Here is a 113923-nt window from a genome sequence, read left to right as displayed (position 1 = left end):
GGCGTAGTTCGAGCCGATCTGCAGGCACAGGGAGACGAGGAGAGCGAGGAATCCGCGCAGCAGGATCTGTCCGAAGCTGACGTGGTCGTCCTTGCCCGAGATGTCGTCGAGGATGAAGGCGGTGAATCCGCCGAGCGATCCGATCGCGGCGCCGGTTCCGATGAGGACGGGTGCGAGAGCCAGGGGCAGAGTTCGCAGTCGAGCTCCAGAAATCCACTGGGCGGCATCAGCCATAGTCCTCGCTCACCTTCCTGTCGAATTGTGGAGCCGTCTTATGTTACCGGTAGTTCACCGGTATGGGTATTCGCATCACGCGCGATGAGATCGGCGGCGATGCGGGCCGCCGCCTGGCGATCGGGTTTGCCGATCGACCGGTTCGGAATCTCGGCGACCGCGAAGACGAGCTGCGGCAGCAGCTGCCCCGTCATCCCGTGATCGAGGGCGTTGAGTCTCTGTGCCGATTCTTGCGGATCCTCGGCTCCGACACCACCTCCGCCGTCGGCGAGGCGAACGAGCGCGACGATCCGTCTGCCCCATTCCTCGTCGGGCACCCAGGTCACGAGCATCTCCTCGACTCCCGCCTTCTGCCAGCTCGGCAGCAGGCCGGTTTCCAGAGCGTGCGGGGAGACGTTCGTGCCCCCGGAGACGATGATGTCGTCGGCTCGACCGAGCACGCTGAGCACACCGGAATCGATCCGACCCAGATCGCTGGTGTGCATGATCCGCCGTCCCGCCTCGTCGACGGTGAAGGCGGGGGACTCGACCGGTCTGATGGTTCCGTCGATGCCGATCTCGACGTAGCCGTCGGCGACGACGGGGCCGCTCAGATCGATCGTTCCCGCCTCGGTGATGGTGACGTCGACGCCGTCGAACGGAACCCCGTCATAGACGCAGCCGCCCGCCGTCTCGCTCATCCCGTAAGTCCGTACGATCGCCAGGCCCGCGGCCTCGGCGCGCTCGAGCAGGGACGGTGAGATCGCCGCCCCGCCGAGGAGGATGTGCGTGATCCGTGCGGCTGCCGCGGTCGCCGCGTCGTCCTCGAGGATGCGGTGGAGCTGGGTGGGCACGAGCGAGGTGTACGTCGGTCGGTCGCCCGCCCGTTCCAGCAGAGTCGCGACCTCGGCGGCGAATGACTGGGCGGTGAACCTCGCTGAGGCGGCCCTGACCGGGGCGCGGCCCGCCAGACGGGCGCGCAGTTCGACTTGGAACCCGGCGATGTGGTTGACCGGCAGGCACAGATGCCAGTCACCCGGCCCCGAGAGGAACCGTTCGGTCGCCTGGGCCGAGGTTGTCAGCGCGTCTGCTGACAACGCCACCGCTTTCGCTTTCCCTGTCGACCCGGAGGTGAAGAGGATGAGGGCCGGAGCGGGACCAGGTCCTGCCCACTTGCCCGGGGACGCCTCGGTGACGGCACCGTCCCGATCCGAGGGGAGGATGAGGATCGAGGTCCTGGTCAGTGCCCGATCAATCGCCTCGGGCAGCTCGTGAGGGCTGAGTTCGCGCATGGACACAGTTATGGGAACCGGCCGCTCAGTAGTACCAGGGGAACGGCGACCAGTCGGGATCGCGCTTTTCGAGGAAGGCGTCGCGGCCTTCGACCGCTTCGTCGGTCATATAGCCCAGTCGGGTGGCTTCTCCGGCGAAGACCTGCTGGCCGACGAGCCCGTCGTCGACGAGGTTGAAGGCGAACTTGAGCATGCGCTGCGCGTTCGGTGACTTGCCTAGGATCTCCCGCGCCATCTGCAGGGCTGCGGTCTCGAGATCGGCGTGGTCGACGACTTCGTTGACGGCACCCATATCGGCCATCTCCTGCGCGGAGTAGGTGCGGCCGAGGAAGAAGATCTCGCGGGCTTTCTTCTGCCCGACCATCTTCGCCAGGTAGGCGGAACCGTAGCCGGCGTCGTAGGAGCCGACATCGGCATCGGTCTGCTTGAACTTCGCGTGTTCGCGTGAGGCGATCGTCATATCGCAGACGACGTGGAGGCTGTGGCCTCCGCCGGCTGCCCAGCCGGGGACGACGGCGATGACGACCTTCGGCATGGTGCGGATGAGGCGCTGGACCTCGAGGATGTGAAGGCGGCCGGCACGAGCCGGATCGACGCTTTCACGGGTCTCACCGGAGGCGTACTGGTAGCCGGAGCGGCCGCGGATGCGCTGGTCGCCGCCGGAGCAGAAGGCCCAACCGCCGTCCTTCTCGCTCGGGCCGTTGCCGGTGAGCAGCACGGCGCCGACGTCGGAGGTCTGGCGGGCATGGTCGAGGGCGCGGTAGAGCTCGTCGACGGTGTGCGGACGGAAGGCATTGCGGACTTCTGGGCGGTCGAAGGCGATGCGCACACAGCCGATGTCGTTGCCGGTGGCGGGGTCGATGGCCCGATGGTAAGTGATATCGGTGAAGTCGAAGCCGGAGACTTCGCGCCAAGCAGAAGGGTCGAAGATTTCAGAAACCGTCATGACCCCAGCCTAGCGCTTGGTCGTTGAGGTCAGGTTCGGGGCCGGGCGGCGGACGGTGAGGTTCCGAACGGCAGACAGGAGTGGCAGGGTCGGCGGAGGTTAGTCTGGGCTCATGGCCGATTTCGCACGTTCGCACCCTGGCGCACTGGACTCAGAGGCTCCGGCTGCCGCACTTCTTGATCTGCCGCAGCGCTTCGAGGAGGTCATCGAGGACCTGCATGTGGTGCGGCTGCCGATGGTCACCCGGTTCCGGGGGATCACGGAGCGGGAAGTGGCGCTCTTCACCGGCCCCTCCGGGTGGGCGGAGTTCTCCCCGTTCGTCGAATACGGCACCGAGGAGGCCAGCCGGTGGCTGCGTGCCTCCCTCGAATTCTCCGGGCTGATCCCGCAGAAGACCGGCCTCGCCGAGGCGGCCCCCTCCACCGTTCCCGTGCGCGGTTCCTTTCCGGCGCAGGTTGAGGCGGGGACGAGCGGTGAGACCGTCGACGTCAACGGCACCCTGCCCGCCTGTCCACCTGATCAGGTCGCACCGATCTTGTCGCGCTATGACCGGGTCGGCACCGTCAAGGCGAAGGTCGCCGAGCACGGATTCGCCTCCCTTGACGAGGATCTGACACGCCTACGGGAATTCCGCAGGCTCTGCCCCGAGACGACGCTGCGCCTGGACGCGAATGCCGGATACACGCTCAGCGAGGCCCTTGATGCCTGTGAGACATTTGCCGAGTTCGATATCCAATACTTCGAACAGCCGGTGCCCGAGGTCGAGCAGCTGGCCGAACTGCGCGCTGAGCTTGCCCGGCGAGGACTGCCGATCGTCATCGCCGCCGACGAATCCATCCGCAAAGCCGAGGACCCGCTGCGCGTGGCCGAACTCGGAGCGGCCGAGGTCATCATCGTCAAGGTCCAGCCGCTGGGCGGGATCGGCGCCGCCCTCGAAGTCATCGGCGCTTCGGGCCTGCCTGCTGTCGTGTCCTCGGCTCTCGAGTCATCCGTCGGCCTGGCCGCCGGAGCCGAACTCGCCGCCAGACTGCCTCGCACCGATCGCAGCCGGGACATCCTCGGTGATCGGGTGGCCTGCGGGCTGGGCACCGGGCGCCTCTTCACCGCCGATGTCGTCGCGGAGGAGGCGGCCCTGACTCCGGTCGACGGCGCCATCCCGGTCACGCGAATCGCCCCGGACCCTGACCGCCTGGAGCAGCTGGCGGTGGATCCGGGACGATTCGCGTGGTGGGTGCAGCGGCTCCAGGATTGCTGGAGCGCCCTGCGAGGCTGAGCCGATTCTGATTGAACTGATACCGCCTGAATCGACTCGCGGGTGAACCGGGTCAGCCGGCGTTCTTCACCGCGTCGACGAAGGCACCGGCGGTCTTCGTCACGGTGGCCTCTTCGACATCGGCGATATTGGAAACGGCCACGACATTGTTGCCGACGAGGGCGTAGACCATGCGCAGGTTCATTGCTGTCTGTCCGCCGGCCTCGACGGAGGCGACGATTCCATTGGTCTCGTCTGCCCCGTCGACTTTGGCGTCGAAGGTCTTGTACTTCATCGACATCTCGACGCCGGCGGTCTTGATCTTCACATCGCTGCATTCTTCTGCGATCTTCGAGGCGCCCTCGATCTGGGTCTGTGCGCCGTCCAGATCGTCATAGCTCGACAGTGCCGCGGAGAGGATGTTGTCGGTGGAGGTTCCAGCGACCGTGGTGCCTTTGGAGGCGAGGTTGGCGTTGAGGAGGTTCATGGTGATGTCTTTGCACTTGGCCGGTTCGAACTCAGAACTCTCCAGGGCCTTGACGGCCTCGCTGGAGGAATTGCCGGCACCGTCGACGGCCTTGAACGATTGACCCTCGGCCTTGGTCGACTCAAGGATCTCCTTGAGCTTCGCCTCATCGAGTTTGCTTGCCTGCGGGGTCTCTTCGGCTGACGCCTGCGAGGAGTCACCGCCGCCGTCAGCCTGGTCCGGCTTGTCTCCTCCACCCGTGCAGCCGACGAGGGAGAGTCCGGCGAAAAGAGCGATGGCTGGGAGTATGCGTTTCATGGTTGACCTCTCGAGTCAGCGTTCTGAAGAATCAGCGGCCGTCGATTCGCGACCGCTCTCAATATAGACGCCAGTGGGATCGTCCGTGGATTCTGTCTGTGACGGATCTGGAACATCGGCTGTGGACCTTTCGCCATCGACAGCCGCGTCGACCGGTGCCGAGGCGATCCTCACCGTGGTCACCTCGTCCTGTCCCAGCGTGGCGAAGTGAGCGGTGCGCTTTCCGGGGATGATCGGATCGTGCATGGCCGCGGCCAGGCGACCGGTGAATGTCAGCCGCCCTTTCTTGTCGGCCTTCTGCTGATAGGCATTGTCCCCGCTGGGACCGGACACGCTGATGTCGTAGCGGCGGCCGGGATCGAAGAGACCTGGAGTGCGCACACGAAAGCTGCCGGTCCCGGTCAGAGAGAATCCGGCGGCGCTGACGGCGTCGAAGCGCACCACCTGCGCGCGACGACGGGAGATCTCCACCCGCCACCCATGGATGTCGAAGAGGGCATGGCCGGTGAGGAAGGTGAACTGTCCGCCATCGGCCACGCGATCTGTCCGACGACGATCCGAACTCGCATAGTTGCGCCGCCTGGAGAGGGTCTTCAGCCACGCCCCGAGTTCCCGTTCCCAGCTCGTCCAGTTGTGCAGGCCGCTGGTGCGCGGAAACCAGGAATGGCGGATGCCGAGGGAGTTGAGCCGGGCAGAGAAGCGCTCGCCCTGCGAGCTGATCATCGACTCCAGAAGGTCGCGATCCTTCGCCCCTTCGAGGCTGCCGGAACCGGCGCTGAACCACAGGTCGAGGCCGCGGAGGTTCTCGGCCAGAGCGTACGGGGAATTCGCCAGCCATTCGCTGCGGTCGAGAGCGGGATCGCCGAACAGGCTCAGTGATCGCGCGCCTTCGCGCATCGCGATGATGTCGAAGGCTGGCACAGTCGACAGAGGATCCAGAGGAGAGGAGAACGCGGCGGCCGATCCGTACCTGTCGGGATGCCAGGCCGCGTACTTCATCGCCCCATACCCGCCCATCGACAGCCCCGCCACCAGTTGGCTGGCAGGTGCCCAGTCGACGGAGAAGTTAGCCTTGAGGAACGCCGGGATCTCCTCGGTATGAAATCGCGGCCAGTCGTGGACCTTGCTGCCGACAGCCAGACGCGAATAGGTTCCTGCCCCGCCGTCGGGCATGACGACGAGGTACGGGGAGTCAAGGGTGAGCTCCTCGGCGGAACCGAAATCCGTCCACGATCGGAAATCATCGCCGCCTCCGTGGAAGAGGTGGATGACGGGGCTGACCTCGGCGGGAATCCCCGGCAACAGTACACGCACGCCGACGGTGCGACCGAGCGCGGGGGAGTAGAGGAAGAATTCGCGCAGCCTCGGCGAGAGCTTCCGTTTGTCCCGGATATGCCAGGTCCGGGCGTCCTTCCCGCGGGGTTCGGGGCCGAGGAAGGAGGTGGTCTGGTCGCGAGCGGGATAGCGTCCGCGATGGGAGCGGGCCGCGGTCAGAGTGCGGATGGCTCGTGCTCCCATCGCAATGATCAACGAGCGGCGCATTTTTCGAGGTTAGAGGGCGGAGGTGAACCACAGGTGGTCAGGTGGTTGAATATCAGGTGATGTCGAATTCGAGCGCGGTGGCGCAGCAGATTGCCCGAAGACTGGTCCATTCCGGGGTCAGTGATGTCGTCTTCGCCCCCGGTTCACGGTCCGCCCCCTTGGTCTATGCTCTGGCTCCGCTCGCCGAGGCGGGGCTCATCCGCGCTCATGTGCGCGTCGATGAGCGTGATGCCGCCTTCCTCGCCCTCGGCCTGGCCCGCGGTCTGCGTGCGCGCGGCTGTGAGTCCGCCGTGGCGGTCGTGACGACGTCCGGCTCGGCCGTGGCCAATCTCCATCCCGCCGTCCTCGAGGCCTCGTACGGGCACGTGCCGCTGCTGGCGCTCACCGCGGATCGTCCCGCTCGGCTGCGCGGCACCGGAGCCAACCAGACCATCGATGACCAGTCGCAGGTGCTCAGCGATGTCCGCGCCCGGTTCGATATATCCGCCGGTGAGACCGCGGAGGCGGTCCACCGAACGATGTCAGACGCCGTGGCCGCAGCATTGGGGTCACGCAGGGACACCGGCACCGAGGCGGCCGGCCCCGTCCAAATCAATGTGCAGTTCGACACCCCCTTGGTTCCCACCCCGAACGAGCTGGACACGTGGAAGAACGAGATCGTCGAACAGGTTGGGAACGGCGCCGGGCAACGTTCGACCACGACCACAACCGCGTCGGAGTCTCATCCGAACCTCGGTATCACCGTGACCGAAGGAACCGTCATCGTTGCCGGAGACGCAGGCGGGCATTCGGCCGAGTCCCTGCGCGCGCTCGCCGCTGATCATCATCTTCCGGTGCTGGCCGAACCCTCGAGCCCGCTGGCCCGCACCTCTGCCGATCATTCGAACTCGTCGGCCGCAGAAGCGGCCGAAGCGTCGACCCTCGTGCCCGCCCATGCCCGCGTGCTCAGCGAACACTCCGAGCTGCGCGAGTCGATCCGCACCGTCATCGTCCACGGAAAACCGACCCTGACCAGGCCCGTCGCCGCTTTGCTCGCCGACGAAACCGTGACCGTGCAGCGCATTCCCGACGCCGTCGATGCATTCGACCTGACCGTCCGCGACGAGAGAACCGTCGCGGACGACGAGACGGCTGCGGGCGAGACGCAGGGCACCGCCGCCTCGGGGGAGACCTGGGTGCGCGCCTGGATCGACGCCGGGACGTCGCTGGTCGCAGCCGCACGAACAGAGCGGTCTGCGGAACGATCCCCGGAACCGGACAAGGGAGAGAACCCGGGTGCCGCCTCGGCGAAGGATTTCCAGGCGACGGCGCGGAGGGTCACTGAGCATTTGGCCGCCCAGGACATCACTCTCTTCGTTGCCAGCTCGAACTCGGTGCGCTATCTCAGCGACGCCACCGATATCCGCGCCCGCATCCACGCCTCACGCGGACTCGCCGGAATCGACGGACTGATCTCGACGGCGACAGGACTGTCGCTGGGCCTGGGGGAGCCGGTCGTCCTGCTCATCGGTGATATCGCCATGCTCCACGACATCGGAGGACTGCTCACCCCGAGCACCGAGGATGCCGGTGACGTGACGATCGTCGTGCTCAACGACGACGGGGGAGCGATCTTCTCCGGGCTCGAACATTCCCAGCCCCACCTCGAAGGTTTCTTGGAACGATATTTCACCGTTCCCCACGGTCGCGGTTTCGCCGACCTCGCTGCAGGGTACGGATGGGATCACGAACAGGTGACCAGCGCTGAGGAATTCGAAGCGGCTCTCGGCCGCATCGACGGACAGCGAGACGCCGGTGCCCGTCGCATCATCGAGGTGACGGCACCGCACTAGGCGACGGAACTCTCACCGGTCTTCCGAAAGCAGGGGAGGTGCGGTGAGCGCGAAAAGTCAGTCTCGGTCGAGACCGAGCGCCCGGCGCATCGGGGCCAGCTTCGCGTTCGTCTCGGCCACCTCGGTGGCGGGATCCGAATCCGGCATGATCCCGGCACCGGCATACAGTCGGATGCGGTTGCGGTCCTCGAGCTGGCCGCAGCGCAGGGCGATGCCGAACTGGCCGTTGCCGCGCCCGTCCATCCATCCCACGGGACCGGAGTAGCGGCCGCGGTCGAGGGGTTCGAGCTCATCGACGCGGGCCACGGCGCTCGCCTGCGGGTAGCCGCCGACGGCGGCAGTGGGGTGGACCGCTGCGGCGACGTCGAGGGCGGTGAGCCCGGAATCGGGGGAGAGGTTCGCCTGCGCATCGGAGGCCGAATGGATGACATTGGCCAAAGGCAGCAGGTGGGGGCGCTCATCGACGGTGACATCCTCGGCGACCGAACCCAGACTGCGCTGCAGCGAGGCGATGGCGAACGCATGTTCGGTGCTGTCCTTGTGCGCGCTCAGCAGCTTCCGAGCCGCCGGCATCTCCTCCATCGGGTTCTTCTCCACCCGGTAGGTTCCGGCCAGCACTCGTGAGGTCACTCTGTTGTTCTCGACCCCGATGAGCAGCTCCGGGGTCGACCCGATGAGACCGGCGATGTCGAAGGTCCAACAGCTCGGGTAGCTGCGGTTGAGCGCACCGAGCACCGCACGCACGTCGATGTCCTCTCCGGTGGTGACGACCTCGTCGCGGGCGAGGACGATCTTGCGCAGAGTCGGATCATCCGAGAATGCGTCGACCTCCGCCGAGTTATCGATCGGAGTGAGCATGGCGGCGACCTGCTCGACGAGCCGGGACCATTTGTCGGGATCGAGCTCGCCGGCCTCGGCATGGGCCGAGTGCACGCGCTGCAGCGGTTCGGCATGGAGGATCGGCGGCAGAGGAGGTACCTCGGCCGTCGAGATCGAGGTCAGCCACACGCGGCCGCCGCGGCGGCCGAGGACGAATTCGGGGACATGGATGATCGAATCGACCGCGGATTCCCCCGAATAGGCGACCGTGGCAAAGCACATGAGTCCGGAACCGAGCAGATCGACCTCATCCTCGATCTCAGCCGCCTCGGTGATGGCCTTCCACGCATCCGAGAGTTCGGTGAACCTCTCGGGGCCGCGGGTCCGAATGCGCAGGGTGCGGCCGAAGCCGATGAGGCCGGAGGTGTCACGGACCCAGCAGGAGAAGCCGTCGGTGGGCAGCAGTTCGAGCGTCTGCTCCACGGTCGTGGGCAGTCCCGATTCGAAGGGGAAGCCGGGCCCCGGATCGACATCGTCGACGAAACGGGACCGCACATGCAGGCGCGGAGGGGCGGAGAGGATGTCGGAAGTGCCGAAAGTCGTAGTCATGTCGCCTCGATTCTAGTTGAGGATCGCGAGTACCAGGGATCCGGATTCGCCCTCCCGGTTCGGGTGTTGAGAGAATATGGTCATGAACCGTGCCAAGCTGGACAAACAGCCCGCAGACGTCGCGTCGATGTTCGACGATGTCGCCTCCCGCTACGACCTCACGAATGACGTCCTCTCCTTGGGCTTCGCCCGTGCCTGGAGGCGCACCGTGGCCCATTCCGTGGCCGCCGGGCCCGGTGAGCGCGTGCTCGACTTGGCTGCCGGCACCGGCACCTCCTCGATGACGTTCACCCACCACGGCGCCGAGGTGGTGGCCGGGGACATCTCCACGGGAATGCTCGCCGAGGGACGCCGTCGGCACCCGCAGATCGACTTCATCTACGCCGATGCGATGGACCTGCCTTTCGCCGATTCGAGCTTCGACGTCGTCACGATCTCCTTCGGCATCCGCAACGTCCACGATGTCGACCTGGCGCTCACCGAGATGCTGCGCGTGCTCAAGCCCGGAGGACGTCTCGTGATCTGCGAATTCTCCACTCCGACGCTCGATGCCTTCAGCCTCGTGTACAAGGAGTACCTGATGAGAGCCCTGCCGCCGCTGGCCCGTGCCGTGTCGTCGAACCCCGAAGCCTACGTCTACCTGGCCGAGTCGATCCGTGCCTGGCCGAACCAGGACGCCTTCGCCCACCAGATCCTCGACGCCGGCTTCGACCAGGTGAAGTACCGCAACCTCACCGGCGGAATCGTCGCGGTCCACCATGCCCTCAAACCCGCCGAGGCGGCAGGCGCCACGGAGCCGGCCCAGCCTTGACGATGAATGAGTTCGACGCCGAAGTCGTCGTCGTCGGTGCCGGCCCGGCCGGCTCGGCGATCGGCGCCTACCTCGCCCAGGCCGGGCACGAGGTCATCATCCTGGAGAAGTCCGGATTCCCGCGCGACAAGATCTGCGGCGACGCCTTGACCCCGCGCGCGGTGAAGGAAGCCGGCTACCTCGGAATGGAGCTGCCGGAATCCGACGGCTGGCACCGCAACAGAGGGCTGCGCCTCATCGGCGGCGGCCACCGGCTCGAACTCGACTGGCCCGAGATCGACGGCACCCCGAACTACGGGGTGACTCGCCCCCGGATGAGCATGGACGAAGCCTTCGCTCGTCATGCCCAGCGCAGCGGGGCCCGGCTCTTCGAACAGGTTCGCGCCATGTCCCCGGACGTGGGCGACGACGGGTGGATCCGCGGCGTCCACGCCTCCGGAACAGATCACCGCGGTCGCCGAGTGGGCCCCGAAGCCCATTTCCGGGCACCGATCGTCATCGCAGCCGACGGAGTCTCCTCCCGCCTGGCCGTGTCGATGGGGTTGGAGAAGCGCGACGACCGTCCGATGGGAATCGCCGCCCGCGCCTATCACACGACGCCACGGCATGCCGATGTCTACATCGAATCCTGGGTGGAGATGCGGTCGACGAACGCGGCCGGGGAATCCGAGACCCTGCCCGGATACGGGTGGATCTTCCCTCTCGGCGACGGCACCGTGAACATCGGTGCCGGACTGCTCGACTCCTCACCCCAGTTCAAATCCGTGGATCTGCGGGGAATGATGAACCAGTGGATCGCCGACATGGGCCACGAGTGGGGCATCGACGAAACCACCTCACTGGGTCCGATCAAATCCGCTGCCCTGCCGATGGCCTTCAACCGCACACCGCACTTCCACCGTGGACTGCTGCTCGTCGGTGACTCCGGCGGAATGGTCAACCCGTTCAACGGGGAAGGCATCGACTACGCCCTGGAATCCGCACGCATCGCCGCCGAGGTGATCTCCACCTATTCGCGCTACCCGCAGTCCGTGATGCGTCGTCGGTTGGAGGAGTACCCTGCTCTGCTCGGAGATTCGCTGGGCGGCTACTTCACCCTGGGTCGCGTTTTCGCCTCGATCATCGGCCATCCTGCGCTCATGCAGTTCGGAATCAAGTACGGTATGGGTGTTGACGTTGTGATGGAGTTCGTCGTCAAATTGTTGGCGAACCTCTACCGCGACCCGAAGGTCTCCGAGGCCGATCTCATCGACAGGATCATCTCGGCCCTGACCCGAATCGTCCCGGCCACCAGCAATGTCTGAGCGCAAGGACCACGGTGAGACCACAGTGAAGAACTCTGAGCGCAAGGGCTGCGACAACACCATGCCGACACCGACTACGACGAATGACGAGGACATGAGCCACCCAGCCTCTCCGGCCACCTTCACCGGTGACGACGCCCAGCTCGCGGCAGAGCTCTCGACTCAGTTGGAAACCGTGGAGGCCCGTCTCTACGAGGTCACCGAACAGACGCGGAGACTGCCGGACGAGACATCGAAGCATCTGCTGGCCGCCGGCGGAAAACGCGCCCGTCCGAACCTCGTGCTGCTCACCGCCCGCCTCGGCGATGCGGAGAACGACGACATCATCGATGCGGCCGTCGCCGTCGAACTCATCCACCTCGCCTCGCTGTACCACGACGACGTCATGGACGATGCTCCCGTGCGCCGCGGTGCGAAGGCCGCCCATGAGGTGTGGGGCAATTCGGTGGCGATCCTCACCGGCGATCTGCTGTTCTCCAAGGCCTCCGGCGTCACCGCGAAGCTCGGTCCCGAAGCCGTGCGCATCCAGGCCGAGACGTTCGAGCGTCTCGTCCTCGGTCAGCTCAACGAATTCGCCGGCCCGCCCGAAGGCGCCGACGAGATCGAGCATTACATCCAGGTACTCGCCGACAAGACCGGATCGCTCATCGCGACCTCGGCGCGCTTCGGCGTCATGTTCTCCGGAGCCGATTCGGCCCTGGCCGAACCGGTCCGGGTCTTCGGCGAACGCGTCGGTGTGGCCTTCCAGCTCGCCGATGACATCATCGACCTCACCACCACATCCTCTGAGTCGGGGAAGACCCCGGGCACGGATCTGCGTGAACGCGTTCCCACCCTGCCCGTGCTCTACGTTCGGGCGGCCGCCGCCGACGGGGATGCCGCCGCCGCCGAGGTGGTCGACCTCCTCGACGCGGATCTGACCTCCGATGACGCTTTGGAGACCGCCCGTGCGGCGCTGGCAGCGCATCCGGTGACGGAGAAGGCCCGAGCAGAGGCTGCACGCTGGGCCGATGAAGCCAAGGCGGCTCTGGCGCCGCTGCCGGAGGGCCAGATCAAGGAATCGCTGTTCGCCTTCGCCGACTCCGTCGTCGCCCGCACCTCCTGAGCTCCCACCCCTCACCGTTTCTCTACTGTCTCTCAGCCGTTTCGGCACAGGCACAAAGGACATACCGCGATGACGCATACCTCGGCTTCGGTACCGATTCGGACTCCGCAGAGGCTCAGCGCCGCCGACTGGATCGGACTCGGCGTACTCGCGGTGCTGCTCGTCGTCGGCCTGAGCTGGTCGAAATGGCTGCCGTACTGGGACAAGGCCTGGACGATGAGCCGGACGTCCCTGTGGGACGGTACCCCGCTGTTCGACGCCGCCGGAGACACGGTGTCGCTGTCGGGCGCGTGGGACTTCACGCTCGTGTACTTCACCGCCGTGTGGAAAGCGCTGCTGGTGGCACTGCTCGTCGCGGCGGCAATCGACGCACTGGTGCCGCGTGACTGGCTGCCGAGGCTGCTCAACCGCCGCAGCCACACAGGTCAATCCCTCGTGGGTGCCGCCTTGTCGATGCCGTCGATGATGTGCACCTGCTGCGCGGCACCGGTGGCCGCAGGCCTGCGGGACTCGGGTGTGCGCCGTTCGGCCGCTCTTGCCTATTGGGTGGGCAATCCGCTGCTCAACCCCGCGGTCATCATCTTCTTGGCCCTCGTCCTGCCGTGGCAGTACATGGCGGTGCGCATCGTCTTCGCGCTCCTCGTCGCGGTCGGTGCCGCCGCGCTCATCGGACGGTGGGTGAACGGCCCCGCCGAGGCGGCACCCGAGCCCGCACCCGCCTCGGCGAATCTGCTGTCTCTGCCCACGCGCTATCTGCGGTCCTTGGCCAGGTTCACCCTCATCCTCGTGCCCGAACACCTCGCGCTCGTCTTCGTCATCGGACTCATCGCACCGTGGCTGACCGGTGTCTTCGGGCTCGAAGCCCAATTGGGTGCCGGTGCCGTCCTCATCGTGGCGGTTGTGGCGACCCTATTGGTCATCCCCACCGGCGGAGAGATCCCGATCATCCTCACCCTCGTTCCCCTTGGGGTCGGGGCCGGTGTCACGGGTGCTCTGCTCATCGCCCTGCCGGCGCTGAGCATCCCGTCGATGGTCATGGTCGGACGGGCCATGGGGTGGAAGACGACAGCAGCGATGGGTGCGGCCGTGGCGGTTGCCGCGGTACTGGCTGGGGGAGCGCTGGCCCTGCTCAGCTGAGCAGCCGACCGCGGCGCCGCCTCGGTGAGGGCGATAGCGGACTATGTCGTCAGGCGGCGCAGGGTGAGGTACGAGCCCAGGGCGAAGATCACTGTCAGCCCCAGAGCCCACAGGGCCAGGCCGATCGCCTGCGCACCCACGATCGCTGCCCATACTTCGGGCCAGGCCCGATTGACGTTGATCCACGCAGCCCCGGCCAACAGAGCCAAGGCGATGCCGGTGAGAGAGATCGTAAGGATGAGGGCGCCGACGCGTTTGTAGAAGATCGCAAACCAGAAGCCGAGGACGAAGCACATCATCGTGAGCACGAAGTAGACGAACCCGGCACCGAGCGGGCCGTGTTCCCACACCCACGACAGGTAGGCGAAGTAGCCGCCTATGCCATAGCCGTCGGTGGCCTGTTCGATGAGTCCCAGGAGGACGAACACGGAGGAGACGCCCGCGGCGCTGATCGCCGCGGCGGTGAGGGAGCCGAGGCAGAATTCCCGTCGGGTGAGGCTCATCGCCTGGGAGAAGTAGAACGTGAGGTTCACCGCCTGTGCACCGACGACGGCGAAGTACCACAGCGGCGCTTGCGAACCACCGCTGTATTTGGGGGAGTCCACGCCTGCGGAGGCGATGATCCAGTGGATGATGAGCGTGATAAGCCACGCGGCGACAAGAATGAGCAGAGGCACCCAGACGAAGGTCTGCGTGTTCGTGAACTGCAGACGGACGACGCCGAGGATCCGGTTCTTCGGTCGCGATGTGCGGGATCCGGGCGGATGGTCGATGACGGCGGTCATGATTGCAGGCTCCTTGAGTCGGTCTCCGCTGCCGATGTCTCGGCGAGATCTGCCTGGGTGCTGCGGACGACGAGCTGTTGCAGCGAGACGGGAGTGAGGTCGAGGTTGGCGTCGGCGATGAGTTCGCGGTCGGCATTGCTGAGGTGGCCGAGCATCGTCACCGAGGCGACTCGGCCGAGTGATTCGCGGTGGATGACTTCGCGACCGGAGACGAGCCGATTGATCGAGTCGGCATCCCCGACGACGTTGACCGCGCGACTGCGGACCTCCTCGGTGGTCTCATCCATGATGATCCGGCCGCGGTCGATGACGATGACCTTCTCGATGAGATCGGCGACCTCGTCGATGAGATGGCTCGAGAGCACGATGGTGCGCGGGTGCTCGGCGTAGTCGGCGATGAGACGGTCGTAGAAAGTCTGCCGGGCAACGGCGTCGAAGCCGAGGTAGGGCTCATCGAAGAACGTGATCTCGGCCCGGGAGGCGAGGCCGATGATGACTCCGACAGCCGACTGCTGACCGCGGGAGAGCTTCTTGATCGGCGTCTTCAGCGGCAGATCGAAGTCCGAGACGAGTTGGTCGGCGAAGTCCTGATCCCAGTGGGGGAAGAACAGGCGGGCGTTGGTCAGAGCATGCCGGGCATTCGAGTCGTCCGGATACTTCTGGCTCTCACGGACGAAGCACATGCGATTGAGTACGCGGGCGTTCTCGTACGGCTCCTCCCCGAAGACCTCGACGTCGCCGCTGGTCGCGAAGTTCTGGGCCGTGAGGATGGACATGAGGGTGGTCTTGCCGGCGCCGTTGCGTCCGAGCAGGCCGTAGATCGAATCCTCGTCGATGCTCAGGCTGACATCGTCGAGGGCGGTGGTGGTCTTATACGTCTTGGTGAGGCGGCGGACCTCGACGACGGAGTTCATGGGTCATCCCTTCGCTGCGGTCGGATCGAGTGCGGTGGTCAGGTGGAGTTCTCGGGAGCGCTCTTCGATGAGCGCGATCACGTCCTTCGACCCCAGCCCGAGGCGATTGGCCTCGTTCAGCAGGGGGCTGATGAAGTTCTCGGAGAAGGTGGTTCGGTGTTCGTTGATGAGCAGAGCGCGGGCCCCCTCGGTGACGAACATTCCGATGCCGCGGCGCTTCTCCAGCACACCTTTGTCGACGAGTCGGTTGATGCCTTTGGCGGCGGTGGCCGGATTGATGGAGTAGAAGGTCGCGAGCTCGTTCGTCGATGGTGCTCGGGAGAGCTCGGGCAGGGTGCCGTTGAGGATCGAGTCCTCGACCTTCTCGGCGATCTGAGTGAACAGGGGTTTGGCGTCGTCGATCACATTCGCCTCCATGTAGGTTGGTTAGTTACTTAACTAATGAACCATGGTGCCAATGGTGGTGTCAAGGGCCGGAGACGATTCGATCGGGTAATCCTGGAACCCGCCCCAATTACTACCTGACGGCGGCTCAGCAACCTCGCGCGAGGTTGCTGAGCCGCCGTCAGGTAGTAATAGAGATGTGTCGGGAGTCAGCGGCGCCGGCTGTGGCGGATCATGTCCGTGCACAGCAGGATCACGGCGATCCAGATGACGAAGAACCCGATCCAGCGGGTCGTCGACATCATCTCGCCGAGCACCGTGACGCCGAGGGTGAATTGGATGGTCGGAGTGAGGTACTGGAGCATGCCCACCCAGGACAGCGGGATGCGGCGGGCGGCGGCGCTGAAGAGGATGAGCGGGATCGCGGTGGCGGGCCCGGTGATGATGATGACGAAGACGTGCCAGCCGCCGAAGCCGGTGAACGTCTGCAGTCCCAGCGAGCCGAGGGCGATGAGGTAGATCGCCGAGGGAACAGCGAGGACGAGACTTTCGACGGCCATGCCTTCGAGCGCGCCGACTCGGCTGCCGACCTTGTTCTTCACCAGCCCGTAGAGGCCGAAGGACAGGGCGACGGTGAACGCGAGGTAGGGGACTCGGCCGAGGCCGATGCCGACGATGATGACCGCGAGCAGACCGAAGCCCACGGCAGTCCACTGCAGCGGGCGCAGCTTCTCACCGAGGAAGATCACGCCCAGGCCGATGGAGATGAGCGGATTGAGGTAGTAGCCGAGTGAGATCTCGACGAGCTGGTTGGTTTCGACCCCGTAGATGAACGTCGTCCAGTTGACGGCGATGAGCACCGAGGCCAGAAGCAGCAGGCCGAAGAGGCGTGGTGAGCGCAGAATCTGCCAGGTGCGCAGGAATCCGCCGGTGAAGACGAGGAGGATGGCGCAGAAGACCAGTGACCAGATGACGCGATGGGAGACGAGTTCGAGGGCGCCGGTGGGAGCCGCGGCGGCGAAGAGCAGCGGCATCACACCCCACAGCAGGTAGGCGGAGAATCCGTTGATCAGGCCGGCACGGCGGATTGCGCTCTCATCGGGGGCAGGGTTCTGGCTCACATGTTTCAGTCTAGTGAGGGTTGGGTTCGGGGGAGCCGGCGGGATCGCCGGTGAGATGGCAGGGCGGTGAGGGGTGCAGTCTGCCGACCGGGCGGCGGTGATGCGAGTTTGGTCACGTCATTGTAAGGATGACCTACATTGACGATAGACTCGATGGGACTGAATAGAGAGGTGTGAGAATGACTCGTCCCTTCCGGGTGGCCATCGTCGGCGCCGGTCCTGCTGGGATCTACGCGGCCGATCTCATGACAAAGGCGGAACGTGATTTCGATCTGAGCATCGATCTCTTCGATCGTCTGCCGACTCCCTTCGGGCTCGTCCGCTACGGCGTCGCTCCCGACCACCCGCGGATCAAGGGCATCATCAACGCCCTGATCAAGGTCCTCGACCGAGGCGACATCCGCCTGTTCTCCAATGTCGAGTACGGAGTCGACCTCCACCTCGAAGAGCTCACCGACCGCTATGATGCGGTGATCTTCTCCACCGGCTGCTTCGTCGACGCCGCCCTCGACCTGCCCGGCATCGATCTGCCCGGATCCTACGGCGCCGCGGACTTCGTCAACTGGTACGACTCGCATCCCGACGTCCCGCAGTCCTGGCCGTTGGACGCCGAACGCGTCGCCGTCATCGGCAACGGCAATGTCGCTCTCGACGTCGCCCGCGTGCTGGCGAAGCAGGCCGACGATATGCACACCACGGAGATCCCCGATCACGTGTACGAGGGGCTGAAGTCCTCGAAGGTCACCGATGTCCACATCTTCGGCCGTCGCGGACCGGCTCAGGCGAAGTTCACGCCGCTGGAGCTGCGCGAACTCGGCGCCGTCAAGGACGTCGACCTCATCGTCTACCCGGAGGACTTCGAGTTCGACGAAGGATCGATGCAGGCGATCGAGTCGAGCAACCAGACCAAGCAGGTCGCGAAGACGCTCACGGACTTCACCATGCGCGAACCCACCGGAGCGAAGCGGCGTCTCCACCTGCACTTCCTGCACTCACCGGTCGCCATCCTCGGCGAGGACAAGGTGACGGGGCTGCGCACCGAACGCATGGAACTCGACGGCTCCGGCGGAGTCAACGGCACCGGCAGCTTCCACGATTGGGAGCTCGATGCCGTCTACCGTGCCGTCGGCTATGCGGGCACTCAGCTGCCGCAGCTGCCCTTCGACGATCGCAAGCGTGTGATCCCGAACCACGAGGGTCGCGTCGTCGACTCCGATGATCAGACCACGGCCGCCGAAGCCGATGTCGTTCAGGGCGTGTACACCACCGGGTGGATCAAGCGCGGACCCGTCGGACTCATCGGCCACACAAAGGGCGATGCGCTCGAGACCATCGGCCACATCCTCGACGACCGTGCCGCCGGTGTGCTCACCGAGCCGGTGTACCCGGACGAATCGGCCATCATCGAGCTCCTCGAATCCAAGGGCGTCGACTTCGCCGATTGGGAGGGCTACCACCGCGTCGAGGCCGCTGAGAAGGCGGCCGGCGAGGTCGAGGGCCGTGAGCGCATCAAGCTCGCCACCCGTGAAGCCATGCTCGCCGAGGCGCGTGGACACGTCACCGCCGAATCCGTCGGCCAGCCGTCCGCAGGCAGCTGAGCCTGCGGAGCATTTCGCGACATTTCCTCCACTCCTGGGTCATCTGGCACCGGCAGTGACTTCTCGCCTCGTTGCAACGGGGAGACGAGTCGCTGCCGGTGCCTGATGCTTCCACCACGTAGAGTCGGAGACGTCCAGATCACGCCAGCGCACACCAAGTCATGCCCGCGTGCAGCAGATCGCACCAGCGAGCGTGGACCATTGCACCGAAGGCCGGCAGGGGAGACCGCGTGAGAAACGAATCGCAGCTCAAGACGATCGTCGAACGTGCCTATGTCGAACGGCTCAACGCCTGGCAGACGGCGGCGGTGCGGATCAAACACTGGCTGACCGAACAGCAGAAGGGCCTGCTCAAGGACAAGGACATCTCCCGCCTCGACGTCGATGGCCATCGGATCAAGGACGCGGCACGGACCCTGGCGAAGCTGACGGAGAAGACCGACGACGATCCGGATCTGACGATCACCTCCACCGAGGATGTCGAAGACCAGGTCCGCGACATCGTCGGCGTCAAGGTGCTGTGCAAATCACCGCGCGATCAGTCGATGATGTTCGCCGCGCTGCGCGACCCCGATCAGTTGGGCGCCTTCGAACTTATCGAGTGGAAAGACTATACGGACCCGCCGAAGGCCAGCGGGTACCGCGCCTGCCACGTCATACTGCGCATTCCTTCCGACCAGGGGCCTCCTGTCTTCGCCGAGATCCAGGTCAAGACCCGGCTCCAGGACGCCTGGAGCGAACTGACACACGAGGACATGTACAAACCCGGCGCGGCGATGAAGCCGAGCAAGCTGCACGGCGAATTCGCCCGTGCCATGGCGAACATGCTCGCGACCGTCGATGACATGGCCGATACCCTGGCCGTCGAGCTCACCGCGCTGACGAACCCGGAACCCGTCGTCGAACTCGACGAACTGCGGGAACAGGACACGGGCATCGACGTCCGGGTCCGCGCGACCGGCCCGAAATACGCGCTCGCCGTCGACGGTTCGGGACGGCAGGGGCTCATCCCAGCCTTCGCCATCCGTCGCCTCAGCGGCCAGAAGGGCACCATCAAGGTCAACGATTTCATCCACCTCGACGATCGCCTCCGGGCCAGCGTTGAAGAAGACTCGAAAGGTCTGTACTACATCCCGCTCGAGCTCCCCGTACACTGACCAGCCTCTTTCGGGGCACAGCGTTACGGGCGAATACGATACCGGCCCGGTCCGCACTCAGCAGTGCGGACCGGGCCGGCGTGGTGCGCTGGCGATCAGCGGTAGTTCGTGAACTGCAGGTCGACGTCGAGGTCCTGTCCCTTGAGCAGAGCGATGACTTCCTGCAGGTCGTCACGCTTCTTCGAGCTCACGCGGAGCTCGTCGCCCTGGATCTGGGCTTTGACGCCCTTGGGGCCCTCGTCGCGGATGATCTTCGAGATCTTCTTCGCATTGTCCTTGTCGATGCCCTCCTTGAGGGACGCATCGATGCGGTACTCCTTGCCGGAGGGGTACGGTTCGCCGTCTTCCAGGGACTTCAGCGAGATTCCGCGCTTGACCAGCTTCGACTGGAAGACGTCGAGAATGGCCTTGACCCGGTCCTCGCTGTTGGCTTTCAGCTGCACGGCTTCGCCGCTCCAGGCGATCGACGCATCGGTGCCGCGGAAGTCATAGCGGGAGTTGATCTCCTTCGCGGCCTGGTTGAGTGCGTTGTCGGCTTCCTGGCGGTCGACCTTGCTGACGATGTCGAATGAGGATTCGCTGGCCATGAATGCTCCTTTGTCTGCGATCGTTGATGCCCGTCGGAAACGGGCGTGGCTGTTGCCCCCGAGTCTAGTCGAGGCCCCGAACTGTGATCTGCGTCTACCGAGTTGGAGATTCGGGTCCGAGCCTTGTATTCTTTTCAGGTGCTCATCGAGCGCCACCTGCGGCAGATTGCCCGAGCGGCCAAAGGGAGCTGACTGTAAATCAGCCGGCATTGCCTTCATAGGTTCGAATCCTATATCTGCCACGCAGAACGGAGAAGCTCCGTGACCGAGAGGTCACGGAGCTTTTCTCGTTTTCCGCGCTTTCCCTTGCCCGGCGCCCGGCCGACGCCTACCGTGTGAGGACAGGGTGGAAATGCTCCGCCGAGGAGGGCGAACCGATGAGCGATGACACGGATGACACGCAGTCGCCTCGGCGTCTGAATTCGCTCGAGGACCGAAACGCTGTCGTCGAATCCGCTCTCGACCGAGCCATCAAGCGTGGTGATTTCGATGATCTGCCGGGTCTGGGCAAGCCGTTGTCCGGGTTGCACAGCTCATCTGATCCTGATTGGTGGATCAAGCAGAAGATGGATACCGAAGGCATCAACGGCGTCGCTCCGGAGGCGTTTCAGCTGCGCAAGGAGAACGCCGTCCTCGAAGACACGGTCGACGCTTTCTCCACCGAGTCCGAGGTCCGCGACTACCTCGCCGGCTTCAACGCCCGGGTGCGCGAGGCCGTGATGGATCTGCGCGACGGCCCGCCCGTGTTCACTCCGCCCCGCGATGTGGAGAAGGAGATAACCGCATGGCGGCGGCGTCGGAATGCGAAGAAGAACGACACCGTCACCGAGGCGGAACCGGGGGACCAGCCCGCCGCTCCGGAATCGGTGGGTTCACCTCGGCGATGGTGGCATCGTTTCCGTCGCTGATGTGGGAACGAGCGGTGGCGCTGTCTTCAGTGAGGTTGACTGCGATCGTGGTGCACACCAGGCCGAGGATGGCCAGTGGCAGGTCGAGTCCGTAGCTCGAGATCGCCAGGGATTGGACGACGAAGAGGGCAACGGCGGTGACGGTGACGGCATCGGAGGGCCACCTCGGGGAGAGAACCGGGCGGGGGCTCTCCCAACGTTTCGTGATCGTCGAGATCGCCCACACGACGAGCAGGACGGCGATGACGAAGACCGGACGCGTCAGCCACCAGGCTCCGGTGCCGGGATCGGGCATCGGCAGCCACAGCAGCTGGACTCCGGTGAGCAGGACGATCGCCGGCACGTGCCATAGGTAGACGGACATGAGTCGGCTGCCGAGGAAGAACACGATGGCCTGGGCGAAGCGACGGTCCATGATCGCTGTCAGCGGTCGGTGGAGCAGGGTCAGCAGGGCGGCTTGGATGACGGCGAGGACGGCCAGCGGCAGGGTCGGCGGCCATTGGTTCGTGAGCATGGACGCCGAGTACTCCCCGAGGATGACGAGCAGTCCCAGGCAGGCGAATCCGGCGACGATCATGACGAGGTTCCACCAGCGGAGACGGGAGAACCAGCCGTCGCGCAGGCAGAAGCCGATCTGCTGGGCGAAGAGCCAGACGAAGCCAACGTTGGGCAGTCCGAAGAGTTCGTCGCCGATGCCGTAGCCGTCGGCGGGGATCCGATCGAGTCCGAGGCTTTGGATGCCGACGACGAGGCGGACGACGTCGACGAAGAACGCTCCGGCGAAGAGGACGACGAGGGCCAGCCACGGATTGCGTTCGTGCCAGCGGATCATCCAGGGTGCCAAGGCCTGGGCGAGAGCGTACGCGGCGAGGAACCACAGGACGGAACCGACGGGGACAGCGATGGCATCGGCCAAGTCCGGGTCGACGCCGAGGACTAGGACGGCGGTGAGAGCAGCGGTGAGGACGATGAATAGCGGCAGCGCCGGAAGCGCGAGGCGTCGCAAGCGGGTGCGGACGAAGGTCGAAGCCGATTCGCCGCGACGTTGTGCAGATTCCCAGCCGACCTTGGCCGCGAATCCACCGACGACGAAGAACATCGGCATGATCTCGGCGATCCAGGTGGCCGGGGCGAACCAGCGCTCGCCGGAGACCGGGTTGATGATGAAAGGTGAGCCGTCCGGGTTGCGGCCGACCCCGACGAGCAGGAGGTGGACGAACACGACGACGAGCACACAGACGACGCGGGCGAGGTCGAGGGTGAGATCACGGTGGCGGGGGATCGAAGTGTTCACAGTGTCTACGGTAGGTGGGTTCGCGCCTTGGCGGGTGGCGACGATGTGTCAGATCAGTTGCATCGCTGCGGCGGTGGAGTGCGGGCCTGCAAGCGTGTTGTTCGCCGGCAGCCGCACAGCGTCGTGCTTCCCCGCGCGGCTATGACATTCGCGTCGCCTTCGCCAGTCGTTCGATCGCGAGGTGAGCAAGAAGCGCCGCTTGATCGCCGAGAACCGAATCGTCGAAGATGACGAAGGGGGAGTGGTTGTTGCCCTGGCGCTCTGCTGGAACGTCCGTGCGCTCGGCGCCGAGCATGAGATACGTGCCCGGCACCGCGGCCAGGACGAAGGAGAAGTCTTCACTCGGCATGATCGGCTGTTCGAGGAGCTTCACCCGATCCTCGCCGAGGAGGACACGGAGTTCTTCCATCGCCCATGCGGTCTCGTCATCGTCGTTGACCGTGACCGGGTACTGGACATCGAAGTCCACTTCGGCGCTGCATCCATGGGCAGCGGCGATGCCGTCGGCAAGCTGCTTCGAGCGGGTGCGGACGATGTCGAGTGATGCGTCCGACAGTGTGCGCACAGTCGCACCCAAGGTGGCCGAGGCGGGGATGACGTTGATTGCGTCCGAGGCGCTCAACTGGGTCACGGACAGCGCGATGGGGTCGAAGGCGTCGATGCGGCGGCTGACCATATTCTGCAGGGCCGTGACGAGTTCGGCCAGCGCCGGCACCGGATCGACGGCGGTCTGCGGTTGGGAACCGTGACCGCCGCGTCCGTGGATCGTCACCCGCAGTGTGTTCGAACCCGCTTGGAGGGTGCCCGGGCGGGTGGCGACCACGCCGCGCGGACCGGGGAGCACATGCGCCCCGAATGCAGCGATCACCCGCGTCCCGGCTGCGTCGAGCACGCCTTCGTCGATCATCACCGACGCTCCGTTCCAGCCCTCTTCCCCGGGCTGGAACATGAAGACGATGTCCCCGACAAGCCGGTCGCGCAGAGCGTGAAGGAGCCGAGCGGCTCCGACGAGTCCGGCTGTGTGCAGGTCGTGGCCGCAGGCGTGCATGCATCCGTTCGTCGAGGCGAAGGGCTCATCCGTCTCCTCTGTCACTGGAAGGGCGTCCATATCTCCGCGCAGCAGCACCGCTGGAGCGTCGGCCGGTCTGTTCGGATGGGTTCCGCGCAGAACGGCGATCACCGAGGTGGTGCCCTCACCCGTGGTCACCTCGAGGTCGAGGCCGGACAGGGCGGCCAGGACCGCCGCCTGCGTGCGGGGCAGGTCGAGACCGATCTCCGGGTCCGCATGGAGGGAACGCCGCAAGTTCTGGAGCTCAGGGAGCAGGGTCTGTCCTTGTGCGATGAGATCGTGCATGGGGTCCTTTCGTATGAGAGCCCGGGGTGTGCCGAGGGCCTGGAGCTGGCGGGGATTGGGGCCGGTCGGGATCAGAGCATACTGACGAGGACACTGGCAATGACGACGGACCCGGCGCTGACCGAGGTGAATCCGCCGACGAGCATCGGCGGGAGCATGACATTGAGCAGCGCTTCCTTTTCGTCGTCGTCACGGGCTATGGAACGTGCTACCTCGTTGGTGAGCAGATAGTCGGCAGGGAAGCCGTACATCGCCGTCAGCGCCACTGACACTCCCAGTCCAGACTTCCAACGCAGAAGCTTCGTAGCGACGAATCCGCCGAGGACGATGCCGGCGCCGCCGACGATGAGGATCGTGATGGTGGGGACGAATGCGTTGATGACGTCCTGCACCGAGGCGGTCACCAGCGGGGCCATGACGATGGCGATGACGCCGGCCATGGCGATGCCGAATGAGTTCGACCGTTCCATGGCCTTATCGGGGGACAAGCCCACCGCGGTGGCGAGAATGCCGAGGACCAGTGCGAGGATCGACGACGGAATATGGGTTGGGACCGCCAGCAGTGTCGCTGCCGATCCGCCGACGAGAATGAGGAAGAGCATGAACAGCTGATTGTCGACGAGGAAGTCGGGAAGGTTGACGAGTTTCTTCTTCTTGGCGGCTTCCTCCTCTTCCTGGTTGTGGGCGCGCGCGAGTTCCTGAAGTTCTCCGCTGTCGCGCAGCTTCTTTGCATAGCGACGCAGAAAGTAGTTCGTCAACGGCATCGAGGGCAGTGATTGGAGCATCAGAACAAGCGCGGGAAGAACGATGATCGACGAGGCGGCGCCGTGCGCCGTCAGCCCTTCCGTCGTCAAGCTGGTGGCGACGATGCCGCCGGCCAACGGCCCGGAACCGGCCACGAAAGTTTCGAAGCCGAAGAGCGGGGCCACGACAGCCAGGATGAGCAGGACCGCCACGAGCATGCCCGAGACTGCGATGATGACCGAACGCCACTGCTTGAGCATCACGCGCAGAGGGATGAGCGACCCCATATGGAAGAGCAGCGGCGCGACGAGGAACGAGTAGGCCTGAAGCAGCAGAGAGTCATCGATGACAGTTTCTGGGACTACGCCGATCTTGGCGAAGACGAAGATGCCGAGCATCGCAACCAGAAGGCTGGGGACACGCGCCTTCGACCAGATCGAGACCAGCTCACCGAGCGCGATGAAGGCGAGGACGATAGCGGCAGCGTAGATGGCTTCCATGGTGTGCCCTTCGAGTTGGGAGTGTGATGCTTCCCACAACCTATCCGTTCGGAATCGGTCTGTGTGGGAATCGACTGGAGTTTCCGATAGTTGGGACTTCTGACGTTGTGCAGGCAGTGGAATGAGGGCTCAGGGCATAGGCTGAAGACATGAGTTTTCTGCAGTTCCTCCACGAACGGGGCATCGTCGAGCGCCCCGGATCCGGAAGCCGCCCGCTGGTGATCGCGCACCGCGGCTATTCGGCTGTTGTGCCCGAGAACAGTCTCGCCGCTGTCGACGCCGCGCGTGCCCTGGGTGTCGACTTCATCGAGGTCGACACCTCGACCAGCGCCGACGGTGTCCCTGTCATCCTCCACGATCCGGATCTGGACCGAACCACGAATCGCAGAGGTCCCGTCGTCAATCTCACCGCCGAAGAGCTGTCGTTCGTCGACGCCGGCTCGTGGATGGGCCCGGGATTCAACGGAGTGCGCATCCCGACCCTGTCGGCCGTGATGAGGGATATCCAGCACCGAGGCGGCGAACTCCTCCTCGAGCTCAAGGGGGAGTGGTCGTCGGGTGCGGTGGCGAGGATCTCGGAGCTGGTGGTGGAGACGGGCATCGCCGACCGGATGATCGTCCAGTCGTTCAACATCGAGACGCTGGAGACCTGTCGGGACATGCTGCCGATGGTGGCTCGCTTCCTTCTGCGCATGGTTCCCAAGCCTGAAGACATCGAGATCGCTCGCGAACTCGGTGCGGTGGCGATCAATCCCTCCTACAAGGGATTCTCGATGCGCAAATCGGTCGTCACCGAGATCATGGACAACGACCTCGGTGTCTTCGTCTGGACTGCCGACGAGATGAACGAATGGCGGGAACTCCTCGGTGCCGAGGTCGATGGGATCATCACGAACCACCCAGGTCGACTGCAGGGATTCCTCGCAGGGCGATTCGACCCGGTGAAATAGACATCTTCGCTGGTGACAGTGATGCGGGGCAGGGCCCGGTGGGAGTTTTCGCCTCCGGCTCCAGCGCGTGTGAGTGACGTCACTGGTATCCGATTTGCCCAGAGCGAGCGAACCCGTGTAAATTCTTACCTGTTGCCCCGATAGCTCAGTCGGCAGAGCATCTCCATGGTAAGGAGAAGGTCAAGGGTTCGATTCCCTTTCGGGGCTCTCGTGCCGCCTAGAATGCGGTGCTGGGGCGGGGTAGCTCAGCTGGTTAGAGCGCACGACTCATAATCGTGAGGTCGGGGGATCGAGTCCCCCTCCCGCTACCGATCAACTCCCTCATCAGGATGACGAATCCGATGGGGGAGTTTCTGTATTCGGGAACTCCCCGAGACGGTATTGCGCGACTCCTTCCGGCCGTGCCAGTCTTGCCGAGTGAAGCACACAATGACTCCCGATTTCACCAGCGAATCCCACGCACTTGCCGATGACCTGCGCGAACTGCGCCGCGACCTGCACCGGGACCCCGAAATAGGACTCTATCTGCCGAAGACCCAACGTCGGATCCTCGACGCTTTGGAAGGTCTGCCGCTTGAGATCACGCTCGGTCAGGAGCTCAGCTCGATCGTAGCCGTCCTGCGCGGAGCGCTCCCCGGCCCGACGGTGCTCCTGCGCGGGGATATGGACGCTCTGCCCGTCGACGAGGCGACCGGACTCGACTTCGCGTCGACGAATGGGAACATGCATGCCTGCGGGCATGATCTCCACGTTTCAGGACTCGTCGGAGCCGCGAAGCTGCTGTCCGCTCATCAGTCCGAGTTGAAGGGCACGGTGGCCTTCATGTTCCAGCCCGGCGAGGAGGGGATGGGCGGGGCGAAGATCATGCTCGAAGAAGGAATGTTCGACACCATCGGCCAGAAGCCCGATGCGGCTTACGCGATCCATGTGGCACCGGGGGTGCCGGGAACCTTCGTGACCAGACCGGGTACGATCATGGCAGGGGCGAATACTCTGCACGTGACGATGCACGGCAGCGGAGGCCACAGCTCGCGACCGGAGGATGCTGTCGACCCGGTGCGTCCGATTCTCGAATTCGGACAGGCGCTGCAAACGATGGTCACCGGATCATTCAGCGTGTTCGATCCCATCGTCGCCCAGGTGACGCAGTTGGAAGCGGGGGAGGCCGTCAATGTCATCCCCGCCTCGGCGAAGCTCGGAGCCTCTGTGCGCACGCTCTCCCTCGAGTCGACGCGAAAATTCCCCGAGCGCGCCACACAGTTGGCGGAGTCGATTGCGGCCGCACACGGGTGCACGGCCGAGGTGGTGTGGACCGAGCAGTATCCCGTCACGGTCAACGACGGCGCCGAAGCCGACTTCGCTCTGAGAGTTCTGGCCGATCGTTTCGGTGCCGAGCGGGCGGTGCAGGTGCCGGACCCGCTCATGGGTTCCGAGGACTTCTCCTTCGTGCTCGAGCAGGTGCCCGGTGCTTTCATGTTCTTTTTCGTGACGCCCGAAGGCATCGATCCGGGGTCGGCGGCAACGAACCACTCGCCGGAAGTCCAGTTCGACGATGCGCACCTGCCCGACCAGGCTGCGGCGCTCGCAACCCTGGCCTGGGAGCGGTCACTGCGCGGATGATCACCACGCGGCCGACGACAACGGGTTCATCCCACTTCCACGGACCGGGGGATGGTCTTTGCGCGATTCGGCGCCTACTCTCGAAGTGACTGTTCGACCGACGTGGGAGATCGACGATGATCAGCACAGAACTGTCCGACTGGCTCCTCGACTCGGACCCGGCCCTGCGCTGGCAGGCCGAACGTGACCTGCTCGGAGCAGAGGAGACGACCTGGCAGGAGACCCGCGCACGCGTGGAACACGAAGGCTTCGGCGCAGAGCTGCTGGCCCAACAAGACCCGGACGGACAATGGGCAGGCGGGGCCTTCTTCCCCTCCGACTTCGCATTCGACGACGAGGGATCACAGCCGTGGACTGCGACGACGTGGGCTCTGAAGGACCTGCGCGAGTGGGGACTGACCGCCTCGGCGTTGGAGGGAACGGCAGAGAAACTCGAATCCGCACGTTGGGAATACGAGAACCTGCCCTACTGGGGCGGGGAAGTCGACGTCTGCATCAATTCCTGGACGCTGTCGAACGGCCTGTGGCTCGGCGCCGATGTCGACGGCATCGTCGACTGGTTCCTGGGCCACCAGCAGCCCGACGGCGGATGGAACTGCGAATGGGTCGAAGGCTCGAAGGTCTCGTCGTTCCACTCCACCCTCAACGCCCTCGTCGCGCTGCTCGATTATCAGCTGGCTACGGGCGACGCCGCGCGTGTGCAGGAGGCCCGAGCCAGGGGAGAGGAGTACCTGCTGTCGCGGGACCTGTTCCGCACGCGCAGCACCGGTGATCCTTTCGACGGCCGTGCCCTCGCTCTCTTCCACCCCCGACGCTGGTTCTACGGAATCCTGCCTGCACTCGACTACTTCCGCGAAGCGACGAGCGCGGACGGAAGCGCCCCTGACCCGCGAATGGAAGAGGCAATCGGGAAGGTCCGAGCCAGACGCTCCGACGACGGCACCTGGACTCAGGACCACCGCCTTGACGGCGACGTCTGGTTCCACGTCGACGCTCCGGTCGGCGAACCCTCGAAATGGGTGACCCTGCAAGCCCAGCGAGTCCTCGACTGGTGGGACGGAACACAAACCGACTGAGCATCCACAGCCGCGGCCCAGAAACGCCACAGTCCCACGCCAGAGCCGGTCACCACGATGGTGTCATCACACATCATCGAAGGAAGGACAGCTCATGGCTCGCGTACCCGAACCGGACCAGACCCCCAACGGACCCGCCTACGAAGGCAGGCTCCTCGACCGTCCCGACGAGGAGGTCGTCGACCAAGGCGCCTCCTTCGACATCCGCACCCTCTTCAGCCGACGAGGAGTACTCGGGCTCGTCGGCGCCGGTGTCGGCACCATGGCCCTGGCCGCCTGCACCTCCGGGGCCGCGGGATCGACGAAATCGAGTTCGAGCGGCAGCGGATCGGTCACCGAGATCCCCGACGAAACGGCCGGTCCGTATCCGGCGGACGGATCGAACGGACCGGACATCCTCGAAGACTCCGGAATCGTGCGTTCGGACATCCGCTCGAACATCGACGGGACCAACACCGTCGACGGTGTGCCCCTGACATTCACCCTCAAGGTCACCGATATGGCCGGTGACAATGCTCCATTCGAAGGCGCAGCCGTCTACGCCTGGCACTGCGACGCTCAGGGCCGTTACTCGATGTACTCCGACGGCGTCGAAGACGCGACCTGGCTGCGCGGCGTCCAGGTCGCCGATGCGGCAGGAGAAGTCACCTTCACCTCCGTCTTCCCCGGCTGCTACTCCGGTCGTTGGACCCACATCCACTTCGAGGTCTACCCGGACGTCGATTCGATCACCGATGCCGAGAACGCCATCGCCACCTCGCAGATGGCCCTGCCCGAAGACGCCTGCAACGCAGTCTTCGCCCTCGAGACCTACGACGGATCGGCGAAGAACCTCTCTGCCATCTCCCTCGACGACGACAACGTCTTCGGTGACGACGGAGGAGAGCACCAGCTCGCCACGATCAGCGGCGACACGGACTCCGGATACACCGCCACGCTCGATGTTCCCGTCGACACCGACACCGAACCGACCGGCGGCGCAGCCCCGGGAGGCGGCGGTGAAGGACAAGCTCCACCCGACGGCGCCCCCGAAAAGCCCTGACAACTCCGAGAAAGGCTCACCATCATGCTGCACAACCTCACGGGCTGGCACGCCCTCGTCATCCTCGCCATCATCATCCTCGTCTTCGGCGCAGCCAAGCTGCCTGCACTCGCCAAGAGCCTCGGGCAGTCCGTGCGCATCCTCAAGGACGAATCATCCGACTCACGGGCGGGTGATGAGACGGAACCCCACTCATGAGCACCGCCGCGGAGAAGATGCCGCTGTCCGCGCACCTGCGGGAGGCGCGGACACGGGCGGTGCGCGCGGCGGTGGCGCTGCTCATCGGCACGGTCATCGGATATCTCACCTCGGATTTCGTGATGGACGTCCTCCGGGCCCCGATCACCGAGCTCGCCGAGTCCCGCAGCGCTTCGCTCAACTACGACAGCGTCACCGGCGCCTTCGACCTTCAGCTGCGCATCGCCGTGTACTCCGGGATCGTCCTCTCCAGCCCGGTGTGGCTGGGAGAGATCTTCGGATTCCTCACCCCGGGACTGACGGCGAAGGAGAAGAAGGTGACGTTCGGCTTCCTCGGTGCCGCAGTGCCCCTCTTCGTCGCCGGCTGCCTCACCGGCCTCTACGTCTTCCCCCGGATGGTCGAAGTGCTCACTTCGTTCGCCGCGAGCGAGGACAGCACCATCCTGCAGGCGTCCTACTATTTCGACTTCGTGTTCAAGATCGTCATCGCCACCGGCGTCGCCTTCGTCCTCCCGGTCTTCCTCGTCGTCCTCAACTTCATCGGCCTGCTCCCTGCACGATCGATCGCGAAGGCCTGGCGAGCCGCCATCGTGGCCATCGTGATCTTCGCCGCACTGATCACCCCGGCCGCCGACGTGCTCTCCATGTTCTTAGTCGCGGCCCCGATGGCGCTGCTCTTCCTCGCTGCGCTCGTCATCGCGTGCATCCACGACCGGACCCGAGGCTACGGCCGGATGGTCGGTGATCCGCACGTGGAGGAGGAACGGTCCGGGCGAGTGCCGATCCCGCCAACGGAAAGGACTCGGACATGTTCGGCCTGAGTTTCGAGAAACTGATCATCGTCGGCATCTTCGCTGTGATCGTCATCGGCCCACAGCGGCTGCCCCACTACGCGCAGAAGCTCGGCGAGTTCGCCCGCCTGCTCCGTGCCCAGGTCGATACGGCGCGGACTCGGGCCGCCGAATCGATGGGCGCCGAGGACTGGAGAACTCTTGATCCGCGACAGTACGATCCGCGCCGGATCATCCGAGAGGCGCTGGACGAACCGGGCAGCGCCCGGAGCTCGGAGACTGCTGCCCCGGGTTCGACTGAGCATTCCGAACGTGCCCCGGGCGGGAACACTCGATCCCTCGCCGAGGCGGCCGGCAGCGTTGTCATCACCGGTTCGTCCGGACATCCGCGGAGACGATTCGTCGCCCGCACGGCCGAAGGTCGTACGGGCGACGATGAGCGTGCAGTCGCAACCTCAGGAACCGATCGATGACCAGGGGAGGGGCCGCCCCGGTGATCAGTCCTTGAAGTCGAAGTCTTCCTTGTCGATGCCGGGGAACATGAGTTCGTACTTGATCATCTGATCCTTGTGATCGACGATCTTCACGGTGCCGAAGTACTTCTTCCTGCCTTTGTACGCGTCCTTGTCCTTGACGGTGACCTGGCACGATTTGAAGCCGTACCACTCGCGGAGCTCCATATCGGAATCGCACTTGGCTTCTTTGACCTTCCAATCGAGCTTGTTCTCGAACAGGTCGATGAGGTCGGCCTCGATCGACGAGGCGGGCACGATGCCGTTGCCCTTCTTGTCGATCTTCATCCCGTCGTCGCTGGCCCAGTTCGTCGTCTTCGCAGCATCGGCGAACGGATCGGTCGATTTCGTGTCGGTCGGCTCCGCCTCGGCGGGTTCGGATCCCGGGGCCTCGGCCTCTTTCGATTCGACAGCACCTCCGCCGAATCCGCCTTCTTCGGTCTGCGGGGCCTCGGACTTCTGATCCTCGGCGGGCTTGTCCCCTCCGGAGCCTCCGCAGGCGGTCAGGGACAAGGCGAGAACGGTTCCAGCGGTGGCCGTCAGCAGGCGGGGCATCCAGGTGGACCGGCGAATCGGGGTCATCGTGTTTCTCCTTCGCACTCAGGCGATCACAAACGTTGTCGATACACCACGATTCTGCCACGGCCGGTTGCCGCGAACCCCGGTTCGGTGTGCGGATCCGGCGACACCTGTGGCGATTCGGGCACATCCGCACCGGGAGATGGCCCCGGGTCCGGTGGCGGGAGGGAGCCGGATCCGGCCTGCTCCACGGCGATCGGCTCCGGCTACTCCGCGGCAGGGGAACTGACGGCCTTCGCGAGAGCCTCGAATGCGCGGATCGTCGGGAACAGCTTCGTCGCATCCTGCGGCAGCCCCCAGCTCGAGAGCTTGACGCCGAGGACGTTGGCACCCGGGTTCATATAGATCATCTGCCCGTGGATGCCGAGGGCGAGGAACGCATGAGAATCGGGGAACGGGAACCAGAACTGGTTGTGATACGCCCCGCCCGGCATCCGATTGTCTCCGGGCCCATCGGCGAACGCCTGACGCACATCCTCGGAGGTGGTCAGCGTATCGCCGATCCACGTCGTCGGCGCCACCTGCTGTCCGGTCAGCGACTGCCCGCGGTTGGTGTAGACGTAGCCGAATCGGGCGAGATCGCGCAGAGTGGTGTTGATTCCGCCGTCGAACATCCCGACCCCGTACTGGTCGGTGGCGATGATCGCGTCCTGTTCGGCGCCGATCCGAGACCACAGCACCCGCGACATGAGCGACTGCATGCGCTCGCCGGCGATCTTCTCGCACACCCATCCGAGCACATCGGTCTCGCACGACCGGTATTCGAAGACCCCGCCGTGCTCGGACTTCGCCTCCAGGGTGGTGAGGAACTCGTACATGCCGATGCCCGGGTTCTCCCGCTTCGCCTCGGACCAGCCGATCGACTCTTCGATCTGCCGGACCTCGGACTTCGGGTCGAGGTAGTCCTCGGAGAAGCGGATGCCCGACCGCATATCGAGGACATGGCGCACGGTCGCCCCCGCATAGCCGGACTCGGCGAGTTCGGGCACATAATCGGTGACGAGGCGGTTAGGGTCGAGGTCACCCGAACCGGCGAGCACCCCGGCGACAGTGCCGACGAGCGATTTGGACACCGACATGAGCAGATGCTCGGTCGACGCGGTCATCTCCCCGAAGTACTCCTCGGTGAGCACGGTCCCGTTGTGCATGAGCATCCAGGCATCCGTGTCGGTGGATTCGATGACGCTGCGGACGCTGCGGGCCTCCGAGTACTCCGTCGCGGGAACCTCGACCTCGCCGAGGTCCTGTGGATCGGCGGGCAGCTCGGCCACAGGACCGGTGCCCCGGGAGATCGGCGTCGTGGGAAGGACCCGTGCGACGTTCTGGAACGACCATCGCACATTGTCGGGATCCTGCCAGTTGTCCCGGTCGATTCCGGCCGCCGGATCGACGGGAGCCGATGGGGCCACGGTATGGTCGGTCGGGGGAGCGGCCGCGGTCTGGTCCGGTGACGGTTCGATCACTCTTCTCCTCTGATTCTCGCATCGGTCTGTCCGCGGAACGGCTCCGCGGACGGCAGCTGGGAGCCGCCTCGGGTCGTGTTGAGATTATCACCGAGGCGGCTCCGCGCTTCGCGTATATCTGCCCTTCGCGTACAAGAGGGCGGCGCCGGGCTCAGTCGCCTTTGGCTCCGGGTCCGCCGAGGGCCGGCGACGGATCGTCGGCGACGACCGGAACTCCGGCGTACATCGCCCTGATCGAATCGATGAAGTGCTTGGCCCGGATGCTCAGCGCATCGGGTCCGCCGACGTTCGTCTGCAGCGGATTCTTCGTCACCAGGACTCCGAGGTCCGCGCCCTTCCACCGGTAGTCCCCGGCCCCGAAGATACGCAGGAAGAACACCTCGCTGCCGTTCTGCAGGGGGTGCCAGTCGAGTGCCGCACGTTTGTACGTCAGCGTCCCGTACTGGTCGAGATAGTACTGACCGGTCAGCGGGGAATGCGTGATGTACTCGGTGATCGGAGCCGTCTCCTTGATGATCATCTGGCTCCACTCGTCGGCGCCGGAGAGTTCCTCCCACCGCTCATTGATCTCGGTGACATCGAGATCGAATTCGACGTCGAGGTATTCGAGCAGGTGAAACAGGAACAGGGGCACATCGGCATAGGCGCCTGCCGTGACGTTCGTGATCGCCGAGGCCCCGGAGATGCGCGGATTGAGCTCACCGAGGTAGCAGTCGTCGTTGTCGAGATCGACGAGGACATCGACTTCGAAGAACCCGCGATAGCCGCGTTTGCGCAGGCCTTCGCCCATCTTGCGCACGAGCTCACGGGTCTGCGCCCGCTGCTCTGCGTTGAGGACATCGGGTTTCATCTCGTTGCCGCACCAGCCGCCCTTGTACGGGGTGAGCTCGGCGAAGCCGGCCAGCTCTGTCAGATACGGACCGACGACGACACCGCTGGAGGTGATGACCGCCTCGACGGCGACCGGAGTGTTGTTGATCCGCTTCATCACTTTCAGCTGCTCGCCGATGATGTCGTCCTCGTGCGCCTCCCAGCCCGAGGCATCGGAGATGAAGAACGTCGTCTTCCCGGAATCACCGTAGGGGGTCTGCACGACGAGATCCGTGCCCAGCCCCGCCTCGGCGGCCCGCTCATTGAGCTCTTCATAGGTGTCGGCAGTGGTCAGCACGTTCGGGACGGAGAACGCACCGGCTTCATTGCCGAGCTTCGTCGTCTCGATCTTCGAATCGAGCTGATTGCGCAGGGCTGCCGACGGCAGGATGAGGTCGTAGCCGAGCTCTCGGCAGATCCGCTCGGTCTCCTCGTCGAAGAAGACCATCGCGACCTTGACCCGCTCACCATGGGGGACGTTGCGCGTCATATGGGCACGCACCTCGGCGTTCAGCAGCAGCCAGTTGTTGATCGCCTCGCCCGATTCGAACTCGACATAGGGCTTGTAGCGCGGGGAGAAGACGCGCGGGTGACCGCCGTCCCAGCCGTCGTAGTAGGTGATGTACGAAAAGTTGCGCACCCACCGGTCGAGACCGAGCAGGTTGAACGGGGTGGCTCCGACGAAGAAGATCGGGGTCTGGTTCGTGCGGAAGAAGTGCCGGACCTCGGAGACGTTGCGCAGCGGTCGACACAGCTGGACTCTGTCGGCTTCTTTGCCGGCGTAGGCGGCGTCGGTGGCCACCGCCACTTCGACCTGCGGCGGGTCGACGTCGGCGGGTGCCGGTGCCGGATCAGAACCGCCGGCTGCTGGTGCAGGCGCAGCGGGGGCGCCGGGGCCAGGTGTGTGCGGTGAGGGGACCGCGACTGCGTCTTTGACTCGTGCGCCGGGCGTCACCGTCTGTGCCTCGGGACTCTTCGGGTCAGCGCTGGGGGATTCGTTCGTCATCGCACTACTCCTTACCAAATGTGATGTGGACAACATATACCAGTTTCGAAGCCATGAGCCCGATGGTGCAGCAATTGTGTGAACCGGATACGAACGCGCGATCAATTCTTCGCCGGTGAGCCTCATCCTGAGGCCGTGCTTTAGGCTGGTGTCGATACCGACCCCAGTGGAAGAGAGAGCGCATATGCCGGTGAATACGGAGAAGCAGGGGGCCACGTTCTCCCTGCCTCAGCCCTATGAGGTCTCCAGGGAGGCGATCGCGGAATTCGCGCTCGCCACCGGAGCGAAGGCCGATTACCATTTCGACGCCGAGGCGGCCACCTCGCTGGGCTACCGCGACGTCGTCGCCCCGACCACCTTCGCCGTGATCATCGCGCAGAAATCGGAAGCCGCCTATATCTCCGACCCGGAATCGGGCATCGACTTCTCGAAGGTCGTCCACGGCTCCGAACAGTTCTCGTTCACCCGTCCCATCGTCGCCGGCGACGTCCTGTCCGCCGTCACTCACGTCGACGGAGTCCGGGCCGCCGGCAGCAACGCCATGATCACCACCCGCACCGAGATCACCGATGTCGCGGAGCAGCCCGTCGTCACCGTGACCTCGACCATCGTCGTGAGAGGAGACGGAGAATGAGCGCCATCGACTTCTCCACACTGACCATCGGAGACACCGTCGTGGAATCCGAGATCCCACTGTCGCGTGCCTCCCTCGTCGACTATGCCGCAGCCTCGGGCGATCACAATCCGATCCACTGGAACGAACGCTTCGCCCGCGAAGTCGGCCTCGACGATGTCATCGCCCACGGGATGCTCTCGATGGCGGCGGTCATCGCTCCGGTGGCCGAATGGCTCGGCGACCCGGGTGCGATCGTCGACTACCGGACCCGCTTCTCCGCCCCCGTCGTCGTCCCCGACGCCGATACCGGATCACCGACGACCCCGACGACCTCGCTCAAGCTCACCGCCACCGTCGGCGCCGTCGACCCCGCCGTCGGCACGGCCCGCATCGACATCTCCGTGAAGTCCGGCGAGGCAGATGTCCTCAGCCGCACGCAGGTTCGGATCTCGGCGTGACCGAAGCCCACCCGCAGGAACTCTCCGGCTTCACCACCTTCCGCCTCGGCGGACCGGCCCCGCAGGTCACGGTTGCGAACACCCGAGACGAACTGCTCGACTTCTGCGCCGCCCACCCGCTCGAACTCAGCGGTCAGGAACGGTCCCGCGTCTTGTTCATCGGCGGCGGATCGAATCTGCTCATCGCCGATGCCGGATTCGACGGTGCGGTCTGCGTGGTCCGGACCACCGGAGTGGAGACGACCCAGACTACGACGACCGACACCCGGGTCACCGCCGAGGCGGGGGAGGACTGGGACGCCTTCGTCGCCCACACTCTCGACCTGGGGCTGTCCGGGCTCGAAGCGCTGTCCGGGATCCCCGGGTCGGTCGGTGCGACCCCGATCCAGAACGTCGGCGCCTACGGCACGGAGGTCGGCGAGCTCATCTCCTCCGTCGAGGTCTTCGACCGGGTGGCCGGTCAGACCCGCCACCTCACCGCAGTCGAACTCGAATTCGGCTACCGCACCTCGGCGCTCAAGCGCGCCCAGATCGCGGCCGGAACCCCGCAGTTCGTCGTGCTCTCGGTGACCTTCGACCTCCAGCGCAGCGACGAGTCGCTGCCCGTGCGCTACGCCCAGCTCGCATCGACCCTCGACGTCGAGATCGGCAGCCGCGTCCCGGCCGTACGAGTGCGCGAGAACGTCATCGCGCTGCGCAGGTCGAAGGGCATGGTCCTCGACCCAGCCGACCACGACTCCTGGTCGGCGGGATCCTTCTTCACCAACCCCATCGTCGAGAACGCCGAGATCCTGCCCGCCGAAGCTCCTCGCTACCCGGTGACCGACCCGCTCAGCGGAGCGAAGATCGAAGGGAAGACGAAGACCTCAGCGGCCTGGCTGATCGAGCATGCGGGGTTCTCCAAGGGCTTCAGCCTCGGTGAGGGAGTGGCGTCGCTGTCGACCAAGCACACCCTGGCGCTGACGAATCGGGGACACGCGAGCACAGCCGATGTGATCGATCTCGCGTCGACCGTCGTCGCCGGCGTCGAGGACGCCTTCGGCATCACCCTCGAACCCGAACCGACCTTCATCGGCTGCTCCATCGACGACGGGAAACGTCCCTAGACTGGTGGCCGTGTCATCACGTCGGAGAACCACCGCACTCGTCATCACCCTGGCTGCGGTTGCGCTTGTGACCCTGCCCTGGGCGCTGTTCACCTCGCGCGCCGATCTCACCTTCGGCCCCCATGAGGCGCAGTACCGGATCACCGCGGATTCCCGACTCACCGTCGACTTCGGCCCCCTAGGCAGACTGCTCGTCCCCACCGAGGACGTCATCCCACTCGGACTGGGACTGCACGTCGACATCGGAGAGATCCCCGTGTCCGGTGATTCCGGCGATGACGAACGACCTGCGGCCGATCCCGCGGAAGTGGCGGACCCCGGCGGGGGAACCATCGACGCCCTCGGCGGCGACATCGCCTCCTATGCCTCGCTGTTCTCGGCCCCGCAGGCGCAGATCGACCAGGTCATCGACGGACTCAGCCAGGAGATCCTCACCCGATGGGCGCTGGCCGTGTGCATCGTCACCGGGGGACTCGTCGGACTGGCCCTCTTCCTCGGGCCCGCCCGGGTCGACACCATCATCCGCGCCTTCGTCGGCAAGGAACTCCTCGGCATCGGACTGGTGCTCGTGCTCGTCCTCACCGGACTGGGCACCGTCGTGCTCAACCGTCCGAAGCCGATCGCGGCCGATCCGGCGTTCGAGGGCACGCCGCTGGCCGGATCCCAGGTCACGGGCCGCCTCGGCGGAATCATCGACACCGCATTCGGTGCAGTGCAGGACTTCGCCGATGACAACGACGCCTTCTACGACGAGGTTCTCGCAGCCCTGCGGACAAAATGGAACGACCGCCCGATCACCGGGAACTGGACCGATCGGGGACTCATCCCGCCTGCCGGCGTCGGCGCACCCGCTGCCGACGGCGGCGAGGGCGAAGGGCAGAAGGGTGTGTCCACGTTCGTCTACGGCTCCGACATCCACTGCAATATCGGAATGGCCCGCGTCGTCGGTGCGGTGGCGGAGATGAGTCGGGCCGATGCCTATATCGACGGCGGAGACATCTCCATGACGGGCACCTCGGCCGAGAACTACTGCCTCGACGTCGTCGACGACGAACTGCCGGAGAAGCTGCCGCGCATGATCGTCAAAGGCAACCACGATTCCATGGAAACGACGAGGCACGCGAGGGCGCGCGGGTGGAACGTGCTCGAGGACTCCAGCGCAGAGATGGCCGGGGTGACCTTCTTCGGTGCCGCCGACCCGCGCCGGACCGTGTTCGGGTCCGGTCCGCAGCTGGAGACCGACCTCACCGCCGACCAGTACGCGCAACGGCTGCGCGACGAAGCCTGCCGGGCCGATTTCGACATCATGCTCATCCACGATCCCGCCGTCGGCGGACCGAGCCTGCGCTCGGGCTGCGCCGACTACGCTCTCAGCGGACACTGGCACCGACGGGTCGGACCGGAGAACTTCGGTTCGGGAACCCGCTACGTCAGCTCGACGACCGGGGGCGCACTGGCGAACGCCCTGACACCGGGACCGCTGAAGATGAACGCGGAACTGAGCATCATCCGCGTCGACAATGAGACGAAGCGCCCCATCGACGTGCAGATCATCACCGTCACACCCGACAGACAGGTGCAGATCGACCCCTGGGTGAGATTCCCCGAACCCAGGCCCCTCGTGGGCCAGCCGCCTGTCGATGAGCCGGTGGGTGAGTGAGCGTCGACGCGTTCGAGACATTGCTTCGACACTCAGTTCGACGAATAACGGTCGAGCACGGTATGCTCGTTTCTCGTGGTCGGACACCACAGGGATCGACACGATCGCTCAAGTCCGATCAGAGGGGTGTGGCGCAATTGGTAGCGCAACGGTCTCCAAAACCGTAGGTTGCAGGTTCGAGTCCTGTCACCCCTGCGCAGTTGACTCTGCCGAAGTCTCATCGGCCAGGCGCCGTCCTCGACCGGCACGAACAATTGTGAAGCCAAACGAAACCGACCGAGTGAGGATGTGTGAGCGACACACCGGCAAAGCAGACTGGCAGCGCACCCAACAGTGCCTCCGGTCCAAAGAAGCTCGGATTCTTCGGACGAATCCTGCAGTTCTTCCGCGAAGTGGTGGCAGAGCTCAAGAAGGTCGTCACTCCGACCCGGAAGCAGCTGCTCAACTACACGCTCGTCGTGCTGGGCTTCATCCTGTTCATGATGCTTCTCGTCACGGGCCTCGACCTGGTCTTCGGCAAGCTCGTCGGCTGGGTGTTCGGCGGAACTCCGCTGTGGCCCCTGTGGTGATACGGCCTCAGCCGTGAACCACCCCAAGCTCAAACTTCACTCCCTACCGGGAATCACAAAACGCGAAGCGAGGAATTGATCGGTGTCGGATACCAACTCACCTGAGCAGGAGACCCCTGAGACCCAGGACGTCACTCCCGAGGAGTCGGGTGCCGCTGTGGTGCCCGAAACCGAAGAGGCGGCCAACGAAGCCGAGGCGACCGCCCCCGTCGAGTCCGCTGACGCTGACTCCGCAGAAGCTGCCGACTCCGCTGACGCGGCCGATTCGGCTGACGAAGCCGACGGCGAGCAGGACGATGCTGCCGAAGACGTCGCCGCCGCCGACGAGGTCGACCCGGCTGAAGAATTCAAGGCCGAGCTGCGCATGCAGGAGGGTGACTGGTACGTCATCCACTCCTACGCAGGCTACGAGAACCGCGTGAAGCAGAACCTCGAGAACCGCACCGTCAGCCTCAACCTCGAAGAGTTCATCTTCGAGTCGCAGGTGCCGATGGAAGACGTCGTCGAGATCAAGAACGGACAGCGCAAGCAGGTCCGTCGTGTGCGCATCCCCGGCTACGTGCTCGTGCGCATGGAACTGACCGACGAGTCGTGGGGCGCCGTGCGCCACACTCCGGGTGTCACCGGATTCGTGGGCAACGCATACGACCCGACTCCGCTGTCGATCGACGAGGTCTTCTCGATGCTCGCCCCGATCTTCGAAGAGCGTCAGGCCGAAGCCGCCGCTGCCGAAGGCCCCGCCGCCGAAGCCGCTGCGAAGTCCGCGCCCATCACCGAGGTGGAGTTCGAGGTCGGCGAGTCCGTGCTCGTCAAGGAGGGCTCCTTCGAGGGCCACCCCGCGACGATCCAGGAAATCCGTCCGGAATCGCAGAAGCTCACCGTGCTGCTGTCGATCTTCGAACGCGATGTTCCCGTCGAACTCGGCTTCGACCAGGTCTCGAAGCTCTGATCGCCGCATAGTTTCACTGATCGCCTCGACGCGATCGTGACCGAAGGGGCCCGGAATTCTCCGGGCCCCTTCGGCGTTCCCGCGTTCACTGGCTCGGCCGCCTCGGCGAGGGGATTGTGTCGTTGGGGAAGGGATCGTGTCGATCAAGGCTGAGCGCAGTTGTCGAACCGTCTACGGGGCGATATCCGGGCCCGCGCTTGAACGACGGCGCCGAGGCGGTCGCACCGAGGCGGTCACATCAGCCGGCGACGCTGTCCCGCCTCGGCGAGGGAATGATTGGGTGATGCCCCTCACGAGCATTTGCCCGCAGGCGGGCGCGCATGGAATACTGGTGTGGTTTGATTGCGGCCCTTATCGGAAGGCCGCTGTCGAACGATGTGCTGTATATGTCTGGCACATCGAAACCTCAAGATTAAGGACCGTACATGCCTCCCAAGAAAAAGGTAGCCGGCCTCGTCAAGCTCCAGATTCAGGCAGGTGCCGCTAACCCGGCTCCTCCGATCGGTCCGGCGCTTGCCCAGCACGGCGTCAACATCATGGAATTCTGCAAGGCCTACAACGCCGCCACAGAATCCCAGCGCGGAAACATCGTTCCCGTCGAGATCACCGTGTACGAAGATCGTTCGTTCGACTTCGTGCTCAAGACCCCGCCGGCAGCCGAGCTGATCAAGAAGGCCGCCGGAGTGAAGTCGGGTTCGGCTACTCCGCACACCGTCAAGGTCGCTCACCTGAGCGCCGACCAGGTGCGCGAGATCGCCACCACGAAGATGCCCGACCTGAACGCCAACACCCTGGATCAGGCCGACCGCATCGTCGCCGGAACCGCGCGTTCCATGGGCATCACCACCGACATCGAGGTCTGAGACCTCACCCCACACAGTGGCAGGGCCCACGCAGCCCACACCACGACTGCAAGGAGTAAAGCAGATGGCAAAGCGTTCGAAGGCCTATCAGGCCGCGGCTGAGAAGATCGCCGCAGATGTGAACTACGAACCGGCTCAGGCGATCGCCCTGGCCAAAGAGACCAACGTGGCGAAGTACGACGCCACGGTCGAGGTCGCTCTCCGCCTGGGTGTTGACCCCCGCAAGGCGGATCAGATGGTGCGCGGCACCGTCAACCTTCCGCATGGTACCGGTAAGACCGCTCGGGTCCTGGTGTTCGCTGCCGGCGACCGTGCAGAAGCTGCCCGTGAAGCAGGTGCTGACTACGTCGGCTCCGATGACCTGCTGGAGAAGGTGGCCGGAGGGTTCACCGACTTCGATGCCGCTGTTGCGACCCCCGACATGATGGGCAAGGTCGGTCGTCTCGGTAAGGTGCTGGGTCCCCGTGGCCTGATGCCGAACCCGAAGACCGGCACCGTGACCATGGATGTCGCCAAGGCCGTCAACGACATCAAGGGCGGAAAGATCGAATTCCGCGTCGACAAGCACTCGAACCTGCACTTCATCATCGGAAAGGTCTCCTTCTCCGAGGAAGCTCTGCAGGAGAACTTCGATGCTGCGATCGAAGAGATCCTGCGTCTGAAGCCGTCCTCCTCGAAGGGCCGCTACATCAGCAAGGCCACGATCACGACCTCGAACGGCCCAGCCGTTCCGGTCGACCACTCGGGTCTGCGCATCTGATCTGATCGATGCACCGGCAGAGGGCGGGAAGCGATTCGTTCGCTTCCCGCCCTCTCTCTTTCCCAATTACTACCTGACGGCGGCCCAGCAACCTCGCGCGAGGTTGCTGGGCCGCCGTCAGGTAGTTCGGGGAGTGGACGGGCTCTTGTCCGCGGGCGGGTTCGCGATTAGATTATGAGCAGTTGAGGCTCTCTTCCGACACCCGCCGATGGAGGTGGACCGTCCGCCATGGATTCGACGCTGCTGCTCGAAGACACCTATCAGCGTGCCGTTCGCCGCGCACATGAGCGTCTGGCCGGGCCATCGGATCCTCTCCTCCCTGCACCATCGTCGGAGCCTGGTGTGCGCGCCTCGGTGTTGGAATCCTGGGACCGGTCTCTTGCCCGGTTGCGCGACCCCGACAGCGTGGAGGTCCAAGTCCCGTTCGAAGCCGATCGCCTCGCCGAGGTGCGCCGGCGCCATCCTTTCCACGCGATCATGCCGCTGCTGCGATCCCACCTCATCGAACCCGCCAAGGATGCCGGTCTGCTCGCCGCCCTCGGCGACGAACAGGGGCGATTGCTCTGGGTCGAGGGGGAGCGAGGCGTCCGGAACCGCGCCGAAGCCATGGGATTCGTCTCCGGCTCGGACTGGTCCGAAGAGGTCATGGGCACTTCCGCCCCGGCGCTGGCCCTGCGCTCGGGCCGTCCGGTGCAGGTCAGCCGCGCCGAGCATTTCGCCCCCGACGTCCATTCCTGGAGCTGCAGCGCGGTCCCCGTCACCCACCCTCTGACCGGGCAGGTCATCGGCATCATCGATGTCACTGGGGGAGACGACGCCGTGTCCTCCATCGTGCTGCCGCTGCTGTCCTCGACAGCCAAAGCCGCAGGTGCCCAGCTGTCCCAGCTCTTCACCCCGCAGCAGATGCACACCGACACCGAGGCGGCCGGAACCAGACTCACCGTGCTCGGTCCCAGCCCCGCCCTGGAAGGCCCGAACGGCACCCGGATCCCGCTGACCCGCAGGCACGCCGAGATCCTGCTTCTGCTGCACCGGTATCCCGACGGCATCAGCGGAGCCGGGCTGGTGGAGCGGCTGTGGACGGTCGGCGGCAGCGAAGTCACGGTCCGGGCGGAGATCAATCGTCTTCGCAGAACGATCGACAGCCTCGGCGATCTGCGCATCGACGCGCGCCCCTATCGACTTCGCGGGGACGTCGATTCGGATCTTGAGCGAACCGTTCAGGCGCTGGCCAACGGTGACGCGGATTCGGCCCTCGAACAGTTCATCGGAACCGTCCTGCCGGACTCCGATGCTCCGGGAGTGCGGGAGATCGGAGCGGAAGTCAACGCACTCATGCGCGAGACCCTGCTGCAGGACGGAACCTGGCAGCAGTTGTGGCGGTTTGCAGATCTCCCGGACTTCCGTGACGACGTCGAAGTCCTCATGACCGTGCTGCGTCTGGCCCCGCCCGAGGCTGCCGAACGCAACGCCGCGGTCGTGCGTCTGGAGGCGCTGGGTCTCTGAACTCGGCGAACCCATCGCGGTTCGGCGTGCGGGACGGTTCGACCGCCTCGGCGATATGATGCAACCCACATGCAACGTTGCGCTCGGTAGCGTCGTGGTCACACGGAGACAATCCGGTGGAATCAGACGCATCAAAGGAGTTGCAATGACTGTCTACGCACAGCCTGGTCAGGACGGGTCGCTCGTCACGTTCAAGTCCCGCTACGAGAACTTCATCGGCGGTCAGTGGGTGCCGCCGGTCAAGGGCAACTATTTCGAGAATCCCAGTCCGGTCACCGGCAAGACCTTCACGGAGGTCCCGGCCAGCACCGCCGAGGATATCGAACTCGCTCTCGACGCCGCGCACAAGGCGGCTCCGGCATGGGGCAAGACGGCGGTGGCCGAACGGGCCAACATCCTCAATCGGATCGCCGATCGCATCGAGGAGAACCTCGAGACGCTCGCCGTCGCCGAGACCTGGGACAACGGCAAGGCGATCCGCGAAACCCTCAACGCCGACCTGCCGCTGGCAGTCGACCACTTCCGCTACTTCGCCGGAGCGATCAGGGCGCAGGAGGGCGGACTCTCGCAGATCGACGAGGACACGGTGGCGTATCACTTCCACGAGCCGCTCGGCGTGGTCGGTCAGATCATTCCCTGGAACTTCCCGATCCTCATGGGCGTGTGGAAGATCGCTCCGGCGCTGGCCGCGGGCAATGCGATCGTGCTCAAGCCCGCCGAGCAGACTCCGGCGTCGATCCTCGTCCTCGTCGAACTCATCGCCGACCTGCTGCCCGAGGGCGTGCTCAACGTCGTCAACGGCTTCGGTCTCGAAGCCGGCAAGCCGCTGGCGTCGAACAAGCGGATCTCGAAGATCGCGTTCACCGGGGAGACGACGACCGGTCGCCTGATCATGCAGTACGCCTCGCAGAACATCATCCCGGTCACCCTCGAACTCGGCGGAAAGTCGCCGAACATCTTCTTCGAGGATGTTTTGGCCAAGGACGACTCGTACGCGGACAAGGCCCAGGAGGGCTTCACGATGTTCGCCCTCAACCAGGGTGAGGTCTGCACCTGCCCGTCGCGTGCGCTCATCCAGGAATCGATCGCCGATCCCTTCCTCGAGAAGGTCGTGGCCAGGACGAAGAAGATCGTCCAGGGCAACCCGCTCGACACGGACACGATGATGGGCGCCCAGGCCTCGAACGACCAGTTCGAGAAGATCATGTCCTACCTCGACATCGGCCGCCAGGAAGGCGCCGAGGTGCTCACCGGCGGCGCCAAGGCCGAGCTTGACGGAGATCTGGCCGGCGGATTCTACGTGCAGCCGACGATCTTCAAAGGCACGAACAAGATGCGCATCTTCCAGGAGGAGATCTTCGGGCCCGTCGTCTCGGTCGCGACGTTCTCCGACTACGCCGACGCGTTGGCCACGGCCAACGACACGCTCTACGGCCTCGGAGCCGGAGTCTGGTCCCGTGACGGCAACACTGCCTACCGGGCCGGTCGTGAGATCCAAGCCGGGCGTGTGTGGGTGAACAACTACCACGCCTACCCGGCCCATGCGGCCTTCGGTGGGTACAAGGCTTCGGGCATCGGACGCGAGAACCACAAGATGATGCTCGACCACTACCAGCAGACGAAGAACCTGCTGGTCAGCTACTCGGAGAACGCCCAAGGCTTCTTCTGACCCCAATTGCTACCCGATGGCGGCGCAGCAACCTCGCGCCAGGTAGCTGCGCCGCCGTCGGGTAGTTCTTCCACCTCAAGTTCAAACCCCGCATCGCTTCGTGAACCATCATCACAAAGGAGAGAATGATGTCCGCAATGAAAGCTGCAGTAGTCGAGGGTTTCGGCCAGGAACTCGTCGTCGGGGACAATGCGATTCCCGACCCCGGCCCGGGCCAGGCCTTGGTCAAGCTCGTCGCCTCCGGCGTCTGTCACACCGATCTCCACGCCGCCCATGGTGATTGGCCGGTCAAACCGAAGGTGCCGCTCATCCCGGGACACGAAGGAGTCGGCATCGTCGAAAAGGTCGGCGAGGGCGTCACCGATGTCGAGGTCGGACAGATGGTCGGCAACGCTTGGCTGTGGACCGCGTGCGGAACCTGTGAGCACTGCCGTCAGGGCTGGGAGACCCTCTGCGAATCCCAGGTCAACGGCGGCTACGGCGTCGACGGCTCCTTCGGCGAGTACATGCTCGTCGACACGAAGTTCGCCGCCATCATCCCCGACGGTGCCGATCCCTATGAGATCGCCCCGGTCCTCTGCGCCGGCGTCACTGTGTACAAGGGACTCAAACGCACCGAGGTTCAGCCGGGCCAATGGGTCGTCATCTCCGGAATCGGCGGACTCGGACACATCGCCGTCCAGTACGCCGTCGCTATGGGCATGCGCGTCGTCGCCGTCGATGTCGCCGACGACAAGCTGGCGCTGGCGAAGAAGCACGGTGCCGAAATCACTGTCAACGCCTTCGCCGAGGATCCGGCCGAGATCATCCAGGACAAGATCGGCGGCTCACACGGAGTCCTCGTCACCGCCGTCCACCCCGCGGCGTTCGGTCAGGCGATCGGAATGACTCGCCGAGGCGGCACCATCGTCTTCAACGGACTGCCGCCCGGTGACTTCCCGGCACCGATCTTCGACATCGTGCTCAAGGGCCTGACGATCCGCGGTTCGATCGTCGGCACCCGACAGGACATGGTCGAGGCGTTGGAATTCTATGCCGCCGGAAAGATCCATCCGACGTTCACGAAGCGACCGCTCGAGGACATCAACGCGATCTTCGACGAGATGGAACACGGCAAGATCGACGGCCGCGTCGTCATCGAATACTGACGAACCTGTCCACCCGCGCCCCAGAACTACCTGACGGCGGCGCAGCAACCTCGCGCCAGGTTGCTGCGCCGCCGTCAGGTAGTGTGGGAGGGGTCTCGGTGGTCGGATTGGACTTGCCGGGACGGACTTCGTTAGACTTGAACCACCCAAGACCGTCGGTCTCTGTGGAATCATCGGAATTCGCCATCGAATCCCGGTGCCCGCAGACGAAGACTCCTAGTGAGTGACCCGCGCAGGTGAGCCGAAATCCTTCCGTCGGATTCTTCTGGAATCGACGGCCAAGCGTTTCACGCCTTCCTGCGTGGAGCGCTTTTTCTGTTGTCGGGACAGACCGGACGACTTATGAAAGGAACACCATGGCGAGGCCAGACAAGGCAGCCGCAGTCGAGGAGATCAAACAGCAGTTTGAGAACTCCGACGCTGTGTTGCTGACCGAGTACCGCGGTCTCACCGTCGCGCAGATGAAAGAACTGCGCGTCTCTCTCGGTGAGAACGTCAGCTACGCCGTGGTAAAGAACACGCTGACCAAGATTGCAGCCAAGGAAGCCGGAGTCACCGGTCTCGATGAGCACCTCAATGGGCCCACCGCGATCGCGTTCGTCAACGGCGAACCACCTGAGGCTGCCAAGGCTCTGCGTAACTTTGCCAAGGCGAACGACAAGCTCGTGGTGAAGGGCGGCTACTTCGATGGAGCCGCGCTCAGCCCCGAACAGGTCAACCAGCTCGCCGACCTCGAATCCCGCGAAGTGCTGCTTGCAAAGGCAGCCGGTGCCATGAAGGCAAGCCTCCACCAGGCGGCTTACCTCTTCACCGCTCCGCTGGTCAAGGCCGTGCGCACTGTCGATGCCCTCCGCGAGAAGCAGGACGACGCTCCTGCCTCCGACGCCTGAGCATCACCACAAACCGAACCGGTCGCTGATCGTGACCAAAACAGGAAGGACTAGCCACCATGGCTAAGCTCACCACCGACGAGCTCCTCGAGGCTTTCAAGGAGCTCACCCTCATCGAACTGTCCGAGTTCGTCAAGAAGTTCGAAGAAGAGTTCGACGTCGAGGCTGCCGCTCCGGCCGCCGTCGCCGCTGCTCCTGCCGCTGGCGGAGCCGGCGAAGCCGCTGCTGAAGAGCAGACCGAATTCGACGTCATCCTCGAATCGGCCGGCGAGAAGAAGGTTCCCGTCATCAAGGAAGTCCGTGGACTCACCTCCCTCGGACTCAAGGAAGCCAAGGACCTCGTCGACGGAGCTCCCAAGGCCGTCCTCGAAGGCGCTTCGAAGGAAGACGCCGAGAAGGCCAAGGAGACCCTCGAGGCTGCCGGCGCCACCGTCACCCTCAAGTGATCTTCTGCGCAGCAGCCTGACTGCTGCATAGGCTTCGAACCCCCACGGTCCGCCGTGGGGGTTCTCTGCATCCCCACCGGGAATGCCCACTCCACCCGGAATGCCCTAGGAATGCCCTCATTCGCCGAGGATGTTCGCCCGTCCCATGTCGATGTGACCGATTCGGAACACCGATCGACAGGGGCCGGGCAGAAGCTGAACTATTCTTGACTGGTGACTGAGACGACGAGCTACGCCCGCGCACAGCAGCAGCTGCGCGAACGCATCCGCGGAACTTGGGCGCAGCATCCCCTCTACATCGACGAGATCATCAGGCCCGGACTGACCGAGAATCAGATCAAGGCCATTCGGCAAGCCTCACAGCAGACCGAGGACACCGGCCTCACCCACTACCTCGCGATCGTCCCCGGACTCCTGACCATGGGCTACGGCGATTGGGCGAAGTTCACCTCCGACTTCGCCTTCGACATGCATCAGGAATCGGGGGAGAAGCAGACCCTCGTCCTCTTCAGTGAAGGCGAGACCTCCGCGCGCTCGTTCGCCTACCTCGTCACCGACAACGGACCCGTCGTCCCCACAGGTGCCCCGGAACTCATGAAGTCCAGCAGCGACGACTTCATCTCTGTCGAACTCGCCGTGCCCTACTATCTGCAGGTCCTCGTCGCCGCCGCCAAGGGCACCGAACCTCCCCAGGCACCGGATTTCGACACCCGCGACATCGGTGACCGCGATGAGGACTACATCGAACGCTTCGGCCTCGACAACTCCGACCCAGACACGCTCGTCTTCGGCGCCACGGCGGTCGCAGCCCTCGGTGCGACCCTGTGGCTGCTGCATCGCCGTCATCGCTATTCCTGGCGGTCTGAGCTGACCACGAAACCCGAACTGGTCACGTCGCACAAGCTGAAGAAGGCCGTCACCGAGGCGGTCGCCCCGATCCCCGAACCCGACCATCCCGATGACGACACGTGGGCCCTGCATGACCGAGGCAGACGAATCCAGGATGCGCTGGCGGCTCTGACCGCGGCCCACCCGGATTGGGCAGAATCGGTCGACTTCGCCCACCGCAACGGCGTGTTCGTCCTCGTCGCCCTCGACCGTTGGCTGCGCCGACAGCTGCGCAGGCGCTCCAGCCGAGTCGAAGACGAACCGCGCTTCTGCTTCCTCTTCCCGCATCATCGCAAGGACATTGAGGACCATGTGCTCAAACAGTCGGGCCGCAGTCTCACCGTAGGGCTGTGCGCCGACTGTCGTCAGGAGCTGGCGACCGGCCACGACCCGGAACGACTGATGGTGCCCAAACGTCCCGGCTCCACCCGTGCGGTCCCCACTTCCAACGCGATGACGCCTACGCACTCTCTGGTTTCGGCAGCTTCCAACCTCTCGACGAGGCGGTGCTGGATGAAATGAGCCCTCAGCGCTCCGCCGCTGTCGGAAGGAGCCGATGATGGCCGCCAGAAGCGTGCGTTCGAAGACCCCACTCGACTGGCTCATCGCCGTCGTCGCGGTCGCTGCAGTGTCGATCGGCGCCACTCTGCTGAGCACACATCTGTTCGATCAGGCGAAGGCCGAGAGGATCACCGCAGCCGACAGTGACGCGATCGTCGTCGACTCGATCTACGACGACCGCATCGAAGGCGCCCATGATCCGAACTACGGAAGAGACCGCTACCAGGCGATCGCGACGTCCTTCGCAGCAGATCCCGTCTACTTCGACGGCTACCCGGAGTTCGAGATCGACGAGGGCGATGTCGACTCCATCCGCGCGGAGATCGCCGAGGCCGACAGCCCGATCTATGTGGCGTTCCTCAACGTCTCGGATCTTGACGACGCCGATGGAGACCTCGATCTGTTGGCGGCTCGGATCGTCACCGAGATGGATGACCCCGAGGCTGCAGTGCTCACGGTCGATGCCACCGGGCGCATGGGACTGGCGGAGAAGGGCCTCATCCGACCTTCGCTGCTGACTCTGTCGGGGGACTTCGACGACAGCGACTCCGATGCCGCGCTCGCGGGAGTGCGTAAGATCAGTGCTGCCGAGACCGAGAACGTCGAATCGCGCTACTCGCACCGTCATGATGACGACGGGAACCCGGAGGTGACCTCCGAGGACACGACGAAGGACCCGCACACGCTGTCGTACAGCACCGGCGGCGCTGTGGCCGGAGCCGTCTTCGGCATCCTCGTCGGCGCGGGAATCGGCGTCGGAACATACTTCATCCGCCGCGCACTGAAGAAACGGACAGCGAAGCAGTGACCCAACAGGCCCAGACGATCGCCGAGGCGCTCAACACCGATCCCGTCTACGTGACGAATGCCGCGAAGGGGGAGATCAACGAAACGCTGCTGCAGAAGGCGGAGACGAAGATCGACAGCCTCGACTTCGATGTCTACGTCATCATCACCGGAGGCGAGGGTGCCGATAGGGATCTGCTCGAGCAGGTCAAGGTCTTCAACGGCGATGAGGGTGCGTTCATCATGATCGATACGAACACCGACCTCGCCGTCGACTACACCTTCGAGGACCAGCACGATCTGCAGATGCAGGTGATGGAGCAGATGTCCGTCGGGCGCGAACAATGGAGCCACAGCACTCCGTCGCAGACGAAGCTGAACATGCTCCTCGACCTCTACGCCGATCCGCAGGAGGCACCCGAGTACGAAACCGGACAGGAGGCCTCGGGCAGCGAGGTGCAGACGGTCGACGGTTCGAACTCGACAGCCACTCTGTTCCTCGGGGGAGCGGTTCTGGTGCTGGCGCTGGTCATCGCCGTCATCTGGTTCGCCAGGTCACGGCGAGAGCGGGCGAAAGCCGCCCGCACCCGCCGCCGCTTCGAATTGCCGGCACGACTGCTCGACCGAGTCGATGACCTGCAGCGGAAGACCCTGCGAGAAGGACTGAACGAGGACACGACAGAGCTGGCCGACGAGATCACGCAGCTGCAGACCCAGGACCTCAGCACCACAGATGCCGAGGGAGTGGAAAGAGCGCTCGACGCCTACCAGATGGCCAGATCCATCGTCGACGACACCGAGGCCGAACGCATCGACCTCGCCGGGGCCATGGTGCTGCTGCGTCAGGCCGGACGCGAGATCGCCGAGGTGAAGCTGCACAGATCGACCAAGCGCGGGGCGAGGACCGGAAAATCCGATTCTGCCCGTTCTGCTGGCTCGACGAAGTCAGCAAAGACGCGGGGACTCCCGCAGAGTCTGTGCACGGTCAACCCTCTCCACGGAGAGGCGCGATCGAATCAGCTGGTGAGCACCGAGCGCAAGGGACACTTGGCGGGAAAGAGCGTTCGCGTCCCCGTCTGCAGCAGCTGCCTGTCCGATCTGCACTCCGGCCGCGAACTGCAGTGGATCTTCGACGGCGACCGACCCTACGTCGAGGGCCGCAGCGTTTGGGCACAGACGCTGTTCGGAGCGATCGGCGGCGATCTCGTCACCGCCCTGCACCGGCACGGCTCCTAGGGAACCGGCCGGCTGAGTCCACTCAGTCAGTGCACGTCCGACCGTTGCTCAAGCGGGTCCGGAATCAGACCAGGCGGTGCTCCCGGGGAATCGTCCGATCATGGTCACCCGGCATGGAGCGGGCGGGCAGAGCCACCTCGGCGTCTCCCTGATCGACCCTCATCCCCTCGATATCGGCGAGCTGACGGGAAACGAAATCACGGTCGACCGGGGTCCCGTGACCGGGAACGAAGGTCCTCGCCTCAGGAAACGCCAGCAGGGTGTGCAGGCTCGATGCCCATTCGCTCAAGGAAGCATCGGCCCCGGCCTGAGGTGCATCCGCCTCTTCGACGAGGTCGCCGGTGAAGACGATGCCGAGCTCGGGCAGTCGGACGACGAGGTCGGCCGTCGAATGTCCTCCGAGCACATGGAACTCGACCGGACAGCCACCGAGGTCGAGGTGCCACACATCACCGGGTGTCGGATCGACGGGCGAGACGTCGACGATGAGCTCACCGGGATCCGTGGGTAGGCTCGACCGATATTCAGCCGGGAAGTCACCGACCGCGACTCCGTCGAGAGCGATCCAGGCCGTGGCCTCTTGATCGGCGGCGAACGATGACGATGCGTACACGGCGGTGACCCCGGCTGAGACGGCTGCGGCGGCGCCGAAGAAGTGATCCCAATGATCATGGGTGATCGCGAGCTCGATCGCGCGGGGATGGCTGCCTCCGATCTCCTCGCCGAGGCGGCCCGCCCGCTCCACCAGATGTGCGGCGGCCGCGGGGCCGGGGCCCGCGTCGACGAGCAGAGAGCGATCGGTGCCGACGATGATTCCGCAGTTGACTGCGGTCGGATCGAAGCTGAGGATACTCACTCGTGTCATGGTCGCAGTCTAGAATGTCTCCCACCGGCTGTCAGCGCGACGATGCGCGAAAGAGACATTGCAATGCGAGGCGGCCATCAGCGACGACAGAGGCCACAGATGGAGATCACTCGGATCAGGTCCGGACACGGCAACCCGGCGGCAATCGAGGCATTGATACCCGAGCTGCTGGCTTTCGACACTGTCATCAATCGAGCATCCGGGCTGGGGGAGGACTTCGACCCGATTCCCGAAGACCTGCGGCACTCGCTGACCAGCAGGAGCGAGTACCGGGCCACGCTCACCTGGATCGGTCGCAACCACGGAGACATCGTCGCCAGGGGCACTGCCGACTTGCGTCTGACGAGCAACACCGACACCGCAGAGCTCTGGTGCGCGGTCCGACCCGATCTGCGCCGACGAGGACTGGGCGCGGCCCTGCTCGAGCAGATGGAGTCCGATCTGGCGGCAGACGGACGGACCGCGCTGTCGACCTATTGTGAGATCCCGGAGTCTGTCAGAACTGCCGATCTGCGCGGGACCCATCTTGCCGCCGATACCGGTGCCGGGACGCTGCCGGTCGCTCTGCCGGAAGTGTCGTTCCTCAGCGCTCGCGGATACGGGCTCGCTCAGATCGAACGGTGCTCCGTCGCTCCGACCGCAACTGCGGCCGAGCTCGACCTCGGTGCCAAGGCCGACGACTACGTCATCGAGACGTGGTTGGGGCCCGTCCCGGAACAGCGGCTCGAGCACATCGCACTGTGCAAGCGCCGGCTGAGCACCGACGTGCCGGGAGCAGCGAAATTCGGGGGAGAGGAGACCTGGGACGGTGAGCGGGTGAGGGCCCTCGACGCAGAGAAGGAAGCAAAAGGCGAAACCATGGCCACGGCGCTCGCCCTCCTCGACGGGGAGCCGGCGGGATACACGCAGGTCGGACACTCGGCCGATCGGCCGACCGTCGGGTGGCAGGGCGGAACTCTGGTGCTGAGCGAGCATCGTGGCCACCGCCTCGGTGCCAGGCTCAAGATCGCCAATCATCGCAGTCTCGCCGAGAACACGGCGGTCGACCGGGTGTACACGTGGAACGCCGTGGAGAATTCGTGGATGCTGGCGATCAACGATCAGGCGGGATTCGCCACGTGGGCCTGGGTGGGGATGTGGACGAAGAATCTGCACTGAAACCGTCGTCTTGCCAGACTTGACCAGATGCTATAAGCTTGATATTTGCATCGTTCTGCCTGTGGTGTGCCTTCATATAGCGGTGGGCACAGCATTTCCACTCAAGTGAACCATGCCGACGCCGGGAGTCGAAATCTGACACACCCCGTATATGTCGTGGATGTCCGGACGTCGCCGGAGCGAGTGGGCAGACGAAGTATCAGATGGTGAAGCACTCGGAAGGAACCAATTGGCCGCCGCCAACGACAACACCAGGACCGCTAATCCCCCCAAGAGAATTTCCTTCGCGAAGATTCGCGAGCCCCTCGAGGTTCCCGATCTGCTCGGTCTGCAGACGGACAGCTTCGACTGGCTGATCGGATCGGAGGCGTGGCAGGACCGCGTCGCCGAGGCCATCGAGATCGGGGACGACTCAGTCGCAACCACCTCGGGACTCGAAGACATCTTCGAAGAGATCTCGCCGATCGAAGACTTCGGCGGATCCATGTCGCTGTCGTTCCGCGAGCACCGGTTCGAAGCTCCCAAGTACTCGATCGATGAGTGCAAGGAACGCGATATGACCTACTCGGCGCCGCTGTACGTCACCGCCGAGTTCATGAACAACAACACGGGCGAGATCAAGAGCCAGACCGTGTTCATGGGTGACTTCCCCCTCATGACCGACAAGGGCACGTTCATCGTCAACGGCACCGAGCGCGTCGTCGTCTCCCAGCTCGTGCGTTCGCCCGGCGCCTACTTCGAATCCAGCGTCGACAAGACCACGGACAAGGACATCTTCACCGCGAAGATCATCCCGTCCCGCGGTGCCTGGCTGGAGTTCGAGGTCGACAAGCGCGACCAGGTCGGTGTTCGTCTCGATCGCAAGCGCAAGCAGTCCGTGACTGTTCTGCTCAAGGCCCTCGGCTGGTCCGAAGCGAAGATCCTCGAAGAGTTCGGCGAGTTCGAATCGATCCGCGAGACGATGGCCAAGGACACCGTCACCACGCAGGACGAAGCGCTGCTCGACATCTACAAGAAGCTGCGCCCGGCAGAGCCTGCGACCGCTGAGGCCGCTCGCAACCTGCTCAACAACCTGTACTTCAACCCGAAGCGCTACGACCTGGCCAAGGTCGGCCGCTACAAGGTCAACCGCAAGCTCGGCGTCGAAGCCCCGCTGTCGGACTCGGTGCTCTCCACCGAGGACGTCGTCGCCACCATCCGCTACCTCGTGTCTCTGCACGCCGGAGTGGACACGGCCAAGGGCACCCGCGACGGTGAAGAGGTCGAGATCAGCGTCAAGCTCGACGACATCGATCACTTCGGCAACCGCCGCATCCGTGCCGTCGGTGAGCTCATCGAGAACCAGATCCGCACCGGTCTGTCCCGGATGGAGCGCGTCGTGCGTGAGCGCATGACCACTCAGGACGTCGAGGCGATCACCCCGCAGACCCTGATCAACATCCGCCCCGTGGTGGCTGCGATCAAGGAGTTCTTCGGCACCTCGCAGCTCTCGCAGTTCATGGATCAGAACAACCCGCTCGCGGGTCTGACCCACAAGCGCCGTCTCTCAGCACTGGGACCCGGCGGTCTCTCGCGTGACCGTGCCGCCATGGAAGTCCGTGACGTGCACCCCTCGCACTACGGCCGCATGTGCCCGATCGAGACCCCCGAAGGTCCGAACATCGGTCTGATCGGTTCGCTGGCGTCCTACGCCCGCATCAACCCCTTCGGCTTCATCGAAACGCCTTACCGCAAGGTCGTCGACGGTGTCGTGACAGATGAGACGCAGTACCTGACCGCCGATGACGAACTCGAGTTCAACATCGCCCAGGCCAACGCACCGCTGACCGACGACCAGCGCTTCGCAGAGGTCGAGGTCCTGGCCCGTCCGAAGGGCGGCGGCGGTGAGGCCGAACTGGTCCAGCACGACCAGATCGACTTCATGGACGTCTCCGCACGTCAGATGGTGTCTGTGGCTTCTGCTCTGATTCCGTTCCTCGAGCACGACGACGCCAACCGCGCCCTCATGGGTGCGAATATGCAGCGTCAGGCCGTGCCGCTGGTGATGGCCGAATCCCCGGTCGTGGGCACCGGCATGGAATACCGTGCCGCCGTCGACGCCGGCGATGTCATCACCGCTGAGAAGTCCGGTGTCATCACCGAGGTCTCGGCTGATTACGTCACTGTGCTCGCCGACGACGGAACCCAGCTGACCTACAAGGCGGCGAAGTTCAAGCGTTCGAACCACGGCACCTCGTACAACCAGCGCATCCTCGTCGACGAAGGCGACCGCGTCGAGGCCGGCACCGTCCTCGCCGACGGACCGTCCACTGAGAACGGTGAGATGGCTCTGGGCAAGAACCTCCTCGTGGCGTTCATGTCCTGGGAAGGCTACAACTACGAGGATGCGATCATCCTCTCGCAGCGTCTCGTCCAGGACGATGTGCTCTCCTCGATCCACATCGAAGAGCACGAAGTCGATGCGCGCGACACCAAGCTCGGTGCCGAAGAGATCACTCGGGACATCCCGAACATCTCGCCCGATGCCCTGGCCGACCTCGACGATCGCGGAATCATCCGCATCGGCGCCGAGGTCACCGACGGTGACATCCTCGTCGGCAAGGTCACACCGAAGGGTGAGACCGAGCTGACCCCGGAAGAGCGCCTGCTGCGTGCGATCTTCGGTGAGAAGTCCCGTGAGGTCCGCGACACCTCGCTGCGCGTTCCCCACGGCGAGATCGGCACCGTCATCGGTGTGCGCGTCTTCGACCGCGAGGACGACGACGAGCTCTCGCCCGGCGTCAACCAGATGGTCCGCGTCTACGTGGCTCAGCGCCGCAAGATCACCATCGGTGACAAGATGGCCGGTCGTCACGGAAACAAGGGCGTCATCTCGACGATCCTGCCGGTCGAGGACATGCCGTTCCTCGCCGACGGCACCCCTGTCGACGTCATCCTCAACCCGCACGGTGTTCCCCGTCGTATGAACATCGGACAGGTCTTCGAGGTTCACCTCGGATGGATCTCGAAGCAGGGCTGGAAGATCGAGGGCAACCCCGAATGGGCCGCCGAGCTGCCCGAGGCCGCTCGCGAAGCCGAGGCCGGCACCAACCTGGCCACCCCGGTCTTCGACGGTGCGCACGAGCAGGAGCTGCGCGGACTGCTGGATTCGACGACCCCGAACCGCGATGGGGACCGCCTCATCGATTCCTCGGGCAAGGCCCAGCTGTTCGACGGACGCTCCGGTGAGCCGTTCCCGTACCCGATCTCGGTCGGCTACATGTACATGCTCAAGCTCCACCACCTCGTCGACGACAAGATCCACGCGCGTTCGACCGGACCGTACTCGATGATCACCCAGCAGCCGCTCGGTGGTAAGGCGCAGTTCGGTGGTCAGCGCTTCGGTGAGATGGAAGTCTGGGCCCTCGAGGCCTACGGCGCCGCCTACACCCTGCAGGAGCTTCTGACGATCAAGTCCGATGACATCCCAGGCCGTGTGAAGGTCTACGAAGCCATCGTCAAGGGTGAGAACCTGCCCGACCCGGGAATTCCGGAGTCGTTCAAGGTCCTCATCAAGGAGATGCAGTCCCTGTGCCTCAACGTCGAAGTCCTGTCTTCCGACGGAGGCCATGTCGAGATGGGCGAGTCGGAGGACGAGGTCTACCGCGCCGCCGAAGAGCTCGGCATCGACCTCTCCCGCCGCGAAGCACAGACCGTAGAAGAAGTCTGAGTACTTCCACTTCAACCGACACAACTTTTTGATGAACGATTCGTTCATCGCCAGGAAAGAGGATTTACGTGCCTGACGTCAATTTCTTTGATGAACTGCGCATCGGTCTTGCCACCACGGAGAACATCCGCGGCTGGTCACACGGTGAGGTGAAAAAGCCTGAGACCATCAACTACCGCACCCTGAAGCCGGAGAAGGACGGACTCTTCTGCGAGAAGATCTTCGGCCCCACCCGTGACTGGGAGTGCGCCTGCGGAAAGTACAAGCGAGTCCGTTTCAAGGGCATCATCTGCGAACGCTGCGGCGTCGAGGTGACCCGTGCCAAGGTGCGTCGTGAGCGGATGGGCCACCTCGAGCTCGCCGCTCCCGTCACCCACATCTGGTACTTCAAGGGCGTGCCCTCGCGTCTGGGCTACCTGCTGGACCTGGCTCCGAAGGACCTCGAGAAGGTCATCTACTTCGCGGCCTACATGATCACCTCGGTCGACGAGGATTCCCGTCACCGTGATCTGCCCAGCCTGCAGAACAAGATCGACGTCGAGAAGCAGCAGATCGGCACCCGCCGTGACGCCGACATCGACCGTCGTGCCAAGAAGCTCGAAGAGGATCTCGCCGCGCTCGAGGCCGAAGGCGGAACCGCCCAGGCCAAGAAGAAGCTGCGCGACACCGCCGAGAAGGAAATGGACAAGCTGCGCAAGAACGCCGACCGCGAGGTCGACCGTATCGAGCAGGTGTGGGACCGGTTCAAGAACCTCAAGGTCAACGACCTCGAAGGTGACGAGAGCCTGTACCGCGAGATGTTCCACCGCTTCGGTCTGTACTTCACCGGCGCCATGGGTGCCGAAGCCATCCAGAAGCGCCTCATCGACTTCGATCTCGAAGGCGAAGCCGAGAAGCTGCGTGAGCTCATCGCCACCGGCAAGGGACAGCGCAAGACCCGTGCGCTCAAGCGCCTCAAGGTCGTCAACGCGTTCCTGACCACCGACAACAACCCCGAGGGCATGGTCCTCGACGTCGTTCCGGTGATCCCGCCGGAGCTGCGCCCGATGGTGCAGCTCGATGGTGGACGCTTCGCGACCTCGGACCTCAATGACCTCTACCGTCGCGTCATCAACCGCAACAACCGCCTCAAGCGTCTGCTCGACCTCGGTGCTCCCGAGATCATCGTCAACAACGAGAAGCGGATGCTGCAGGAGGCCGTGGACTCGCTGTTCGACAACGGACGTCGCGGACGTCCGGTGACCGGACCGGGCAACCGCCCGCTCAAGTCGCTGTCGGACATGCTCAAGGGCAAGCAGGGACGCTTCCGTCAGAACCTGCTCGGTAAGCGTGTGGACTACTCGGGCCGTTCGGTCATCGTCGTCGGTCCGCAGCTGCACCTGCACCAGTGCGGTCTGCCGAAGACCATGGCTCTCGAGCTGTTCAAGCCCTTCGTGATGAAGCGCCTGGTCGATCTCAACCACGCTCAGAACATCAAGTCGGCCAAGCGCATGGTGGAGCGCCAGCATCCGCAGGTGTGGGACGTCCTCGAAGAGGTCATCACCGAACACCCCGTGCTGCTCAACCGTGCACCGACCCTGCACCGTCTGGGCATCCAGGCGTTCGAGCCGCAGCTCATCGAGGGTAAGGCCATCCAGCTGCACCCGCTCGTCTGCTCGGCGTTCAACGCTGACTTCGACGGTGACCAGATGGCTGTGCACCTGCCGCTGAGCCCCGAGGCGCAGGCCGAGGCCCGCATCCTCATGCTCTCGGCCAACAACATCCTCAAGCCCTCGGACGGCAAGCCCGTGACCATGCCTTCGCAGGATATGATCATCGGTCTGTTCCACCTCACCTCCGAGCGCAAGGGACTGGCCGGCGAGGGCCGTGCGTTCTCCGGCATGGGCGAAGCCATCATGGCCTTCGACCGCGGAGAGCTCGACCTCGGTTCGCCGATCACCATCCGCCTGGAAGACGTCGTTCCCAACGCGGACATGGAGCTTCCCGAGGGCTGGGAGGCCGGCGACCCGCTGGACGTGGCGACCACCCTGGGCCGCGCGACGTTCAACGAGTACCTGCCTGCCGACTACGCGTTCGTGAACTCCACGATCGACAAGAAGGCTCTGAGCCGGATCGTCAACCACCTCGCCGAGGAGTATCCGAAGGTCGAGGTCGCCCACACGCTGGACAACTTCAAGGCCGGCGGCTTCCACTGGGCCACCCGCTCGGGCATCACCATCGCGATGTCGGACGTCGTCTCACCCGAGGCGAAGACCGAGATCATCAACGATGCCGAGGTCATCGACACGAAGGTCCAGCAGCAGTACGAACTCGGTGCACTCACCGACGACGAGCGCCGCAACGAGCTCGTCAAGCTGTGGACGGAGACGACCGAGAAGGTCGACCAGATCATGCGCACGAACTTCCCTGAGGAGAACTCGGTGCTGCGTCTGGTCGAGTCCGGTGCTTCCGGTAACTGGATGCAGGTGCGTCAGCTGGCCGGTATGCGCGGACTGGTGACGAACCCGCAGGGTGAGATCATCCCGCGACCGATCGTCTCGAACTACCGTGAGGGACTCGCAGTGCTCGAGTACTTCATCGCCTCGCACGGTGCTCGTAAGGGTCTGGCCGATACCGCTCTGCGTACCGCTGACTCCGGTTACCTGACCCGTCGTCTCGTCGACGTCTCGCAGGATGTCATCATCCGCGCGGCAGAGGCCGAGTCGAACAAGGGCATCACCCTGCCGATCGCCGAACGCGATCACGAGGGCAATCTGGTTCCGCACGAGTACGCCGAGACCAGCGTCTACGGTCGTCTCACCGTCTCCGATGTCACCGACGCCGAGGGCAATGTGCTCCTTCCGGCCAAGTCCGATGTCACCGGTGCAGTGGTGGACATGCTCGTGGCCAACGGCATCGAGGAGCTCAAGGTCCACTCCGTGCTGACTGCCGATTCCGATGCGCAGATCTCCGCCGAGCACTACGGTCGCTCGATGGCGACCGGCCAGCTCGTCGACATCGGCGAGGCCATCGGCACCGTCGCAGCACAGTCGATCGGTGAGCCCGGTACCCAGCTGACGATGCGTACGTTCCACACCGGTGGTGCCGCCGCTTCGACAGGTGATATCACGCAGGGTCTGCCGCGTGTGACCGAGCTCTTCGAAGCTCGCACACCGAAGGGCTTCGCCCCCATCGCCGAGGCGACCGGACGGGCGAAGATCGACGACAGCCGCAAGACCCGCTTCGTCATCATCACCCCTGATGACGGCAGCGAAGAGATCGAGCACGCAGTGTCCAAGCGTGCCCGTCTCATGGTCGAGGACGGTCAGCACGTCAAAGCCGGAGAGCAGCTCATCGTCGGTGCCGTCGATCCGAAGCAGGTGCTGCGCATCCGCGGTCGCCGTGAGGCCGAGCGCTTCCTCGTCGAGGAAGTTCAGAAGGTCTACCGTTCGCAGGGCGTGGGCATCCACGACAAGCACATCGAGGTCATCGTGCGGCAGATGCTGCGTCGCGTGACCGTGATCGAGTCGGGCGATACGAACCTGCTGCCCGGTGAGCTCGTCGACCGCGGCCGCTACCAGGCGGAGAACCGTCGTGTGGTCGCCGAAGGCGGCCAGCCGGCATCGGCTCGTGACGAGCTGATGGGCATCACGAAGGCTTCGCTGGCCACCGAGTCGTGGCTGTCGGCCGCGTCCTTCCAGGAGACCACCCGCGTCCTCACCGAGGCGGCCATGGAAGGCAAGTCCGATACGCTCATGGGGCTGAAGGAGAACGTCATCCTCGGTAAGCTCATCCCTGCCGGCACCGGCCTGCAGACCCACCGCAACCTCGTGGTGGAGCCGACCGAAGAGGCCAAGGCCGAGATGTTCACCAACAGCTACGGCGACTTCTACGCAGGCATCGGAGCCGATTCCGGTTCCGCCATCCCGCTGGAAGACTACGACTACGGAGCATTCAGCTGATCAGCTGATCTCCCGGCCGTAAGGCAGACAGGAGGGGCATCCACCATTCGGTGGGTGCCCCTCCCGCCATTCATGTCTGCGGCATCGAGAAACGGGTGGAGTGTCGAAACACGGGCGTGTGCCCGTATCTCGACACTCCACCCGTTTCTCGATGAAGATGTCGCGAGCGTTCAGCCGAAGAGCACCTGCGCCTCTTCCCAGCGATGCAGCGGCACCGATTTGAGACTGTGCACGGCCGAGGACATCTCCACGGAGACGATGTCCGTGCCTTTGAGGCTGGCCATCTTCCCCCAGTGGCCATGCTGGGCGAGATCGACCGCCGCCATGCCCAGCCGCGTGGACAGTACGCGGTCGTACGCAGTGGGGGAGCCGCCTCGCTGCAGGTGTCCCAAGATCGTGGCTCGGGATTCGATGCCGGTGATCTCTTCGATCTTCGGAGCGAGGTAGTTCGCGATCCCGCCGAGGCGGACCCGGCCCTTGTTGTCCACGCCGTGGTCGGCGACCTGGGAATCGAACCCCTCGGGAACGAACCCTTCCGCGACGACGACGATCGGTGCGCGTCCGCGATCTTTGGCCGAGGTCACCCATTCGGCGATCTGGTCGAAGTCGACGGGGAACTCGGGCATGAGGATCGCATGGGCACCCGCAGCCATGCCCGCGTGCAGGGCGATCCAACCGACGTTGCGTCCCATGACCTCGATGACCATGCAGCGGTGGTGCGATTCGGCGGTGGTGCGCAGCCGGTCGATCGCCTCTGTGGCGATGGACTGAGCGGTGTCGAAGCCGAAGGTGTAGTCGGTGTTGCCGAGATCGTTGTCGATGGTCTTAGGCACGCCCACGATGTGCAGACCCTCCTCGTTGACCAGACGCGAGGCCCCTGCGAGTGTGCCTTCGCCGCCGATGGCGATGAGCGAATCGATGCCGTGGGCGGCCATGACCTCGCGCATGCGCTCGGGACCGCCGTCCTCATACGGGTGGGTGCGTGAGGTGCCGAGGATGGTGCCGCCGCGCCCGGAGAGGCCTCGGACATCGAGCATGGTCATATCGAACATGTCGTCGTGGAGCAGGCCACGCCAGCCGTCGCGGATGCCGACGAATGAGGCATTGTGGGTGCGGATTCCCTTGCGGACGATGCCGCGGATGACAGCGTTGAGGCCCGGGCAGTCTCCGCCCGATGTGAGTACGCCGATCTTCATTCCAGTTGACCCTGATCCTTTGCTCGGTAGCCTTTGGCCAGATGGACATCGTGTCCGGCCATGAGTGAGAAGCCCTTGAGGACGACGGTGCCGTTCGATCCGTCGCCCCGCGCGGACTGACGGACCTCATTGCCCGCCATGATGTTGATCGTCTCGTCGCGGATGCGCACACCCGGCGGGACGTAGATGTCGTTGCCGCCCCACATAGAGTAGGAGACCAGTTCGACGGTCACGCCCGGTCCCATGACGGCGCACAGATCGATATTGTCCCCGCCCATGAGCGCATATGTGGTGACCTGTCCGGTGCCGGGTGCCACGTCGATCTCACGACCGGACATGATGGCCACCGAGTTCGTGGGTGGGGCGGAACCAGGATCGACGGCCGGGCTGAGCTCGGCCGGTCCCCGTCGCTGCAGAGCCGACCCCGGGCCCGATTCCTGATCATGACCGGTCTGGCGGGCGAGCCTCTGGTGGAGTCGGTGGCCCTCCGGCAGATCGTCGATCAGCGGCATGAGGTCGTCGAGGAACTTCGCGGAGATGGCATCATCCTGCCGCTGCGCGGTCTCCTCGGGGTCGAGGCGTCCGTTCGTCACCGCCTCCGTGATCACGGAGAGGACCTCGTCCCGGTCCTTGTCGGAGGCACGGATCCGGCGCTTCGGGGCAGGGGAGTCATCTTCGGCCATGGCCACCAGTGTAGCGGGAATCACCCGCACGGACCGGGCCTTCCGCCGAGGCGGTCGGACAGGGCGCTGTGTCGTGTCGTCCCGTCCACAGCCGGGCCACAGCTGCGACCGATGGTGGGCCTAAGCAAGGACGCGAATGTGGTCTCCATGAGATACGAGAGCAGCGCCGGGGACCAGCCCGCAGCGCACCCAGCAGCCCCGTCCCTACGAACGCCCACGACCGTCGACCTCGTCGTCCCGGTCTACAACGAGGAGGCTTCGCTGGCCGTCTCGATCGAGACTCTCCTCGCCGCCGATACCGGTCGCGGAATCGAGGTCACGATCATCATCGCCGACAATGCGAGCACCGATTCGACCCCGAGAATCGCCGCAGCGCTAGCGGCCGAACACCCGAACGTCGAATACGTGCGGCTCGAGCAGAAAGGCCGCGGGCGCGCACTGTCCCGGGTGTGGCAGTCCTCGACGGCGGATATCGTCGCCTATACGGATGTCGATCTCGCCACCGACATCCGAGTCCTCGAGCCGATGGTCGAGGTGATCCGCTCGGGACTGGCCGATGTGGCCATCGCGTCCCGTCTGCAGCCCGGTCTTGCGGTCGAGCGGGGCATCAAACGCGAGATCATCTCCCGCTGCTACAACCGACTGCTCAAGCTCAGCCTCGGTGTCAGGTTCAGCGACGCTCAATGCGGTTTCAAAGCGCTGTCGCAGCGTGCGGCGAGAGACCTGCTCCCGCAGGTTGAGGACAGCGAGTGGTTCTTCGACACGGAACTGCTCGCTCTCGCCGAGTGGGCCGGGTACCGCATCCACGAGTTCGGCACGGACTGGACGGATGACCCCGACTCCTCCGTCGACGTGGTCAGCACGGCGTGGAAGGACATCAAGGGCATCGTCCGGCTGCGCACGGGCGGACGCATCCGGACCAGTCACGAAGTCCCGGCACCGAACACCGGGGCGCAGATCCTCCACTTCATCGACGTGGGGATCATCAGCACCGTGCTCTACGCCGTGCTGTTCCTCGTCGGCATCCAATTCGTCTCGGAACCCACGGCGAACATCATTGCGCTGCTCCTTTCGACGATCGCGAACACCGCCCTCAACCGGGACCACACCTTCGGGGTGAGATCCCCGCACCGCCGACTGACCTCCCAATTGAAGGGTCTGGCGGCCTTCGGCCTGTGCCTGGCCTTCACCTCGGCAGGTCTGGCCGTCGCAGATGGATTCACCGGACCCTGGGCAACTGTCGGCACGCTCGCCGTGCTGACGGCGGCGAACCTCGCCGCCACCGTGGTCCGGTTCGTGCTCATGCGCACATGGGTCTTCGCCCGCGGTTCCCACCAGGGCGTCCACCCCGCCACCACGACTGCTGCAGCCGGAACGGCGCTCCCGAACGACAAGGACAGCGACCATGTCTGAGACCCCCACCCGATATGCCCGCACCCGCGGACTGCGACGGCACTGGTACCCGATCACACTCACCGTGCTCACACTCGGCACGATCGCGGCGTTCCTCGCCAACCTCACGGCCAACGGGTGGGCGAACTCCTTCTATGCGGCGGCTGTGCAGGCCGGATCGGAGAACTGGGAGGCGTTCCTCTTCGGCTCCCTCGACTCGGCGAACGCGATCACCGTCGACAAACCCCCGGCCTCCCTGTGGCTGATGGCCCTGAGCGCCCGGGTCTTCGGCTTCTCTTCGTTCTCGATGCTCCTGCCCCAGGTCCTCCTGGCCGGGGTGAGTGTGCTCCTCATCGTCCATTCGGTGCGGCTGAGCCTGCGGTCCCATGTCGGACCAGGGCTTGAGAAGGCCGCCGCTCTGGGGGCCGGCGTGATCTTCGCCGTCTCCCCGGTCGTGGCGCTGATGTTCCGGTTCAACAACCCGGACGCGCTGCTCGTGACCCTGATGATCGGTGCGGTCGTCGCGACCCAGCACGCCCTGCGCACGCTCACCGAGGCCCACCGGCGACGCCCGTCCCGCCGCATCGCCGGCTGGCTCATCCTCGCCGGAGTCTGCCTCGGCCTGGGGTTCCTGACCAAACAGTTCCAGGTCCTCCTCATCGTCCCCGGCCTCGCTGTGTCCTGGGTGCTCTTCGCCCGCACCTCCTGGCCACGCCGTCTGCTGTGGCTGCTCGTCCCGCTCGCGTCGATGATCCTCAGCGCCGGCTGGTGGATCGCCCTCGTCGAGCTCACCCCTGCAGGCTCCCGACCCTACGTCGGCGGCTCGCAGTCGAACTCCTTCCTCGAGCTCACCTTCGGCTACAACGGCTTCGGACGGCTGACCGGCAACGAGACCGGGTCGGTCGGCGGAGGAGGCGGCGGCCAGGGCGGCGGATGGGGCGAGACGGGCGTCACCCGCCTGTTCACCGGCAGCTTCGGCCAGCAGGTGTCGTGGTTCCTGCCCACCGCACTGTTCCTCCTGATCGTGACGATCGTTCTCCTCATCCTCGCCGAGGCGGCCCGCCGTCGCCGTGTCCCCACCGTCACGGACGGAACCGTTCCGACCGGAACACGTTCGACGGACACCATCCCGGACACCGTCACGGACGGTGAGAAGGACGCCGGCCTCGCGGTGCGCGCGTCCGGCGCAATCGGCGGGGGCAGCCTCGGCGCGGGACTGCTCATGTGGGGTGCATGGCTGATCGTCACGTGGCTCGTGCTGTCGAATATGAACGGGATCGTCCACGAGTACTACACGGTTGCGCTCATTCCCGCGATCGCCGCCGTCATCGGCCTAGGCGTCGCGGTGCTGCTCGCCCGTGACGGATTCCTCCCACGTCTGCTGCTGGCGGTGGCTTGGGCCCTGACCGGAGCGTGGCAGTTCATCATCAGCTCGCAGATGACCGGGGTCCCGGGCGTCCTGCGCTGGTGCGTGCTCATCGTCTCGATCCTCGGCGCTCTGGTCCTCATCGTCACCGCGCACCGGCGGATCGGCACGGCGCTCGCCTCGGTGCTCGTCGCGCTGGCCATCCTCGGCAGCGCTGCGATTCCGGCTCAGCTGGCCGTGCGCACGATCGCCGGGACGACGCAGGGATCGATCGTCACGATCGCCGGCACGAGCTCGGGCATGGGCGGTGGACCCGGCGGTGGCGGAATGCCCGGCGGCGGCGTCAGACCCGGCGGAGGCGCCGGCGGCATGGATGGCACGACCGGTGGCACGCCCGGTGGGACACGCAATTCCGAAGCCGGCACGGGCAGCACCGGGGGGATGCCCGGCGGAGGAGGCGGGATGGGCGGTCTGCTGGGCGCCTCCGAACCCTCCGACGAACTCACGCAGCTGCTCGAAGAGGATGCCGCGGACTACACGTGGGCGGCTGCGACGACGGGGGCGAATCAGGCGGCGGGATACCAACTCGCGCTCGAAGAGCCCGTGATGGCGATCGGCGGGTTCAACGGCACCGATCCATCGCCCACCCTCGCCGAGTTCAAACAGCTCGTGGCCGACGGCAAGATCCACTACTACATCGGATCGGGCTCCGGCGGCGGTCAGGGTCCAGGCGGCGGGAACGAGGACTCCGCCTCGTCCCAGATCGCGTCCTGGGTGGAGGCGAACTATGAGGTGACGACCGTCGACTCCGTTTCGCTCTACGATCTCAGTGCGGGTTGAGGGGATAATCGAGCTATGAACCCGACAGCGAATCCGCCGGCGCGCATCCTCATCGTCGACGACGAGGCGAACCTCTCCGAGCTCCTCGTCATGGCCTGCCACGTCAGAGGTTGGGAAGCCGAGGGAGTCGGCACCGGCCGCGAGGCCGTGGCGCTGGCCAGGAGCGAACGCTTCGACGCGATCGTCCTCGACGTCATGCTGCCCGACCTTGACGGGTTCGCCGTGATCGAGAAGATCCGAGCCGAGGGCATCGACACTCCGGTGGTCTTCCTCTCTGCCAGAGACGAGGTCGATGACCGGCTGACGGGTCTGCGGCTGGGCGGGGACGACTACGTGACGAAGCCGTTCAACCTCGATGAGGTCATCGCCCGGATCGAGGTGCGCCTGCGCCGGGGGGCCTCGAACGGTCCGGTCGATGAGGATGATGTGCTGCGCGTGGGTGACCTCGAACTCGACGAACGCTCCCACGAGGTCACCCGCGCCGGTCATCCGATCGAGCTGACGGCTCGCGAATACGAGGTGCTGCTGCTGTTCATGCGCAATCCGCGGGTGGTGCTGTCGAAGGCCCAGATCCTCGACCGCGTGTGGGACTACGACTTCGGCGGCAACGGCAACATCGTCGAACTCTACGTCTCCTATCTGCGGAAGAAGATCGACGCGCCGTTCCCGGACCTGCCGAACCTGTTCCACACGAAGCGCGGGGCCGGCTACATCATGCGGGCGGAACAGTGACTCTGCGTCGCTGGCGGCTGCAGACGAGGCTCATCGTCCTCGCCGGTCTCGTCCTCCTCCTCGTCGGCGCCGGAATCGGCACCGCCTCCTGGCTGAGCGTGCGCGGATCTCTGATGACCGACCTCGACGCCCAGCTGACGTCGATGACCTCGCATGCACGCTCGGGTGACGGCCCCGGTGCGGGCCCCGGGACGAGCGGCAATCCGGGCACCTCCGGTGGGGGCGACAACTCGGTGGCGGCGGTCGATTCGGCTCTGCGCTATCTCTTCCAGCCGGGGGTCGGCGACGGAGCTCTCGTCGTCGTCGATTCCGGCGACGGGGGAGAGGGGCTCATCGCCGAGGCGGGGCTGACCCGTCCGCGCTCTTTGTCCGCCGAAGCGATCGATGCCCTGCTCGACGTCGATGCTCACGGCGGCGAATCCGCCCATGAGTCCGTGCGGGTGCCCGGGTTCGGCGCCTACCGGGTCGTGGCCTTCGATGACGGCGCAACCACCACCGTCTACGGTGTCCCGCAGGGCAGCGTGGACTCCGCGCTCGAACGCACCGCCTGGACGACCGCGTTCGTCGTCCTCATCGGCGTCATCGCCACGGCTGCGCTCATGGCGGTGATCATCCACCGCCAGCTGCGGGACCTGCGCGACGTCGCCCGCACTGCCAGGGAGGTCGCCGACCTGGAGCTGAGCGCCGGCAAACCCGAGCTCGCGCTGCGGGTTCCCGCCGAGCTGGCGGTGCCGGGCACGGAGGTCGGCGATGTGGGAGCCTCGGTCAATCGGATGCTCGACCACGTCGGCTCCGCCCTCGAAGAGCGCTACCGCGGCACGGAGCAGATGCGCCGCTTCGTCGCCGACGCCTCCCATGAGCTGCGCACTCCGATCGCGACGATCCGCGGCTGGGCCGACCTCACCCGCCCGTACCGTGATGATCTGCCCGCCGAGGTGGCCACCTCCTTGGGCAAGATCGATTCAGGAGCGATGCGGATGTCCTCCCTCGTCGATGATCTCCTCCTCCTCGCCCGACTCGAAGCCGGCCGCCAGCCGACGAGGGAGGACACCGTCGACGTCTCCTCCCTGCTCGTCGAACTCGTCGAGGACGCCCATGTGGTCAATCCCGACCATTCGATCTCCCTCGATGTTCCCCCGGAGGCCCTCGAGGTGCGCGGAGCAGCCGATCAGGTCCGTCGGGTCGTGTCGATCGTGCTCACCAACGCCTGTGTGCACACGCCCCCGGGCACCAGCGTGCACGTCGAGGCACTGGCGGCCCGGAAGCCGGTCTCCGGGCAGCTGCCCAGCGATGTCGTGGCGATCCGCATCAGCGACGACGGTGGGGGCATTCCGCCCGAGATCCGGGACCGGGTCTTCGACCGCTTCGTGCGTGGAGACCCCTCGCGGGCACGGCAGGACGGAGCCAAGGGAGGTTCCTCGGGGCTGGGACTGTCGATCGCCGCCGGACTCGTCGAACTCATGCGCGGCGGCATCTCGATGTCGACCACGGACGCTGGTACGAGCTTCGAGCTGCGCCTGCCTGCCGCCTGAGGCGAGTCGCACAGGTTGGCCACAGGCACGACTGGGAGGGGCTACAGCGAGTCGGCGGAGAGTGGAATCACCGACAACCAGAGGAGATTCCATGACCGAGAACCAGAACCCCGATCCGGACCGTAACCACGCGGAGAACACAGCGTCGGGCCCGAACGCCGCAGACAGCACCCGCAGGGTCGAAGCTCAGGAGGGCACGGCAGGACCTCATGCCGGACCCAACTGGGCGATGCAATCGGATCCGGGAGTCCAGGGCAGGGCGAACGAATGGGGCGAGCAGACGACCCGCTCGGCACCCGATCCGCGGGCCGGAAGCCCGGAGGGACAGCGGCCGTGGGTGAACCCCTATGACCGGTCCGCTCCGATCGCCCAGTCCGGCGGTTCCGAGGGACCACGTAAGCAGAAGCGACGCGTCCCGCTCATCCCCGCAGTGCTCGCCGGATCGGCTCTCTTCGTCGTCGGCGGTCTCGCCGGAGGAGCGATCGGTGCATCGGCGGCTATGGCGACGAACGATTCGGGGACGAGTCAGGGGCCGGGAGGCCAGAACGGACCCGGTGGAATGGGCGGCCAACAGGGCGGTGCTCAGGATGGCGGCGGACAGTCGAATGGCGGCGGAATGCCCGGAGGACAATCGAACGGCGGAGGCATGCCCGGCGGACAGGCCAACGGAATGCAGGGTAATCAGAGCGGCAGCGCCGACTCCGGGAGCTCCTCTGACGGATCCAGCTCTGACGGATCCAGCTCGGACGGCAGCGCCTCTGACTCCGACGGATCGGACGCAAGCGCTGGCACCACGTCGGCGGACACCGACGAGACGACGATCGAGAACGCAGCCGTCACGCACTTCGACCGGATCTTCACCGGATTCGCCGTCCTCAACCGGGAGGAGTGAACGCTGTCTGATATCGGCGCAGCAAAGACGATGCCCCCACCGATCGGTGGGGGCATCGTCATGCTGACGCGTCGGTCACCTCGGTGACCGTCGCCGGATCAGCGCTTGAGGTCGAAGCGGTCGGCTTCGACGAGCTTCGTCCAGGCCTTGACGAAGTCGGCGACGAACTTCTCGTTCGCGTCATCCGAGCCGTAGACCTCGGCGATCGCACGCAGTTCGGAGTTCGCTCCGAACAGGAGGTCGATCCGGCTGCCGGTCCACAGCTTCTCGCCCTCGGGGGAGAAGCACTCGTAGACATTGGCCGTCTCTGACGGTCCGACGGGCTTCCAGACGTTGCCGAGGTCGAGCAGATTGACGAAGAAGTCGTTCGTCAGCTCGCCGGGGCGATCGGTGAAGACACCGAGCTCGGAATCTTCGTAGTTCGCACCGAGGACGCGGAGCCCGCCGATGAGGACCGTGAGCTCCGGCGGGGTGAGACCCAGCAGGCTGGCCTTGTCGAGCAGGAGGTACTCGGCCTTGAGCGGAAGTCCCTCGGTGAGGTAGTTGCGGAAACCGTCGTGGGTCGGCTCGAGGTAGCCGAACGAGTCGACATCGGTCTGCTCCTGGGTGGCGTCGCCGCGTCCGGTGGAGACCGGAACCGTGATCGAGTGACCGGCCGCCGCGGCAGCGGTCTCGATGCCGACAGCACCGGCGATCGCCAGCACATCGGCAAACGATGCGCCGGTGGACTCGGCGATGCCCTCGAGCACGGGAAGCACCTCGGCGAGCTTGGCAGGCTCATTGGCCTCCCAGCTGCGCTGCGGTTCGAGACGGAGACGACCTCCGTTGACGCCGCCGCGCATGTCCGAGACGCGGTGCGACGAGGCCGCGGCCCATGTCGTCGACACGAGCTGCGAGACGGTCAACCCGGACTCGCGGACGGCGGACTTGACGGCTTCGAGGCCGGCGTCATCGAGCGGGGTGCCGGCCGGAACCGGGTCCTGCCAGATGAGCTCTTCGCTCGGAGCTTCGGGGCCGAGGTAACGGGTCGCCGGGCCCATATCGCGGTGGGTGAGCTTGAACCAGGCGCGAGCGAAAGCATCTTCGAACGCTTTCTGGTCGTCCTTGAAGCGGCGCGAGATCTTCTCGTACGCCGGGTCGAAGCGCAGCGACAGGTCGGTCGTGAGCATACGGGGCTCGCGACGTCCATCGCCCTGGGCCATGGGGACCATATCGTCCCCGCCGCCGTCTTTGGGACGCCACTGCAGGTGTCCGCCTTCGTTCTCGAAGACCTCCCACTCGTAGGCGAAGAGAATGTGGAAGAACTCGTTGTCCCAGCGGGTCGGGTGGTAGGTCCACGTGACCTCGATGCCCGAGCCGATGGAGTCGTTGCCCTGCCCCGTGCCGAAATCGGACTTCCAGCCCAGGCCCTGCTCTTCGAGCGGAGCGGCTTCCGGGTCGGCTCCCTTGTGCGATTCGGGACCGGCACCGTGCGTCTTGCCGAAGGTGTGTCCGCCGGCGATGAGGGCGACGGTCTCCTCGTCGTTCATGGCCATGCGTCCGAAGGTCTCGCGGATGTCGATCGCGGCCTTGACCGGATCGGGTTCGCCCTCGGGGCCCTCGGGGTTGACGTAGATGAGGCCCATGGTCGTCGCCGCCAGGGGCTTCTGCAGCTCACGGTTGCCCACGTAGCGCTTGTCGGTGCCCAGCCATTCGGTCTCGGAGCCCCAGTACACATCATTGTCGGGTTCCCAGACGTCCTTGCGTCCGCCGGCGAAGCCGAAGGTCTTGAAGCCCATCGACTCGAGCGCGACGTTGCCGGCGAGGATGAAGAGGTCGGCCCAGGAGATCTTCTTGCCGTACTTCTTCTTCACCGGCCACAGCAGACGGCGAGCCTTGTCGAGCGAGACATTGTCGGGCCAGGAGTTCAGAGGTGCGAAGCGCTGCTGACCCTCGCCGCCGCCTCCGCGGCCGTCCTGCACGCGGTAGGTGCCGGCCGAGTGCCAGGCCATGCGGATCATGAACGGACCGTAGTGTCCGAAATCAGCGGACCACCAGTCCTGGTTGTCCTTCTGCAGGGCTTCGATGTCGGCCTTGAGCTGGAAGTAGTCGAGGCTGTTGAACTCCGCGTCGTAGTCGAAGTCAGGGTCCATGGGGTCGCGTGCCGGCTGACCCTTGGCGAGGATCTTGAGGTTGAGGCGGTTCGGCCACCACTGAGCGTTGGCATCACCCTGGACGGGGTTGACCAGCTGGTCGGAATCCGGCGCCGCGGCCGGCTCCGTGGAAGTGTGGGCGACCGGGCAGCCGCCGGTGGTCGTCTGGGTCATCGTGTTCCTTTCACAGTCGAGTCGCGTTCGACGACTCGGATGACGGGATGGGCAACCCTCGCAGAAAGGGCATAGTCGTGTCCTCGAAAGAGGACGGGTGGTGGTGAACGGAAGCCGGGGTCACACGGCCGAGAACTGATCGTCGCCGGTCAGTTGAGCACCGGCGGCCGTGCAGTCGGGGCACAGGCCCCAGAATGTCACTTCGGCCTGATCGATGACGAAGCCGGCATCGTGGGACGGCGTCAGGCACGGAGCCTGACCGATCGTGCAGTCGACATCGACGATGAGACTGCATGACCGGCACACCAGATGATGGTGATTGTCCCCGATCCGGCGCTCGTACCGAGCCACCGAGCCCGAAGGCTTGATGCAGCGGAGGAGCCCTACCTCGGTGAGAGTGTGGAGCGAGTCATAGACAGCCTGGTGGGAGACCGCCGGCAGCGATTCCCGCACCGAGCGGATCACGGTCTCGGTATCCGCATGCGGGTGATCCCGCACGGCATCGAGGACTGCGACCCGCTGTTTCGTCACACGCAGCGATGTCTGCCGCAGAGCTGCGGCGGCGTCTTCGTCGTGTTCATGCTTCGTCCCGTTCACAGCACCAGAATGCCTGCTTCTCTTGAACGAGTCAAGGAAAGTGATGACAGGTTCTCGCCGAGGCGGCCGTCGGGTCGCGCTGCGGGTGCCGGTGTCCGGGTGGTGCGGTTCGACGGCAGTTGAGGAACATGACGTGGTTCTGAGTCGTCCGAGGTGAGAGGCGTGATCCTCGGGGTGAACCATCTGGAGCGTGATTTCCGCGGCAGGGCGGGGTAGGATGCATGATTGCCATTTTGACCAGACGTGCTCGAGAGAGATATTCTGGTAGGCGACTGATTGTGTTATCTGCGTCGTCGATCGATCCTGCCGGGTGTTCTGTGAGGCCCGGAATCCTTGAGAGAAGTCGTCGTTGCAGGCCGCCGAGAAGTCGTCGCTGCGCTTCCGTGTCCTTGCGACACACCCGGGCGCAGGGGTCGATGACTCGCGTGGTTACTGGCATCGGGAGCCAAGCTTCACCCGGTGTCCGGTCGGATATGTCCCACGGTTCACAGAGACGACTGCGGTCGTGGCCGGAATTGGGAATTAGGTCTATCGAGAAGCAAATGGAGAACGCTTAGTGCCGACTATCCAACAGCTCGTCCGCAAGGGACGGCATGTCAATACAGCAGGATCGGACGCTCCTGCCCTCAAGGGCAGCCCGCAGCGTCGTGGAGTGTGCACCCGTGTGTACACCACTACCCCCAAGAAGCCGAACTCGGCTCTTCGCAAGGTCGCTCGTGTCAAGCTTTCGAGCCAGATCGAAGTGACCGCATACATCCCGGGCGAGGGACACAACCTGCAGGAGCACTCGATCGTGCTCGTGCGCGGTGGCCGCGTCAAGGATCTGCCCGGTGTTCGCTACCGGATCGTCCGCGGTTCGCTCGACACCCAGGGTGTCAAGGGTCGCCAGCAGGCCCGCAGCAAGTACGGTGCGAAGAGGGAGAAGAAGTAATGCCACGTAAAGGTCCTGCACCCAAGCGACCGATCGTCGTTGACCCGGTCTTCAGCTCACCGCTCGTCACGCAGCTGATCAACAAGATCCTGCTCGACGGCAAGCGCTCGACCGCAGAGCGGATCGTCTACGGTGCCCTCGAAGGCACCCGCGAGAAGAACGGCAACGACCCCGTTGTCAACCTGAAGAAGGCTCTCGACAACATCCGTCCGTCCCTCGAGGTCCGCTCCCGCCGTGTCGGCGGCGCGACCTACCAGGTGCCGATTGATGTTCGTCCGGCTCGTTCGACCACCCTGGCTCTGCGGTGGCTCGTGGGATACTCCCGCCAGCGCCGTGAGAAGACCATGACCGAACGACTCATGAATGAGATCCTGGACGCCGGCAACGGCCTCGGCGCAGCAGTCAAGCGCCGCGAGGACACTCACAAGATGGCCGAGTCCAACAAGGCCTTCGCCCACTACCGCTGGTAATCGCCTGCGCTGTGCGCCGGTCGGCGGACCTCGTCCGCGAGTTCTGTCGTCCGGCAGCGCAGGGGAGTCGAGCAAATCATCGATTGAGAGAGAGACACCGTGGCACTTGACGTGCTCAGCGACCTGAACAAGGTCCGTAATATCGGCATCATGGCCCACATCGATGCCGGTAAGACAACTACGACCGAACGCATCCTCTTCTACACCGGCGTGAACTACAAGATGGGCGAGACCCACGACGGCGCCGGCACCATGGACTGGATGGACCAGGAGAAGGAACGCGGAATCACGATCACGTCGGCCGCGACGACCTGCTACTGGCACGATAATCAGATCAACATCATCGACACCCCCGGTCACGTTGACTTCACGGTCGAGGTCGAGCGTTCGCTGCGCGTCCTCGACGGCGCTGTCGCTGTGTTCGACGGCAAGGAGGGCGTTGAGCCCCAGTCCGAGACCGTGTGGCGTCAGGCCGACAAGTACGACGTTCCGCGCGTCTGCTTCGTCAACAAGATGGACAAGCTCGGTGCTGACTTCTACTTCACCGTCGACACCATCAAGGAACGTCTCGGCGCGAAGCCGCTGGTCATTCAGCTTCCGATCGGTGCCGAAAGCGACTTCGCCGGTATCGTCGACCTGCTTGAGATGAAGGCCTATGTCTGGCCCGATGAGACCAAGATGGGTCAGGACATCACCGAGATCGAGATCCCCGAGGATCTCAAGGACAAGGCTGTTCAGTACCGTGCGCAGCTCGTCGAGGACGTCGCCGAGAGCTCGGAGGAGCTCATGGAGAAGTACCTCGAGGGCGAAGAGCTCACGACGGCTGACGTCAAGGCCGGTATCCGCGAACTCGTCATCAAGTCCGAGGCCTTCCCGGTCATGTGCGGTTCCGCGTACAAGAACAAGGGCGTGCAGCCCATGCTCGACGCGGTCATCGACTACCTCCCGTCGCCGCTCGACGTGCCTCCGATGATCGGACACAACCCGAACAACGACGAAGAGGAACTGACCCGCAAGCCTTCGACGGACGAGCCGTTCTCGGCTCTGGCCTTCAAGGTCGCCTCGCACCCGTTCTTCGGATCGCTGACCTACGTGCGCGTGTACTCCGGTCACGTCAAGTCCGGTGATCAGGTGCTCAACACCTCGTCGGGCAAGAAGGAGCGCATCGGGAAGCTCTTCCAGATGCACTCCAACAAGGAGAACCCTGTCGAAGAGGCATTCGCAGGTCACATCTACGCCTTCATCGGTCTCAAGGAGACCACGACGGGCGATACCCTGAGCGACCCGGCGAACCCGATCGCTCTCGAATCGATGACCTTCCCGGAGCCTGTGATCTCCGTGGCCATCGAGCCGAAGACCAAGGGCGACCAGGAGAAGCTGTCCTCGGCCATCCAGAAGTTCGTCAAGGAAGACCCGACATACCAGGTCGAGCTTGACGACGAGACTGGCCAGACCGTCATCCGCGGAATGGGCGAGCTGCACCTCGACATCCTCGTCGACCGCATGCGTCGCGAGTTCAAGGTCGAGGCGAACGTCGGCAAGCCGCAGGTCGCCTACCGTGAGACCATCCGTCGCACTGTCGAGAAGTACGATTACACCCACAAGAAGCAGACGGGTGGATCGGGACAGTTCGCGAAGGTCCAGGTCACCTTCGAGCCCCTCGAGGTCGAAGGCGATACGATTTACGAGTTCGAGAATGCCATCACGGGCGGACGCGTTCCGCGCGAGTACATTCCGAGCGTCGACGCCGGCATCCAGGACGCCATGCAGTTCGGTGCCCTCGCCGGTTACCCCATGGTGGGAGTCAAGGCCACTCTGGTCGACGGCGCCTACCACGATGTCGACTCTTCGGAGATGGCATTCAAGATCGCCGGCTCGATGGTCTTCAAGGAGGCTGTCCAGCGGGCGAACCCGGTTCTTCTCGAACCGGTCATGGACGTCGAGGTGCGTACCCCTGAGGAATACATGGGTGACGTCATCGGCGACCTGAATTCCCGGCGTGGACAGATTCAGTCGATGGACGATGCTTCCGGTGTGAAGGTCGTCAAGGCTGTGGTCCCGCTCTCGGAGATGTTCGGTTACATCGGTGATCTGCGGTCGAAGACCCAGGGCCGTGCGGTGTACTCGATGACGTTCTCCAGCTATGCGGAGGTCCCGAAGGCTGTTGCCGAGGAGATCATCCAGAAGGTGCGCGGCGGAGAGTAATCTCCGAATTCCGGTCGCCCCGGTGATCAAGAACATGGTCGCCGGAATGAAAGATAACCAACAAAAGGTCTAAGATATGAACCGCATATCTTTTGACAACCACGAGGAGGAACCCAGTGGCAAAGGCTAGTTTCGAACGGACTAAGCCGCACGTCAACATCGGCACCATCGGCCACGTTGACCACGGAAAGACCACCCTGACCGCTGCGATCACCAAGGTCCTGGCGGATCAGTACCCGGATCTCAACGAGGCTCGCGCCTTCGACCAGGTCGACAACGCACCTGAGGAGAAGGAGCGCGGCATCACCATCAACGTCTCGCACGTTGAGTACCAGACGGAGAAGCGTCACTACGCTCACGTCGATGCCCCGGGTCACGCCGACTACGTGAAGAACATGATCACCGGTGCCGCTCAGATGGACGGTGCGATCCTCGTCGTTGCCGCCACCGACGGCCCGATGCCCCAGACCCGTGAGCACGTGCTGCTCGCTCGTCAGGTCGGCGTTCCCTACATCGTCGTGGCTCTGAACAAGTCCGACATGGTCGATGACGAAGAGCTCCTCGAGCTCGTCGAATTCGAGGTTCGCGATCTGCTCTCCAGCCAGGAATTCGACGGAGACAACGCTCCTGTCGTCCCGGTGTCCGCTCTCAAGGCGCTGGAAGGCGACGAGAAGTGGGTCAAGAGCGTTCAGGAACTCATGGAAGCCGTCGACGAGAACGTTCCCGAGCCGGAGCGCGATGTCGACAAGCCGTTCCTCATGCCTGTTGAGGACGTCTTCACGATCACCGGTCGTGGAACCGTCGTCACCGGTCGTGTCGAGCGCGGCGTCCTCCTGCCGAACGACGAAATCGAAATCGTCGGCATCAAGGAGAAGTCGTCCAAGACGACCGTCACCGCCATCGAGATGTTCCGCAAGACCCTGCCGGATGCCCGTGCAGGTGAGAACGTCGGTCTGCTTCTGCGCGGCACCAAGCGCGAAGACGTGGAGCGCGGTCAGGTCATCGTGAAGCCGGGTTCGATCACCCCGCACACCAAGTTCGAAGCTCAGGTCTACATCCTGAGCAAGGACGAGGGCGGACGTCACAACCCGTTCTACTCGAACTACCGTCCGCAGTTCTACTTCCGGACCACGGACGTCACCGGCGTCATCACGCTGCCTGAGGGCACCGAGATGGTCATGCCCGGCGACAACACCGACATGTCGGTCGAGCTCATCCAGCCGATCGCTATGGAGGACGGCCTCCGCTTCGCTATCCGCGAGGGTGGACGCACCGTCGGCGCCGGTCGAGTCACCAAGATCAACGCCTGATCTGACTCACTGAGTACCACCGGCTAGGGCCGCAGTTCTTCGGAACTGCGGCCCTTCCGCATGTTCGGACCGTAACAGCCGAGCACCGGTAGGATGATGCAGTTTGGGGAAGTTCCGCAGCGCCGTCAGAATGGGGTCCGGCATGATTCGGGTTCGCGCCGTTCTTGAGAGTTCCCTCACAGCCACCGTCCCCGGAATTGCGCGGGTGAAGTGCTCTATGACAAGATAGTGAAGTTGCGTTTTGGGCGTTGACCCCTGCACTGCGGTAGTGATACCGCGAACAGCCTGAAACACTATCGGATCGATGAATCTGCATGATGCGGGTTCGGACCGAGCAGCCAATGAGTAGAAGCGCCGTCGGCGCTTGGGGGAGAAGTGAGAATTTCTCCGCCAGGATCAGCCGACACGCCCGACCTCGGGGGTCGGTCATGGTCAGCCGGCACAGACGGCAGAGAGTCTCCGACACTCTGCGAGTTGATGGCCGGAAGCAACTAAAGAAAGAGACGACGCCATGGCGGGACAGAAGATCCGCATTCGGCTCAAGTCGTACGACCACGCTGTGATTGACAGTGCTGCACGCAAGATCGTGGACACCGTCACTCGCGCAGGTGCGACTGTTGTGGGCCCCGTGCCGTTGCCAACGGAGAAGAACGTTTACTGCGTCATCCGTTCGCCGCACAAATACAAGGACAGCCGTGAGCATTTCGAGATGCGCACGCACAAGCGTCTGATCGACATCGTCGACCCGACGCCGAAGGCAGTCGATTCGCTGATGCGTCTCGACCTCGCTGACGACGTCAACATCGAGATCAAGCTCTAAGGGAGGCAGCAATGGCGAACACTCGTTCATCCGCTCTCCCGACCACCCGCAAGGTCAAGGGCCTTCTGGGAACCAAGCTGGGCATGACCCAGGTCTGGGATGAGCAGAACAACCTCGTGCCGGTGACCGTGGTGGCCACCGGTAACAACGTCGTAACCCAGGTCCGCAACGAGGAAACCGATGGTTACCCCGCTGTGCAGATCGCGTTCGGCGAGATCGATCCTCGCAAGGTCAACAAGCCGACTGCAGGCCACTTCGAGAAGGCCGGTGTGACCCCACGCCGTCACCTCGTCGAGCTGCGCACTGCAGATGCTGCTGACTACGCGCTCGGCCAGGAACTCGGCGTCGACACGTTCGAAGCCGGACTCAAGGTTGATGTGACCGCGAAGACCAAGGGCAAGGGAACTGCCGGTGTCATGAAGCGTCACGGCTTCTCCGGTGTCGGTGCCTCCCACGGTCAGCACCGCAACCACCGCAAGCCAGGTTCGATCGGCGGAGCCGCGACACCTGGTCGCGTATTCAAGGGTATGCGCATGGCCGGCCGTATGGGCGCTGTCAAGCACACCACCCAGAACCTCACGATCCACGCCGTGGACAACGAGAACAACTTCCTGCTCATCAAGGGCGCCGTTCCCGGCCCCAAGGGTGGAGTCGTCCTCGTTCGCTCGGCCGCGAAGGAGGCCTGAACGTCATGACTGATGTCAAGACAGTCGACGTCATCGATGCCGCTGGTGCCAAGGCCGGCTCCGTTGATCTGCCCGCCGAGGTCTTCGGTGTGCCGACCAATGTGCCCCTGATCCACCAGGTCGTCGTTGCACAGCTGGCTGCGGCCCGTCAGGGTACGCACAAGACGAAGACCCGCTCCGAAGTTCGAGGTGGCGGTCGCAAGCCCTACCGTCAGAAGGGAACCGGCAACGCCCGTCAGGGTTCGATCCGCGCTCCCCAGTACAACGGCGGTGGAATCGTGCACGGACCGGTCCCGCGCGACTACTCGCAGCGGACCCCCAAGAAGATGAAGGCCGCCGCTCTGCGCGGAGCCCTGTCGGATCGTGCACGCCTCGATCAGGTCTTCGTGATGAAGAACCTGGTCACCGGCGACGCCCCGTCGACCAAGCAGGCGAAGGCCGCACTGGCCGGTCTGTCCGAACGCAAGAACACCCTCGTGGTGCTCGATCGTGACGACGAGCTCACCTACCTGAGCGTGCGCAATCTGCCCCACGTCCACGTGCTCACCGCCGATCAGCTCAACACCTATGATGTGCTGCTCGCCGACGACATCGTGTTCACCGAGGCAGCTCTTGCCGCGTTCCTGAGCGGAAACCGCAAATCGGAGGACGCATCATGAGTCTGAACTTCAAGGACCCGCGCGACATCATCGTCGCACCGGTCGTCTCGGAGAAGACCTACAGCCTGATGGACGAAGGCAAGTACACCTTCCTCGTCGACCAGGACTCGAACAAAACCGAGATCAAGCAAGCCATTGAAACGATCTTCGATGTGCAGGTCGCCAAGGTCAACACCCTGAACCGTCAGGGCAAGCGCCGCCGCACCCGCACCGGTTGGGGAAAGCGCAAGGACACCAAGCGTGCCATTGTCGCCCTCAAGGACGGATCGATCGACATCTTCGGTGGATCGCTCTAAGCGATCCTTCGTCAAAGAAGGACAAGACTCATGGGAATCCGTAAGCACAAGCCGACGACCCCGGGCCGCCGTGGCTCGTCGGTCGCCGACTTCGTCGAAGTGACCCGGTCTACACCGGAGAAGTCGCTTCTGCGCCCGCTGCCCAAGCGCGGCGGCCGCAACAGCCAGGGACGCGTGACCACCCGCCATCAGGGCGGCGGTCACAAGCGTCAGTACCGTGTCATCGACTTCCGCCGCCATGACAAAGATGGCGTTCCGGCGAAGGTCGCACACATCGAATATGACCCGAACCGTACGGCTCGCATCGCTCTGCTGCACTATGCAGACGGAGAGAAGCGCTACATCATCGCCCCGCAGAACCTCAAGCAGGGCGCACAGGTGGAAGCCGGTCCGGGTGCAGACATCAAGCCGGGCAACAACCTTGCCCTGCGCAATATCCCAGTCGGCACCGTGGTGCACGCAGTTGAAATGCGTCCCGGTGGCGGTGCCAAGATCGCTCGCTCTGCCGGTTCGTCCGTGCAGCTCGTGGCGAAGTACGGCCGTTTCGCACAGCTGCGGATGCCTTCGGGCGAGATCCGCAACGTCGATGCGCGCTGCCGTGCGACGATCGGCGAGGTCGGCAATGCCGAGCAGTCGAACATCAGCTGGGGCAAAGCAGGCCGCATGCGTTGGAAGGGCAAGCGCCCGACCGTCCGCGGTGTCGTGATGAACCCGATCGACCACCCGCATGGTGGTGGCGAGGGCCGTACTTCGGGTGGTCGTCACCCAGTCAGCCCGTGGGGTCAGTTGGAGGGCCGCACACGCCGGCCGAACAAAGAGAGCGACAAGTACATCGTGCGCCGTCGCCGGACCGGCAAGAAGCGCTGATTGGAGTACTGACTTATGCCTCGTAGCCTCAAAAAGGGTCCTTTCGTCGACGAACACCTCTTCCAGAAGGTGGCTCGGCAGAACGAGAAGAACACCAAGAATGTCATCAAAACATGGTCTCGTCGCTCGATGATCATCCCGGACTTCCTGGGACACACCATCGCAGTACATGACGGACGCAAGCATGTCCCCGTCTTCATCACTGAGTCGATGGTCGGACACAAGCTCGGCGAGTTCGCACCGACACGGACGTTCCGTGGCCACGAAAAGGACGATCGCAAGGGTCGCCGCCGCTGAGGCGGGGCACTCTTTCGATCCTAGAGAAGAGAGAAGGAAGCGATGGAAGCCAAGGCTAAGGCGCGGTACCTGCGCGTTACGCCTCGCAAGGCTCGGCGCGTCATCGACCTCATTCGTGGTCAGCAGGCGACCGAAGCACTTGCAGTGTTGAAGTTTGCAGAACAGTCGGCATCAGATCCGATTTACAAGCTCGTGGCCTCCGGCATCGCCAATGCGCGTGTCCGGGCCGACGAGGAAGGCGTTGCGTTCGACGAGAACGAACTGGTCATCTCCGAAGCCTTCGTGGACGAGGGGCCGACCATGAAGCGGTTCCGTCCGCGTGCCCAGGGTCGCGCTTTTCGCATTGAGAAGCGCACCAGCCACGTGACAGTGGTCCTGGCCAGCGGTGACGACCTGCCTCAGCGCAAGAGCCGGAAGGGGAACCGTTAATGGGCCAGAAGATCAATCCGAATGGATTCCGACTCGGAATCACCACGGATCACAAGTCGAAGTGGTTCGCTGACTCGACCAAGCCGGGGCAGCGCTACCGCGACTACGTGCTCGAAGATGTCAAGATCCGCCAGATGATGAACACCGGCCTCGAACGGGCCGGCATCTCGAAGGTCAACATCGAGCGCACGCGTGACCGTGTCCGCGTCGACATCCACACCGCACGCCCGGGCATCGTCATCGGCCGTCGCGGAGCCGAAGCAGACCGCATCCGCGGTCAGCTCGAAAAGCTCACCGGCAAGCAGATTCAGCTCAACATCCTTGAGGTGAAGAACCCCGAGGTCGACGCTCAGCTCGTCGCCCAGGGTGTTGCCGAGCAGCTCGCCAGCCGCGTGGCCTTCCGCCGCGCGATGCGCAAGGCGATCCAGAGCGCCCAGCGCGCAGGTGCCAAGGGCATCCGCGTGCAGTGCTCGGGCCGCCTCGGCGGTGCTGAGATGAGCCGGTCCGAGTTCTACCGCGAAGGTCGTGTGCCGCTGCACACCCTGCGCGCGAACATCGACTTCGGCGTTCACGAAGCTCACACCACTTTCGGACGCATCGGCGTCAAGGTGTGGATCTACAAGGGCGACATGACCGACAAGGAGCTTGCCGCCGAGCAGGCCAAGGCTCCTGCTGCTCGTGGCCCGCGTGGCCGTGGGCGCGGTCGTGGAGGCCGCGGACGTGGTCAGGAAGGCGCACCGCGCCGTGGCGACCAGGCCCGTAATACTGAGAACAGCGCCGAAGCCCCCGCGGCTGAGGCCGGATCGGAGGGCTGAGAAATGCTGATCCCTCGTCGAGTGAAATTCCGCAAGCAGCACCACCCCAACCGGGGCGGCGCCGCCAAGGGAGGCACGACGGTGTCCTTCGGTGACTACGGCATCCAGGCTCTCGAGCCGGCTTACGTCACCAACCGTCAGATCGAGGCCGCACGTATTGCCATGACCCGCTACATCAAGCGCGGCGGCAAGGTGTGGATCAACATCTACCCTGATCACCCGCTGACGAAGAAGCCTGCCGAAACCCGCATGGGTTCCGGTAAGGGTTCGCCGGAGTGGTGGATCGCCAATGTCAAACCCGGTCGAGTCATGTTCGAACTCGGCGGTGTGTCCGAGGAAGTTGCTCGCGAGGCTCTGCGCCTGGCGATCCATAAGCTTCCGCTGAAGGCCCGTATCGTGGCCCGCGAAGGTGGTGAGTGAGAATGGCTATCGGTTCGAAGAACCTTTCCATCGACGCGCTTGACGGTTACGACAACGAGCGTCTGCAGGAAGAGCTCAAGAAGGCCAAGGCCGAGCTGTTCAACCTGCGTTTCCAGTCGGCCACCGGCCAGCTGGAGAGCCACGGTCGCCTCAAGGCCGTGCGTCGCGACATCGCTCGTATCTACACCGTGCTCAACGAACGGGAGCTGGACATCCGTCCGAACCCCGCTGATGCCAAGGAAGAGAGCAAGTGATGGCGGAGACCACGAACACCGAGTCCACTGCTGCGGAACGCAACTCCCGCAAGACCGCACGTGGCTACGTCGTATCCGACAAGATGGACAAGACCATCGTCGTCGAGGTTGAGGAGCGCATGAAGCACCGCCTCTACGGCAAGGTCATGCGCAAGTCGGTCAAGTACAAGGTTCACGACGAAGAGAACACCGCCGGCATCGGCGACCTCGTCCTCGTGGCCGAGACGCGGCCCCTTTCGGCCGCGAAGCGTTGGCGGCTCGTCGAAATCGTCGAACGCGCCAAGTAGTCAACGCCACCCCACCCACCCGGTCCCGCCCGCGGCCTCCTGCAGGCCGTGGGCGGCTACCGGGAACGGGGTGAAATGTCAATGAATCCGTTCCGCAAGGCTCGCGCTCAGGCGTGAGAACCAGCGCGACGACAGGAGAAAATAGTGATTCAGCAAGAGTCGCGACTCAAAGTCGCCGACAACACTGGCGCCAAGCAGATCCTGGCAATCAGGATCCTGGGTGGCTCCGGTCGGCGCTACGCCTCGATCGGTGACACCATCGTGGCAACCGTCAAGGATGCAATCCCTGGCGGCAATGTGAAGAAGGGTGACGTCGTCAAGGCCGTCATCGTTCGCACTGCCAAGGAACGTCGTCGTCCCGACGGCTCCTACATCAAGTTCGATGAGAATGCAGCTGTCATCCTCAAGAACGATGAGGAACCACGCGGAACCCGTATCTTCGGGCCCGTGGGACGCGAACTCCGCGACAAGAAGTTCATGAAGATCGTCTCCCTGGCACCGGAGGTGTTGTGAGCATGGCGAACAAGCTCAAGATCAAGAAGGGCGACCTCGTCCAGGTCATCGCCGGCGCTCGGCAGTCCCGTGGTGGCGATCGTGGCAAGCAGGGCAAGGTTCTTGCCGTCTACCCCGAACGCAACCGCGTCCTCGTTGAGGGCGTCAACCGCGTGATCAAGCACAAGAAGGCTACGCAGACTCAGGCCGGCGGCACCGCTGGTGGCCGTGAGACCCACGAAGCCCCCATCCACGTGTCCAACGTGGCGCTCGTTGACCCCAAGGACAACAAGCCCACCCGCGTCGGATACCGCGAAGAGAGCGTCGAGCGCGACGGTCGCACCAAGACCGTTCGAGTTCGCATCTCGCGTCGCACCGGGGAGGAGATCTGATGACGGAAACAACCACCAGCCGTCCCGCACCGCGTCTCAAGCAGATTTACCGCGAAGAGATCGTTGCGAAGCTGCAGGAAGAGTTCAACTACGCCAACCCCATGCAGGTTCCCGGACTGACCAAGGTCGTCGTGAACATGGGTGTGGGTGACGCAGCACGCGATTCCAAGATGATCGAAGGCGCGATCAACGACCTGACTCTGATCACCGGTCAGAAGCCTGTCGTGACACGTGCCCGCAAGTCCATCGCACAGTTCAAGCTGCGCGAAGGTCAGCCCATCGGTGCCCACGTCACCATGCGTGGAGCCCGGATGTGGGAGTTCATCGACCGCGTCATCACGCTGGCACTGCCGCGTATCCGCGACTTCCGCGGACTCTCGGATCGTCAGTTCGACGGAAACGGTAACTACACCTTCGGCCTCACCGAACAGTCCATGTTCCACGAGATCGATCAGGACCGGATCGACCGCGTCCGCGGTATGGATATCACCGTCGTCACCACCGCGGCAACCGACGACGAGGGACGTGCACTGCTGCGTCACCTCGGGTTCCCGTTCAAACAAAAATAATCGCTACGTTGCAGGTCCAAGCACAGTACGTGGGCGGAAACCGTAACGAGGAAGGGCAAGTGCCCAAATGACAATGACTGATCCAGTCGCAGACATGCTTACGCGTCTGCGCAACGCCAACTCGGCTTATCACGAGGACGTCAGTATGCCGTTCTCGAAGCTCAAGTCGAACATCGCCGAGATCCTCAAGACCGAGGGCTACATCACCGGCTGGAGCGTCGAAGACGCCGAAGTCGGCAAGACTCTGCTCCTGGACCTGAAGTTCGGACCCAACCGGGAACGTTCGATCGCCGGCCTGCGCCGTGTGTCGAAGCCGGGACTGCGCGTCTATGCGAAGTCCACGAACCTGCCCAAGGTTCTCGGCGGCCTCGGCATCGCCATCCTGTCGACCTCGTCAGGCCTCCTGACGGACCGTCAGGCCGCCAAGAAGGGTGTGGGTGGGGAAGTCCTCGCCTACGTCTGGTAAAGGAAGGAGAGAAGAACATGTCACGTATTGGCAAGAACCCGATCTCCGTTCCCAGCGGCGTCGAGGTCAAGGTCGACGGCCAGGATGTCGCCGTCAAGGGACCTAAGGGCGAGCTGTCCGTCACCATCGCCGAGCCGATCACCGTATCGCTCGAAGACGGTGTCATCACGGTTGCCCGTCCGGACGAAGAGCGCGAATCGCGTTCTCTGCACGGACTGTCCCGCACGCTCATCAACAACATGATCGTCGGTGTGACCGATGGCTACTCCAAGGCCCTCGAGATCGTCGGAACCGGTTACCGTGTCCTGGCCAAGGGATCGAACCTCGAGTTCGCCCTCGGCTACAGCCACCCGATCGTCGTCGAACCGCCGGAGGGAATCTCCTTCAGCGTCGACGGTCAGACCAAGGTTGCTGTCCACGGAATCGACAAGCAGCTCGTCGGTGAGACCGCTGCCAACATCCGGAAGCTGCGCAAGCCCGAGCCTTATAAGGGCAAGGGTGTGCGCTACGCCGGCGAAATCGTCCGTCGCAAGGTCGGAAAGGCTGGTAAGTAACGATGGCCTTTGGCAAGAAGGAAAGCTACGGCAAAGGCAGGGCAGCTGCTCGCAAGCGTCGTCACGCTCGACTGCGCAAGCATGTCAGCGGCACGACCGAGCGCCCTCGCCTCTCAGTGACTCGCTCCACGCGCCACGTCTTCGTCCAGGTCATCGACGACACCGTCGGCAAGACCCTGGTCTCGGCCTCCACCATGGAAGCCGACCTGCGGACATTCGAAGGCGATAAGACCGGCAAAGCCCGCAAGGTGGGCGAGCTGGTTGCTCAGCGCGCCAAGGACGCCGGAATCGATTCCGTCGTCTTCGACCGTGGAGGCAATGCCTACCACGGCCGTGTGCAGGCAATCGCCGAAGGTGCCCGTGAAGGAGGATTGGCCCTATGAGCACTGAAGAGAACAAGGAACAGCAGGCAACTGCTGAGACCCGCACCGACAACAGCGGTGACCGTTCCTCCCGTGGCCGCGGCCAGGGTGGACAGGGCGGTCAGGGTCGCGGACGCGGCGAAGGCCGTGGACGCGGTGGTCGCAACGACCGTGAAGACAAGAACCAGTTCATCGAACACGTCATCACGATCAACCGCGTGTCGAAGGTCGTCAAGGGTGGACGTCGGTTCTCCTTCACGGCTCTCGTCGTGGTCGGTGACGGCGACGGCATGGTCGGCATGGGCTACGGCAAGGCGAAGGAAGTTCCTGCCGCCATCGCCAAGGGTGTCGAGGAAGCGAAGAAGAACTTCTTCCGCGTTCCCCGCATCCAGAAGACCATTCCGCACCCTATCCAGGGCGAGGAAGCCGCAGGCGTCGTCCTGCTGCGTCCGGCCGCTCCGGGTACCGGTGTCATCGCCGGTGGACCCGTTCGTGCGGTCCTCGATGCGGCAGGCGTCCAGGACGTCCTGTCCAAGTCGCTGGGCTCGGCGAACGCGATCAACATCGTGCACGCTGCGATCGCCGCGCTGAAGGGCCTTGAGCGTCCGGAAGAGGTCGCGGCTCGCCGTGGCCTGCCCGTCGACGAAGTTGCTCCGCACGCACTGCTGCGAGCAGCTGCTGAAAGTGGGGCGAAGTCCTGATGGCAAAGCTCAAGATTACTCAGCGCAAGTCCGCAATCGGATACCGTCAGAGCCAGCGTGACACGCTGCGTTCGCTCGGTCTCAAGCGGACCAACGACGTTGTGGTGCAGGAAGATCGCCCCGAGATCCGGGGAATGATCAACGCTGTCCGCCACATCGTGACTGTGGAAGAGGTCGATTGATATGTCGAACAACGACTCGCTGAAGCTGCACGATCTGCGCCCTGCTCCCGGAGCCAAGACCGCCAAGACCCGTGTCGGTCGTGGTGAGGCTTCGAAGGGTAAGACCGCCGGACGCGGAACCAAGGGCACGAAGGCCCGCTACCAGGTTCCGCACGGCTTCGAGGGCGGCCAGACCCCGATGCACATGCGTCTGCCCAAGCTGCGTGGATTCAAGAACCCCGCCAAGGTGGAGTTCCAGGTTGTCAACCTCGACAAGCTGTCCAGCCTGTTCCCCGAGGGCGGAGACGTCACCGTCGCCGATCTCGTGGAGAAGGGCGCTGTGCGTGCAAAGCAGCCCGTCAAGGTTCTCGGCACCGGTGAGATCACCGTTGCCCTGAACATCACTGCAGACAAGTTCTCCGGCTCCGCAGCCGAGAAGATCAAGGCTGCAGGCGGAAGCACCAACGAGGCCTGATCCGTTCCACTCGGAACGGATTCCCGGCTTCAACGCTGGTCAAAGGGGGCGGTCACTTCGGTGGCCGCCCCCTTCTGCATCCCTGAACGCCGGCGGCGGTGGTCCGCATACCAGGCCGAGACCGGCCAGACGCCCTCTCGAACACCGCGTGAAACCGCTCCGATGCGATCTCAATCCCTGTCTGAAACCGCTCTTCGACCGCCTCGAACACAGGTTGCGCCGAGCCGCCGCGGGGCTTCGCCGGTTTCGGCCTGGAGGGCATACCCTGGTAGTCTTTTGCAGGTATTTGTCTCAATCGCCAGGTCGCGACCACGACTCTGACTTTTCATCCCCCAACGAGGAGGACGCTTGATCGGCGCAATCCGGAGGGCCTTCAGAACGCCCGACCTGAGGAAGAAACTCCTCTTCACCCTGGGCATTCTTGTCATCTTCCGACTCGGCTCGTTCATTCCTTCGCCTGGAATCGACTACACCAAGGTGCAGGAGTGCGTGGCTTCGCCTCAGCTCAATGAGGGCGGATTCGCCATGATCAACCTCTTCAGCGGCGGCGCGCTGCTGCAGCTGTCGATCTTCGCCCTGGGCATCATGCCGTATATCACCGCGAGCATCATCGTCCAGCTGCTGCGAGTGGTCATTCCTCGCTTCGAAGCCCTCCATAAGGAAGGTGCCTCTGGCCAGGCGAAGCTGACTCAGTACACTCGCTACCTCACCATCGGCCTCGCGATCCTCAACTCGACGACCCTCGTGGCGACCGTGCGCTCCGGTGCACTGTTCGGCGACGTCCAGAACTGCCAGGATCTCATCGCCAACGACACTTGGTGGGGCATTGCCGTCCTCGTCCTCACCCTGACCGCAGGAACCGGCCTGATCATGTGGCTGGGCGAGCAGATCACCGAACACGGTGTGGGCAACGGAATGTCGCTGCTCATCTTCACGTCCGTCGCTTCTGCCTTCCCGTCCTCGCTCGGTGCGATCTTCCGCGAGCAGGGTGTCGACATCTTCATCATCGTCATGGCCGTCGGACTCGTCCTCATCGCCCTCGTCGTCTTCGTCGAGCAGTCGCAGCGCAGGATCCCCGTCCAGTACGCCAAGCGCATGGTGGGACGTCGGATGTTCGGCGGAACGTCGACCTACATCCCGATCAAGGTGAATATGGCCGGTGTCATCCCCGTCATCTTCGCCTCCTCGGTGCTCTACCTGCCGAGTCTGATCTCGCAGTTCTTCGACCCCGAATCCAAGGCAGTCGAATGGATCAACACCTACTTCACCCGCGGTGACCATCCTCTCTACATCACCGTGTATGCGCTGCTGACGATCTTCTTCGCCTACTTCTACGTAGCGATCACCTTCAACCCTGAAGAGGTTGCGGACAATATGAAGAAGTACGGCGGCTTCATCCCGGGTATCCGTGCCGGTCGCCCGACCGCCGAGTACCTCAGCTACGTACTCAGCCGCATCAACTTCCCCGGCTCGCTCTACCTGGCTTTCGTCGCCCTCATTCCGCTGATCGCTCTGGTTCTCATCAACGCCAATCAGAACTTCCCGTTCGGCGGCACCTCACTGCTGATCGTCGTCGGCGTCGGCCTCGAAACGGTCAAGCAGATCGACGCGCAGATGCAGCAGCGCCACTACGAGGGTCTGCTGCGCTGATTCGACCGGACGCTGACGTTCAGCGGACATTCCATTGGAAGGACACCTTATGAGTTCACGCATCATCCTGATCGGCCCTCCCGGAGCCGGCAAGGGCACCCAGGCCGCACGCCTGTCCGAGGCGCTCGGCGTCCCGGCCATCTCGACCGGAGACATCTTCCGGGCGAATGTGAAGGGTGAGACCGAACTGGGCAAGCTGGCCAAGCGCTACATGGATGCCGGCGAGTACGTGCCCGACGAGGTCACGAACTCGATGGTCGCAGATCGACTGGCACAGGATGACGCAGCCGAAGGCTTCCTCCTCGATGGGTATCCTCGCACCAGCGCCCAGGTCGACGAACTCGACAGGATCCTCGCTGCAGAGGATAAGGCGATCGAGCACGTGGTCGAGCTCACCGCCGACACCGACGAGGTCGTCGCTCGTCTCCTCGCGCGTGCTCAGACCGAAGGCCGCAGCGACGACAGCGAAGACGTCATCCGCCATCGCCTCGACGTCTACGAAGAGCAGACCCAACCGCTGACCGATATCTACCGCAGCCGCGGTCTGCTTCGCCAGGTCGACGGACTCGGCGAAGTCAACGACATCACCGAGCGCATCCTCTCGACCATTCGATGATCTTCGGACCACGTATCGAGCTGAAGACTCCCGCAGAGCTTGAGCTCATGCATCGGGCCGGGCAGCTGACAGCAGAAGTGCTCTCAGCGGCCCGGTCCGCGGCCGTTCCCGGAGCCTCCACCGCCGAGGTGGACGCCGCTGCGGAAGCCGTCATCGACGCCGCCGGCGCCCGCTCGAACTTCAAGGGCTATCAGGGATTCCCTGCGGTCGTGTGCATATCCGTGAACGAGGAGATCGTCCACGGCATCCCGGGATCCCGTGTCCTCAACGCCGGGGACATCGTGTCGATCGACGGCGGCGCCGTCGTCGACGGCTTTCACGGGGACTCGGCGCTGACGATGATCGTCGGCGGCGACGAAGCAGGCACTGCAGCCGACCGTGAGCTGTCGTCTGCCACCGAGGCGGCTATGTGGGCAGGCATCGCGGCATTCGCGACCGGTACGAAGGTCAGCGACATCGGCGACGCCATCGATGACTTCGTCTCCGAATCATTCCCCCACCTGGGCCTCGTCGAGGAATTCACCGGACACGGCATCGGCACCTCCATGCATATGGCGCCTGAGGTCCTCAACTACCGTGCACGCTCGAACGGCCCGAAGATCAAGCCCGGAATGTGCTTGGCGATCGAGCCGATGCTCACCACGGGAGGTGCGGACACGCGCACTCTCGCCGACGACTGGACTGTCGTGACGGCGGATGGGTCACGGGCGAGCCACTGGGAACACAGCGTGGTCCGCCATGACGGGGGAGTCTGGGTACTCACAGCCGCCGACGGGGGAGCGGCCGGGCTGGCGCCGTTCGGAATCACTCCCGTGGCTCCGAAAGACGCCTGAGGGGAGAACTCAGGCGGCCGGCATCTGCTTTCTCAGGGCAGACCTGCCGACGAAGTAGACTGCGGCGAAGGTTCCGGACGCCGCCATCAGTGCGAGTGCGAACATCCACGTGGCCGTCTCGGCGATGGTGAATCCGAAGATCTGGAAGGCACAGAAGGCGATGAAAGCCGTGATCGCTCCCGCCAGCAGTCCGGAGGTGCGGGCCGTCTGGTAGGCGCGCTGATCCAGTGTGTGCTTCTCGTCATCCATGTCGTGGCTCCTCGTCGCTTGGCTGCGATCTCGGTCCTGTCGGCACCGATCCTTGTGTCTTCACGGTAGAATCCGGCCATGACGAGTGTCCACAATGTCCCGAAACGTCGGACAGATGTGGGCGATCGGTATCGGATGACGCGGATCGCCTTCGACGTGGTCTCCGTTTTCGGGTGCCTGCAAGCCAGTGGACTGCCGGGACCCGTCATCGTCAGCGTGCTGCGTGAACACGGGTATTCCTCCTCGAGCGTTCACAATCAGCTCGTACGGATGGTCCAACGAGGCATCATCAGCAGCGAACGAATCGGGCGGGTCTCCATCTACCGTCTGAGCGAACAGATCCTCTCAGATTTCGGTGACATCGCAGGCGATCACGTCTTCCCCGACTATGCGGGGCGCTTCCACACCATCGTGTATTCGGTTCCGGAAGCTGAACGCGGACTGCGCGACCGACTGCAGTACATTGCGCGGAGCTTGGGATACAGACAGCTGAGACCGGGAATCCTCATCGGCTTCGCAGACCAGTCCAGACTGCTCTCGAAGAGACTGCCCCACATCCCTGTTCCCGGCTGGTCAGAGGCCGGAGTGCTGACCCCCGAGTCCCTCGCGGCGGCACGCAGGATGACGACTCGGGCATTCGAACTCGACGCGGCTCTCGCCCAGCTGCCGCCTCTGGAAGAGCGCATGAACCCATTGAGTTCGGGGGGTTCGGCACCCGGCACGGGTTGCGCAGGGCTGAGCCTGGGAAGCTTCTTCGATCTGTACTACGACGTCGCCCGTGCAGTGATGACTCACCCGCTGCTGCCGGAAACTCTCGTCGACGGGACTCAGCCGGCTGTGCGGTTCCGTGCGCTGATGCGGCAGTGCAATCTCGAATACTATCTGCGCTTCGATCAGCTGATCCGCGAGTGCGCGGGAGCAAGCTCATCCTTCGAACTCATCGAATGGCTGCCCGAAGACTGATCAGTGTCGGGTGTGGAGGCCATTGGACATGTCGGTCAGAGGGCCCAGGGCATGGTGGTCAGAGTATCCGGGCGATCCTCTTGACCGCTTCGGTGAGCAGAGGTCGGGGGAGTGCGAAGTTGAAGCGGATATGTCCGGCCCCGACCTGTCCGCAGAGTCGGCCCTCGGTCACGGCCACCTCGGCGCGGGATCGGATGTGATCGGACAGGTTCGACTCCAGTCCATAGCCGCGCAGATCCAGCCAGGCCAGATAAGTGCCTTCCGGTTCGATATAGGCGGCACCCGGCAGCAGTGACCCGACGAGATCGGTGAAGTGGTCGCGGTTGCCTTTGAGGTAGCCGGTGACTTCGCTCAGCCAGTCATTCGCATGCGTGTAGGCGGCGGTGGTGGCGAGTATCCCCGGGTTCGACGCGGCTCCGGAGACGAACTGTCCCTTCTTCGCCCAGACCTCACGGTCGCTGGGGGAGGTGAGGATGAGCTGGGCACATTTGAGGCCGGGGATGTTGAAGGCCTTCGACGCGGCTGTCGCTGTGGCGGTGTGAGCGGCGGTCGCCTCGGTGAGAGTGGCATAGGGAATGTGCCGCGCGGGGGCATAGACGACCGGTGCATGGATCTCATCGGAGAACACCCGGGCACCGGCCTTCTCCACGACGTCGGCGAGGGCCAGCAGCTCGGCCTCGGTGCAGACCTTGCCGATCGGATTGTGCGGATTGCACAGGACGAACGTGGCTCCGGGGGTCAGAGCGGAGGCGATGGCATCGAGGTCGAATGACCAGCCGGATTCCGACCGCAGCATCGGAACTTCGATGAGCTCGCGGCCTGTCACTCGCGCGACATCGAAGAACGGCATATAGGCCGGTGTCGGCAGCACGATCGGAGTGTCGGGTGGTGTGAGGTGGGTGAGGACGCCGAGGAACGCAGCCAGCACATCACTGGCCGGTTCGATGTGACCGACGGGGATCCGCCAGCCGTAGTGCTCGGAGCAGAAGCTCGAGGTCGCTGTTCTCAGGTCGGCGGTCAGGTCGGCGGGAGCGTAGCCGTAGAGGTCGCGATCGTCGATGGTCTGCAGCGACTGCCGCACCGCGGGAGCCACCCCGAAGTCCATCTCGGCGATGAAGGCGCCGATGGAGCCGGGGAAGGACGACCACTTGCGGCCGCCCTTCGCGATAAGGGACTCCTCGGTGATGGCATCGAAATCGGACATCTCTGTGCTCCTTTTCGGGGACTGCGTCGGGTGCGGTTCTCACGCTAGCAGTCGGGGCGGCCGAGGTGCGCTCCATTCGTCGTCAGGGGACATGGGAACGGTGCGCCGCCTCGGCGAAGATGGGATTGTAAGGGACTTCACGCTCAGAAGCGAACACCGTGTGGAAGATTCTTTCTCCGTAGTGTAGGGTTGATGATTGGTCTGTTCTCATTCAACTCACCCTTTTTCAGATGTGGGCGGCTTCTGCCATCCACTTCTTTTATGTGGTGACGAGGACTGCAGACCGAGGGGTCACCGGCATTGAGTCGGTGATACACGATTACGTCGAACGCGAAGGTTTCGCGGGAATACGAGGTTAGCGAACGATATGGCCAAAAAAGAAGGGGTCATTGAGATCGAAGGCACCGTTGTCGAGGCTCTGCCGAACGCATCGTTTCGGGTTGAGCTGAGCAACGGGCACAAGGTGCTCGCACATATCTCCGGAAAGATGCGTCAGCACTATATCCGCATCCTTCCCGAGGACCGGGTCATTGTGGAGCTGTCTCCATACGATCTCTCGCGCGGACGAATCGTTTACCGCTACAAGTAAGGATCTTCGATCATTCGCGTCCTGTCCGGCCGGGCAGGGACCGAAAGAAGGAAAAACGATGAAGGTTAAGCCCAGCGTCAAGAAGATCTGCGAGAACTGCCAGATTACCCGCCGTCACGGCCGGGTCATCGTCATCTGCTCCAACCCGCGCCACAAGCAGCGCCAGGGCTGAGCAGCTCGTTTCGAGCAGATCGAGGCTCCACAGCGGAGCCTCAGCAGCACCACACCCGCGCAAACCTCGCCATCTGCGTTCGGAGCCATGAGAAGTGAGAGCTTCCGGGGAACGGACACAGGACGATACCTCCGGTCGGGGGCCGGAGACCTTGGGAGACCGAGGACAGGTTTGCATCAGCACCTCCGAAACAACAACAGGAGACAGTACCCATGGCACGACTTGCCGGAGTCGACATCCCGCGTGAAAAGCGCGTGGAAGTCGCCTTGACTTACATCTATGGTGTGGGCCGCACCCGTGCGCGCCAGACCCTGACCGAAACGGGAATCAGCCCTGATACCCGTGTGAAGGACTTGAGCGACGCAGAGCTCGTCCAGCTGCGTGACTACATCGAGGGCACATTCCAGGTTGAGGGTGACCTCCGTCGTGAGGTGGCCGCCGATATCCGCCGCAAGGTCGAAATCGGAAGCTATGAAGGCCTGCGTCACCGCCGCGGTCTGCCGGTTCGCGGTCAGCGGACCAAGACGAATGCGCGTACCCGCAAGGGACCGAAGCGCACCGTGGCCGGTAAGAAGAAGTAACACGCTCACTCGGTTGGCTGAGGCCAACCACCTCGATCAGGAGTAGGACATATGCCTCCCAAGTCACGCGCCGCTACAGTGCGCAAGCCTCGCCGCAAGCTGAAGAAGAATATCGTTGCCGGCCAGGCCCACATCAAATCAACCTTCAACAACACCATCGTGTCGATCACTGATCCGACCGGTGCTGTCATCTCCTGGGCCTCCTCAGGTGAGATCGGCTTCAAGGGTTCGCGCAAGTCGACCCCGTACGCCGCTCAGATGGCTGCTGAATCGGCTGCTCGCCGGGCGCAGGAACACGGCCTGAAGAAGGTCGACGTGTTCGTCAAGGGGCCGGGCTCGGGCCGCGAGACCGCCATCCGTTCGCTGCAGGCCGCCGGCCTGGAACTGGGAACCATCCAGGATGTCACTCCCGTTCCGTTCAACGGCTGCCGTCCCCCCAAGCGCCGCCGCGGCTGATCCTTCCGTGGAACTGCAACGGATGACGGGTGAGATCCCGACATCGGTCGCAGAACGGATTCCCAGATAACCCGAACCGTTCTTCATGGCCTTTGTGGCCATGACGTGCAGTGCGAACGTCATATAGCGGATGTTCGCTGAAAGGAAGCCCACGTGCTCATTGCACAGCGCCCAACGCTCACGGAAGAAGTCGTCTCCGATAACCGCTCACGGTTCGCCATCGAACCGCTCGAGCCCGGATTCGGCTACACCCTCGGCAACTCGCTTCGCCGGACCCTGCTGTCCTCGATCCCTGGTGCCGCCGTCACGTCCATCCGGATCGACGGAGTGCTCCACGAGTTCAGCACCGTGCCGGGAGTCAAAGAGGATGTCACAGAATTCATCCTCAACCTGAAGTCCCTGGTCGTATCGTCCGAATTCGACGAACCGGTCGTCGCCTACCTGCGCAAGCAGGGACCTGGCACCGTGACCGCTGCCGATGTCTCTGCTCCTGCCGGGGTCGAGATCCACAATCCGGACCTGCACATCGCCACACTGAATGGTGAGGGTCGTCTGGACATGGAACTGACCATCGAACGTGGACGCGGATACGTTTCGAGCGCTCAGAACAAGAACGCGGATGCAGAGATCGGCCGGATTCCGGTCGATTCGATCTACTCTCCGGTTCTCAAGGTCACCTACAAGGTCGAAGCCACGCGTGTCGAACAGCGCACCGACTTCGATCGTCTGGTCCTCGACGTCGAAACCAAGCCCTCGATGACCCCGCGCGATGCCATCGCATCTGCGGGCAAGACCCTGGTCGAACTCTTCGGCCTGGCTCGAGAGCTCAACGTCGAAGCTGAAGGCATCGAGATCGGACCCTCGCCTGTGGACGCGGCACTCGCCGCCGACCTGGCGCTGGCGATCGAAGATCTCGACCTGACCGTGCGCTCCTACAACTGCCTCAAGCGCGAAGGCATCCACACCGTCGGCGAACTCGTTGCTCGCAGCGAAGCCGACCTGATGGATATCCGCAACTTTGGTTCGAAGTCGATCGACGAGGTCAAGGCGAAGCTCAACGAGCTCGGCCTGAGCCTCAAGGACAGTCCTGCCGGGTTCGAAGCCGGTCTCGTTGATGAGGACCAGTCCTACGTCGAAGACGAACAGTACTGATTAAGACCTAGGAGTAACTGACAATGCCAACCCCAACCAAGGGTCCCCGCCTCGGCGGTTCGCCCACACACGAGCGCATGATGCTCAACAACCTGGCAGCCCAGCTGTTCGAGCACAAGCAGATCAAGACGACTGTGACGAAGGCCAAGCGCCTGCGTCCGGTTGCCGAGCGCATGATCACGAACGCCAAGAAGGGTGACCTGGCCGCACGTCGTCGCGTGCTCGGCCAGATCTCCGACAAGTCGATCGTGCACGAGCTCTTCACCTCGATCGCCGAAACGATGGCCGAGCGTCCCGGTGGATACACCCGTATCACCAAGATCGGCCCCCGTCCCGGCGACAACGCCCCGATGGCCGTCATCGAACTGGTCCTCGAGCCCTACTCGCCGAAGCAGGCAACCGTGAAGGAAGCCGAACAGGCCACCGCCGCTGCCGCTCCGGCAGAAGAGGCACCGGCTGAGGCTGAGGTCGTCGACGAGGCTCCGGCCGAAGACGCCGCAGTCGAGGCAGAGTCAGCCGAGGCTGACGCCGAGACCGCTGAAGAGTCCTCCGAGGCTGCCGAGGAGAAGTAAGCTCCTCGACCGACTCACGGCTCGGATCTCCGCAGCCGTGAGTCACACACTTCAGGCGGGCACCGACACAGGTGCCCGCCTGAAGTGTATTCACCGCTGGCGCGGGGACCGACAAGGACCTGCAGGCCGCCTCGGTGGGGTCAGTTTTCACGCACCTGTCCGACCACCTCGGCGTGAATGATTGCTCTTCGTTCCAATTATCGGTTTCGATTCAGATGATTGGAACGAAGAGCGATTACTCCGGTGCGCAACCTGAGGTTCTCAACGCAATGTGATGTCACCGCATGAGTGACCGGCGCCCCGTCTGATCGGGCAGGCGTCTGCAGACGTGCCGCGATCCGTTCAGTGCGCCGACGGTAAGTAAGCCATGGGCCAAACTGACGTCTCGATATGACGAAGGCCAGAACACCGTCGTGTCCCGGCCTTCGGTCAGTTCGCGTCGACTCTCACATCACGAGTCTGTTCTCACTTCACGCGGGAGAGTTCCACGGATTCGTCGAACTCGATGTCAGAGGCCTCATCGTGCTTGTAGGTGAAGCGACTGACGACCACGGCGACGATGAGGTTGACGATGAAGCCGGGAATGATCTCGTAGATCGAATCCGTCATCGGGGTGCTCACCTGGCCCCAGACGAAGGCCACGACCGCGCCGGAGAGCAGACCGAACAGGGCGCCCCAGTTGCTCAGACGCTTCCAGAACAGAGTGAGCAGGACGATCGGCCCGAAGGAGGCGCCGAAGCCTGCCCACGCGAAGGCGACGAGGTCGAGGATGCTGTTCGATGGTGAGATCGCGAGGACGACCGCGATGACGGCGACGACGAGCACGCCGAGGCGGCCGAGCAGTACGTAGGTCTTGTCCTGCAGCGTCCTCGTGGATCCGGTGCTCAGGGCGACGATCTTGAACAGATCCTCGATGAGCGCTGACGACGTGACGACGAGCTGCGAGGAGATCGTCGACATGATGGCTGCCAGCACCGCAGCCAAGACGAGGCCGGCGATGAACGGGTGGAAGAGGATCTGCGCGAGGTCGAGGAAGACGGTTTCGGCGTCTGCGGGTTCCATATCCGCGTGCTGAGAGAAGTAGGAGATGCCGACGATGGCGGTGGCGACGGCACCGAGCGCCGAGATCGCCATCCAGCCGACGCCGATGCGCCGAGCGACGGTGGCATCGGCGGGAGTGCGCAGGGCCATGAAGCGCACGATGATGTGCGGCTGGCCGAAGTAGCCCAGTCCCCAGGCCAGGGCGGACACGATCGACGCGATCGTCGCGAAGGTCCAGAATTCGTCTGAGCCGAAGAGGCTGAGCAGACCGGGATCGATTTCGGTGACGTTGTTGACTACCGTCGTCGGCCCGCCGGCGTTGATGACGGCGACGATCGGCACAGCCACCAGAGCAGCGAACATCAGCAGACCCTGGGCGACATCCGTGAGAGTCGCGCCGAGGAATCCGCCGAAGAGGGTGTAGATCATCGTGATCGCGGCGACGAGGAGCATTCCACCGAGGTAGTTGAGTCCGAAGCTCGACTCGAAGAATTTGCCGGCCGCCACCATGCCCGACGAGACGTAGAAGGTGAAGAAGACCAGAATGATGATGCCGCAGACGATGCGCAGCAGTCGTGTCCGGTCTTTGAGCCGCTGTTCGAAGAAGCTGGGGATCGTGATCGAGTCGCCGGCCTTCTCCGTGAACGCACGCAGCCGAGGCGCGACGATCTTCCAGTTGACCCAGGCGCCGACGGTCAGGCCGATAGCGATCCAGGCTTCGATGAGCCCGGAGACGTAGATGGCGCCGGGCAGACCCATGAGCAGCCACCCCGACATATCGGAGGCGCCGGCGCTCAGCGCGGCAACGCTGGGTCGCAGTCCACGTCCCGCGAGCATGTAGTCGTCGAGGTTGTTCTTCGTCTTGCGGTAGGCAAACCAGCCGATGGCCAGCATGCCGATGAAGTAGAGGACGATCGCGATCGTGCGGAAAGTGGTTTCCGACATTTGAGCTCAGCTCCTTCGATAGGCCGAGCCGACCTTACAGGACAAGAGGTCGCAGGTGTGAATTTCCTGTGCACCTCCTTGTTGCGAGAGTACACAGCGACACTGCAGGAGCGGCAGGCTCAGTCGAAGACGACGGTGCGATGGCCGTCCATGAGCACGCGGCCTTCGGCATGCCAAGCGACGGCCCGAGCGAGCACGGCCGCTTCGACGTCCTGACCGTGCCGGACGAAATCGGCGATCGCCTGATTGTGATCGACGCGGGCCACATCCTGTTCGATGATCGGCCCCTCGTCGAGGTCACTGGTGACGTAGTGGGCAGTCGCGCCGATGATCTTCACGCCTCGGGCATGCGCCTGATGGTAGGGCTTCGCGCCCTTGAAGCTCGGCAGGAACGAATGGTGGATATTGATGACCCGGCCCTCGAGGCGGGCGCAGAGGTCGGAGGAGAGGATCTGCATGTATCGGGCCAAGACGATGAGTTCGACCTCGAGGTCATCGACGAGAGTCGAGAGCCTCGCCTCGGCGTCGGCCTTCGTCTCCCGGGTGATCGGAATATGGTGGAAATCGTGGCCGTGGAATTCGGCGAGCGGACGCAGATCGGCATGGTTGCCGGCGATGCCGACGATGTCGATGGGCAGCTGACCGGCCGAATGCCGGAACAGCAGAGTGTTGAGGCAGTGCGCGGCCTTGGACACCATGATCAGGGTGCGGGTCTTCTTCTCCACCGGTTGCAGGCTCACAGTCATCGCGAACCGGGGAGCCACCTCGGCGAGTGCCTCTTCCACGGTCTGGGCCGTGGTCTCTGCAGGCGTCGAGAACTGCAGGCGCAGGAAGAACTGACGAGAATCGGGGGAGGAGAACTGCTGGGATTCGGTGATGTTGCCGCCCAGGCCCGCGAGCACCCCGGTCACGGCGTGGACGATGCCGGTCGAATCGGGGCAGGTGACTCTCAGGATCCATTCGCAGCTCATGGACTCGATCCTAATCGGTGGCTGCGCTCAACGCCCACTCCGAGTCGGCATCCGGATGGCGGTCGCGGCCCCGGAAGCAGGCGGCGTCGCTGTTAGCATGGTGCCGGGTGACGGCCGCGGTTTGCGCGCTGCCTCGCTCCCATCATCGGATGCCACAGGAGAGTACTCATGACCGAAAACTCGATGCAGGCTTCGCTTGCCGACATCGACCCGCAGATTGCCGAAGTCCTCGACCTCGAGCTGGGCCGCCAGCGGTCGACGCTCGAGATGATCGCCTCGGAGAATTTCGTCCCGCGCGCCGTGCTGGAAGCACAGGGGTCGGTGCTGACGAACAAGTATGCCGAGGGGTATCCCGGCAAGCGCTACTACGGCGGCTGCGAATACGTCGACGTCGCGGAGAACCTCGCCATCGACCGCGCCAAGAGCCTCTTCGGCGCCGACTACGCGAACGTCCAGCCCCATTCCGGTGCCTCGGCCAACGCCGCTGTCATGCACGCTCTGGCCCGTCAGGGTGACAAGATGCTCGGGCTGTCCCTGGCCCATGGCGGGCACCTCACCCACGGTATGAAGATCAACTTCTCCGGACGCCTCTACGATGTCGCCTCCTACGAGGTCGACCCCGATACCTACCGCATCGATATGGACAAGGTGCGCGAGAAGGCTCTCGAACACCGCCCCGAGGTCATCGTCGCCGGCTGGTCGGCCTACCCTCGTCAGCTGGACTTCCAGGCCTTCCGCGATATCGCCGACGAAGTCGGGGCGAAGCTGTGGGTCGATATGGCCCACTTCGCCGGACTCGTCGCCGCCGGTCTGCACCCGAACCCGGTGCCGTTCGCCGATGTCGTGTCCTCGACGGTGCACAAGACCATCGGCGGGCCCCGGTCCGGTTTCATCCTCGGCAAGGAGGAGTACGCGAAGAAGCTCAACTCCGCGGTGTTCCCGGGACAGCAGGGTGGACCGCTCATGCATGTCATCGCCGCGAAAGCCGTGGCGTTCAAGCTCGCGGCCTCTGCCGAGTTCAAGGAACGTCAGGAACGCACCGTGCGCGGTGCTCAGATCCTGGCTGAGCGCCTGCTGGCCTCCGACGTCGCTGACGCCGGAGCCACCGTGCTCACCGGCGGCACCGATGTCCACCTCGTGCTCGTCGACCTGCGCAACTCCGCCCTCGACGGACAGCAGGCCGAAGATCTTCTGCACTCGGTCGGCATCACCGTCAACCGCAATGCCGTGCCCTTCGACCCGCGTCCGCCGATGGTCACCTCGGGGCTGCGCATCGGCACCCCGGCACTGGCCACCCGCGGATTCGGCGACAACGAATTCACCGAGGTCGCTGACGTCATCGCCGAGGCGCTCAAGCCCGGTGCCGACGTCGAGGCACTCGCCTCACGCGTGAAGAAGCTGAGCGACGACTTCCCCCTCTACGAAGGACTGGAGCAGTACTGATGGGTGCACAGATCCTCGACGGCAGAGCCTGCGCGAAGCAGATCAAGGCTGAACTCACCGAGGCGGTGGCGACCCTGGCAGAATCCGGAATCGTTCCGGGCCTCGGCACAGTGCTGGTGGGGGAGGACCCCGGTTCGAAGTGGTACGTCGCGGGCAAACACCGTGACTGTGCCGAGGTCGGAATCAGTTCGATCCGCCGCGACTTGCCCGAGTCGGTAAGCCAGGAAGAGCTGCTGGCGGTCATCGACGAGCTCAACAAAGATGACGCATGCACTGGCTACATCGTGCAGCTTCCGCTGCCGGACCATATCGACACGGACACGATCCTCGAAGCCATCGATCCGGCTAAGGACGCCGACGGCCTGCATCCGACCAACCTCGGCCGACTCGTGCTCAACGTGAACTCGGAGATCACCACTCCGCTGCCGTGCACTCCGCGCGGTGTCATCGAGCTGATCACCCGCAACGGCATCGATCTGGCCGGCAAGCATGTCGTGGTCATCGGTCGCGGGGTCACCGTGGGCCGGTCCATCGGTGCACTGCTGACTCGGCGTGAGCACAATGCGACCGTGACCCTGACGCACACCGGTACGCGCAATCTTGATGAGCTGTTGGCTCAGGCCGATGTCATCGTCGCGGCCGCCGGGGCGGCTCGCATCGTGAAGGCGGAGGCGGTCAAACCCGGAGCGATCGTCCTCGACGTGGGAGTCTCGCGTGAGACGGACCCGGAGACGGGGAAGTCGAAGATCGTCGGAGACGTGGATCCGGCGGTCGCCGAGGTGGCGTCCTGGGTCTCACCGAACCCCGGAGGCGTCGGACCGATGACTCGAGCCCTGCTGCTCAAGAATGTCGTCGACACCGCCCAACGCTCAGCCAACTGACCCCTATTACTACCTGACGGCGGCCCAGCAACCTCGCGCGAGGTTGCTGGGCCGCCGTCAGGTAGTTCTGGGAGGGTGGGCGGTGCCGGGTGCTCAGTCCTCGGGGAACTTGAGCTCGAAGAAGACGCGCGGGTTGCCCGGGCCGGCATAGTCCTCGATGAGCTCTCCGCTGAAGCCCATGGACGAGTGGAACGAGATCGCACCCGAGGACTCCGGCATCGTCGTCGCCTGAACCGAGGAGGCACCGAGCTGACGGGAATGGTCGATGAAGTGCTGGTAGAGATGACGGCCGATTCCCTGGTGACGGAAATCCGACCGCGCTGCCACCAGGTGGATGTAGGCAGGACCATCATGGGGAATGACGCCGAGCAGGTATCCGACGATCTCCGAACGGTAGCGGGCGACGAGCCCCGAGGTGACGAACTGACGGAACCAGTAGGCATCATGGTCACCGCTGAGATCGCGGTCTCCCCAGAAGTTGGCTTGGGCGTCGAGCAGGAATTCGCGCATCTCGCGGGCGTCGACCTCATCGAGCGGACTGATGCTCAGCTGCTCGGTGTCGATAGTTTCGTCAACGGCCATTGCGCCTCCTGATGTGTTCGTACTTACCCTCACTCTATAACGCCCCGTCCCGGAAGAATAGTGCGCTCCATGTCATCATAGATCACATGATTCGGATTGCTTCAGTCAACGTCAACGGAGTCCGCGCAGCATGGCGAAAGGGGATGCCCACCTGGGTCGATGCAGCGAAACCGGACTTCATCACCCTCCAAGAAGTGCGCGCCGCGAACGATATCGCGCACGGTGTCCTTGCCGACACCGGATACACCACGATCAGCCATGATGCCGAGGCGAAGGGCCGCGCCGGCGTCGCCGTGATGGCCCGCACCGAACCCGAGGCGGTGCGCGAAGGACTCGGCGACGACGGTTACTTCTACCGGGCTGGACGCTGGGTGGAGACGGACTTCCGCCTCGGCGACGGATCGCTTCTGACCCTTGTGTCCGCGTACGTCCATTCCGGTGAGGCCGACACCCCCAAACAGGACGACAAGTACCGGTTCCTCGACCGCATGATCGAACGGATGCCGCAGCTGGCGAAGACCGCCGACCATGTGCTCATCACCGGCGACCTCAACGTCTGCCACACCGAACGCGACCTGAAGAACTGGAAAGCCAACCGGAAGAAGTCCGGATTCCTCCCGGAGGAACGAGCCTACTTCGACAAGTTCTTCGGTGAGATCGGCTATGTTGACGTCCACCGCGAACTCAGCGGCGACATCGACGGACCCTACACCTGGTGGTCGATGCGCGGTCAGGCCTTCGACAACGACACAGGATGGCGCATCGACTATCAGATGGCCACTCCGGCCCTGGCCGAAACCGCGGTCAAGGCCACCGTGGACAAAGCCGACAGCTGGGCCGAACGCTGGTCGGACCACGCTCCGCTGGTCATCGACTACGACCTCCCGTCCGTCCAGGCCTGACCGCAGACCGAACGACAGATGAAGAGCCCGGGGCTCAGGACGAAATGTCCTGAGCCCCGGGCTCTTTGCTGTCCTCTCTGCGTTCTGAGACGCAGGCAGCTTCAGAATCTCAACAGCAGCGGGCCTTGGGATTGCGGTCCTGCTCATCGGTGAGATCTCGCCAGAAGGCCTTCTCCTCCATCGCACCCTCACGGGTGCCGTGTCGGCGCTCGTAGGATTCGAGGTAGTGGATATAGGCGTTCTCGCCCATGATCTCCTTGAGGTACCAGTGGAGCCAGGCCCCGCCTCGGCGCAGGGATCCCCACGGATCGCTGGCGATGCGGCTGAGCGGATGTGCGGTGCTCATTCCTTCTGCCTTCCTGCTGCATGCTCGTCCCACTGCGCCTGCAGCTCACGCTCGGGCTTGCGAGCGATGAGACCGGCCGGAGCGAACATCTTCGTCTCGACGAAGGGTTCCTCCGTCGTCGGCAGAGACCCCTTCCTGATGGCCTCGATGGACTTCCAGACTGCCATGACGACGACCATCGCGACAAGAAGCGCGAAGACGATCGACAGGGTGCCCTGAACGAATGTGTTGCGCACGACTGCGCTCATCGCCGCGACGCCCTCGGTATTGCCCATGGAGGTCTCTCCCGCCGCCAGCGCGTCCTTGTATGCGAAGTGCTGAGCCCAGTAGCCGAGCTTCGGGTCGGAGGAGAAGATCTTCTGCCACGAGGCGACCATCGTGACCACCAGATCCCAGACCAGCGGGATGCCGGGGATCCACGCCCATTTGGCCAGACCCATCTTGCACACGATGGCGAAGACGACGGCCAGGGCAATCGCGGCCAACAGCTGGTTCGAGATGCCGAAGAGCGGGAACAGCGTATTGATTCCGCCGAGGGGGTCGGTGACTCCCATAAGCAGGATCGATCCCCAGGCGGCCACCATGATGGCCGTCGTCAGCCACGCACCTGGAGTCCACGAGGGGTCCCGGAACTTCTTCGAGAAGTTGCCGAGCGCATCCGAGAGCATGAAACGGGCCACGCGGGTACCCGCATCGATCGTGGTGAGGATGAACAGGGCCTCGAACATCACGGCGAAGTGGTACCAGAAAGACATCCAGGCCGGCCCGCCGAAGACGTTGTGGAGGATGTGCGCCATTCCCATCGCCAGCGTCGGGGCGCCGCCGGTGCGAGAGACGATGCTCTCCTCACCGACGTCCTTGGCCGCCTGATCGAGGATCTCCGGACTCGTCTCCACCCCGGACATGCCCAAGGAGTTGTTGATGAAGTCCGCTGCGCCCTGCACTGTTCCGCCGGTGAGCGGTTCGGCGGCATTCATCGCGAAGTAGAGGCCCTTGTCGAGGCAGATCGCGGCGACCAGCGCCATGATGGCGACGAAGGACTCCATGAGCATGCCGCCGTAGCCGATGAGGCGAGCCTGCGTCTCCTTCTCGATGAGCTTCGGAGTCGTGCCTGAGGAGATGAGAGCGTGGAAGCCCGACAAAGCTCCACAGGCGATGGTGATGAACAGGAACGGGAACAGGGCACCGGCGAACGCCGGACCGGCCGAGTTGAACGCGAATTCGGTCAGCGCAGGCATCTGCACGGTCGGGTTGACGATGAGGATGCCCACAGCCAGCAGCACGATGGTGCCGATCTTCATGAATGTCGACAGGTAGTCGCGCGGTGCCAGCAGCACCCACACCGGAAGCACGGCGGCGAGGAATCCGTAGATCATCAGGCACCAGGCCAGAGTCACCTTGTCGAGGTGGAAGATCTCGGACCAGAACGGCGAGTTGTGGACCCAACCGCCGGCGATGATCGCGATGACGAGCAGCACGATGCCGATGACCGAGGTCTCGACGACCTTGCCGGGGCGCAGGTAGCGCATGTAGATGCCCATGAACACAGCGATCGGGATGGTCATCGCAATGGAGAAGACGCCCCAGGGACTTTCGGCCAGCGCGTTGATGATGACGACGCCGAGGACCGCGATGAGGATGACCATGATGAGGATGATGCCGATGGAGGCGATGATTCCGCCCGTTCGACCGAGCTCATCGCGAGTCATCTGTCCCAGCGATCGGCCGTTGCGGCGCATGGAGAAGAACAGCACCATATAGTCCTGGACACCGCCGGCGAGCACGACGCCGAAGACGATCCACAGGGTTCCGGGCAGGTAGCCCATCTGGGCTGCGAGGATCGGTCCCACGAGGGGGCCGGCACCGGAGATCGCGGCGAAGTGGTGGCCGAACAGGACCCGGCGGTCGGTCGGCGCGAAATCGCGGCCGTTGTCGTTGAGTTCTGCCGGGGTGGCTCGCTTCGGGTTCGGGCGGCAGATCTTCCATTCGATGAGCTTCGCGTAGAAGCGGAAGCCGATGAGGTAGCTGCCGACGGCTGCGGCGACGAACCAGCTGGCCGACAGCTCTTCACCGCGCACGAACGCGATCATTGACCAGCCCGCGCCGGCGATGAGGGCGATGGCCACCCACAGCACGATCTTCGCCGGTGTCCAGCGTGGCTTCTCGACCACGGCGACCGGCGGAAGGTCGCCCTCGGTCTTGATGTATTCGACCGACATAGTCCTCCTCCTTGAGAGACGACGCATCAGGTCCGTAGGAGATGACGCGTCGGGATTGTTGAGTTCTCAGCATGATCAGACCTTCGCTGGCCGCTGCTCGACAGATGTTCGAGAACTGGGAGACACCTTGGCGAATCATGTGATCTGGTACGAACTATACCGCTGGTCCGCGGCCGAGCGTGATCTCTGACACCAGACCGGACGCCTGAACAGACCCGACAGGGGAGATGGCATCATAGGACTATGACGAACTCTTCACAGCCACGCACTGTCTCAGGTATCCAAGCCACCTCCGATTCCCTTCATCTCGGCAACTACATCGGAGCCCTGCAGCAGTTCGTGACTCACCAGGAGTCGCACGATGCCTTCTACTTCATCGCGAACATGCACGCGATCACCGTCGAGCAGGACCCGGCCGAACTGCGGGAACGCACCCTGCGCACGGCCGCGCAGTTCATCGCCGCCGGTCTCGATCCGGAGAAGTCGACGATCTTCGTCCAGTCCCAGGTGCCCGCCCATCCGCAGCTGTCCTGGGTCCTCGAATGCACCACCTCGATGGGTGAGGCCAGCCGGATGACCCAGTTCAAGGACAAGTCCGCGAAGCAGGAGCATGTGTCCCTGGGGCTGCTCACCTACCCGGCGCTGATGGCCGCCGACATCCTCCTGTACAACCCGCAGCTCGTTCCCGTCGGTGAGGATCAGCGCCAGCACCTCGAGCTGACCCGCAACCTCGCCGAACGCTTCAACTATCGGTTCGGCAAGACCTTCACCGTCCCCGAGGCGCAGATCCTCAAGGCGACCGCGAAGATCTATGACCTGCAGAATCCTGGCGCGAAGATGTCGAAGTCCCAGCCCAGCCCGCAGGGACGCATCGACATCCTCGACGATGCGAAGGCCCTGACGAAGAAGATCAAGTCCGCCGTGACTGACGACGGAACCGAGATCGCCTTCGACCCGGAGAACAAGCCGGGCGTGTCGAATCTGCTGACGATCTATTCCTCCCTGACCTCACGTTCGGTCGACGATATCGTCGCCGAGTACGAAGGGAAGATGTACGGTCACCTCAAGGTCGACCTCGCCGAGGTGGCTGTGGAGACCCTGACACCGGTGCGGGAGCGGACGCTGGAGCTCCTCGAGGACCGGACCCAGCTGCAGGCGATCCTCGATCGCGGGGCGGAGAAGGCCAGCGCCATCGCCGAGGCGACCCTGCGCGAGGTCTATGACAAGATCGGCTTCATCTGATCGTGGCGAAGAAGAAACCCGAAGAGGGGCCGCTCAACCTCACACCGGATATGCTCCACACTGCTGCGCGGGTGGAGGACCGGTTCAACGGCTGGATCCAGAATCGGGCCACAGACCACGCCTATCATCGCACCGTCATCGCCTACGACACCTACGGCGGGACCGGTTGGGTGCGGGTGCTCGGACGCCTGGTGCTCACCCCGAACGGTCAGCCGGCCGCCGATGTCCACGCGAGCATCCGCGGGTGGAAGTCCTTCGTCAGTGTGCCTCTGCCCAATGACACCGCATGGGTGCGCGTGAACGACGAAGAGCATATGGTCACCTCCGATCGCGGAGGCATCATCGACACCGTGATCCCCGGAGACTTCGAGCCGGGGGAGACGGAGATCGAACTGTGGACCGACGGCTCGCTCGTCGACTCTGCCGCTGTGCGCATCATCGGTGAGGACTCGACCTTCGGCATCATCTCCGATATCGACGACACGGTCATGGTCACTTCGCTGCCGCGTCCCTTCCTCGCCGCGTGGAACACCTTCGTCCTCAGCGAGCATGCGAGGTCCCCGGTGGCGGGAATGGCCGTGCTCTATGACCGGATCACCTTCATGCGCCCGGACACTCCAATGGTCTATCTGTCGACGGGGGCGTGGAACTCTGCCTTGACGCTCAAGCGCTTCCTGTCCCGCAACCTCTATCCGATGGGCCCGCTGCTGCTCACCGACTGGGGTCCGACGACGACACGGGTGTTCAGGTCAGGCAAGGAGCACAAACGCAATTCGCTGGAACGTCTGGCCAGGGAGTTCCCGTGGATGAAGTGGCTGCTCATCGGTGACGACGGGCAGAACGACGAGGAGATCTACGGGGAGTTCGTCGAGAATCATCCGAAGAATGTCGCCGCCGTGGCAATCCGACAGCTCACCGTCGGTGAGGCCGTGTGGGCCGGTGGACGGTCGAAGCGCCACGGTCGCGGCCAAGGCGTGCCGTGGATCTACGCCCCTGACGGCGCCGGACTGGCCTCTCGTCTGACGGAACGAGGAATCATCTCGACGATCTGAACGGAACCTCACCGCTACCTGACGGCGGCCCAGCAACCTCGCGCGAGGTTGCTGGGCCGCCGTCAGGTAGCAATTGGTGCTGAGGTGGTCTTTGAGGCGCTCGGTCGGATCAGCCCAGCTGCGCCTGCAGCTGCTGCTTCGCCTCGTCGAACTGAGCAGCGAATGTCTCGACGAGCTCTGCGGTCGTCCGCTGCTGGCCGAGCGCACCGATGCCCTGTCCCGAGCCCCAGATGTCCTTCCAGGCCTTCGAGTCCGAACCCGAAGACGAGCTGAAGTCCATCTTCGTGGGATCGGCGTCGGGCAGATTGTCCGGGTCGAGGCCCGAGGCGACGATGGATCCGCGCAGGTAGTTGCCCTTCACACCGGTGAAGTAGTTCGAGTACACGACGTCGTCGGCGCCGGATTCGACGATCATCGTCCGGTAGTCGTCGACAACATTCGCCTCGGGCGTGGACAGAAAGGCCGAGCCGATGTAGGCGAAGTCGGCACCGGCGGCCAGAGCCGCAAGGATCGAACGGCCGTGGGCGATGGCGCCCGACAGCAGCAGGGGGCCATCGAACCAGGAGCGGATCTCCTGAACCAGGGCGAATGGCGACTGCGCCCCGGCGTGCCCGCCGGCACCGGCGGCCACGGCGATGACGCCGTCGGCGCCCTTCTCGACGGCCTTGTTGGCGAAGCGGTTGTTGATGACGTCGTGGAGGACGACACCGCCGTAGGAGTGGACGGCTTCGTTGACCTCCTCACGGGCACCGAGCGAGGTGATGACGATCGGCACTTGGTGGCGGACCACCTCGGCGAGGTCCTCCTCGAGGCGATTGTTCGACCGGTGGACGATGAGGTTGACTGCGAACGGAGCGGCGGGCTGCTGCGGATTCGCCGCAGTGTGGGCGGCGTTCGACTCGGAGATCTCATCGAGCCAGTCGGTCAGCTGCGAGGCGGGACGGGCGTTCAGCGATGGGAAGGATCCGACGATTCCGGCCTGGCACTGGGCCTTGACCAATTCGGGCCCCGAGGCGATGAACATGGGGGAGCCGACGACGGGCAGACGGAGTTGGGAGCGCAGATCGGTGAAGTTTGTCACGGTGCCTCCTTGCGAAGATGAATGCATACACTCACTCTAACTGAACGATTGTTAAATGCGATACGGAACACATTCTCTTTCGTCTCCTGGCCCGCATTTCGGCTGATCAGACGACGAAAGCGCAGACTCTCCGAGGAGTCTGCGCCTTCGGCAGTGATAAGAAGCTGGATCAGGAATCCGTGAAGTTCGGGTCCCGCTTCTCGACGAAGGCGGCCATGCCCTCGGACTGATCATTCGTGGCCAGGGACGAATGGAAGAGTCGGCGCTCGTAGCGCAGTCCCTGCTCCAGGGTCGTCTCGAATGCGGTGTTCACCGCTTCCTTGACCATCGCCGAGGCGATGCGGGACTTCGACGCGATCGTCTGCGCGATCTCGTTCGCCGTGTCCAGGAGCGCTTCGGGTTCGACGATGCGGGCGACGAGTCCGGAACGTTCGGCCTCCTCGGCGCCCATCATCCGGCCTGTCAGGCACATGTCCATGGCCTTTGCCTTGCCGATGGCGCGGGTCAGTCGCTGCGATCCGCCCATGCCCGGGAGCACGCCGAGGTTGATCTCGGGCTGTCCGAACTTCGCCTTCGTCGACGCGATGAGGATGTCGCCCATCATCGCCAGTTCGCAGCCGCCGCCCAGGGCGTAGCCGCCGACGGCGGTGATGACGGGCTTGCGCACATCGGTCAGCCGGGTCCAACCGGCGAACCAGTCAGCTTTGTATGCGGTCGAGAAGTCGAGGCTCGACATCTCCTTGATATCTGCGCCGGCGGCGAAGGCCTTCTCGCTGCCGGTGATGATGATCGCTTTGATCGAATCGTCTGCGTCGTAGGCCGTCGCGGCATCTGTGATGTCGGTGAGCACCTGCAGATTGAGCGCGTTGAGCGCTTTCGGTCGGTTGATCGTAATGGTGGCGACGCCGTCGGCGACGTCGGTCAGGATGGTTTCGAATTCGCTCATGAGAACACCTTGTCTTCGTGGTCGGTGGTGAGGATGGACTGGACCTGTTCGTCGGAGACCTCGGCCAGCGAGGCGGGACTCCACTGCGGGTTGCGGTCCTTATCGATGACCTGCGCGCGGATACCCTCCTTGAGGTCCGGCAGGCCGGTGAGCGTGACGGCGACCCGGTAGTCCTGTTCGAGGACGTCGGCCAGGTTCATCGATGCGGCGTTCCTGATCGCAGCCAGGGTCACCTTCACCGAGGTGGGGGCCTTCGTGCCGATGAGCTCAGCGGTGGCCTGGGCATCGGGGTTCTCGTGCGCGGCGAGAGCCGCGACGATGGCTTCGGCGTCGTCGCCGGCGTAGCAGGCGTTGATCCAGTCGGCCGCCTCGGCGAGTTCGTTGTCCGGAACATCGGACGAATATCGGCCGATGACCGCGTCGAGGTCCTCGCCATCGGTGAGCTCGGCGATGATATCGGGGATCTGCGCATCAGGGACGAAGTAGTCGGCGAGGCCCAGTGCGATCGCAGCGCCGGCCCCGACGGGCTGCCCGGTCAGCGCAAGGTGGGTGCCGAGCTCTCCGGGGGCGTTGGCCAGCAGGTGGGTGCCGCCGACGTCTGGGAAGAGCCCGATTCCGGTCTCCGGCATTCCGACCTTCGTCGAATCGGTGACGATGCGGTGCGATCCGTGTCCGGAGATGCCGACTCCGCCGCCCATCGTGATGCCGTTCATGATGACGACGTAGGGCTTGGGGAACTCAGAGATTGCGAAGTTCATCTTGTATTCGCGGTTCCAGAATCTCGCGTTCTCGTCGCTGCCGGCCACGATGTCGTTGTACACGGCCTTGATGTCGCCGCCCGCACACAGACCGCGTTCCCCGCGACCGGTGACGAGGACGAGGTTGACCGCTTCGTCGTCGCGCCATGCGTTGAGGGCGTCATCGATGGCACCCACCATGTCCTGGCTGAGCGCATTGATCAGCTTCGGTCGGTTGAGTTCGATTCGGCCGACCCCGTTGTTTACCGAGGTGATGACGGAGGCGTCCGCCTGCTCTGCCGAAGGTTCTGTCATATCAGCCCACTCCTGTGCTCTTGCGCGAGATGATCACGCGCATGATTTCGTTGGTGCCTTCCAGAATCTGGTGGACTCGCAGGTCACGCACCAGCTTCTCAATTCCATACTCTGTCAGATAGCCGTAGCCGCCGTGCAACTGGAGTGCCCTGTTCGCGACATCGAAACCGGTGTCGGTGGCCTTGAGCTTGGCCATGGCCGAGAGCAGAGAGGTGTTCGGATCGCCTGCGTCATAGGCTCCTGCGGCCCGCCACAGCAGGGAGCGAGCACCCTCGAGGTCGGCCTGCATCTGCGCGACCTCGAAGCGAAGAGCCTGGAATCCGGAGAGCTCGGTGCCGAAGGCCTGGCGCTCACCCATATAGGCGATGGCCTTCTCGAGCGCGGCCTGACCGCCGCCGAGCGAGCAGGCGCCGATGTTGAGACGTCCGCCGTCGAGTCCGGACATCGCGATCTTGAAGCCTTGGCCGGGCGCGCCGAGCATGTTCTCCTTCGGAACCCGCACGTTCTCCATGATCACCTGTCGGGTCGGCTGTGCGCGCCAGCCCATCTTCTGCTCATTGGGGCCGAAGCTCAGACCCTCCATACCCTTCTCGAGGATGAAGGCGGAGATTCCACGCGCTCCGTCCTGGCCTGTGCGGGCCATGACGAGGTAGGTATCCGAGGTGCCGGCGCCGGAGATGAACTGTTTGACTCCGTTGAGCACATAGTGGTCGCCGTCCTCACGGGCGGAGGTGCGCAGGGCGGCCGCATCGGAGCCGGCATTGGGCTCGGTCAGGCAGTAGCTGCCGAGGTGCTCCATGGAGACGAGCTTCTCGAGGTACGTCGTCTTCTGCTCGTCGTTGCCGAACTTGTCGATCATCCACGCGACCATGTTGTGGATGGAGATATAGGCGGCGACGGAGGGGCATCCGGTCGACATCGCTTCGAAGATCAGCGCTGCGTCCATCCGGCCCATTCCGGTTCCGCCGGACTCCTCGCTGACGTAGATGCCTCCCATTCCGAGTTCGGCAGACTTCCTGATGACGTCGACGGGGAAGAAGTGTTCGGCATCCCATTGGAGGGCGTGTGGGGCGACTTCGGTATCGGCGAACTCACGCACCATCCCGGCGACGGTCTGCTGTTCGTCGGTGAGACCGAAAGGTAGGGCAGCGGCTGTACTGCGGGACATGATTCCTCCAAGAATCGGACGCTTATTCGGTGATCGACACCACGATACGTCCATATTACTTGGACATCCAACTAATTTCTCGCCGAGGCGGCCCCGATGACCGATGGTCCGTTCGGCGGCCGGCTTCGGTCGGCTCAGGCGCCGGCTTCGAGTCCCGAGCGCAGTGTTTCGAGGTGGGGGAGCAGAGAGTCGAGGTCGATACCGGAGAAATCGGGGGAGGAGAAGACCTCGGCGTTGAGCGCCTTCGTTGCTTGAGCGGCGAGCTCGCGACCGGCATCAGTGAGGTCGACGAGCGTCGTCCGGCGATCATCGGGGTGGCTGCGTCTGGCGACGAGGCCGGCCTTCTCGAGGCGGTCGACAGAGTTCGTCGTCGAGGTCGCATGCACCTGCAGTCGAGCGGAGATCTTCGACATCGGCAGGGTCCCGGCTCGTGTGAAGGATAGGAGAGTGAGCACCTCATAGCGCGAGAACGTCAGCGCGAAGGGCTTGAGGGCGGCATCGACTCGGGCCAGGAACAGCTGGTGGATCCTCATCACTGAGATCACTGTCGTCATTCCATCGGCTGCATCGTCCCATCCGTGGGCCAGCCATTGTCGACGGGACTCTTCGATCGGGTCGAACCCCGTACTTGTATTCTCTTCTGCCGCCATTGTCGACAGTGTAGTGAAGTGAGAAGATGGGCGCATGTGCGGTCGACTCAATATGTCTCTCGATCCTGCGGATCTCGCTGATGAGCTGCGGTTGGATGTCGTCTCCTATGACTACGCGCCGCGCTTCAATGTGCCCCCGGGGTCATTCGTGCCGATCGTCGTCGAACGACTCGACGAGGATGGTCAGCTTCATCGCCGTCTCGAAACCGCGTCTTGGGGACTGGTGCCGGCATGGGCGAAAGATCCCAAAATCGGCTTCAAGGCATTCAATGCCCGTTCCGAGACAGTGCTCGAGAAGCCGATGTTTCGGCAGGCCATCCGACGTCGTCGCTGTGCGCTGCCGATTCCGGGCTATTACGAATGGGAGAACACAGAAGACGGCAAGCAGCCATGGATGATGACCGCTGCCGGCGAAGACCCCCTCTTCATGGCGGGACTCTTCGAGTTCTGGAAACAGCCGGATGAGACCTGGTTGGTCTCCACGACGATCCTGACGATGGAGTCCGCGGGGCACCTCAGCGATGTCCACCATCGGATGCCCGTGTTCCTCGGGCGCGACCAGATCAGTGACTGGATCGACCCTGGAGTCCTGACGAATGATGTGCCGGACCTGTTGGCGGCGACACTTGATCAGGTTGATCCCGCCAGCGTCACTCGGCACAAGGTCGGCAAAGCGGTCGGAAACGTCCGCAACGATTCTCCCGAACTCGCCGAACCCGTGGCGTAGGTCTCTCTTAATGCTGTGCGGCGGAGACGTTCGCCCGAGATCTCGGGGTCTTTCGGAGTGGGGGAGTGGGCACGTGCGGAGCGGTTTTGCAGGTGGCCGAAGATGTGTGTATTGTTGTCCAGGTTGCCAGGCCGCAAGGAACGGCAACAGTCGCTCTGATCGGGAACGATACGGGCAAACCGAAGATGAACTTCGAGTTGCGCGGATCAGAACAACCATGTAGAGTAGACATCCGCTGGCACAGCGAGTCTCAAGACGAAAAGTGCAAACAGAAACTGATACCCCCAGTGAACACGCTCGT

General features: G+C 64.1%; 113 protein-coding genes, 4 tRNA genes and 1 pseudogene (1 of these 118 cut by a window edge). 84 read left to right on the top strand and 34 right to left on the bottom strand.

Annotated features, from left to right (window positions below):
- The 3 genes in view from HIM68_RS15380 to HIM68_RS15370 are tightly spaced (at most 38 nt apart) and all read right to left on the bottom strand, a layout consistent with a single transcriptional unit that may run on beyond the window.
- Window positions 1-234, bottom strand: the 5' end (the start) of a protein-coding gene (locus HIM68_RS15380; RefSeq protein WP_062861278.1) for a 1,4-dihydroxy-2-naphthoate polyprenyltransferase. 699 nt of this gene lie to the left of the window's left edge; the window shows 234 of its 933 coding nt (coding positions 1-234); the start codon lies at window positions 232-234; its stop codon lies beyond the left edge, outside the window.
- A 38-nt stretch (window positions 235-272) separates the two neighbouring features.
- Window positions 273-1505 carry an AMP-binding protein gene (locus tag HIM68_RS15375; RefSeq protein ID WP_172173696.1) on the bottom strand — a complete coding sequence of 411 codons (1233 nt, stop codon included), beginning with the start codon at window positions 1503-1505 and terminating at the stop codon, window positions 273-275.
- 25 nt (window positions 1506-1530) lie between these two features.
- Window positions 1531-2451 (bottom strand): 1,4-dihydroxy-2-naphthoyl-CoA synthase, encoded by a 921-nt coding sequence (locus HIM68_RS15370; RefSeq protein ID WP_101546793.1) that lies wholly within the window; start codon window positions 2449-2451, stop codon window positions 1531-1533.
- Between the two features lie 112 nt (window positions 2452-2563).
- On the opposite strand from HIM68_RS15370, the gene HIM68_RS15365 reads away from it, so the two are divergent.
- Window positions 2564-3724, top strand: coding sequence for an o-succinylbenzoate synthase (locus HIM68_RS15365; RefSeq protein ID WP_172173693.1), 1161 nt, complete (start codon window positions 2564-2566; stop codon window positions 3722-3724).
- Between the two features lie 52 nt (window positions 3725-3776).
- On the opposite strand, the gene HIM68_RS15360 is transcribed toward HIM68_RS15365, so the two are convergent.
- On the bottom strand, window positions 3777-4487 hold the full coding sequence (locus tag HIM68_RS15360) for a hypothetical protein (RefSeq protein WP_172173690.1): 711 nt from the start codon (window positions 4485-4487) through the stop codon (window positions 3777-3779).
- Between the two features lie 15 nt (window positions 4488-4502).
- The gene (locus HIM68_RS15355; RefSeq protein ID WP_172173687.1) at window positions 4503-6029 is read right to left on the bottom strand and encodes an alpha/beta hydrolase family protein; all 1527 of its coding nucleotides are present in this window, start codon (window positions 6027-6029) and stop codon (window positions 4503-4505) included.
- Between the two features lie 59 nt (window positions 6030-6088).
- Between HIM68_RS15355 and menD the strand changes: the two genes are divergently transcribed.
- A complete protein-coding gene (gene menD / locus HIM68_RS15350) occupies window positions 6089-7861 on the top strand; it encodes a 2-succinyl-5-enolpyruvyl-6-hydroxy-3-cyclohexene-1-carboxylic-acid synthase (protein WP_172173684.1) in 1773 nt (590 codons plus the stop codon).
- A 57-nt stretch (window positions 7862-7918) separates the two neighbouring features.
- Here menD and HIM68_RS15345 read toward each other — a convergent pair whose 3' ends face one another.
- Window positions 7919-9289, bottom strand: coding sequence for an isochorismate synthase MenF (locus tag HIM68_RS15345; protein WP_172173681.1), 1371 nt, complete (start codon window positions 9287-9289; stop codon window positions 7919-7921).
- Window positions 9290-9371: 82 nt separating this feature from the next.
- Between HIM68_RS15345 and HIM68_RS15340 the strand changes: the two genes are divergently transcribed.
- The 4 genes from HIM68_RS15340 to HIM68_RS15325 all read left to right on the top strand — a co-directional run bounded on the left by HIM68_RS15340 (window position 9372) and on the right by HIM68_RS15325 (window position 13646).
- The gene (locus HIM68_RS15340) at window positions 9372-10100 is read left to right on the top strand and encodes a demethylmenaquinone methyltransferase (protein WP_172173678.1); all 729 of its coding nucleotides are present in this window, start codon (window positions 9372-9374) and stop codon (window positions 10098-10100) included.
- 2 nt (window positions 10101-10102) lie between these two features.
- Entirely contained in the window at window positions 10103-11404 is a 1302-nt protein-coding gene (locus HIM68_RS15335; protein ID WP_172174277.1) for a geranylgeranyl reductase family protein, read from the top strand.
- Window positions 11405-11498: 94 nt separating this feature from the next.
- The gene (locus HIM68_RS15330) at window positions 11499-12509 is read left to right on the top strand and encodes a polyprenyl synthetase family protein (protein WP_172173675.1); all 1011 of its coding nucleotides are present in this window, start codon (window positions 11499-11501) and stop codon (window positions 12507-12509) included.
- A gap of 69 nt (window positions 12510-12578) precedes the next feature.
- Window positions 12579-13646: a permease gene (locus HIM68_RS15325; RefSeq protein WP_172173672.1), complete on the top strand. Its 1068-nt coding sequence runs from the start codon at window positions 12579-12581 to the stop codon at window positions 13644-13646.
- Between the two features lie 41 nt (window positions 13647-13687).
- Here the strand turns inward: HIM68_RS15325 and HIM68_RS15320 are convergent, their stop codons facing one another.
- From HIM68_RS15320 to rarD, 4 genes are all read right to left on the bottom strand, one after another.
- The gene (locus tag HIM68_RS15320) at window positions 13688-14431 is read right to left on the bottom strand and encodes a hypothetical protein (RefSeq protein WP_172173669.1); all 744 of its coding nucleotides are present in this window, start codon (window positions 14429-14431) and stop codon (window positions 13688-13690) included.
- Window positions 14428-15345: an ABC transporter ATP-binding protein gene (locus HIM68_RS15315; RefSeq protein ID WP_172173666.1), complete on the bottom strand. Its 918-nt coding sequence runs from the start codon at window positions 15343-15345 to the stop codon at window positions 14428-14430. Before HIM68_RS15315 ends, HIM68_RS15320 begins: the two co-directional genes overlap by 4 nt.
- 3 nt (window positions 15346-15348) lie before the next feature.
- On the bottom strand, window positions 15349-15750 hold the full coding sequence (locus HIM68_RS15310) for a GntR family transcriptional regulator (protein ID WP_172174274.1): 402 nt from the start codon (window positions 15748-15750) through the stop codon (window positions 15349-15351).
- Between the two features lie 188 nt (window positions 15751-15938).
- Complete coding sequence (gene rarD, locus HIM68_RS15305; protein WP_172173663.1) at window positions 15939-16850, bottom strand: EamA family transporter RarD; 912 nt, start codon at window positions 16848-16850, stop codon at window positions 15939-15941.
- A gap of 179 nt (window positions 16851-17029) precedes the next feature.
- On the opposite strand from rarD, the gene HIM68_RS15300 reads away from it, so the two are divergent.
- Both HIM68_RS15300 and HIM68_RS15295 read left to right on the top strand, forming a co-directional pair.
- Entirely contained in the window at window positions 17030-18448 is a 1419-nt protein-coding gene (locus tag HIM68_RS15300; protein ID WP_139468591.1) for an FAD-dependent oxidoreductase, read from the top strand.
- A gap of 230 nt (window positions 18449-18678) precedes the next feature.
- Window positions 18679-19605 (top strand): RelA/SpoT domain-containing protein, encoded by a 927-nt coding sequence (locus tag HIM68_RS15295; RefSeq protein WP_172173660.1) that lies wholly within the window; start codon window positions 18679-18681, stop codon window positions 19603-19605.
- A 95-nt stretch (window positions 19606-19700) separates the two neighbouring features.
- Here HIM68_RS15295 and HIM68_RS15290 read toward each other — a convergent pair whose 3' ends face one another.
- The gene (locus HIM68_RS15290; protein ID WP_167194552.1) at window positions 19701-20192 is read right to left on the bottom strand and encodes a YajQ family cyclic di-GMP-binding protein; all 492 of its coding nucleotides are present in this window, start codon (window positions 20190-20192) and stop codon (window positions 19701-19703) included.
- 160 nt (window positions 20193-20352) lie between these two features.
- On the opposite strand from HIM68_RS15290, the gene HIM68_RS15285 reads away from it, so the two are divergent.
- Both HIM68_RS15285 and HIM68_RS15280 read left to right on the top strand, forming a co-directional pair.
- Window positions 20353-20434: transfer RNA gene (locus HIM68_RS15285), tRNA-Tyr, on the top strand.
- A 135-nt stretch (window positions 20435-20569) separates the two neighbouring features.
- Entirely contained in the window at window positions 20570-21100 is a 531-nt protein-coding gene (locus HIM68_RS15280; RefSeq protein ID WP_172173657.1) for a DUF1992 domain-containing protein, read from the top strand.
- Here the strand turns inward: HIM68_RS15280 and HIM68_RS15275 are convergent.
- From HIM68_RS15275 to HIM68_RS15265, 3 genes are all read right to left on the bottom strand, one after another.
- The gene (locus tag HIM68_RS15275; RefSeq protein WP_172173654.1) at window positions 21015-22394 is read right to left on the bottom strand and encodes an acyltransferase; all 1380 of its coding nucleotides are present in this window, start codon (window positions 22392-22394) and stop codon (window positions 21015-21017) included. The two genes, HIM68_RS15280 and HIM68_RS15275, sit on opposite strands and share 86 nt — an antisense overlap.
- A gap of 139 nt (window positions 22395-22533) precedes the next feature.
- Window positions 22534-23748: a M20 family metallopeptidase gene (locus tag HIM68_RS15270; RefSeq protein WP_172173651.1), complete on the bottom strand. Its 1215-nt coding sequence runs from the start codon at window positions 23746-23748 to the stop codon at window positions 22534-22536.
- Window positions 23749-23819: 71 nt separating this feature from the next.
- On the bottom strand, window positions 23820-24992 hold the full coding sequence (locus HIM68_RS15265) for a hypothetical protein (protein WP_172173648.1): 1173 nt from the start codon (window positions 24990-24992) through the stop codon (window positions 23820-23822).
- A 149-nt stretch (window positions 24993-25141) separates the two neighbouring features.
- Here HIM68_RS15265 and HIM68_RS15260 point away from each other — a divergent pair, with 149 nt between their 5' ends.
- From HIM68_RS15260 to HIM68_RS15220, 9 genes and pseudogenes are all read left to right on the top strand, one after another.
- Window positions 25142-25942, top strand: coding sequence for a glycerophosphodiester phosphodiesterase family protein (locus HIM68_RS15260; protein ID WP_139468584.1), 801 nt, complete (start codon window positions 25142-25144; stop codon window positions 25940-25942).
- 134 nt (window positions 25943-26076) lie between these two features.
- Window positions 26077-26149: transfer RNA gene (locus HIM68_RS15255), tRNA-Thr, on the top strand.
- A 27-nt stretch (window positions 26150-26176) separates the two neighbouring features.
- Window positions 26177-26250: transfer RNA gene (locus HIM68_RS15250), tRNA-Met, on the top strand.
- 121 nt (window positions 26251-26371) lie between these two features.
- A complete protein-coding gene (locus HIM68_RS15245; RefSeq protein ID WP_172174271.1) occupies window positions 26372-27562 on the top strand; it encodes a M20 family metallopeptidase in 1191 nt (396 codons plus the stop codon).
- 116 nt (window positions 27563-27678) lie between these two features.
- Complete coding sequence (locus tag HIM68_RS15240) at window positions 27679-28638, top strand: squalene cyclase (protein ID WP_172173645.1); 960 nt, start codon at window positions 27679-27681, stop codon at window positions 28636-28638.
- Between the two features lie 94 nt (window positions 28639-28732).
- Entirely contained in the window at window positions 28733-29680 is a 948-nt protein-coding gene (locus HIM68_RS15235; RefSeq protein WP_172173642.1) for an intradiol ring-cleavage dioxygenase, read from the top strand.
- Between the two features lie 24 nt (window positions 29681-29704).
- Window positions 29705-29860, top strand: a pseudogene (gene tatA, locus HIM68_RS15230) (twin-arginine translocase TatA/TatE family subunit); the annotation flags it as partial.
- Between the two features lie 14 nt (window positions 29861-29874).
- Window positions 29875-30699: a twin-arginine translocase subunit TatC gene (gene tatC, locus HIM68_RS15225; RefSeq protein WP_253904001.1), complete on the top strand. Its 825-nt coding sequence runs from the start codon at window positions 29875-29877 to the stop codon at window positions 30697-30699.
- Window positions 30687-31142 (top strand): twin-arginine translocase TatA/TatE family subunit, encoded by a 456-nt coding sequence (locus HIM68_RS15220; protein ID WP_139468579.1) that lies wholly within the window; start codon window positions 30687-30689, stop codon window positions 31140-31142. The genes tatC and HIM68_RS15220 overlap by 13 nt, the downstream gene beginning before the upstream one ends.
- A 24-nt stretch (window positions 31143-31166) precedes the next feature.
- On the opposite strand, the gene HIM68_RS15215 is transcribed toward HIM68_RS15220, so the two are convergent.
- The 3 genes from HIM68_RS15215 to HIM68_RS15205 all read right to left on the bottom strand — a co-directional run bounded on the left by HIM68_RS15215 (window position 31167) and on the right by HIM68_RS15205 (window position 35099).
- On the bottom strand, window positions 31167-31763 hold the full coding sequence (locus HIM68_RS15215; RefSeq protein ID WP_139468578.1) for a hypothetical protein: 597 nt from the start codon (window positions 31761-31763) through the stop codon (window positions 31167-31169).
- Between the two features lie 203 nt (window positions 31764-31966).
- Window positions 31967-33223 carry a serine hydrolase gene (locus tag HIM68_RS15210; RefSeq protein ID WP_259357198.1) on the bottom strand — a complete coding sequence of 419 codons (1257 nt, stop codon included), beginning with the start codon at window positions 33221-33223 and terminating at the stop codon, window positions 31967-31969.
- Between the two features lie 151 nt (window positions 33224-33374).
- Window positions 33375-35099 (bottom strand): biotin carboxylase, encoded by a 1725-nt coding sequence (locus tag HIM68_RS15205; protein WP_253904000.1) that lies wholly within the window; start codon window positions 35097-35099, stop codon window positions 33375-33377.
- A gap of 184 nt (window positions 35100-35283) precedes the next feature.
- On the opposite strand from HIM68_RS15205, the gene HIM68_RS15200 reads away from it, so the two are divergent.
- The 17 genes from HIM68_RS15200 (at window position 35284) to HIM68_RS15120 (ending at window position 51210) form a co-directional block, all read left to right on the top strand.
- The gene (locus tag HIM68_RS15200) at window positions 35284-35733 is read left to right on the top strand and encodes a MaoC family dehydratase N-terminal domain-containing protein (RefSeq protein WP_172173639.1); all 450 of its coding nucleotides are present in this window, start codon (window positions 35284-35286) and stop codon (window positions 35731-35733) included.
- A complete protein-coding gene (locus HIM68_RS15195; RefSeq protein ID WP_172173636.1) occupies window positions 35730-36173 on the top strand; it encodes a MaoC/PaaZ C-terminal domain-containing protein in 444 nt (147 codons plus the stop codon). Before HIM68_RS15200 ends, HIM68_RS15195 begins: the two co-directional genes overlap by 4 nt.
- Entirely contained in the window at window positions 36170-37279 is a 1110-nt protein-coding gene (locus HIM68_RS15190) for a UDP-N-acetylmuramate dehydrogenase (RefSeq protein ID WP_172173633.1), read from the top strand. Before HIM68_RS15195 ends, HIM68_RS15190 begins: the two co-directional genes overlap by 4 nt.
- 10 nt (window positions 37280-37289) lie before the next feature.
- Window positions 37290-38939: a metallophosphoesterase gene (locus HIM68_RS15185; RefSeq protein ID WP_258041905.1), complete on the top strand. Its 1650-nt coding sequence runs from the start codon at window positions 37290-37292 to the stop codon at window positions 38937-38939.
- 122 nt (window positions 38940-39061) lie between these two features.
- A tRNA-Trp gene (locus HIM68_RS15180) sits at window positions 39062-39134 on the top strand.
- A gap of 95 nt (window positions 39135-39229) precedes the next feature.
- Window positions 39230-39508 carry a preprotein translocase subunit SecE gene (gene secE, locus HIM68_RS15175; RefSeq protein WP_101547325.1) on the top strand — a complete coding sequence of 93 codons (279 nt, stop codon included), beginning with the start codon at window positions 39230-39232 and terminating at the stop codon, window positions 39506-39508.
- 82 nt (window positions 39509-39590) lie between these two features.
- The gene (nusG, locus tag HIM68_RS15170) at window positions 39591-40457 is read left to right on the top strand and encodes a transcription termination/antitermination protein NusG (RefSeq protein ID WP_172173630.1); all 867 of its coding nucleotides are present in this window, start codon (window positions 39591-39593) and stop codon (window positions 40455-40457) included.
- A 425-nt stretch (window positions 40458-40882) separates the two neighbouring features.
- Window positions 40883-41320 carry a 50S ribosomal protein L11 gene (rplK, locus tag HIM68_RS15165; RefSeq protein WP_025776636.1) on the top strand — a complete coding sequence of 146 codons (438 nt, stop codon included), beginning with the start codon at window positions 40883-40885 and terminating at the stop codon, window positions 41318-41320.
- 64 nt (window positions 41321-41384) lie between these two features.
- A complete protein-coding gene (gene rplA / locus HIM68_RS15160) occupies window positions 41385-42080 on the top strand; it encodes a 50S ribosomal protein L1 (RefSeq protein ID WP_101555448.1) in 696 nt (231 codons plus the stop codon).
- 228 nt (window positions 42081-42308) lie between these two features.
- Complete coding sequence (locus HIM68_RS15155) at window positions 42309-43586, top strand: helix-turn-helix domain-containing protein (RefSeq protein ID WP_139907286.1); 1278 nt, start codon at window positions 42309-42311, stop codon at window positions 43584-43586.
- Window positions 43587-43731: 145 nt separating this feature from the next.
- Complete coding sequence (locus HIM68_RS15150) at window positions 43732-45255, top strand: aldehyde dehydrogenase family protein (protein ID WP_172173627.1); 1524 nt, start codon at window positions 43732-43734, stop codon at window positions 45253-45255.
- Between the two features lie 128 nt (window positions 45256-45383).
- On the top strand, window positions 45384-46403 hold the full coding sequence (adhP, locus tag HIM68_RS15145) for an alcohol dehydrogenase AdhP (RefSeq protein ID WP_139468571.1): 1020 nt from the start codon (window positions 45384-45386) through the stop codon (window positions 46401-46403).
- A 356-nt stretch (window positions 46404-46759) separates the two neighbouring features.
- The gene (rplJ, locus tag HIM68_RS15140) at window positions 46760-47293 is read left to right on the top strand and encodes a 50S ribosomal protein L10 (protein WP_062244493.1); all 534 of its coding nucleotides are present in this window, start codon (window positions 46760-46762) and stop codon (window positions 47291-47293) included.
- A gap of 59 nt (window positions 47294-47352) precedes the next feature.
- The gene (gene rplL, locus HIM68_RS15135) at window positions 47353-47739 is read left to right on the top strand and encodes a 50S ribosomal protein L7/L12 (protein WP_101546927.1); all 387 of its coding nucleotides are present in this window, start codon (window positions 47353-47355) and stop codon (window positions 47737-47739) included.
- Between the two features lie 213 nt (window positions 47740-47952).
- Window positions 47953-49149: a hypothetical protein gene (locus HIM68_RS15130; protein ID WP_253903999.1), complete on the top strand. Its 1197-nt coding sequence runs from the start codon at window positions 47953-47955 to the stop codon at window positions 49147-49149.
- Window positions 49150-49186: 37 nt separating this feature from the next.
- Window positions 49187-49996, top strand: coding sequence for a hypothetical protein (locus HIM68_RS15125; protein ID WP_139907291.1), 810 nt, complete (start codon window positions 49187-49189; stop codon window positions 49994-49996).
- Window positions 49993-51210 (top strand): hypothetical protein, encoded by a 1218-nt coding sequence (locus HIM68_RS15120; protein ID WP_139468568.1) that lies wholly within the window; start codon window positions 49993-49995, stop codon window positions 51208-51210. Before HIM68_RS15125 ends, HIM68_RS15120 begins: the two co-directional genes overlap by 4 nt.
- Before the next feature lie 64 nt (window positions 51211-51274).
- On the opposite strand, the gene HIM68_RS15115 is transcribed toward HIM68_RS15120, so the two are convergent.
- On the bottom strand, window positions 51275-52075 hold the full coding sequence (locus HIM68_RS15115; protein ID WP_172173624.1) for an MBL fold metallo-hydrolase: 801 nt from the start codon (window positions 52073-52075) through the stop codon (window positions 51275-51277).
- A gap of 99 nt (window positions 52076-52174) precedes the next feature.
- Between HIM68_RS15115 and HIM68_RS15110 the strand changes: the two genes are divergently transcribed.
- The 3 genes from HIM68_RS15110 (at window position 52175) to HIM68_RS15100 (ending at window position 60883) form a co-directional block, all read left to right on the top strand.
- Window positions 52175-53233, top strand: a complete 1059-nt coding sequence (locus tag HIM68_RS15110) for a GNAT family N-acetyltransferase (protein WP_172173621.1) — start codon at window positions 52175-52177, stop codon at window positions 53231-53233.
- Window positions 53234-53462: 229 nt separating this feature from the next.
- The gene (gene rpoB / locus HIM68_RS15105; RefSeq protein WP_139907294.1) at window positions 53463-56942 is read left to right on the top strand and encodes a DNA-directed RNA polymerase subunit beta; all 3480 of its coding nucleotides are present in this window, start codon (window positions 53463-53465) and stop codon (window positions 56940-56942) included.
- A 68-nt stretch (window positions 56943-57010) separates the two neighbouring features.
- Window positions 57011-60883 carry a DNA-directed RNA polymerase subunit beta' gene (locus HIM68_RS15100; protein ID WP_139907295.1) on the top strand — a complete coding sequence of 1291 codons (3873 nt, stop codon included), beginning with the start codon at window positions 57011-57013 and terminating at the stop codon, window positions 60881-60883.
- A 170-nt stretch (window positions 60884-61053) separates the two neighbouring features.
- Here HIM68_RS15100 and HIM68_RS15095 read toward each other — a convergent pair whose 3' ends face one another.
- Window positions 61054-62079 carry an ATP-dependent 6-phosphofructokinase gene (locus tag HIM68_RS15095; RefSeq protein WP_139468563.1) on the bottom strand — a complete coding sequence of 342 codons (1026 nt, stop codon included), beginning with the start codon at window positions 62077-62079 and terminating at the stop codon, window positions 61054-61056.
- The gene (locus HIM68_RS15090; RefSeq protein WP_139468562.1) at window positions 62076-62762 is read right to left on the bottom strand and encodes a DUF1707 domain-containing protein; all 687 of its coding nucleotides are present in this window, start codon (window positions 62760-62762) and stop codon (window positions 62076-62078) included. The genes HIM68_RS15095 and HIM68_RS15090 overlap by 4 nt, the downstream gene beginning before the upstream one ends.
- Before the next feature lie 147 nt (window positions 62763-62909).
- Here HIM68_RS15090 and HIM68_RS15085 point away from each other — a divergent pair, with 147 nt between their 5' ends.
- From HIM68_RS15085 to HIM68_RS15065, 5 genes are all read left to right on the top strand, one after another.
- The gene (locus HIM68_RS15085) at window positions 62910-64175 is read left to right on the top strand and encodes a glycosyltransferase (protein WP_172173618.1); all 1266 of its coding nucleotides are present in this window, start codon (window positions 62910-62912) and stop codon (window positions 64173-64175) included.
- Entirely contained in the window at window positions 64168-66360 is a 2193-nt protein-coding gene (locus HIM68_RS15080) for a glycosyltransferase family 39 protein (RefSeq protein WP_172173615.1), read from the top strand. Before HIM68_RS15085 ends, HIM68_RS15080 begins: the two co-directional genes overlap by 8 nt.
- Before the next feature lie 15 nt (window positions 66361-66375).
- On the top strand, window positions 66376-67092 hold the full coding sequence (locus tag HIM68_RS15075) for a response regulator transcription factor (RefSeq protein WP_139468560.1): 717 nt from the start codon (window positions 66376-66378) through the stop codon (window positions 67090-67092).
- Complete coding sequence (locus HIM68_RS15070; RefSeq protein ID WP_172173612.1) at window positions 67089-68624, top strand: HAMP domain-containing sensor histidine kinase; 1536 nt, start codon at window positions 67089-67091, stop codon at window positions 68622-68624. Before HIM68_RS15075 ends, HIM68_RS15070 begins: the two co-directional genes overlap by 4 nt.
- Window positions 68625-68715: 91 nt before the next feature.
- A complete protein-coding gene (locus HIM68_RS15065) occupies window positions 68716-69516 on the top strand; it encodes a hypothetical protein (protein WP_172173609.1) in 801 nt (266 codons plus the stop codon).
- Between the two features lie 98 nt (window positions 69517-69614).
- Here HIM68_RS15065 and katG read toward each other — a convergent pair whose 3' ends face one another.
- Both katG and HIM68_RS15055 read right to left on the bottom strand, forming a co-directional pair.
- Window positions 69615-71822: a catalase/peroxidase HPI gene (gene katG / locus HIM68_RS15060; protein WP_172173605.1), complete on the bottom strand. Its 2208-nt coding sequence runs from the start codon at window positions 71820-71822 to the stop codon at window positions 69615-69617.
- Window positions 71823-71942: 120 nt separating this feature from the next.
- Window positions 71943-72419: a Fur family transcriptional regulator gene (locus HIM68_RS15055; protein WP_172173602.1), complete on the bottom strand. Its 477-nt coding sequence runs from the start codon at window positions 72417-72419 to the stop codon at window positions 71943-71945.
- A gap of 556 nt (window positions 72420-72975) precedes the next feature.
- Here HIM68_RS15055 and rpsL point away from each other — a divergent pair.
- The 27 genes from rpsL (at window position 72976) to map (ending at window position 90436) form a co-directional block, all read left to right on the top strand.
- A complete protein-coding gene (gene rpsL, locus HIM68_RS15050) occupies window positions 72976-73350 on the top strand; it encodes a 30S ribosomal protein S12 (RefSeq protein ID WP_025777935.1) in 375 nt (124 codons plus the stop codon).
- The gene (gene rpsG / locus HIM68_RS15045; protein WP_039206341.1) at window positions 73350-73820 is read left to right on the top strand and encodes a 30S ribosomal protein S7; all 471 of its coding nucleotides are present in this window, start codon (window positions 73350-73352) and stop codon (window positions 73818-73820) included. Before rpsL ends, rpsG begins: the two co-directional genes overlap by 1 nt.
- A 99-nt stretch (window positions 73821-73919) precedes the next feature.
- On the top strand, window positions 73920-76025 hold the full coding sequence (fusA, locus tag HIM68_RS15040) for an elongation factor G (protein WP_172173599.1): 2106 nt from the start codon (window positions 73920-73922) through the stop codon (window positions 76023-76025).
- Between the two features lie 116 nt (window positions 76026-76141).
- A complete protein-coding gene (gene tuf, locus HIM68_RS15035; protein WP_139468554.1) occupies window positions 76142-77335 on the top strand; it encodes an elongation factor Tu in 1194 nt (397 codons plus the stop codon).
- A gap of 511 nt (window positions 77336-77846) precedes the next feature.
- Window positions 77847-78155 (top strand): 30S ribosomal protein S10, encoded by a 309-nt coding sequence (rpsJ, locus tag HIM68_RS15030; protein WP_009379191.1) that lies wholly within the window; start codon window positions 77847-77849, stop codon window positions 78153-78155.
- Window positions 78156-78166: 11 nt separating this feature from the next.
- Window positions 78167-78841, top strand: coding sequence for a 50S ribosomal protein L3 (gene rplC, locus HIM68_RS15025; RefSeq protein WP_101546942.1), 675 nt, complete (start codon window positions 78167-78169; stop codon window positions 78839-78841).
- Window positions 78842-78846: 5 nt separating this feature from the next.
- Complete coding sequence (gene rplD / locus HIM68_RS15020) at window positions 78847-79500, top strand: 50S ribosomal protein L4 (protein ID WP_139468553.1); 654 nt, start codon at window positions 78847-78849, stop codon at window positions 79498-79500.
- A complete protein-coding gene (gene rplW, locus HIM68_RS15015; protein WP_025777929.1) occupies window positions 79497-79796 on the top strand; it encodes a 50S ribosomal protein L23 in 300 nt (99 codons plus the stop codon). The genes rplD and rplW overlap by 4 nt, the downstream gene beginning before the upstream one ends.
- 30 nt (window positions 79797-79826) lie before the next feature.
- Window positions 79827-80663 (top strand): 50S ribosomal protein L2, encoded by an 837-nt coding sequence (gene rplB, locus HIM68_RS15010; protein ID WP_025777928.1) that lies wholly within the window; start codon window positions 79827-79829, stop codon window positions 80661-80663.
- Between the two features lie 15 nt (window positions 80664-80678).
- A complete protein-coding gene (rpsS, locus tag HIM68_RS15005) occupies window positions 80679-80960 on the top strand; it encodes a 30S ribosomal protein S19 (RefSeq protein ID WP_025777927.1) in 282 nt (93 codons plus the stop codon).
- A 42-nt stretch (window positions 80961-81002) separates the two neighbouring features.
- Entirely contained in the window at window positions 81003-81389 is a 387-nt protein-coding gene (gene rplV / locus HIM68_RS15000; protein WP_025777926.1) for a 50S ribosomal protein L22, read from the top strand.
- Complete coding sequence (gene rpsC, locus HIM68_RS14995; RefSeq protein WP_139468552.1) at window positions 81389-82204, top strand: 30S ribosomal protein S3; 816 nt, start codon at window positions 81389-81391, stop codon at window positions 82202-82204. Before rplV ends, rpsC begins: the two co-directional genes overlap by 1 nt.
- A 3-nt stretch (window positions 82205-82207) precedes the next feature.
- The gene (rplP, locus tag HIM68_RS14990; RefSeq protein ID WP_025777924.1) at window positions 82208-82624 is read left to right on the top strand and encodes a 50S ribosomal protein L16; all 417 of its coding nucleotides are present in this window, start codon (window positions 82208-82210) and stop codon (window positions 82622-82624) included.
- 2 nt (window positions 82625-82626) lie between these two features.
- Window positions 82627-82878, top strand: coding sequence for a 50S ribosomal protein L29 (gene rpmC / locus HIM68_RS14985; RefSeq protein WP_025777923.1), 252 nt, complete (start codon window positions 82627-82629; stop codon window positions 82876-82878).
- Window positions 82878-83165: a 30S ribosomal protein S17 gene (rpsQ, locus tag HIM68_RS14980; RefSeq protein WP_139468551.1), complete on the top strand. Its 288-nt coding sequence runs from the start codon at window positions 82878-82880 to the stop codon at window positions 83163-83165. The genes rpmC and rpsQ overlap by 1 nt, the downstream gene beginning before the upstream one ends.
- Before the next feature lie 144 nt (window positions 83166-83309).
- Window positions 83310-83678 (top strand): 50S ribosomal protein L14, encoded by a 369-nt coding sequence (rplN, locus tag HIM68_RS14975; RefSeq protein ID WP_025777921.1) that lies wholly within the window; start codon window positions 83310-83312, stop codon window positions 83676-83678.
- A 2-nt stretch (window positions 83679-83680) separates the two neighbouring features.
- Window positions 83681-84049 (top strand): 50S ribosomal protein L24, encoded by a 369-nt coding sequence (gene rplX / locus HIM68_RS14970; RefSeq protein ID WP_139468550.1) that lies wholly within the window; start codon window positions 83681-83683, stop codon window positions 84047-84049.
- Window positions 84049-84618: a 50S ribosomal protein L5 gene (gene rplE / locus HIM68_RS14965; protein ID WP_039206325.1), complete on the top strand. Its 570-nt coding sequence runs from the start codon at window positions 84049-84051 to the stop codon at window positions 84616-84618. The genes rplX and rplE overlap by 1 nt, the downstream gene beginning before the upstream one ends.
- 67 nt (window positions 84619-84685) lie before the next feature.
- Window positions 84686-85084 (top strand): 30S ribosomal protein S8, encoded by a 399-nt coding sequence (gene rpsH, locus HIM68_RS14960; protein WP_025777918.1) that lies wholly within the window; start codon window positions 84686-84688, stop codon window positions 85082-85084.
- Between the two features lie 17 nt (window positions 85085-85101).
- Window positions 85102-85638 (top strand): 50S ribosomal protein L6, encoded by a 537-nt coding sequence (gene rplF / locus HIM68_RS14955; protein ID WP_025777917.1) that lies wholly within the window; start codon window positions 85102-85104, stop codon window positions 85636-85638.
- Window positions 85639-85640: 2 nt separating this feature from the next.
- A complete protein-coding gene (gene rplR / locus HIM68_RS14950; RefSeq protein WP_092015640.1) occupies window positions 85641-86021 on the top strand; it encodes a 50S ribosomal protein L18 in 381 nt (126 codons plus the stop codon).
- On the top strand, window positions 86018-86701 hold the full coding sequence (gene rpsE / locus HIM68_RS14945; protein ID WP_216657189.1) for a 30S ribosomal protein S5: 684 nt from the start codon (window positions 86018-86020) through the stop codon (window positions 86699-86701). The genes rplR and rpsE overlap by 4 nt, the downstream gene beginning before the upstream one ends.
- A complete protein-coding gene (rpmD, locus tag HIM68_RS14940) occupies window positions 86701-86883 on the top strand; it encodes a 50S ribosomal protein L30 (protein WP_025777914.1) in 183 nt (60 codons plus the stop codon). Before rpsE ends, rpmD begins: the two co-directional genes overlap by 1 nt.
- 1 nt (window position 86884) lies before the next feature.
- Window positions 86885-87337, top strand: a complete 453-nt coding sequence (gene rplO / locus HIM68_RS14935) for a 50S ribosomal protein L15 (protein WP_101546948.1) — start codon at window positions 86885-86887, stop codon at window positions 87335-87337.
- 348 nt (window positions 87338-87685) lie between these two features.
- Entirely contained in the window at window positions 87686-88987 is a 1302-nt protein-coding gene (gene secY / locus HIM68_RS14930; RefSeq protein ID WP_139468549.1) for a preprotein translocase subunit SecY, read from the top strand.
- Window positions 88988-89036: 49 nt separating this feature from the next.
- Window positions 89037-89603, top strand: coding sequence for an adenylate kinase (locus HIM68_RS14925; protein ID WP_139468548.1), 567 nt, complete (start codon window positions 89037-89039; stop codon window positions 89601-89603).
- Window positions 89600-90436, top strand: coding sequence for a type I methionyl aminopeptidase (gene map / locus HIM68_RS14920; RefSeq protein WP_172173596.1), 837 nt, complete (start codon window positions 89600-89602; stop codon window positions 90434-90436). The genes HIM68_RS14925 and map overlap by 4 nt, the downstream gene beginning before the upstream one ends.
- 9 nt (window positions 90437-90445) lie before the next feature.
- On the opposite strand, the gene HIM68_RS14915 is transcribed toward map, so the two are convergent.
- Window positions 90446-90685, bottom strand: coding sequence for a hypothetical protein (locus tag HIM68_RS14915; RefSeq protein WP_139468546.1), 240 nt, complete (start codon window positions 90683-90685; stop codon window positions 90446-90448).
- Between the two features lie 78 nt (window positions 90686-90763).
- On the opposite strand from HIM68_RS14915, the gene HIM68_RS14910 reads away from it, so the two are divergent.
- The gene (locus HIM68_RS14910; RefSeq protein ID WP_172173593.1) at window positions 90764-91648 is read left to right on the top strand and encodes a PaaX family transcriptional regulator; all 885 of its coding nucleotides are present in this window, start codon (window positions 90764-90766) and stop codon (window positions 91646-91648) included.
- Window positions 91649-91706: 58 nt separating this feature from the next.
- Here the strand turns inward: HIM68_RS14910 and HIM68_RS14905 are convergent, their stop codons facing one another.
- Entirely contained in the window at window positions 91707-92852 is a 1146-nt protein-coding gene (locus HIM68_RS14905) for a MalY/PatB family protein (RefSeq protein ID WP_172173590.1), read from the bottom strand.
- Between the two features lie 367 nt (window positions 92853-93219).
- Between HIM68_RS14905 and infA the strand changes: the two genes are divergently transcribed.
- The 6 genes from infA (at window position 93220) to rplQ (ending at window position 96374) form a co-directional block, all read left to right on the top strand.
- Window positions 93220-93441, top strand: a complete 222-nt coding sequence (infA, locus tag HIM68_RS14900) for a translation initiation factor IF-1 (RefSeq protein WP_009379245.1) — start codon at window positions 93220-93222, stop codon at window positions 93439-93441.
- Window positions 93442-93499: 58 nt separating this feature from the next.
- A complete protein-coding gene (rpmJ, locus tag HIM68_RS14895; protein ID WP_009884960.1) occupies window positions 93500-93613 on the top strand; it encodes a 50S ribosomal protein L36 in 114 nt (37 codons plus the stop codon).
- A 212-nt stretch (window positions 93614-93825) separates the two neighbouring features.
- Window positions 93826-94194, top strand: a complete 369-nt coding sequence (rpsM, locus tag HIM68_RS14890; RefSeq protein ID WP_025777905.1) for a 30S ribosomal protein S13 — start codon at window positions 93826-93828, stop codon at window positions 94192-94194.
- A gap of 51 nt (window positions 94195-94245) precedes the next feature.
- A complete protein-coding gene (rpsK, locus tag HIM68_RS14885; protein WP_025777904.1) occupies window positions 94246-94650 on the top strand; it encodes a 30S ribosomal protein S11 in 405 nt (134 codons plus the stop codon).
- 153 nt (window positions 94651-94803) lie between these two features.
- Window positions 94804-95802, top strand: a complete 999-nt coding sequence (locus HIM68_RS14880) for a DNA-directed RNA polymerase subunit alpha (protein WP_025777903.1) — start codon at window positions 94804-94806, stop codon at window positions 95800-95802.
- A 23-nt stretch (window positions 95803-95825) separates the two neighbouring features.
- The gene (gene rplQ / locus HIM68_RS14875) at window positions 95826-96374 is read left to right on the top strand and encodes a 50S ribosomal protein L17 (RefSeq protein WP_139468543.1); all 549 of its coding nucleotides are present in this window, start codon (window positions 95826-95828) and stop codon (window positions 96372-96374) included.
- A 465-nt stretch (window positions 96375-96839) separates the two neighbouring features.
- Here rplQ and putP read toward each other — a convergent pair whose 3' ends face one another.
- Together putP and purU are read right to left on the bottom strand one after the other, a co-directional pair.
- Complete coding sequence (gene putP, locus HIM68_RS14870) at window positions 96840-98360, bottom strand: sodium/proline symporter PutP (RefSeq protein WP_172173587.1); 1521 nt, start codon at window positions 98358-98360, stop codon at window positions 96840-96842.
- Window positions 98361-98479: 119 nt separating this feature from the next.
- Window positions 98480-99331: a formyltetrahydrofolate deformylase gene (gene purU, locus HIM68_RS14865; protein WP_172173584.1), complete on the bottom strand. Its 852-nt coding sequence runs from the start codon at window positions 99329-99331 to the stop codon at window positions 98480-98482.
- Window positions 99332-99499: 168 nt separating this feature from the next.
- Between purU and glyA the strand changes: the two genes are divergently transcribed.
- Complete coding sequence (gene glyA, locus HIM68_RS14860; RefSeq protein WP_139468540.1) at window positions 99500-100774, top strand: serine hydroxymethyltransferase; 1275 nt, start codon at window positions 99500-99502, stop codon at window positions 100772-100774.
- Entirely contained in the window at window positions 100774-101655 is an 882-nt protein-coding gene (locus HIM68_RS14855; RefSeq protein ID WP_172173581.1) for a bifunctional methylenetetrahydrofolate dehydrogenase/methenyltetrahydrofolate cyclohydrolase, read from the top strand. Before glyA ends, HIM68_RS14855 begins: the two co-directional genes overlap by 1 nt.
- A gap of 93 nt (window positions 101656-101748) precedes the next feature.
- Here HIM68_RS14855 and HIM68_RS14850 read toward each other — a convergent pair whose 3' ends face one another.
- Window positions 101749-102237, bottom strand: coding sequence for a GNAT family N-acetyltransferase (locus HIM68_RS14850; RefSeq protein ID WP_139468538.1), 489 nt, complete (start codon window positions 102235-102237; stop codon window positions 101749-101751).
- Between the two features lie 86 nt (window positions 102238-102323).
- Between HIM68_RS14850 and HIM68_RS14845 the strand changes: the two genes are divergently transcribed.
- The gene (locus HIM68_RS14845) at window positions 102324-103139 is read left to right on the top strand and encodes an exodeoxyribonuclease III (protein WP_172173578.1); all 816 of its coding nucleotides are present in this window, start codon (window positions 102324-102326) and stop codon (window positions 103137-103139) included.
- Between the two features lie 109 nt (window positions 103140-103248).
- Here HIM68_RS14845 and HIM68_RS14840 read toward each other — a convergent pair whose 3' ends face one another.
- Both HIM68_RS14840 and HIM68_RS14835 read right to left on the bottom strand, forming a co-directional pair.
- Window positions 103249-103485, bottom strand: coding sequence for a YbdD/YjiX family protein (locus tag HIM68_RS14840; RefSeq protein WP_172173575.1), 237 nt, complete (start codon window positions 103483-103485; stop codon window positions 103249-103251).
- Window positions 103482-105704 carry a carbon starvation CstA family protein gene (locus HIM68_RS14835; RefSeq protein WP_172173572.1) on the bottom strand — a complete coding sequence of 741 codons (2223 nt, stop codon included), beginning with the start codon at window positions 105702-105704 and terminating at the stop codon, window positions 103482-103484. Before HIM68_RS14835 ends, HIM68_RS14840 begins: the two co-directional genes overlap by 4 nt.
- A gap of 243 nt (window positions 105705-105947) precedes the next feature.
- Here HIM68_RS14835 and trpS point away from each other — a divergent pair, with 243 nt between their 5' ends.
- On the top strand, window positions 105948-106946 hold the full coding sequence (gene trpS, locus HIM68_RS14830; RefSeq protein ID WP_172173569.1) for a tryptophan--tRNA ligase: 999 nt from the start codon (window positions 105948-105950) through the stop codon (window positions 106944-106946).
- 2 nt (window positions 106947-106948) lie between these two features.
- On the top strand, window positions 106949-107998 hold the full coding sequence (locus tag HIM68_RS14825) for an App1 family protein (RefSeq protein WP_139468533.1): 1050 nt from the start codon (window positions 106949-106951) through the stop codon (window positions 107996-107998).
- 109 nt (window positions 107999-108107) lie between these two features.
- On the opposite strand, the gene HIM68_RS14820 is transcribed toward HIM68_RS14825, so the two are convergent.
- The 5 genes from HIM68_RS14820 to HIM68_RS14800 all read right to left on the bottom strand — a co-directional run bounded on the left by HIM68_RS14820 (window position 108108) and on the right by HIM68_RS14800 (window position 112895).
- Window positions 108108-109079: an NAD(P)H-dependent flavin oxidoreductase gene (locus HIM68_RS14820; RefSeq protein ID WP_367647557.1), complete on the bottom strand. Its 972-nt coding sequence runs from the start codon at window positions 109077-109079 to the stop codon at window positions 108108-108110.
- 169 nt (window positions 109080-109248) lie between these two features.
- On the bottom strand, window positions 109249-110025 hold the full coding sequence (locus tag HIM68_RS14815; RefSeq protein WP_139468531.1) for an enoyl-CoA hydratase: 777 nt from the start codon (window positions 110023-110025) through the stop codon (window positions 109249-109251).
- A complete protein-coding gene (locus HIM68_RS14810; RefSeq protein WP_172173563.1) occupies window positions 110022-111077 on the bottom strand; it encodes an enoyl-CoA hydratase/isomerase family protein in 1056 nt (351 codons plus the stop codon). The genes HIM68_RS14815 and HIM68_RS14810 overlap by 4 nt, the downstream gene beginning before the upstream one ends.
- Before the next feature lies 1 nt (window position 111078).
- The gene (locus tag HIM68_RS14805) at window positions 111079-112245 is read right to left on the bottom strand and encodes an acyl-CoA dehydrogenase family protein (protein WP_139468529.1); all 1167 of its coding nucleotides are present in this window, start codon (window positions 112243-112245) and stop codon (window positions 111079-111081) included.
- A 134-nt stretch (window positions 112246-112379) separates the two neighbouring features.
- Complete coding sequence (locus HIM68_RS14800) at window positions 112380-112895, bottom strand: MarR family winged helix-turn-helix transcriptional regulator (protein ID WP_139468528.1); 516 nt, start codon at window positions 112893-112895, stop codon at window positions 112380-112382.
- 34 nt (window positions 112896-112929) lie between these two features.
- Between HIM68_RS14800 and HIM68_RS14795 the strand changes: the two genes are divergently transcribed.
- Entirely contained in the window at window positions 112930-113622 is a 693-nt protein-coding gene (locus tag HIM68_RS14795) for an SOS response-associated peptidase (RefSeq protein WP_139468527.1), read from the top strand.
- The last annotated feature ends 301 nt before the right edge of the window (window positions 113623-113923 follow it).

It is taken from the genome of Brevibacterium sp. CT2-23B (assembly GCF_013168765.1).
Taxonomy (GTDB): domain Bacteria; phylum Actinomycetota; class Actinomycetes; order Actinomycetales; family Brevibacteriaceae; genus Brevibacterium; species Brevibacterium sediminis.
This window is presented reverse-complemented; position numbering and strand designations above follow the sequence as displayed.

Coding starts and splice junctions, on each gene's coding strand:
- HIM68_RS15150 (WP_172173627.1), top strand. CDS start 43,732: ATGACTGTCTACGCACAGCCTGGTCAGGACGGGTCGCTCGTCACGTTC.
- HIM68_RS15315 (WP_172173666.1), bottom strand. CDS start 15,345: ATGAACTCCGTCGTCGAGGTCCGCCGCCTCACCAAGACGTATAAGACC.
- purU (WP_172173584.1), bottom strand. CDS start 99,331: ATGAGCTGCGAATGGATCCTGAGAGTCACCTGCCCCGATTCGACCGGC.
- HIM68_RS15375 (WP_172173696.1), bottom strand. CDS start 1,505: ATGCGCGAACTCAGCCCTCACGAGCTGCCCGAGGCGATTGATCGGGCA.
- HIM68_RS15095 (WP_139468563.1), bottom strand. CDS start 62,079: ATGAAGATCGGCGTACTCACATCGGGCGGAGACTGCCCGGGCCTCAAC.
- rpsG (WP_039206341.1), top strand. CDS start 73,350: ATGCCACGTAAAGGTCCTGCACCCAAGCGACCGATCGTCGTTGACCCG.
- rpsM (WP_025777905.1), top strand. CDS start 93,826: ATGGCACGACTTGCCGGAGTCGACATCCCGCGTGAAAAGCGCGTGGAA.
- HIM68_RS15365 (WP_172173693.1), top strand. CDS start 2,564: ATGGCCGATTTCGCACGTTCGCACCCTGGCGCACTGGACTCAGAGGCT.
- HIM68_RS15220 (WP_139468579.1), top strand. CDS start 30,687: ATGTTCGGCCTGAGTTTCGAGAAACTGATCATCGTCGGCATCTTCGCT.
- HIM68_RS15280 (WP_172173657.1), top strand. CDS start 20,570: ATGAGCGATGACACGGATGACACGCAGTCGCCTCGGCGTCTGAATTCG.
- rplE (WP_039206325.1), top strand. CDS start 84,049: ATGACGGAAACAACCACCAGCCGTCCCGCACCGCGTCTCAAGCAGATT.
- rpsE (WP_216657189.1), top strand. CDS start 86,018: ATGAGCACTGAAGAGAACAAGGAACAGCAGGCAACTGCTGAGACCCGC.
- tatC (WP_253904001.1), top strand. CDS start 29,875: ATGAGCACCGCCGCGGAGAAGATGCCGCTGTCCGCGCACCTGCGGGAG.
- rplW (WP_025777929.1), top strand. CDS start 79,497: ATGAGTCTGAACTTCAAGGACCCGCGCGACATCATCGTCGCACCGGTC.
- HIM68_RS15195 (WP_172173636.1), top strand. CDS start 35,730: ATGAGCGCCATCGACTTCTCCACACTGACCATCGGAGACACCGTCGTG.
- HIM68_RS15260 (WP_139468584.1), top strand. CDS start 25,142: ATGAGTTTTCTGCAGTTCCTCCACGAACGGGGCATCGTCGAGCGCCCC.
- HIM68_RS15290 (WP_167194552.1), bottom strand. CDS start 20,192: ATGGCCAGCGAATCCTCATTCGACATCGTCAGCAAGGTCGACCGCCAG.
- rpsQ (WP_139468551.1), top strand. CDS start 82,878: ATGGCGGAGACCACGAACACCGAGTCCACTGCTGCGGAACGCAACTCC.
- HIM68_RS14915 (WP_139468546.1), bottom strand. CDS start 90,685: ATGGATGACGAGAAGCACACACTGGATCAGCGCGCCTACCAGACGGCC.
- HIM68_RS15115 (WP_172173624.1), bottom strand. CDS start 52,075: ATGACACGAGTGAGTATCCTCAGCTTCGATCCGACCGCAGTCAACTGC.
- rplX (WP_139468550.1), top strand. CDS start 83,681: ATGGCGAACAAGCTCAAGATCAAGAAGGGCGACCTCGTCCAGGTCATC.
- HIM68_RS15065 (WP_172173609.1), top strand. CDS start 68,716: ATGACCGAGAACCAGAACCCCGATCCGGACCGTAACCACGCGGAGAAC.
- HIM68_RS15340 (WP_172173678.1), top strand. CDS start 9,372: ATGAACCGTGCCAAGCTGGACAAACAGCCCGCAGACGTCGCGTCGATG.
- rplL (WP_101546927.1), top strand. CDS start 47,353: ATGGCTAAGCTCACCACCGACGAGCTCCTCGAGGCTTTCAAGGAGCTC.
- HIM68_RS15345 (WP_172173681.1), bottom strand. CDS start 9,289: ATGACTACGACTTTCGGCACTTCCGACATCCTCTCCGCCCCTCCGCGC.
- HIM68_RS15355 (WP_172173687.1), bottom strand. CDS start 6,029: ATGCGCCGCTCGTTGATCATTGCGATGGGAGCACGAGCCATCCGCACT.
- rplC (WP_101546942.1), top strand. CDS start 78,167: ATGGCGAACACTCGTTCATCCGCTCTCCCGACCACCCGCAAGGTCAAG.
- rplA (WP_101555448.1), top strand. CDS start 41,385: ATGGCAAAGCGTTCGAAGGCCTATCAGGCCGCGGCTGAGAAGATCGCC.
- HIM68_RS15325 (WP_172173672.1), top strand. CDS start 12,579: ATGACGCATACCTCGGCTTCGGTACCGATTCGGACTCCGCAGAGGCTC.
- putP (WP_172173587.1), bottom strand. CDS start 98,360: ATGTCGGAAACCACTTTCCGCACGATCGCGATCGTCCTCTACTTCATC.
- HIM68_RS15240 (WP_172173645.1), top strand. CDS start 27,679: ATGATCAGCACAGAACTGTCCGACTGGCTCCTCGACTCGGACCCGGCC.
- HIM68_RS15320 (WP_172173669.1), bottom strand. CDS start 14,431: ATGACCGCCGTCATCGACCATCCGCCCGGATCCCGCACATCGCGACCG.
- trpS (WP_172173569.1), top strand. CDS start 105,948: ATGACGAACTCTTCACAGCCACGCACTGTCTCAGGTATCCAAGCCACC.
- rplV (WP_025777926.1), top strand. CDS start 81,003: ATGGAAGCCAAGGCTAAGGCGCGGTACCTGCGCGTTACGCCTCGCAAG.
- HIM68_RS15080 (WP_172173615.1), top strand. CDS start 64,168: ATGTCTGAGACCCCCACCCGATATGCCCGCACCCGCGGACTGCGACGG.
- HIM68_RS15360 (WP_172173690.1), bottom strand. CDS start 4,487: ATGAAACGCATACTCCCAGCCATCGCTCTTTTCGCCGGACTCTCCCTC.
- HIM68_RS14835 (WP_172173572.1), bottom strand. CDS start 105,704: ATGTCGGTCGAATACATCAAGACCGAGGGCGACCTTCCGCCGGTCGCC.
- HIM68_RS15330 (WP_172173675.1), top strand. CDS start 11,499: ATGAGCCACCCAGCCTCTCCGGCCACCTTCACCGGTGACGACGCCCAG.
- rpsJ (WP_009379191.1), top strand. CDS start 77,847: ATGGCGGGACAGAAGATCCGCATTCGGCTCAAGTCGTACGACCACGCT.
- rplJ (WP_062244493.1), top strand. CDS start 46,760: ATGGCGAGGCCAGACAAGGCAGCCGCAGTCGAGGAGATCAAACAGCAG.
- HIM68_RS15075 (WP_139468560.1), top strand. CDS start 66,376: ATGAACCCGACAGCGAATCCGCCGGCGCGCATCCTCATCGTCGACGAC.
- glyA (WP_139468540.1), top strand. CDS start 99,500: ATGACCGAAAACTCGATGCAGGCTTCGCTTGCCGACATCGACCCGCAG.
- HIM68_RS14840 (WP_172173575.1), bottom strand. CDS start 103,485: ATGAGCACCGCACATCCGCTCAGCCGCATCGCCAGCGATCCGTGGGGA.
- rpsS (WP_025777927.1), top strand. CDS start 80,679: ATGCCTCGTAGCCTCAAAAAGGGTCCTTTCGTCGACGAACACCTCTTC.
- HIM68_RS15370 (WP_101546793.1), bottom strand. CDS start 2,451: ATGACGGTTTCTGAAATCTTCGACCCTTCTGCTTGGCGCGAAGTCTCC.
- HIM68_RS15200 (WP_172173639.1), top strand. CDS start 35,284: ATGCCGGTGAATACGGAGAAGCAGGGGGCCACGTTCTCCCTGCCTCAG.
- infA (WP_009379245.1), top strand. CDS start 93,220: ATGGCCAAAAAAGAAGGGGTCATTGAGATCGAAGGCACCGTTGTCGAG.
- menD (WP_172173684.1), top strand. CDS start 6,089: ATGTCGAATTCGAGCGCGGTGGCGCAGCAGATTGCCCGAAGACTGGTC.
- rplD (WP_139468553.1), top strand. CDS start 78,847: ATGACTGATGTCAAGACAGTCGACGTCATCGATGCCGCTGGTGCCAAG.
- HIM68_RS15090 (WP_139468562.1), bottom strand. CDS start 62,762: ATGGCCGAAGATGACTCCCCTGCCCCGAAGCGCCGGATCCGTGCCTCC.
- rpmJ (WP_009884960.1), top strand. CDS start 93,500: ATGAAGGTTAAGCCCAGCGTCAAGAAGATCTGCGAGAACTGCCAGATT.
- HIM68_RS15215 (WP_139468578.1), bottom strand. CDS start 31,763: ATGACCCCGATTCGCCGGTCCACCTGGATGCCCCGCCTGCTGACGGCC.
- map (WP_172173596.1), top strand. CDS start 89,600: ATGATCTTCGGACCACGTATCGAGCTGAAGACTCCCGCAGAGCTTGAG.
- HIM68_RS14850 (WP_139468538.1), bottom strand. CDS start 102,237: ATGGCCGTTGACGAAACTATCGACACCGAGCAGCTGAGCATCAGTCCG.
- rplQ (WP_139468543.1), top strand. CDS start 95,826: ATGCCAACCCCAACCAAGGGTCCCCGCCTCGGCGGTTCGCCCACACAC.
- HIM68_RS15110 (WP_172173621.1), top strand. CDS start 52,175: ATGGAGATCACTCGGATCAGGTCCGGACACGGCAACCCGGCGGCAATC.
- HIM68_RS15265 (WP_172173648.1), bottom strand. CDS start 24,992: ATGGAAGCCATCTACGCTGCCGCTATCGTCCTCGCCTTCATCGCGCTC.
- HIM68_RS15335 (WP_172174277.1), top strand. CDS start 10,103: ATGAATGAGTTCGACGCCGAAGTCGTCGTCGTCGGTGCCGGCCCGGCC.
- HIM68_RS15205 (WP_253904000.1), bottom strand. CDS start 35,099: ATGACGAACGAATCCCCCAGCGCTGACCCGAAGAGTCCCGAGGCACAG.
- HIM68_RS14795 (WP_139468527.1), top strand. CDS start 112,930: ATGTGCGGTCGACTCAATATGTCTCTCGATCCTGCGGATCTCGCTGAT.
- rpsK (WP_025777904.1), top strand. CDS start 94,246: ATGCCTCCCAAGTCACGCGCCGCTACAGTGCGCAAGCCTCGCCGCAAG.
- HIM68_RS14910 (WP_172173593.1), top strand. CDS start 90,764: ATGACGAGTGTCCACAATGTCCCGAAACGTCGGACAGATGTGGGCGAT.
- rplB (WP_025777928.1), top strand. CDS start 79,827: ATGGGAATCCGTAAGCACAAGCCGACGACCCCGGGCCGCCGTGGCTCG.
- HIM68_RS14800 (WP_139468528.1), bottom strand. CDS start 112,895: ATGGCGGCAGAAGAGAATACAAGTACGGGGTTCGACCCGATCGAAGAG.
- rplO (WP_101546948.1), top strand. CDS start 86,885: ATGTCGAACAACGACTCGCTGAAGCTGCACGATCTGCGCCCTGCTCCC.
- HIM68_RS14805 (WP_139468529.1), bottom strand. CDS start 112,245: ATGTCCCGCAGTACAGCCGCTGCCCTACCTTTCGGTCTCACCGACGAA.
- HIM68_RS14810 (WP_172173563.1), bottom strand. CDS start 111,077: ATGACAGAACCTTCGGCAGAGCAGGCGGACGCCTCCGTCATCACCTCG.
- HIM68_RS14855 (WP_172173581.1), top strand. CDS start 100,774: ATGGGTGCACAGATCCTCGACGGCAGAGCCTGCGCGAAGCAGATCAAG.
- HIM68_RS14905 (WP_172173590.1), bottom strand. CDS start 92,852: ATGTCCGATTTCGATGCCATCACCGAGGAGTCCCTTATCGCGAAGGGC.
- HIM68_RS15085 (WP_172173618.1), top strand. CDS start 62,910: ATGAGATACGAGAGCAGCGCCGGGGACCAGCCCGCAGCGCACCCAGCA.
- rplF (WP_025777917.1), top strand. CDS start 85,102: ATGTCACGTATTGGCAAGAACCCGATCTCCGTTCCCAGCGGCGTCGAG.
- HIM68_RS14845 (WP_172173578.1), top strand. CDS start 102,324: ATGATTCGGATTGCTTCAGTCAACGTCAACGGAGTCCGCGCAGCATGG.
- HIM68_RS14925 (WP_139468548.1), top strand. CDS start 89,037: ATGAGTTCACGCATCATCCTGATCGGCCCTCCCGGAGCCGGCAAGGGC.
- rpmD (WP_025777914.1), top strand. CDS start 86,701: ATGGCAAAGCTCAAGATTACTCAGCGCAAGTCCGCAATCGGATACCGT.
- HIM68_RS15235 (WP_172173642.1), top strand. CDS start 28,733: ATGGCTCGCGTACCCGAACCGGACCAGACCCCCAACGGACCCGCCTAC.
- adhP (WP_139468571.1), top strand. CDS start 45,384: ATGTCCGCAATGAAAGCTGCAGTAGTCGAGGGTTTCGGCCAGGAACTC.
- rpmC (WP_025777923.1), top strand. CDS start 82,627: ATGGCTATCGGTTCGAAGAACCTTTCCATCGACGCGCTTGACGGTTAC.
- HIM68_RS14815 (WP_139468531.1), bottom strand. CDS start 110,025: ATGAGCGAATTCGAAACCATCCTGACCGACGTCGCCGACGGCGTCGCC.
- rpsC (WP_139468552.1), top strand. CDS start 81,389: ATGGGCCAGAAGATCAATCCGAATGGATTCCGACTCGGAATCACCACG.
- HIM68_RS15245 (WP_172174271.1), top strand. CDS start 26,372: ATGACTCCCGATTTCACCAGCGAATCCCACGCACTTGCCGATGACCTG.
- katG (WP_172173605.1), bottom strand. CDS start 71,822: ATGACCCAGACGACCACCGGCGGCTGCCCGGTCGCCCACACTTCCACG.
- rpsH (WP_025777918.1), top strand. CDS start 84,686: ATGACAATGACTGATCCAGTCGCAGACATGCTTACGCGTCTGCGCAAC.
- rplP (WP_025777924.1), top strand. CDS start 82,208: ATGCTGATCCCTCGTCGAGTGAAATTCCGCAAGCAGCACCACCCCAAC.
- rplR (WP_092015640.1), top strand. CDS start 85,641: ATGGCCTTTGGCAAGAAGGAAAGCTACGGCAAAGGCAGGGCAGCTGCT.
- HIM68_RS15270 (WP_172173651.1), bottom strand. CDS start 23,748: ATGCACGATCTCATCGCACAAGGACAGACCCTGCTCCCTGAGCTCCAG.
- HIM68_RS15155 (WP_139907286.1), top strand. CDS start 42,309: ATGGATTCGACGCTGCTGCTCGAAGACACCTATCAGCGTGCCGTTCGC.
- HIM68_RS15125 (WP_139907291.1), top strand. CDS start 49,187: ATGGCCGCCAGAAGCGTGCGTTCGAAGACCCCACTCGACTGGCTCATC.
- HIM68_RS15300 (WP_139468591.1), top strand. CDS start 17,030: ATGACTCGTCCCTTCCGGGTGGCCATCGTCGGCGCCGGTCCTGCTGGG.
- rplK (WP_025776636.1), top strand. CDS start 40,883: ATGCCTCCCAAGAAAAAGGTAGCCGGCCTCGTCAAGCTCCAGATTCAG.